Origin of the sequence: Shewanella alkalitolerans, from assembly GCF_019457575.1 — a bacterium.
Lineage (GTDB): Bacteria > Pseudomonadota > Gammaproteobacteria > Enterobacterales > Shewanellaceae > Shewanella > Shewanella loihica.
Genome location: NZ_CP080422.1, coordinates 2126612 through 2241954 on the forward strand (window position 1 = coordinate 2126612; position 115343 = coordinate 2241954).

Genomic DNA, 115343 nt, shown 5'->3' on the forward strand with positions numbered 1-115343 from the left:
GCTGCATACCTTTGTTCTTGAAAGCAGAACCACAGTATGTTGGGAAGAAGTGCATGGTACGAGTACCTTCACGGATACAACGCTTGATGTCTTCCATAGCTGGCTCTTCGCCTTCCATGTAAGCTTCCATCAGATCGTCGTCCATCTCAACGGCAGACTCGATCAGTTGCTCACGGTATTCTTCAACCATGTCAACCATGTCAGCAGGTACATCTTCGATGCTGTAGTTTTCAGCTTGTCCAGATTCGTCCCAAACCCATGCTTTACGGGTTAGTAGATCGACAACACCCTTGAACTCATCTTCGATACCGATAGGCAGTACCATTACGAGTGGGTTAGCCGCAAGAACGTCTTTAGTTTGCTTAACAACGCGTAAGAAGTCGGCACCCATACGGTCCAGCTTGTTTACGAAGATGATACGCGCAACTTCAGATTCGTTTGCATAACGCCAGTTGGTTTCTGATTGTGGCTCAACACCACCAGAACCACAGAATACACCGATACCACCGTCTAGTACTTTTAGAGAACGATAAACTTCAACTGTGAAGTCAACGTGGCCAGGGGTGTCGATGACGTTGAAACGGTGATCGTTCCAGAAGCAACTTACAGCAGCAGACTGAATGGTAATACCACGCTCAGCTTCCTGTTCCATGAAGTCGGTTGTAGATTCACCATCATGAACTTCACCGATCTTATGAATCTTACCGGTTAGCTTTAGGATACGCTCTGTTGTGGTGGTCTTACCCGCATCAACGTGAGCGAAGATACCAATGTTTCTGTACTTTGATAAATCAGTCATTTTTCTACTCTATTGGAGTTACGTTCTAAAATTCGGGGGGAAGTATATCAATACTTTTCAAATTTTTTTATTCATTTTTATCAATTTTGCTGAAATATCATCTTTATCGGGAGAAATTACCCACTCTAGCTTCCTCTATATAGTGGGCAAACCTATAGCCGGTGCGGATTTCGCTCATAAAAAGAACATGATGTTATAACCCGAAATTTCGTTATATCTTTTTATATGGGGATGTGGTGGGGGATCACAGCGAGGTTACAGCCTTTATGGAAGAGGGGGATTATAGGGGGAACTCGGGCGAAAAAGATTAACGTTGAAAAGCGCCTTTGTAAGCGGGCTCTTTGGACTTGGATCGGCCAGATTAAATTATGCTGGGTTAGGGCATAGAAGCGTGCAGTTAGGACACCTTAGGCGGATGCCTGCGACTCCGTATCTAGATACATCACGATATGATAAAGAAAAGCCAGTCACTTGGACTGGCTTTGGGAATAGCTTCGGCTTAATTGTGTAGGCTGAGTCTTAGTGTCTGCCTATTTGTTAATTGTTAAGTGCCTTGGCCACATCCTCGTAGTGGTCCCACACCTTAGCCTCTGTGATGGAACGTACCATCTTCACATATTCGGCGTGAGTCCAGGCAAGCGGGGTGGCCGAGTTAGTGCCTTGGCCAAGCTGATAGTTGAAACGGGTCTTATCGCCGACACCATCCCAAACCTGCTCGGGTAGCATCAGTCCCTCGTTGGCGAAAACCTCCATTCCCTTGACATAGGTCTGTACCAGCTGCGTCTTGCTTGCATCATCGAGCGTGCCATCGGCGATCGCCTTGGCCAGCTCGAAGTGGGCGCGCTCGCCGGTGAAGAATGGCCATACTCTGCCGCGTTGCCCCGGAGTGTTGCTGCCGTTCTCGGCATAGTTAGCGCCTGTGGCGGTGTCTTCGCCATAGCCGTCGTTGCCGTAGCGTCTGAAGCCAGGGAACGTGCTGCCATCTTTGGCGGTAAATTCATACCTGACCCTGAGATTATCCTCGAGCGCCGTGTTATCGATAAGCTTGAGGGTGTCGTTGATGGTCTTGTCGTTGGCGCTCTTCACGCCGTAACGCACCAACTCCAGGAAGCCGCCGTCTAACACCTCACGTTGATCTAAGCCTGTGCGGCCATTGTTGTCGGCAAGCTTATCTGCACTGTTCGGCGTACCATTGGGCGCAAGGCGCAGATAGTAAGGCGCCTTTGTGCCATCCTCTGCGCTTAGCAGCCCTTGCTGGGTCACGACCAAGGAGTCGAGCTTTTCGGCCATTGATTTGGCACTGGCGAGATATTTCTCGCTTGAGTTTAAATCGCCTGCTTGCTTGGCGATATCGCTGGCGGTAATAAGCCCAGCTATCACCGCCGCTGCGGTAGAAGGTGAGTAGCCTTGCTGCTCTTCCCAGCGTTCTTGCTGCGTCTTAAGGGGTGTGATCTGAGTGTGGTTCCAGTCGAGGTTGACCTCGCCGCCGCTTATCAGAAAATCGGCCGCCGGCTTCAACATGGTCTGATACCAGCTGGCTATTTCATCGTCGCTCAGTACGCCAGCCTGCCAGAGTTTCCAACCGAGCATGATAGGCATGGCGGTCTGATCCAGCTGCACGCCGACCCATTCTATCTGACCATCCACGTGGGTCTTCTGCAGGAACCAGCCGGGCACGCCGCTATAGCCGGGAGTCGCTGCCGTGACCTGAACCTTCTTTAGATACTCGAAGGCCACCTTAGGGGTTTGGGTATCACCCATGGCCAGAAACGCCATGGCGCATTGATAGAAGTCCCTTGGCCAGACTGCCTTGTAGCCGGTCGAGCCGGTGACGGCCGAGACACTGTCACCCCAGGGATTAGAGAGTGAGGCGATAAGGGCGCCTGCATGGGTCTTATCTTCCTGGGCCTTGAGCACCATGGCGCTGGTATAGAGGAGCTTACCTCCATCGGTGGTATTGGCCGTCATGGCATTTAGACTTGAGAGCGACTGCAGATAGTCCTGCCAGCCGATGGCATCACCTTCACCGTTATAGGCGGCGAGCACCTTGTCATAACCATCTTTAAGGGTGTCTTTGGCATTTTGCTCGCTGCTGGCCTTATCTGCGCCGAAGCCAAATACCAAGGTAGTGCTAAGACTTGGATGGTTAGCATCGCCAACTTCCAGAGTAGGCAGCGCCGCCGTCATGGCGACATTACCTAGGCTTTGCTTATCAGCGCTGGTGCTGGCGTAATGCCAGTTCAGCTCGCCGTTGGCCTTAAGATCGGTCAGGCCATCAGACTCGCCGACAAAGCCCACGCTACTTGCTGTAAAGGGAATGTCACCGCGCACGGTCAGCACGCTGGAATCTTTATCGCCCGTGTAGGCGTAGAGGCTGTTGCCATCTTGGCTCACGCTGGCGATATCGTTGGCGCCGCTGTTGTCGATATGGGGATTGACGTAGAGATAGGGGGTGATCCCCGGCTCGAAAGCGGTAAAGAACACCTGCATCACCAGGCTGTCGCGATCGGGATCGGTAAAGAAGTGCTTCTCTATCTGATACTTGCCCTCGATATCTTTGTTTATCACCTTATAGGCGAGGGACAATGGTCGCCCAGCTTCATCCTTATGCAGGTAATCTATGCTGGTGACGGTATTGTCTTTCTCGGTATCGACGAAGCCGTTGCCACTGATGATGAACTGCGCCTCTTTGAGCTGGGCGTTATGGATAAGCCCATACATGGTCTCGGTGAGGATCCCCTGCGCAATAGAGAACCATACCCGGCTAACGGGATTGGCCTGGCTGCTCAGGTATTGATCGGCGCCTTGCGCATTGGTCACATAGGGCTCGAATGAGGTGCCAATCCCTGTCTTGCCGGAAAAGGCCCAGGTGGGTGAGGCGCCGGGCGCGCCCGGTGCAACTGAAATTGTCTCAGATACGCTGGCGCTTGGTGCTGGCGCGGCGTCGATATCACTCTTGGCGCCGCCACAGGCGCTAAGCAGGGCGCCCAGGGAGAGGGCGATCAGTGAGCGCGTAAAAGGTACTGGCTTAGACGTCATATTAAGGGTCTCGTTTATTATGTTTATATTTTGGTTAAGTCAGTTAAGTCGTGTAAGTCTGTGTGTTTGTTAGGGCTCAAGCATCAAGCCTTACGCGTTAGCGCTCGGCTTTGCTCGCTTCGCTGCTGACAAACAGCACGCTAATTCCAGCCAGGATCATGAAGCTGCCACCCAGAATGAGGGCGAAGATCGGCTTGCCATCGAAGAAGGCATTGAGCAGTACGCCAAGCACGCTGGCGGCCAGCAGCTGAGGGATCACTATGAAGAAGTTAAAGATCCCCATGTAGACCCCCATCTTGGCGGCGGGCAGTGCGTTGGACAGCAGGGCATAGGGGATAGAGAGGATAGAGGCCCAGGCGATACCTACACCTATCATGGGCAGCCATAACAGGTTTGGATCTTGAATAAAGTAGAAGCTAATCAAACCAATGCCGCCGCAGCAGAGGTTGATCAGGTGGGTGATCTTGAGGCCAACCGCCATGGCGAGCAGCGGGATGAAGATGGCGGCCACGGCGGCAAAGCCGTTGTAAGAGGCGAACAGCATGCCCACCCAATCGGCACCATCGTTATAGGCTTTAGACAGCACATCCTGGGTGCCATAGTGATGATCTGTCACCGCGGCCGTGGTGTAGATCCACATAGAGAAGAGGGCGAACCAGGAGAAGAACTGCACCACAGCCAGCTGGCGCATCGCCTTTGGCATATGAAACAGGGCATCGACCACGCTAAACACCATGCCTTGCTGGTGGCGCTTTTCGCCCTTGATATGCTTCAGGGTGTTAGCACAGAACCACTGCAGCGGGCCGAAGGCGAAGATCCCAAGGGCATGCAGATAGAGCTGCTTGTCGAGAGACTGCAAGAAGATGACGGCGGTTAAGATGGCGCCCACCAGGCTCCAGAGCATGGCGCCTTTCTGATAAGCCTGCCAGCTGCGATCGTGGTGCAGGGCTACCTGCTCGCCAGTTTCCTGTTCGAAGCGGGCCAACTCCTCGGGTGAGTACTCTTTGGTGGTAAACACTGTCCAGCTGACGGCTAACAGCAGCACGGCGCCGCCGAAATAGAAGGCGTAGCGTACCGAATCGGCGATCTCACCCTCGGGCGCCGTGTTAGCCACGTCGAAGTAGTTGGTCAGCAGGTAAGGCAGGGCCGAGGCCACCACGGCGCCGACGCCGATGAAGAAACTCTGCATGGCATAGCCTAGAGGGCGCTGCTTGCTGGGCAGGTTGTCGCCCACGAAGGCGCGAAACGGCTCCATGGCGATGTTGATGGAGGCGTCCATGATCCACAGCATGCCCGCAGCGACCCAGAGCACGGGCGAGTGGGGCATGAAGAAGATGGCTAGTGTGGTAAAGATGGCGCCTATCAGAAAGTAGGGGCGGCGACGGCCCAGGCGGCCCCAGGTGTTGTCACTCATATAGCCGATGATCGGCTGCACCAGCAGGCCGGTGAGCGGCGCGGCGATCCAGAGAATGGGGATGTCATCAATCGCCGCACCGAGCGTCTGAAAGATTCGGCTGACGTTGGCATTTTGCAGCGCGAAGCCAAACTGGATCCCCAGGAAACCGAAACACATGTTGAAGATCTGCCAGAAGCTGAGTGCAGGTTTAACCTTAGGGGTGCCTTGGGCGGATAGGGTGTTTTGTGACATCCGATGCTTCTCTTTATTATTCATTATTGATCTGCACAGCGCTAAAGGGCGTGCAATCTGTATTTTATGGAAGTCGGTCGAGTGAAAAAAGAGGCGAATACACGCTTCCCTCAAACGGGTATTCGCCAAAAGCTAGGGTTCTACTTCTCTAGGCTTATTCACTAGGCTTAAGCCTTGATGAGTAGATAGAGACTCTAGCGCTCACCTCTCATGCCTTCAGTGCCTGATGGGGTGAGCGTCGACCTGGCCAATTTCATAGGAAGTTACACATGAAATTAAACACCAAGGCATGTTAACCCTGAGCCGAAACAGGCGACAACCGATTACATACGTATTCATCATCAGGCATTAACCTTTGTGCAGCCTGTTGTTAACCTGGTTGTGCCTAAGTTTAAATTTGGATAGTCATTTAAAAACAGTCGGTTAAATAGGATGTGGCAAGCCATCCGCTAAACATAGGTTGGGGTTTGTAACAATGGGCAACAAGGGCTAACTCGTATCGATAATGACGCCAAAAGCAGGAAAGAAGCGGCATTGTGAAAGGCTAGTTAGGCTAGGTATTCTAACCAAAATTTGATGCTCATTAAGGTGAAACTCAATTTTGCGGTGAAAATTTTTGCTTTAGGTCTAAGTATAGGTCTAGGTCTAGGCATAGGTTTTGTTGATTTGGTTGAACTGATGTGCGCCCCAAAAAAAATGCCCGTATTGCCTAATTAAGTTTGAGTTTGTTTAACTGAGGTCAATTTGTATGGGATAAAAAAACAGGCCGCGATCGCGACCTGAATTTGGTTTTGTCTATATTTGAATCAAAATTTTAGATGCATCATTTCGAGACTTTTTCAAATTCAGCTTACAAATTCATTAGTGCGATTTCGCCGCGTTTGACTCTGCATCGCTTGCCGGGTGGAAGAAGGCACCTGCCGCGCCGGGGAACACCACAGGGCTGGTGTTACCGTTAAAGCTCACGGCGGCGACACCGTACAGGTAGTTGTCGATCACCATGTTGCTCAGGGTGAAACTGTTTACCTTGCCCACATAACGGCTATGGCTCCATTCTGCCTCTGTGGTCTTGCGCCAATAGATACGATAACCGGCGACTTCGGCGGTGGCATCCGCCTGCCAGCTGAGCTGGGTATCGGCCGAGACCTGTCCCGAGATGCTCACCTGTGTTGGCGGCGATGGTGCCCAGGCCATAGACGCCAGGCTGATGGCGTTGAGGGCGGTAAGCTTGGCGGCGAAGGCTTCATCTACCCCCTCAATCACGTCGCCATAGGCAATACCGTTCTCCGTGCGAATGTCCTGATGCTGACGGTTGTAGTTCTCGTTGGTTTCCATCACGCGCACCGCGGGAAAGCCTGCCTTATTGAAGGGCAGGTGATGGCCGCCGCGACCGAAGCGATCGAGTCGATAGATGAGCTGCACATCCAGGTTAGTCATATACTGATCGGCCAGCTGCTTGATATGCCGGGCAAGGTTACGCGAGGCGGAGTCGTTCTCGCTGCCACTGAAGTAACGCTCCTTGGCTTCTGCCTCGGTTTCTGCGATACGCACGCCCTCGGAGAACACCCGCACCGTGTGGTTGCTCACCACACCATTGATCCCTTCGATGTTGCCTATCATGTCGTTGTTGAGTACCGCCTCGACCTGCCAGCCTTGCTTCTTGGCAAAGTCGGCCAGTCCGGCGCCACCATAAAGACCTTGCTCTTCGCCAGATAGCGCCGCGTAGACTATGGTGCCACCAAACTGATACTGGCTGAGGACGCGAGCGGCCTCTAAGGCGCCTGCGACCCCCGAGGCGTTGTCGTTGGCGCCGGGTGAGAAGGAGGTGGCGTCCATTACGTCGCTGACCCGAGAGTCGATATCGCCGCTCATCATCACCACGCGGTTAGGATCTAAGGTACCACGTTGAATGGCGATGATATTCACCACACGTGTTGGCTCGGGAATGCGTTTGCCTGAAACCGTGTCGCCCACCTCTATCACCTCAAGGCAGTGATCGCAGGCGGCGGAGATACGTTCAAACTCGGCCTTGATCCAGTTTCTGGCCGCGCCTATGCCGCGATCTTTATCCGTCTGACTCGATAGGGTATGGCGGGTGCCAAAATTCACTAAGGTTTGTATATCTTGCAGTATGCGTGCTGGCTGCGGCGCACCGGCAATCTCATACAGGCGCAGATCTTCCTGGGAGGGTGCCGTGTAAGGACTCTGGCCCAGTGCGTTTTGGCTTAATGCATTTTGGCTTAATACATTTTGGCTTAGTGCAGAGTGGCTGCTTCCCGCATGATGCAGTGGTGTGGCCGGAGGGGCTGCATGGGCAGTGCCAGCACAGATGGCCGTAAATACTAGGGTCTTCCCGATAGATGCCTTGATTGTCATGTTCTGTTCTTCATTCTTGTTATTTTTCGATGCTTTCTATGGACTCAACTTGTTTTGCGTTGAACTGGTTATGCGCTCAGCTAGGCGAGCTGGAAAGCGATCAACGTTGGCTCGCTCAGCGTGGGCTAGGAGTGCACAAACCACCTTAGCAGAATAACTCCCAAGCTAGGATGAGGGATCGCGGCTTTAGTCGTAGAAATGTGGGGGGAATCGCCGGAAAAAGGTAAACAAATGTTGCAGATGATAGGCCTTGGCCCGATATGGCAGACAACGCAGGAGAGGGCGAAGGGCATTGCCTGAATAAGAAGAGGATGCAAGCCTGCCTGAGCAGACTTGCATCCTCTAATGTGGTTTAAGCGCTAGATCGCTAGGCTACAACTGAGCCCTAGAGCGCCTTGAAGCGAATGGCGACGCCGCCACTGCTGGCAAGTTTTAACGTCAGCTGCTGCTTGCTATTCACCTTTTGGCTCTCAATCACATAGTCATAGGGATTGGTGCGCCAATCGGCCTTGTCGCCGTCTCGGTAGATCTGCGCCTCATAACTCAGGGCGGGGTCGAGGAAATCTAGCTTGATCGCGATCTCACGTGCGTCATCGTCGGTGATCGCGCCAAGATACCAATCTTTGCCCTGACTCTTGCCACCACGCTCCTGGCGGGCAAAGGCTACATATTCACCTACCTCACCGGCCAGAGCGATACTCTGGGCCCAGTCGGTGGGCACATCCTGAATAAACTTAAAGGCATCGGGATACTGCTTGTAGTTGCGGGGCAGATCGGCGGCCATCTGGATCGGGCTGTAGAGCACCACATAGAGGGCCAACTGCTTGGTCAGCGTGGTCTGCACTCGGTTAACCGCGTCCAGGCCTTTAGGTGCAAGGTCGAAGATCCCCGGGGTGAAGTCCATGGGGCCGGCCAACATGCGGGTGTAGGCCAGGGTGGTGGTGTGCGACGGATTGTTTGGCGGCGTGCCCCAGGCGTTAAATTCCTGACCGCGGGCGCCTTCGCGGCTTATCCAGTTTGGATAGGTGCGGCGCAGGCCGGTATCTTTTATCGGTTCATGGGTATTGATGCTGATGTGGCGCTTGGCCGCCTCGGTGACGCTATGCAGGTATTCGTTGACCATAAACTGGCCATCATGCCATTCGTGGCGCACTATGCCTTGCTCGTCGACCCGCTTGATATCACCGCCATCGGCTACATAGCCGGTCTTCACCTGAGTGACGCCATATTTCTGATAGAGATCATAGGCATCGCTCATCTGCTTGCGGTAGTTGGTGACCGAGCCAGAGGTCTCGTGATGACCTATCAGGCGAACGCCCTTGCTGGCACCATAGGCGGAGATCTCAGGGAGATCGAAGTCTGGGTAGGCCTGGGTGAAGCTGAATACGTCTCCGTTGTGGAACCAGCTGCCATCCCAACCTATGTTCCAGCCTTCTACCAATACGCCGGCGAAGCCGTTCTCGGCGGCAAAATCCATGTAACGTTTGGTCTCGGAGGTGGTGGCGCCGTGTTTGTCGCCTGAGCCCCAAGTATTCTCGTTGAGGTGCATGCCCCACCAGATACCCACATATTTGCCGGGCTCGACCCAATCCACATCCCCAAGCTTATTTGGCTCGTTGAGATTGAGGATCAGATCTGAGTTCAGCAGGCCGGTGGCCTTGTCGGCGATCTGTATGGTGCGCCAGGGTGTGCTAAAGCCCGCCTGGGTCTTGACGCGAGTGCCATCCGACCAAGGGGTGAGATCGGCGCGCAGGGTGCCGTCTCTGCGCTGATCCAGCGTCATGGCAGCGTAGTCCACCAGCGCCGCCTCGTGGATGCTCATGTGCACCCCATCGCCCAGTGTGAAGGTGAAGGGGGTATGAACCCTATCGACCTGTTTGAGCGGTGTCTTCTTATACAGGTACTCGTAGCGGTTCCAGCCACGTGCCGGGATCCACCAGGCGGTGACGTCCTCGGGTTGTGGCAGGGTGAATTCGGTGAGCTCCGAAGTGATGTTTAGCTTATCTAAATCACCTTGCTTCGGCATCTGGTAGCGAAAGCCTAGGCCATCATCGAACACCTTGAACTGGACGACAAAGCGGTATTGACCATTACTCAGGGTGGCTGTCAGGCCATTGTGTTTATCGACAACCCATTCACGTTCGCCCCAAGGCTGTTGCCAGCGCTCATCGGCCTGGCTGCGCTTGACCTCTTGAATGCTAAAGTCAGTACCAAACTCCCCAAGAGACTCAAACACCATTCCAAGCTTGGAGGGTTCGATCACCTTCTTACCATGAAAGCTGACGCTGTAGCGGGGCGTTTGATCATCATCGCTCAGGCTGACCACGATCTGCTTGTCAGGCGAGGTCAGAGAGATTGTCTTGGCCAGGCTAGTGCTTGGTAGCATCATGCCGGTCGCCGCTATGGCGAGGGTGAGTGCCGATAGGGTGGTCGTGGGACGAAACGGCGATCTGGGCTCGGATCTGGGCTGGGATCTGGAGTGGGGGCTCGCTTGGTGGCTTGTTAAGTGAGTCGAGGTGCAAGACATTCCGTGTACCTTTTTATTGTCGTTTTTAGGGTTAGGGTTATTGCTTGTCATGGCTGCAGGCAAGATTTCTTGCTATCAGTGATAGCCATGAGTGATAGCCATGAGTGATAGCCATGAGTGATAGCCATGAGTGATAGCCATGAGTGATAGCCATGAGTGTTAGTCATGTTAGAAGGGAAGGCGCGAGGGGAGCAATGCGCTGCATACGTATTCACCTGCCAGGCTGTTAGTTCGCGGCAATCTCCGCTATAAGCCAGCAAGTGACTGCGGGGATGATCCCTCAATGAGGGCGGCCTCAGTCACTTATTATTCAGTGCTCGGTTTGCAGGGCATAAGTGTGTGAAAAGGTTGGGCAGTCAGTACTTGCAAAAACAATAGCAAAAGATAAATTCAGCGCTTTGCCACATTTAGTTACGGAATTTAAGGGGTTAGCGCAGAGATTTATGCTGATCTGACGTCGCAAGTTGTGGCAGCATAGGGCCCGATTACAATTGTGCAGTCGATTTATCGCAGCAGCTTTTTCATCGTCTTTTATTGCAGCTATTTTTCGTTGTCACTTACAGCCGGATCAGGAAAGCCATGTATCAAGGAAGTTGTCTATGCGGTGGCATTAAAGTCGCCATCAGCGGACCCATAAGTCATATCATTCATTGCCACTGTTCCCTGTGTCGTAAATCGAGCGGCACGGCATTCGCCACCAATGGTTTCGTCGAACTGGTGGACTTCAATCTATCGGATAAGGCCGATTTCCTCACAAGTTTTGAGTTTTCTCCTGGAAAGCGACGCTATTTCTGCCGTCACTGTGCGTCGCCTATCTACAGCGCCAACGACCAGGATAGTAAGCGCATTCGCCTCCGACTAGGCATATTGGACTCGCCGATCAACGAGCGCCCCATGTCTCATAACTTTGTCACCTCCAAGGCGAACTGGGAGGAGATGGATGCCAAGTTACCATGGTATGAGGGCCACGAGCCCGGCAGGTAGTTTCTCAGGAGCCAGTTACTAGGTATTAGCTACTAGGTATTAGTTATTAGTTATTAGTTGATAGCAGTTAGCAAAGCACCGAGATCGCTCAGAACATGAAGCTCGAATCGATTCATTAAGGATGGGTCATGAATAGCATAAACTTCAAGGCGTTACTGGGCACAGAACTGCCTATTATTCAGGCGCCAATGGCTGGGGTACAAGACAGCAAACTCGCCATCGCCGTGGCTAATGCCGGTGGGCTTGGGTCAATCCCCTGCGGCATGTTGAGCTCGGCGCAGATAGTCGATGAAATTAAACGTTTTCGGGCGGCAACCAGCGCGCCACTGAACCTTAATTTCTTCTGCCATGAGTTGCCGCCGTTCGACAATCGAGCCCAAGCGCGCTGGCATGAGCTATTAGCGCCATATTTTGATGAACTTGAGATAGCGGCCGATCTCGGCCAAGGCGGCGCGAGTCGTATGCCTTTTAATCATGAGATCGCTGATGCCATAGAAGCCTTTAAGCCAGAGGTGATTAGCTTTCATTTCGGCCTGCCACAAGAGGATCTGCTTAAGCGGGTGAGATCTTGGGGTGCAAAGGTGATCTCAAGTGCCACCACAGTTGCCGAGGCCGAGTATCTGGCGGCGCGAGGCGTGGATGGCATTATGGTTCAGGGCGTCGAGGCGGGTGGTCATCGCGGCATGTTTCTCAGTGATGATGTGAGCACTCAGGTGGAATTGGAACCCCTGCTGACTGAGATCGCCTCGCGAGTCGATGCGCCGTTGATCGCCGCTGGCGGCATAGGCGATGGGCACGGGGTAAAAGCCGCCTTGGCAATGGGCGCCAGCGCCGTGCAGGTGGGCAGCGCCTATCTCTTGTGTGATGAGGCCAATACCTCAAGTTTACATAGAGCGGCCATCGAGCGTGCGGCTACTATTCAAGGGAGTACGGTTAGGGCTGAAGGCTGTACTGCGCTCACTAATCTCTTCTCGGGAAGACCGGCAAGGGGCCTGGTTAACCGCGCCATGTCAGAGCTTGGGGCAATAAACGACTCGGCCCCAGCCTTTCCCTATGCGACTAACCTTATGGCGCAGCTACGCAAGGCGAGTGAGACCCGCGGCATGAGTGATTTCTCGCCCCTCTGGTGTGGGCAAAATGTCGGCAGCTGCAAAAAGATCTCCGCAGGCGAGATGACCCTGGCGCTAATGCAGCAAGTCACGCAACTAGAGTAATTACGGCAACAAATTAAAAATAATAACGAATAGAGCAGATGCAGATGAAAGGTGATCCCGTGATTGAGAAACCTGAGATTGAGAAACCAGAGACAGATAAACCAGAGGCAGAAAAACAGGCGCTTGAATCTAAGCTAGGTATCACAGTCAGCCAACTTGAGGGTGAAAATAGCGAACTGGTCGATGCCTTGGTCGATGGTGTGCGCCAGTACAACTTCGACAAGATGGGCAAGGAGACGTCTGAGCCGCTGACTGTATCGGCCCACGACAAAACCGGTAAGCTGATTGGCGGCGTCTATGGCCGCACCATCTATAAAAACTTCCTCATCCATGTGGTCTGGGTGGATGAAACGGCCCGCGGCACAGGGCTTGGACGCGACCTGATGCTAGAGGCGGAGCGCGTGGCAATTAGCCGCGGTTGCCAGCAGGCTCAGGTGGATACCTTAGATTTTCAGGCGCCGGATTTTTACCAAAAACTTGGCTTTAGCGTCGCAGGCATTATCCCTGCGTTTGATGGCAGTCCAGCCCGCTATTTTCTGTTTAAGCGCTATTGTGATAGTGTGACTCGCTAAGCGATTCGCTGAGACGAATCTTTAATTAATCCATTGTTCAAGGAAGATAAATGTCTAAAAATTTGTTTGCTGGTGTCCTGCTGACACTCGCATTAACTGCCTGCAGTTCCACCCAAAACACTCCCGGTAACTCGGAATCGGTCAATAACACCTTATTGGCCGGCAATCTGCTTGAGGTGAGCGGGGAAAACCTAAGTGATTATTGGAAGCCCAAGTCGACAAAACCTGTGATGCTGAAGTCCCGCCCTAAGTGGATTCCCAAAGGGATGGGCCAGTTTAGTTATCATGTGGTCATAGATAGTGAGGGCAATGAGGTGAGTAAGACTCTGGTAAGTTCCAGCCCCGAAGGTTGGATGACCCAAGCAAGACTAAATAAGATGCCTAAGGTCCGTTATCTTGCCAGTGACGATAACCCTGAGCATCTGCCCGTAAAGGCGTTGTTGACGTCAAAGGTGATGCCTCGTCACCTCATAGAGAGCCAACAGCAATAAGTCTAATTTCAATTGTTTAGTCTAAAGCTCTCTGTCACAAAGACTCTGTCTCCAATGCTCGGTCTAAAGTACTTGCTCCGAGTGTTCAGTCTCGGATGACCTGAAATGTCCATTGAGGCTTTTACCGAGTTAGCATTCAACCTAGCAATTTCAGGATAGCAAGTTAATGATAGCTAGTAAGGAAATCAGGCTATGAATAGATTCTGCCGTGGGCTATTACTCATCATCTTGTCGTTCGCCGTTAGTTTGCCACTCCTGGCCGATGACGGCTTGCTGGGCCAGGTGTTTGAGCAGAAGCAGAGTGGCGTACAGATCCAGGGGGAAGGCGAGGTGATTCGCCTGCTCAGTGATGATACCAAGGGCAGTCGTCATCAGCGCTTCATTTTGCGCCTGGCCAGTGGTCAGACGCTGCTGGTGGCCCACAATATCGATCTGGCGCCGCGCATTGCCGATCTCAAGGTCGGTGACAGTGTGGGTTTCTTCGGTGAATATGAGTGGAATGCTCGCGGCGGTGTGATCCACTGGACACACCATGATCCAAGGGGGCGTCACCCGGCGGGCTGGTTAAGCCATGGCGGCCGCAAATATCAGTAGGCTACTGGCTGGTTTCTAGCTCCGATTCGCTCACGACGGCGACCTGGCCCCTGAGTGACTGCTTGGATGGCCGCTCGAACAGAGAGGCCTTCGACAGCAGTTCAAACCTGTGATTGATGGCGATAAAGCTCTCGACCAGCTTAGGGTCGAAATGGGTGCCCTTATCCTGATGGATTAACTCTAGCGCCTCTTGATGACTAAAGGGGCGTTTGTAGCAGCGCGGTGAGGTCAGGGCGTCATACACATCTACCAGGGCGACGATACGGGCCGAGAGGGGAATTGCTTCCCCTTTAAGCCCGGCCGGATAGCCGCTGCCATCCCACCACTCATGGTGCCCACCGGCGATATCACGCCCCATCTTTATGTAAGGACACTCTGGCGCGTAACTAAGCAGACTCGCTAATACCTGAGCGCCAATAACCGGGTGCGCCTTGATCTGCTCAAACTCCTCTTCTGTGAGCCGACCGGGCTTGAGCAAGATGGCATCGGCGATCCCCACCTTGCCGATATCATGCAAAATCGAGGAGAGGGTGATCTCCTGAATAAAGTCGTCGGTTAACTCTGCTGGGGCATCAATGTCGGTTTGTCGCTGGGTAGCCAGCATCTTGGCGTAGTGCTGCATACGGATCAGATGCGCGCCGGTCTCGTTGTCCCGGTATTCGGCCAGTTTTGCCAGCCCCATCACGGTTGCGCGCCGCGATGCTATGGTCGATCGCAGCGACTGGGTCAGTTTACCCAGCAGGAAGGCGGCGGATTGAGTCACTATGGCATTGGTGACGATGAAGTTTATCGCCACCACAAACCAGATGAAGCTACTATAGCCCTGTGTCTCAGGCGATTGAAAGCCTTGCGTATGGTAGATCAAGCCTATGGCTAGCAGAGCCGCAGCGTTAAGCAGCTGGGCGCAAAGGCTGGCCCGCTTGCCAATCAATATGCTGGTGAGCGGGGGGAAGATAAACAGCCAGAAGAACCCGGCGCCCGTTGGGCCTATGGTGATAAGGAAGGCCACGCCGATGGCGAAGAACATCAAACAGCCTATGCAGTAGCGTAGCGTCTGCCTCAATCCTCTCGCCAGTAAGATGTAGAGCAGCAACAGATAGGCCAGGGTGTCGAAGGCGGCCATGCCGACCAGCCCCATCTGGATGCAGAGGTAGACACTGGTGATGTAGACGGGCACACATAAGATGGCGAGGAGGCCAAACAGGCGCTTGAAGATCAGTTCGCGCCAGATGGGCAAGGTATCGTGAAGTTCGTGTGCGGCCGTTTGGGCAAAATTAGGGGCATCCATAGTCAATCCTTTGCACTGCCAGAGGGATTTCAATACCGGCGCAGCCTCTCTGGCGAGATCCTAACTGCTGCGCACCTAGCTATATAAGCTCTATAAATTCGCAATGTGAACCGCACTCGGCACTTAATGACCCGCAAAGGGGAATCTTACTGTGTTGATTCCTTACTATGCTGAGTCTTTACTGCGTTGATTCCTTACTGCGTTGACTCTTAGTTGCCGCGTCTTGGTTCACCCCTTCATTATTACCCATAACGTGGCTCGCGGGCTAATTTACCTTTCTCTAAACTGTTTCTTTTGTATGAAAATGTGACCAAGACGGTATGTAAAGGCTTTGCCCTGTCCTAAGCCTGAGCTCGCAGTTCAGTACTGCGTCTTAATAAAGCTCAGCCGGGACATCGTCTGGCGGCGTCAGCTCGTCGATGATCTCCCTGTCGATTTCGCGATCTATGATGCGATCTTCAATGTCTCGGCGGATCAGTTCATCTTCGAGGCGCTGACAGTGAAAATCACAAAAGCCGCCTGTGTTGTGTATGGTGTGGGTCGAGCCAGGATCGCTGCTTGCACAGGCGCTTAACAGTAAGATCGCGGCAAGGGTATAAAGTGTTTTCATAATCGCTCCTTTTATCGCTCATGTTTATCGCGTCACTGACCGGTTTTAACGTCATCCTCAGCCGGGCCATTTGTGAGTGCTAGTAGTGCTTTATCTGTCGCTGCTTAGCCGGCGAACACATCGTTAGGACCATAGTGACTCGGTACGCGCGATACATTAAGTTAGGTTTTATAGTGAAAACGGATAGGTGACTAGATTCATAAAAGAGCGGGCTCTGGTAGCTGGTAGCTGGTAGCTGGTAGAGATAACTAACAGTGATTGGCTGAGAGGCGCTAAGGCGATTTAAGCCAGGTAACTAAAGCTAGGTAACTAAAGCCAGGTCACTAAAGCTTTCTATATTATTGGTTTACTTTGGGTAAACTGGGCTAGTCTTAGCAAACGGCTCTGTTATACTAGCGCGCCTCAAATACCAGCCGCTCGATTGGCTGACGATTTTTGCCCTTGCGACCCTGAGAGAGAATCCATGACCTTTGCAAACCTTGGCCTGCCAAACGCTGTGCTCACTAACCTTGAGCAACTTGGTTACAGCCAGCCAACGCCAATCCAGCAAGAAGCCATTCCCCTGGCGCTCAAGGGTAAGAACCTGATCGCGGCAGCGCAAACCGGCAGTGGTAAGACGGCGACTTTCGTGCTGCCTATGCTCTCGACCCTGATGCAGGGCCAGACACAGCGCAAGAAGCGGGCCCGGGCGATCATTCTGGCGCCGACACGCGAGTTGGTGCTACAGGTAAATGATCGCATTGGCGAATATGGTAAAGGCTTAGGGCTGGTATCCATGGCCGTTTACGGCGGCGTCGATGTGCAGGCGCAGAAGCTGCAGTTGATCCAGGGCGTCGATATCGTGGTGGCCACCCCGGGTCGTCTGCGGGATCTCTACACCCAGAGAGCGATCCGCTTCGATGAGGTGGAGCTACTGGTGCTCGATGAAGCCGATCGCATGTTGGATATGGGCTTTATCGAGGATATCACCAAGATCTTAGATACCCTGCCAGAGGAGAGACAGAACCTGCTGTTCTCCGCCACCCTGTCTCGCCCGGTGCGCGAGCTGGCGAAACAGGCGGTGCCTAAGGCGATCCATCTGTCAGTCACTAAGAATCAAGATAGTCAGCCAGATATTGAGCAGTGGATCACTACGGTCGATAAGGACAAGAAGTCGGCGCTGCTCAGTCAGCTGATTAAAGACAATACCTGGCCCCAGGCGCTTATTTTTATCGAAACCAAACATGGCGCCGCTAAATTGGTGAGTCAGCTAGAGAAGCGGGGCATTCAGGCCGAGTGTATTCACAGCGGTCGTACTCAGGCGGTACGAGAGCAGATCCTGGCGGACTTTAAGGCGGGTAAGATTGCCTACCTTATCTCCACCGGCATCTCGGCGCGCGGGATCGACATCGACAACCTACCGCTGGTGATTAACTATGATCTGCCGTTTCCGGCCGATGAATATGTGCATCGCATCGGTCGTACCGGCCGAGCCGGCGCCAAGGGGGAGGCGATCTCCCTGGTGTCTAAGGATGACTTTAAGAACCTCTGTATGATCGAGAGCCGCCTCGATCACCTGCTTGAGCGCCGAGAGATAGAAGGTTTTGCGCCGAGAAAGCCAGTACCTATCTCTATCCTCAACTATGTGCCTAAGGCAAAGCGTGAGCAGTCTCAAGGTGAGAAGGGCCCTAAGGAAGTTAAGGATAAGCGGAGAGAAGATAAGCCTAGAGGTCAATCCAAGCCTCATGAAAAGGCATCAACCTATAAAGGTCACTCCGCCGATAAGAAGGCTCGGCCTGCTAAAGCTAAATCAGCAGCGGCTGGTGATCGCGGTGGTAAAGATCAAAGCTCGGAGCATAAGGTTGAACAAAAGCCAGCCTTTAATCCCTGGGCCGAAAGCCGGCCGGGTAAGAAATAAGATTTAACGAGAGCCCTCAGAGTGAGGGCTTTTTTACATCTGCAGAATTCATGGCAGATGTTTTGATTGGCCTCTTTGTAGGGGTTCTGCGAGATCCTCTAACCTACATGGATGTTGGAGGAGATATTGAAGGTTGCACCTTCTAAGGTATTAAACGCCTGCCCGGCGAGGGTTGTGCAGATACCCTTGTGAGACGCCGCAAGTACGCTCCCTGTAGGCTCTACCGTGACATCCCTGTCACGGAAGCTCACAAGTGTATCTACACTCGATATCTAACGTCTCTCCGATTTGGCGTTATCTGGTGTTCGAGGATTCTCGATTTTCAGCTTGTAGTGTTTGCCGAATGTTTGTTGGGAAATGATTGAAGGTCGTACCTTCATGACAACCTATCACCTGCGGTGGGCTTATGTGCAGATACGCCTGTGGCACGCTATGCGTCTTCTGACCTGAATGGATGTTGTGGAGGCAATTGAAGGTCATACCTTCATTGCAACCTAACGCCTGCCCGGCGGGGGAATGTGCAAGCACTCTTTTGGCACGCCGACTTTTTGTCAAAGAGAGTTATCCCTGGAGGCTTTACGGCGGCACTGACCTACATGGATGTAGGGAATGCCAAAAGATGTAGGGAACATATTTGGCCATGCCGCCGAGAGCCAAAAGTGTGCTTACACCCGTACATAACGTCTCTTCGATTTAACCTCATTGGGCAGGCATTGATACAAGTGATTATTTTTAAGAAAAAAACGTACAATAATGTGAAAGAACTTATTGAATACTACTTGACCAATAGCTTAATGTGTAATCCATCAAGGACAGAGCTAGGCCTACTCGAATCAAACATCGACCAAGCCATCCAGGGAATGAAAAAGCCAACCACATGCGCCAATCACCTCCTTTAGAAGATTACTCTGACCGCACTTATTTACATGCTTGGTCTCCTACCTTACAAGGCAGCGTACCTTGCAAGGTCTCACTAATAAGTTGTTATGCGCTAGAGAGAAATATGTATGTATGATTTTGAAAAAGTATTATTGAAACCAAATATTGAACCACTAGATAGCAATACTCAACGTGTTCGTCGGAATCTGATAGTTACTTCTGTTATAGCGTTTTTCTTATCTATCGGTTCCTCGGGTATTGATTCGAAAAATAGCAGTTTTGCTGGAATAAAATTTAATGGGTTACAGGTTGAAGCTATTCAACTCTTGATTTTTTTAGCATTGCTGTATTTTATTATTCATTTTGTTTGGGCTTCTTTGGAGCACTTAAATGAAAACCGACTAAGGTTAACTGGTGTTGCAATCCCTATGGTGCGTGGAGTCGCTAGAATGGGCTCTGCTCATACTTTGGAGCCTAATACGAGCGAAGCAAGTCAATCAACAATTTATTCATGGTGGAAAAATCAGATGACACTCACTGATGAATATGTGCGACTTATAAAGGATATTGAGAAAAATATAAATGATAACAAGCACGAGACAGCCATAAATAGTATCTCAACGCGAATTGATGAGTTGGTGTATAAATCAGCATATATTCATGAGGCAATGAAGCGCTACGAAGCTGGTTTTTGGCATCATCAAAGAAGTCAGCTACTCCGCTGGATACTCTTAGATTTCGGACTTCCTTTTGCTATTGGAGTCATCTCTTTGATTTTAACCTTTGTTAAACTACTGCCATTTATTCAGGCCTATGCCAGCGCATAACAAGACCATCAAGGTGATGCGTTTTACTCGGCGGTTTTGGTAAGGAGTTTGGTGTGCTTTGCTGGTTCAGCGGGGCACACCTTATGGCAGGCGTTATACGTTTTTTGTAAATGGAGTTTTGAAATGAGAAAAGTGTTCGAATTTACTGTTAAAAATCATAAAGTCAAAATTGTTAACTCTTGGTCTCGTGGTGCAAAATTATATATTGACGGTGAATGCCGTGATCACGATTCAACTTTCTTTGCTAATGGAAAAATTGCCCTGCTGTCAGCAAACTTAGGAGAGTTTGGCATTTTGGAAGTATTTCCTTTATCGGGGCTCATTTCCGTAGAAATGGATGTATTTTTAATCAATAACAATGATAAGCAGCATGTGTTTAGCTCCCACAAACGCTTAAGCCTAAAAGAACAACGGTTGACAAGTTAAACGTATAACAAAGCTCACTAGTTAGTATGAGATGTCAAAAAAGGATTTTAAATGAAAGTCTTGTCTATGTTTTTACTTGTCATTCTTGTGTCTGGGTGTACTTCAAAACCACAAGTTGATGATCAAACTTCTCAAAAGGTCACAATAACGGGTACTAGAATAGAGCGGTCCGAAACGTCGCCAGGACCAAAACTGACGATGAGATTAAATAAGCAAAATGGGTCTAGTAACTTTATGCAGGCTTTAGCTGGGTTGCAGAGTCTCCCGCAACCCAAAGACATAGGTGACTGCAAAGGCTTACTGTCGGCTCTAACTGAAAGTAACTTAGCAATACGTATAGTGGACAAAAATAATGTCGTTTTAGAAAGTGAACATGGTCTTTATCAATATTCTTTTGATGACAATAGTTGCCCGAGCGACGAAACATAGCAATCCAATCAAAACATAAGCTCTGCTTCAAGGCACATCTCTACATCAAGCAACATGCGCAAAAAAGCGAGCAGTTTGAGTATGCGGGGGTTGTACTCAATGGCTACTCGCTTTGATATTTTGAAATGAAGAGCCTGTGGGCTTAGTTCTCTCCTACAACGAGCACCTTTGACTCAAGAGGTGCTAAATCTAGTGTGACTTGGCCTCCTTTTGTCGTTAGGGTCAATGGCGCTGTAGGTTTTTTATCACTCAACATCTCTTTAAGCGGGTAGGTGCCTGGTGCGAGTTGCCAGCGTTTAACTAAGGCTGGGGGTAGCTCTAGGGTGAATTGCTTTGCCTTGTCTTTAGCGAAGTTGCTGACGATGATGAGCTTTTGCTTGTCGTCGAAGCGGCTGAAGGCAAATAGATCTGCATCATATCCCTTGCCTTGATCGATATTCGACCTGTGCAGATCGCCATAGTCACCGCTTAGCGCGCTGAGGCTGTGGCTTAGGTTTAACAGCTTGGCGTAGTAAGCTCGCAGACTCAGCTCTTCTTTTGAAGACTGACCGCCGTCGAATTTACCCAGGTTCATAAAGCGCTGGTGGGCCGGTACGCCAACATAGTCGAAGATGCTGGTGCGGCTGGGTTTACCAAAGCCCGCGTCTTCACTGCCATCTTCGCCGACCTCCTGGCCGAAATAGAGCAGGGTGGGCGCTTGGCTTAGCGTGGTCGAGACAACCATGGCGGGCAGGGCAATTAGGGGATCGCCGGCAAACTCTGGGCTGGCGATGCGCTGCTCGTCGTGATTCTCGAGAAAATGCAGCATGTGCGCGGCAATATCTTCGACGCTGTTGCGATCGCGTTCGATCGCCTGGGTGCCAGCCTTGCCCTGGATGATCGCCTTGAGGCTGTCGTAGAGCCCCACCTTGTCATAGAGGTAGTCCATCTTGCCAAGGTGAATATAGTCGCGGTAACGGCTCGGGGTATATACCTCGGCGAGCAGCAGGGCATCAGGATTGGTCTGCTTGATGTGGCTGTTCAGATAGCTCCAGAAGGCAACCGGCACCATCTCGGCCATGTCATAGCGAAATCCGTCTACGCCCTTGGCGAGCCAGTACTGGGCGATCTCGTTGAACTTAATCCAGGAGCTGGGGATGCTATCCTTTGGCACCTGTTGCCAGAAGGCGTAGTGCTCGGCGGCCGACTTTTTGCCGTAGCCCTCTGGTAGCTGAGGAAAGTCCTCGCTGCCATCTGGCGTGACGCCGTAATTTATCTTAACGGTTTCATACCAGTCGTTTTGATCTGGCTTGGCCGCGCGGGCACCATTGCCGGTCCACTTGGCAGGAAACTCGTCAAACTTGCCATCGACTAGCGGATGTGGCTCGCCGCCTAGGGGCTTTAAATCTGGGCTTAAGCTTGGCACCTCGAAAGGCGTGTCCACCACATAGTAGAAGTTGTTGTCTCTGGCGTAACTGACCCGAGTGTTGTCATTCGCGCCGAAGTCAGTGACGCCTTTCGGGGCCGACAGCGAGTGATAGCCGCGCGCCACATGGTTGGGCACTATGTCGATGATCACTTGCATGCCAGCTTCGTGAGTGCGGGCGATCAACGCCTCGAACTCCTCTAGGCGTTTAGCGGGTTCGTCTGCCAGATCTGGGTTGACGTTATAGTAGTCTTTCACCGCGTAGGGTGAGCCAGCGCGGCCCTTGACCACATCGGGATCATCAGTGCCGATGCCATACTCGCTGTAGTCGCCGACCAAGGCATGATGGGGGATCCCCGTATACCAGATATGGCTGACGCCTAAGGATTTGATGCTCTCTAGCGCCTTGGGGGTAAAGTCACTCATCTTGCCCACGCCGTTTTGCGCCTTGGTGCCCCAGGGGATGTTGGCGGTCTGGGTATTGCCGAAGAGTCGTGTGAATACCTGATAAATCAAAGGCTTGGTCACCCGCTCGCTGCTTGTAGACTGTACGTCACTTGATTGGATGCTAGCAGTTTTTGCAGTAGTTGCTGCCTCCATCTGGGGCAGGGCGAATGCCTGGGCTGAGATCATCAGCGCGGCGCTGCACAGGGCAGCACTTAACTTATTTAATGGAACGTTAAACGGAATGTTCAATGGCTTGTTCAAGAGCCTATTCAAATCGTGATGCACCTTAGTCATTATTTGGCGTCCTCTATGGCTAACAGGGTAACGCCTTGTCCCTTGATAGAGAGGGTCTTATCCAGCGTGACGGTGTCGCCGCTGATCACATTGCGCGCCTTGCGGGCACTGCCTAGCAGGTCGCGATAGCGCTCGAGTGACAGTTCGACCGGCTTGTCGTTCTTGTTGAAGATGGTCATGAGACGTGCCTTGTCGCCGCAATCTTGCTGACTACAGCGCATCTGCACGTAAACGCCATCTTCAGGCACATAGTGGCGAAGGCCGCCGTTGTGGATATAGCTCGCCGTCTTACGGAAGTTGAGCAGGGTACGGGTGAAGCTCAGCATAGATTGCTGTTCTTTATTCAGCCCTTTGTTATCAAAAACTGAGATGGCATCTCCCGGCCAGCCACCGGGGAAATCTGAGCGGGTGACACCATCATTACGATCTTTGGTCGGGCTTTGCATCAAAATTTCTGAGCCATAGAAGATCTGCGGAATGCGGTTACTGGTGAGCACATAGGCCAGTGCCATCTTGGTCAGGGCTAAGTTATCACCCAGCAGGCTGTAGAGGCGATTGGTGTCGTGGTTGCCTTCGAACAGCACAAGTTGCGTCGGGTCGGCATAGACCACATCGTTGGCGAGGAACTCATACAGGCGCATCATGCCTTCGCTCCAGCCTTCCTCTTCGCTCAGCGCCTTGATCAGGGTTTCATAGAGGGGGAAGTCCATCAGGCTTGGCAACTCTGACTGGTAGCCATCTTGATTGACCTTGCCCTTCTGCCAGTAGGAGACGGTTATTGGGTTGCCCGTCCACTCTTCGCCGACGATGTTGAACTTGGGATACTCAGCCATGATGGCGCGGGTCCAATCGACCAGAAAATCCTTATCGGCGTAGGAGTAGGTGTCTTCGCGTATGCCGCTTAGATTAGCGTATTCTACCCACCAGATGCTGTTTTGGATCAAGTAGTTAGCAAGCTGTGGCTGATTCTGGTTAAGATCGGGCATGGACTCGACAAACCAGCCGTGGCTGAAGTCGCGCTTGTCTTTGGTAACCGCGTAGGGGTCTTGCAGCGTGGTACGTCTGTGGGTGGTGAAATCGATGGCCGAGGAATCTTGAGCTAATGCGCCCTCGGGACGGTTGACCCAATCCTGGCTGGGGAGATCATCCATCCACCAGTGGTTAGCGCCGATATGATTGACCACCACATCGGCGATGATACCTATGCCTTTCTGTTTCGCCTTGATGGCCAGCTGGCGGTAGTCGTCATTGCTGCCAAACCTTGGATCGATACGGTAGTGGTCGGTGACCGAGTAGCCGTGGTAGGAGTATTCGGCCATATTATTTTCGGTAAGCGGGTTGATCCACAGCTGAGTGACGCCAAGATCTGCCAGATAGTCCAGGCTATTGATGATCCCCTGAATGTCGCCGCCGTGACGGCCACCCGGATTGCTGCGATCGGCTTGCTCTATCATGTCGGCCTGGTTGTCATTAGTGGGGTCGCCGTTAGCGAAGCGATCTGGGGTGATGAGATAGATAACGTCTTTGTTGCTAAAACCCTGGCGAGCTGCGCTGCCTTTGTCGCGCTCAAGCAGATCGTAGGGTACGCTAATTTGGTCTTGGCCTGCGTGTTCGAATGTCAGCTTAAAGGTCTGCGCCTTGGCGCCTTGGGTGTCTAAGTTAATAAACAGATAGTTGGGGTTCTCTGTGGTCTCAACGCCTTTGAGGGTTACGCCATCGGCCTTAACGCTTACCTTAGTCTTAGCGATGTTTTGGCCATGCACCATCAGCTGCAGCTGGCTGTGTTGCATGCCTGCCCACCAGTTGAGGGGCTCGATACGCAGTTTCTGGGCGTTAGTATTTTCGCTGATAATGGAACTGCTTGCTGGTAGCACAGATGCCATCACCTGAAAGGCGGAAGGGGCGAGCATAAGTAACGAGGTGGCGATGAGTGTGAGTTTCAACTGGTTATTAGTACGTCTCATGGGCAGTCCTTTCGGCGTTCGACCTTTTGATGCTGTGCCTAGCGTGGTGACACATCAAGGTGTTAGGTGTGGCTCAGTTAACTTTCTGGGTGTGACACAGTTTTTCGTTAGCTTAATATGAAAACACCTGCTTCAAGGGATCGAAGCAGGTGTTTTTCGGCTATTACCTAAGATTACATAGTGTAGCTAAATCCTAGGAAGTATTGGCGACCAAAGCTCTGGATGGTACCAGTCTGGTGCGTCTGACCGAAGTAGGTCTTGTTAGCTTCGTCTGTCAGGTTATTAACCTGGAACAGGAACTTAAGACCATTGTCCATCGCATAAGATGCCTGGTAGTCGAGAATGGTTTCTGCATCGAAGAAGGCCAGTTGAGATTCTACCGCAACTTGCTCAGAAACATACTCACTACGATAACGCATGCTCAAACGGGTATCGAAACCATCCAAGGTGTAGAACAGAGTGGTGTTCAATACGTGTTCAGACAGGCCTGGTAGCGGGATAGCTAAGCTTTCACCACTTAGGTCGGTTTCAAACTCTACTTCACTGTCAGAGTATGCGTAGCTGCCGGTGAAACCTAGGCCGCTCAGTGCGCCCGGTAGGAAGTCGAATACCTGAGTGTAGGCAAGCTCGATACCGCGAATATAACCGCCGTTATCGTTGTTAACCGCCGTCTGGTACTGGCCTTCATTCTTAACGACAGGGAACTCTACTCCGTTATCGACAATAGTGTCTGGCACGATGAAGCCTGCTTCTTCGAAGTCAAATGGCTGAATAGTGAAGTTGTTGATGAACGACTTGATGTCTTTGTAGAACACGGCAAAGACGATCGCACCTTCAGACTCTTCAAAGTAGTGCTCATATGACAGGTCGTACTGATCGGCATAGAAAGGATCCAGTAGCGGACTGGTGTTACCCCATGCGTTGTACTTCTTGTAACCTGGCGTTGCTGAGTCGTCATACCAAGAACCCATGCCAGACTTCAGCTTGTCGATTGGTGGACGAGCCATAACCGATGCTGCGGCAAAACGGATCTGATCGTTTTGGGTCAGGTGGAAGTTCAAGTTCACCGAAGGTAGGTAGTCGGTGTAAGACTTGCCCACTTTGTTGTGGATATAGTCGGTGCTGACCACGCCTTTTTCATCGACGATCTCTTCACCCAGACCGAAACCTACTTGTTGTAGACCTGTACTTGACTGATCTGTGTTAACCACACGCAGGCCGATGTTACCTGTTACAGGGATGCTACCAATTTCGAAGTCTAGGTTAGCCTGAACATAACCGGCTAGCACGTCTTCATTTACCGTACCACTTTGGATCATGGTCCAGTTGTTGGCCCAGTTAGCGGTAGGGACGAAAGGATCTTGTCCTGTTGCCGCCAGTTGTGCGTTAACCAGATCAACAGCCTTATCAAAGTCGATCGCCAAGAAGCTTGGGTAGCCTGAAAGCTCGCCGCCAAAGTTAACCACACGGGTCATGTCATCGGTCAGGGCCAGCACAGGTTGATTGTCTGGGTTAGTGCCAAATTCGAAACCATAGCCTGCTTGAGAGCGCTGCGCGTTGAATTCACGCTCAGAGTATCTTACGCCGACGTCGATAGACGACACGAAGCTATTGTCTAGTTGGTAGTTCAGGTCGAGTTTGTAGGCGATCAGATCGTTTTGTTGATCATAAGGCCACATACCCACTTCTCTCAGACCTAGGGTCGAAGTATCTGTGTAATCCTTGGCGAAACTGATGTCGGCTGGATTGAGGTTGTTTAGCTTATAAGTGATCGACTCAGCCGATCTAACATTGTTAGCCATGTCGTCATAGATAACGGCGCGGGTACCGCCGTTGACGAATTCACCGTCGGCAGAAGAGTAGCTGATGTCTGCGGCGATGGTGAGGTTTTCACCATTGGTCCATTCGATGTTAACTGCGCCAGAGGTGAGCTCTGAGTATTTTGAGTCGTTATCGTTAACCACAAAAACGGCAAAGTTATCAGTACCATCGGTAGACACTGTACCACCGATCATAGAGCCGTCTTCGACAATGGCGTCACTGATCTGACCGTTCTTTAATGATTTCACACGGAAACCGCGGGCAAAGTTCTCTGAGTCGAACTTAGAGTGGAAGATGTCGCCCTTAAAGCTCCAGTTGTCATTGGGTTGCCAGTGGATGGCGCCCATGTAACCGTCACGGGTATCGGTACCACCTTTTTGTTGCATCTCGAAGCCTTCGCTGATGGACTCAAGGTTGCCATCACCGTTGACATCGCGTCTGTCATCGTTGAAACGTAGGCCGATGAACTGGCTTGCTACATAAGGTTGATAAAGATGGGCGTAACCCACGGCAACACCAAGGGTTTCATCGAGGAACTTACCTTGGTACGAGAAGCTTAGACGGTTGCCATATTCTTCTGCGTCGGCAATTTCACCGGCGCGGTCGTTAAAGCTACCACGAGCGTTAACGGTAAAGTTGTGGTCTTTTGGTGCCTGCAGCGGGTCAGCTGTTTTAAGCTCGACTGTGCCGGCAACACCACCTTCGATGAGAGAAGCCTTTGGCGACTTATAAACTTGCGCCTGGTTGATCAGCTCAGAAGGGTATTGATCGAATTCGATCGCACGTTTACCACCAGTGGTAACCTGCTCGCGGCCGTTTAATGTCGCGGCAACGAAATCACCGTCCAGACCACGAATGTTAAGACCACTTGCTTGGCCACCGGTACGTACGGCGGTAACACCTGGCAGGCGGGTTAGGGCATCGGCAATTGATTGATCAGGCAGGGCGCCTAAGTCATCTGCAGAAATGGTTTCTGATACGGTATCGGCAAAACGCTTGTTGTTGAGCGACTTGATCACACTGGTACGGAAGCCACGTACCTCGATCACTTCAATTGACTCGTCTTGAGTCGTTGCTGCCGCTTCAGCCTTCGCTGCCTCGTTATCAGCTGCATAGACATTAATACAAACGCCGGCCGAGAGCAGGGCTAGCGTGAGTAGGTTAGGTTTAAATTGAAACATCCATCTTCCCCTTTTTTCACTCTATTCATACTGTATTACTTCTTATGTGTGAAATAAGGGGGGACCCTTGTTCACAGCTATATAGGTGAATGAGAGTGCTTGTTATTGTACTTGTTTCTAAGTTGTTATGTAGCAGCACCGATACTACTCTCGCACTCGTCGCGGTCACAATATTATGCATACGTATTCAAAAGTGACCTCGGCCTCAAAAAGGGTGTCTATCGGGGTGCGCCAGCTCACAAAATGGCCTGCATAATTCAGTCTAACCCCATGTTTATAATTGCTTTTGTTCTAGGTGGTCAGAAGGTGCTTTAAGCCTGTCTGTTTTGCATACGTATGCAGTGGTGTTGAACCCGATTTCCCGGATAACGTATGCTCGTTTCATTCTAATAACAATTGTTCGTCGACAACGATCGGGTAACAGGTATGCAACCCAGGGGCAGGCACCTGCCTTTAATATAGTCGTTGGTGACCTAGGGGCGATAATGAACCAACTCTCCTGGTGGCGCGGCGCCGTCATCTATCAGATCTATCCTCGCAGCTTAATGGATTCCAATGGCGACGGTGTAGGTGATCTACAAGGCATCATAAGTAAACTCGACTACATTGCGAGTCTTAACGTGGATGCCATCTGGATCTCGCCTTTCTTCAAGTCGCCGATGAAAGACTTCGGTTACGACATCAGCGACTACCGCGCTATCGATCCTTTGTTTGGCACCATGGCGGACTTCGACGAGCTGATCGACAAGGCGCACGGCCTCGGCATCAAGGTGATTATCGATCAGGTGCTCAGCCACACCTCAGATCAACACGCCTGGTTTAGCGAGAGTCGCCAGTGCCGAGACAATGCCAAGCAGGACTGGTATGTGTGGGCCGATCCTAAGCCGGACGGCACAGCGCCTAACAACTGGCTGGCTATCTTCGGTGGCTGTGCCTGGGAGTGGGAGCCACGTCGTCAGCAATATTATCTGCATAACTTCCTGACCAGCCAGCCGGATTTGAACTTCCATAACCCTGACGTGCGCCAAGCTGTGCTGGATAATGTTAAGTTCTGGCTCGATAAGGGAGTCGATGGTTTCCGCCTCGATGCGATCACCTTCTGTTATCACGATGAGCAGCTAAGAGACAATCCGCCTAAGCCTGAAGACAAGCGTCAGGGCAGGGGCTTTAGCGAAGATAACCCTTACGCCTATCAGTATCACTACTATAACAACACCCGCCCGCAGACTGTTGGTTTCATCGAAGAGCTGCGCGCGCTGATCAACCAATATCCTGGCGTGGTCACCCTAGGGGAAGTCTCTTCGGAAGACTCGTTGGCGACCATGGCCGAATATACCCAGGGCGACGATCGTCTGCATATGGCCTACAGCTTCGAGCTGCTGACCGACGACTTTAGCCCGGCCTATATCCGCCACACGGTAGAGGCGCTGGAGCAGAGCATTGGCGATGGCTGGCCCTGTTGGGCGATTGGCAACCACGACGTGCAGCGGGTCGCGACACGTTGGGGCAGAGACGCCTTCAATAGCGATATGGCCAAGATGCTTAACGCTATGCTTTGTTCGCTACGGGGCAGTGTCTGTAGCTATCAAGGGGAGGAGTTGGGTCTTGGCGAGGTAGAGATCGCCTATGAGCAGCTGCAAGATCCGTTCGGTATCACCTTCTGGCCTATGTTCAAGGGCCGTGACGGTTGTCGCACTCCTATGCCTTGGCGCCATGACGCCAACCATGGTGGCTTCAGTGACAACACGCCTTGGTTGCCGGTTCCGGCCGATCACAAAGCAGTAGCGGTCGATGTGCAGGAGGCCAATCCTGAGTCGATTCTGAACCATTATCGTCACATGCTGGCCTGGCGTAAACAGCACCCGATACTGGTCACGGGTGATATCAAATTTATTGAATCAACCGATGCACTTTTGGTGTTTGAGCGTCGTCTCGGCGAGCAGATTCTGCTGGTTGCCTTTAACCTGAGTGGTGAGCCACAGAGCTATAGCCTGGCAGGTCTGGGCGAGAAAGCACTGACGCCACTGGAAGGCCATGGTCTGCCCAAGGCTGAACTGAAAGGCAATGTCATTCAGTTTGACGGTTTCGGTTGTTTCTATTGTTGGAAGTAAAGGGCCTGGAAATAAAGGGCTTGGAAATAGACGGCTTGGAAATAAAGGGCCTGGAAATAGCTAATCGAAAGTAGCTGGCTCTCGTTAGCCAGCTATTTGCGTGAAAAGATTTAACAGCACAAACAAAATATACAATAACAAAAGAGAACTACACCATGGCAATGATGCAACAAAGTAGCACGGCTACCGGGGTTGGCGGTGAGCAGGAGAACTATCGTTTCGCGTTAGTCTCCCTGACCTCGCTATTTTTCATGTGGGGCTTTATCACCTGTCTGAACGACATCTTGATCCCCCATCTCAAGGCGGCATTTTCGCTCAACTATGCCGAGGCGATGCTGATCCAGTTCTGCTTCTTCGGCGCCTACTTCCTGGTCTCTATGCCGGCCGGTAAGCTGGTTAAGGCCCTCGGCTATCAGAAAGGGATAGTGACAGGTCTGCTGATCGCGGCACTGGGCTGTGCACTCTTCTATCCTGCGGCGGCGCTGGCCACCTACGGACTCTTCCTCGGCGCCTTGTTCGTGTTGGCCTCAGGGATCACTATTTTGCAGGTGGCGGCGAACCCCTATGTGAATGCATTGGGTAGCGTAGAGACCGCCTCTAGCCGTCTTAACCTGACTCAGGCCTTCAACGCCCTGGGTACCACGGTTGCGCCATATTTTGGCGCCGTGTTGATCCTCTCCGTCGCCGTTGAAGCCAGCGAGACCCTGACTCAGGCACAAGCCGAGGCGGAAGTGGTTAAACTGCCTTATCTGATCCTTGCAACTGCATTAGGTATCCTGGCGCTGGTATTTGCCAAGCTGGATCTGCCGCAGATCAAAGAGCATTGCCAGAGCGGCGAGCAGGGTGAGGTGGTGCACAATGGCAAGACCAGCGCACTGCAATCACTGCATCTGGTACTCGGCGCCGTGGGGATCTTCGTCTACGTGGGTGCTGAAGTGTCTATCGGCAGCTTCCTGGTTAACTTCCTGGCCCAGGATGACATTGCTGGTCTTACAGAGGCCAGCGCCGCGAGTTACATCACCTATTACTGGGGCGGGGCCATGGTAGGTCGTTTCATCGGTAGTGCCGTGATGCAGAAGGTGCCTGCCGGTACCGTGCTCGGTTTCAACGCCTTGATGGCGGCGCTACTGGTAGCATTGGCGATGACCAGCACGGGCACCGTGGCCATGTGGGCAATTCTGGCGGTTGGCCTGTTCAACTCCATCATGTTCCCGACCATCTTCAGCCTGGCGCTGCGGGATCTCGGCCCGCACACCTCACAAGGGTCGGGCGTACTCTGCTTGGCCATCGTCGGTGGCGCGATTCTACCTCTGCTGCAGGGTGTACTGGCGGATAACATAGGTATTCAGCATGCTTTCTTCCTGCCGATCATCTGTTACCTGTTCATTATGTTCTATGGTGTGAAGGGCTCTAAGCTCTAAGGGCTATGCTCTAAGGCTTAGGTCTTTAAACCTATAATTCAGAGGCAAGCAGCAATGCTTGCCTTTTTTATTGCCATAATGGCCGCTAGCGCTTGCCTATTAGGGGCTTAACTCCTATGATCGCCAGCGATTTTTATTATCTAGGCTCTGCTACTTTAGGCTCAACTATGTTAAATGCGTCGCTATCTCCAAGTTCAACCGAATTAGTTATCAATGTGCTGGCCATGGTGCTCGAAGAGGGCAAACCGCTGGACAGAGCCTATTCACATCACTTCTCTGGACTCAAGTTGGCGCCGTCAGAGCAGGCACGCATCACCTATGTCACGGGCGATCTGCTGCGCCGCCTCAACTTCTACTGCTATCTGGCGGATATCTCAACCGATGAGATTGCCCGTATGGGTTCACGCCTGCTCAATGCCTGGCACATGGCGAACCAGCTGCCGATCCCTAAGTTGCAGTACACCCTGGCGATCGAAGAAGATGATTTTAATCAGCGCCTGGCAGCGGCCAAGCAGCAATCGGCACTGTTCGATGGTTGCCCCGAATGGCTCGATACCTTGGGTCAGGAGCAGTTAGGCGATGATTGGGCCAAGGAGCGCGCCGCGCTGGCACAGGCGCCTAAGCGTTACCTGCGCGTTAACCCGCTTAAGACAAATAGCGAAGATCTGGCCAAACGCCTTGCCAAGGAAGGGGTGGAGACCTGCGAGGTGCCAGGCGTGCCAAGCGCGCTCGAGGTGATCTCAGATGCGGCGCTGTTTCGTACCGAGTGCTTCAAGCTGGGGCTATTTGAGCAGCAAGACGCCGGTTCTCAGCACGTGGCCGCTGCCGTCGGCGCAGAGCCAGGTATGCGAGTGATCGATGCTTGCGCCGGTGCAGGTGGTAAGACGCTGGCCATCGCCGCACAGATGCAGGGCAAGGGTCGTTTGCTCGCCATGGATGTGGAGCAGTGGAAACTGGATAACCTTAAGCAGCGTGCACGCCGCGCCGGTGCCCACAATGTCGAGACCCGCATCATCGCCAGTAGCAAGACCATTAAGCGTCTTAAGCTGAGTGCCGACCGGGTGCTTCTGGACGTGCCTTGTTCAGGCCTTGGAGTTCTCAAGCGTAATCCTGACGCCAAGTGGCGCGACACGCCGGATCGCCTGCCCGTGCTGGTCGAGCTGCAAAAGGAGATCCTGCAGAGCTACAGCCGTATGGTGAAGGTCGATGGCATCTTGATCTACGCCACTTGCTCTATCATGCCTCAGGAGAATCGCCAGCAGGTTGATGCCTTCCTGGCCGCCAACCCACACTTTAGTTTTATCGACGATGAAACCGTGAGCGTGGCCGATACCGGCTTCGATGGCTTCTATCTGGCGCGTATGAAGCGTACCGCCGAGTCTGCCTAATCTTTTCTCGAGAACGTAATTTTTTGATCTCAGTCACAGGTGTCGGTTTAGGGCGTGGGTAACTGCGCAGTAAGCCGACACTTGACCTTAGTAGGCTACAACAAGCCTGACAAATAGTGATATCATCTCTCCTTTCATTTGCTGATCTTGGTCTATCTGCTTTTTTCTCGGACGATGTTATTACAAACGGCTGTACAAGAGTTTTCACATCAAGAAAGATTTTCCGCGCTGCAAGCGTTATTGGGCGATCGGATGCTGGAGTGTCAGCGCCAGGCCCATATCATCCGCGGCGTCTTTGCCGGTGAGCCTCAAATAACCTGCCAGGTCTCCCTCAACGATCAGGGTAAGATAAGCGGTCGTTGCGACTGTGGTCAGCCTCGTTGTGCCCATCAGGCGGCGTTAGTGATCCAGCAGGCGGCGCTACGTGCCCTCGATGAGCAGGGGCGCTCCCGGCGCTCAGATACCGCCATTCGCCTGTTTAGAAGCGATCTCAAGGAGCGTTTCGATCCTTTCCCCACCATGGCGCGCCATCGTATCCTCTATTTGTTAGTGCCGAGCGAGAAAGGCTTGCAGCTCAAGGTATTAAAAGGCTATCTGAATAAGAATGGCCGCTACCAGCTCAAGGGCCCACTCGGATTCGAGTTGCTGCAGAGCCAGCCTGTGCCCAAATATGTCAGCCAGACAGATCTCAAGTTGCTGCACACTCTTAGAGCGTTGGTCGATGACTTTAGCAGTCACAATATCGATGAACTCAGCACTGCTCTTAGCAGTGACATCAGCACTGAAGGCAGTAGTAGTGTTAGCGAAAGCAGCAGTAACTTCAACGCCGAAAGCCGCAGTGAAAAGATAGGCCAGGCCCAGTTGCCCGAGTATTTAACCTCTGTGGCCTCGAGCCTGGAGGCTCAAACGGCGCAGCAAGATCTGCCACCGACCGAAACATCAAGCGAGCAGGCGATCATTATCGAACTCGATTGCGCCTTTGCGGAAACCAATAGCGAGACAGATAACACCAATGACAGCTCGGCGCAGCTTGGCAGCGATTTTTATCGTTTGCTGTTTGCCAGTGGTCGCTGTTTCTTTGGCAAGGTGGCGGGGGAGCCGGTGCGGCTTTCTACCCACTATGATGAAGACTACCTGGATGAAAGCTTCATGCTGCCCCTTTGCCCCGGTGTCTGGCTGGATACCTGCTCGGGTACAGGGATCATAGATAAACGCCGTGACGTGCGGGTGAATCAAACCCTGTTAGAAGGCGTAGATCTCGACGGCGACTGGCTACCTAGGTTAGAGATCGCCCGCGAGAGCCTAGATCAAAACTGGCTTGAACCCCTGCTGGCGCCAATTGACGTGGCCAAATTTTCCATGGTTCACCGCGGCCAGCGTTATGACTTCGAATCACTCAGTTATCTTGGTGCTGGCCATAAGGCCTTCATGGCGCAATTTGCCAAGTGTCAGCTGCTGCTCAATCCCTTGCCGCTACTCACCAGTCAATTCGAGCCGGCCGTGACTGAATCACTCGGCGAGGGCCTGCGTCTGGTACCGGGTGAGGCGAGCGAGCATGTGGTCTTGCTGCGCACGCTCTCGCTTAAGGGCTGGCAGATTGAACTGGTGGCCAAGCAACGTTTCGTTCAGGTGGCAGCCAATGCCTGGTATGGCGAGGTGAACAGCGCCGACAAGGATTGGTTCGAGCTCAGCCTTGGGGTCGAGGTGGAAGGAAAGCGGGTTAACCTCCTGCCATTGCTGGTCAACCTCATTCGTCAGGGCAAACTCAGCCGAGATTTCAATCAGGTAACGAGCGCCGATCAATCTGACGAGACCCATAGTGAAATTCAGCCGCAGGAAGTAGCGCTGGAGCTGGAATCTGGCGCCATCCTAACCCTGCCGGCTGCGCGTATTCAGCGCATACTGGCGGTGCTCGACGAGCTCTTTACTCAGCAGCCGCTCAACGACCAGGAAAAGTTGGTGCTGGCACGCCATCACCTCGGGCGCATTCCGCTGCTCGATGATGCCTTGAGTCAATCTGAGCAGGCGCTGACCTGGTCGGGTGAAGCCAAGCTGAGGCAACACGCCAAGGCGCTCGGGCGTTATCTCAATGAGCAGCAGAGCAGGCGCGCAGATAGGCTGGGCACCATAGACTTTGTTACCCCAGATGGGCTCAACGCCGAGCTGCGCCCCTATCAGGTAGAGGGTGTCGCCTGGCTACAATTTATCAAGCGACACGGCTTCGGCGCCATACTGGCCGATGATATGGGGCTGGGTAAGACGCTGCAGACCCTGTGCAGTATCTTGCTGGATAAACAGGCCGGGGTGACTAAGGCGCCCGTGTTGGTGATCGCACCAACCAGTTTGCTCAGCAACTGGCAGCGGGAGATCGCCCAGTTTACGCCTAGCCTGACGAGTTTCGTCTGGAGCGGCCGCGCCCGTCATGATAACGAGAAGGCGCTGACGGATGTCGATGTGCTGATCACCAGTTATGGGATCCTGGCCCAAGACGCCGAGCGGCTGACCAAGCTCAACTGGCACCAGGTGATCTTGGATGAGGCCCAGACCATCAAGAACAGTCGCAGCCGCATCACTAAGCTGGTGAACCGGCTACAGACTCAGCATCGTCTCTGTCTCACGGGCACGCCGATGGAGAACCATCTTGGAGAGCTCTGGTCGCTGTTCCATTTCCTGATGCCGGGCTTCCTCGGCACCGCCACGCAGTTTCAACGCCAATTTAAACAGCCGATAGAGAAAGATCATTGCGATGCCAGTCGTCAGCGACTGGCTCAGCGGCTTGCACCTTTCATGCTCAGGCGTACCAAGAGTCAGGTGGCGACCGAGCTTCCCACCAAGACGGTGATCAATACCCTGATCGAACTCAGTCAGAGCCAGTCGGATCTCTACGAGACCATACGTCTCACCGTGGCCGAGCAGGTGCAGCTGGCCCTGAGACAAACCGGCGCCAAGGCCAACCGCCTGATGATCAGCAATGCGCTGCTTAAGCTGCGTCAGGTGTGTTGTCATCCAGCAATGTTAAACCTAGGCCAGTTGGGTCAGGTTGGTGAGATTGATAGTTCAAAAGTGGCGATGTTACCCGAGCTTGACACTCGCCAAGGTGTAACTGGGCTTGATGGCGCACCGGAGGAGCTTAACGCCGAGTCGTCCAAGCTTGCCTGGCTGGAGAACAAGTTGCCGAGCATGATAGAAGATGGCCGCAACATACTGATCTTCTCGTCATTTACTAGCATGCTGGATTTGATCGCCGAGCAGCTGGACCGCCAGCAGATAGGCTATGAGATGCTCACCGGGCGCAGTCGTCATAGGGATCGCATCATAGAACGTTTTCGTCGTGGTGAGGTCAATGTGTTCCTCATCAGCCTCAAGGCTGGCGGCTCTGGACTCAATCTGACCGAGGCTGATGTGGTGATCCATGTGGATCCCTGGTGGAATCCGGCCGCCGAAGAGCAGGCCAGCGACAGGGCCTATCGTATCGGCCAGGATAAGCCGGTATTTGTCTATAAGCTTATCTGTCAGAACACGGTTGAGGAGCGCATTCAGCAGCTGCAGCAGAGTAAGCAGGCACTGGCCCAAAGCATGTATCAGACCGAGAGTCTCACGGCCGCCGAGATGGACAGAGATGATTGGCTGGCCCTATTGCAGCCCATTACTGAGCAGCCAACCTAAACACAACCAAGGACTGAGCAGCCAATCACCGAACCGCCAGTTACCGATGGGTGGGGGCTATTCGCCCTGAATGGTGAGTATTAAGGTGCGGCCACTGGCGCGGTTGCGGGCCTCACACAGGTAGACCCCTTGCCAGGTACCCAGATTAAACTCGCCGTCGGTGATCGGCAGGGTAAGCTCGCAGCCCAGCAGGGATGATTTAAGGTGCGCCGGCATGTCGTCATCACCCTCATAGGTATGGGTGTAGTAGGGCTCATTCTCCGGCACCAGACGGTTAAAGAAGCGCTCGAAGTCCTCCCGCACGCTGGGGTCGGCATTTTCATTGAGGGTGAGTCCCGCCGAGGTGTGTTGTAACAGGAGATGGGCGAGACCTATCTTAATCTCGCTAAGCTGGGGAGCGGCGCGATAGATCTCTTCGGTGATCAGATGATAACCGCGCTGTCTCGGGGCTAGATTTATCTCGACTTGAATCCACATGATCAATTTTCCTACGCTATTTTTATCGCCAAATTGCGGCACTTTTTGTTATTTTGCTAAGAGTGCTTCAACTTCTCATACTTGTAAATAGACTTGTTAGTAAGCGAGTAAAGAGACTTGTAGGGGCAGTTAAAAAAGCACCATCACTAAGAGTATAATTGCTGCTTAGAGGATGAGAATTGGCCAAGATAGAGCGACCAAGACAACGCTATCAAATAGAGAGATCTGAACCTCAATGACGCAGCGAGAGAACGAAAAGCCAGTAGGGGTTAAAAACCCAGTACGGATAAGTGGAGCAGCGTCAAGTACGGCTAAGGTGCTGCCGACCTATTACTACCTCAGCAATTTTCAGCTAATGCTTAAGGGCGTCGCTCGCCGCTATGGCGATCTCCTCGATGAGGTCGAGCTCGGCTTCATCGATACCTTCTCAGCCTTGACCCCTGATGCCCAGTGCCTGCTTGTCAGGCTTATCTCCCGCAAGGGCCCCTGGTTCTGTAATGCTCAGCTCAATTACAGTGAGATCGAAGGGGTTCCAGGGGCCATCTCCGAGCTTTGTAAGCAAAGTCTTATCTGCTATGAGCAGCCCGATGAGTCCTGGTTGCTGCACAAGAGCACTAAGGCGGAACTGTGCCAGGCCTTGGTTGAGATAAGCCAAGCCTTGGTTAAGGATATCAAGCGGTTAAAGAAGAGTGAGCTTGTCGAGTATGCTCAAGGTGCAGGATTATTATCTCAATTGCTAAGCAAACTGGCACCTGAGGAGCATTGGTTTTGCCTTAGCTCTCAGGCCGTCTATCGCCGCTTCGAATTACTCTATTTTGAGCGCATGAATCAGTCCTTGAGTCAGTTTATCTTGGCCGATCTTGGTATTCATAATTTTGAATCCTACTCGACCAGCATCGCCAGTCGCAGCTTCAACACGCGAGCCGAGATAGAGGGGTTGTATAGCTTGTCTAAGCTATACCATGAGTTTGAAGAGGGTGGTCTGAGCGGCAAGCCCAGTGACATTAGCATCGAAAAATTTGATTCATTTTGTCAAAGAATCACCGAGCTGCCCGATTTCACCAAAGAGGCTGGCAATGAAAAGCTGCAGCGCATGACTCAGGGGCTCTGGTTAATGGCGGCGCGCCAATTAGAGCGTTTGGGTCATTTTGAGCGCGCCTTAGCCCTGTACGCTAACACAGAGAGACCGCCGAGCCGGGAGCGCCAGGCTCGCTGCCTGAATAAGCTTGGCCGTGATGATGATGCGTTAGAATTTGTAGAGCTGATGTTAGCGTCTCCTATGGAGGAGAGTGAGCGTCTGGTCGCCAGGCGTTTGCAGAAAAGCCTTCATCGCAGCCTGGGACGGGCGGCGCCCAAGCCTTGGCAAGGGGAGTTTGATACCTTCAAACTTGAGTGTCAGCGCACAGCAAATGATGAGAGCCTTGAAGGCGGAGAGTCAAACGCCCAGCGCGTCGAGCAATGCGCCGCCAGACACTTGAGTACTATGCAGGGTGGTAAGCTGCGTTTTTGTGTCGAAGTAGAAAATCGCCTCTTCTGTAGCCTGTTTGGCCTGGCCTTCTGGGACATCATCTTCGCCGATGTCGGCGGCGCCTTCGCTAATTCCTATCAGAGCAGGCCGAGCGACATGTACCAGAGCGAGTTTTACCCACGGCGTAAAATCGCTATCGAGGAACGTCTCGCGGCATTGGCCTCGGGTGACACCCAGATGATCACGGATCACTTTTATCAGAAACGCGGCATCACCAACGACTGGGTACACTGGCCCTTGTTTGAGGGGCAAAGCCTTGATCTGTTCGAGCTTGATCTACTTGAGCTCGATCTTACGAATAGTCGAGAAAACGATGAGATACCGCTTCTCCTGCAATTGGCACTAAAGGCGTTCAGCGGCGCCTTTTTAGCGAAACTATTTCGACATATGCTGTTCGATCTGCGCTATTACCGAGCGGGCTTTCCCGATCTTATCTGTTTTCATCTAACTGCCGAGCATCTTGCAACCGAACGTCTAGCAACTGAGCTTCTAGCAACAGAGAATCTAGCAATCGATGACGGGGCGCCGAACTTAATTGATAGTAGAGTCACAGCTGAGCTTATCGAGGTGAAGGGCCCGGGAGATGCCCTAAGAGATAATCAGACAATCTGGCTGGACTGGTTTAACCGCAACGGCGTTAAGGCCAGCGTCTGCTATCTCTCTTGGCTCGACTAACATTGAGTAGCCTTGACTAAAAAAGGGTGTTCGCTCAGGCGTTTTCATAACGCATACTCTTTCTTGCGAAGTGGTGATAAAGGCATCTTTCGCTGTCCTAATACCATGATTTTTTGCTAACCTCGTTAATAAGATAGGAGACTTTTGTTAGTAAAGTCCGCCCGGTACAAGCTTTAAAGAAAGCTATGAAAGAAAGTGGTTAATCAGCAGTGAAGGATTAGTGATGTCACGAGAACAGAAGATGCAAGGCGTTCTGCCGTCGGTAGAGGGGAGAATGAGATCCCTCATGATGGCCAGGCTTCTTTGGCTGTCGATGGCAATGCTCGTTAGCTTGTCTATGGTGCTGCCGAGTCACGCTGCGCCGCGTCTGGACTTGAGCGCTAAGACACAAAGCGGCGAGCAGGTGTCTCTTGAGTCCTATAAGGGCAAGGTGGTCTATGTGGATTTCTGGGCCTCCTGGTGCGCACCCTGTCGTGACTCCTTTCCCTGGATGGAGCTGATGCATCAACGCTATGGCGATAAAGGGCTGGCGATCGTGGCGATCAATCTCGATGAAGAGAGTGAGATGGCAGGGCCATTTCTGGCCGATTTCAACACTAGCTTCGATATCCTCTACGATCCCAAGGGGGAGGTTGCCGGTCACTTTAATCTGCAGGGGATGCCCAGCAGTTATCTGTTTGATAGCGACGGGCACTTGGTCAGCGAGCATCTGGGTTTCTTCAAGTCCAAGCAAGTTGCCGTCGAGCGGGAGATACAATCTTTGTTGAAGAAAAGGTCAGCCGATGCGAACTGATTTAACGCTGCTGCTCATCTTGGTAGCGCTGCTGTCTGGCTGCGCCAATTTCGGCGTAAAGCCCTGGGAGCGGGGGCAGTTTGCCCGCGAGGATATGCAGCTAGAAGCAGATGAGATGGATATGGCGATAGAAGATCATATCTATTTCAGTAAGGAGGGCGCCAGCGGCGGCCGCACACTTGCCGGTGGTGGCTGTGGTTGTAACTAGGTTGTTTTAAGAGATAACAGGGAATAAGGAAGATCGCTTGAGCGACATGAAGGACAGGCCGACACAAAATCAATTCGGGACAGTAGAAAGCGCGTTGGTAACAAGCGTCTCGGTAAAAAGTGCCACGGTAACAAGCGCATCTGCAAAAAGTGCCTCGCTAGAAAGTGAGTCTGTGATGGCATCTCTGCTGATGGCCAGCAGTCTGTTTCTCGGTGTCGGCGCGGCGGTAACCAGTGACAGTGCGCTTGCAGGCGAACAAGCCGCCGAGTCGCGTGATAATGCCGTAGAGCAAGAGGAACAAGCGAGCGTTCCGCTCGCCGGTGCGACCATAGATGCGGCCCTAGTCTACTATCAGGAGCAGGACAGAGTCACGGCGGCAGAAGGGATCATCAACTATCGTCAGGCGCTGGATGACGCCAATATTATTCGCGGCAAGATAGCACTGGACGCCCTAACTGGCGCCTCGGCCAATGGCGCCGTGATCCAGGCAAGCCCCCAAAGCTTTACCCGGCCTTCGGGTACCGGCGTCTATCAGGCGAGAGCCGGAGAACTGCCGCTGGATGACACCTTCAAAGACACCCGCTTGCAGCTCAGCGCCAACTGGCAGCATCTCTTCTCTGCCAAGTGGCAGGCCAGTCTCGGTGGGTATCTCTCTCGCGAATATGATTACACCTCACTCGGTATCAATGCAGGGCTCGAGCACTCCTTTAATCAGAGTAATACTCAGGTGTTTGCCGGAGCGGCCTACTATTTCGATATCGTCAATCCAGTGGGCGGACGGCCCGTGGGGATGAGCGAGATGGTGTTTCGTAAAGACTTTGCCAGTGAGGCCGAGTTTAGGCAGGCATTCGATGCCACCCGCTATTACGATACGGCCCTTAAGCGCACGCTCGATCTGAATGTAGGGGTGACCCAAACCCTGAATCGTCGCTGGCAGGCCCTGTTGAGTTATGGCCTCTCGGCCGTCAATGGCTATCTGACAGATGCCTACAAGGTGGTTAGCCGGGTCGATAGTAGAGGGCAGGCCCTTGGCTATCACTATGAGCAGCGCCCCGACGAGCGACTCAAGCACAATCTCTATCTCATGACCAAGGGCGCCTTAGATAGCGGCACACTGACCTTTTCCTATCGCTACAGTAATGATGACTGGTCGCTGCAGGCTCATACCTTCGACGCCCGTTATCGTTACAACCTCAGCGGCGCCGCCTATTGGCAATGGCAGTTTAGAGTTTATTTGCAGGATGCGGCCGAGTTTTATCACCTCTATCTCACTGAGGGCGAGCCCTTGCCCGAATTCGCCTCGGCGGATCATCGTCTGGGGAAGATGCAGACCTATACGATAGGCGTTAAATATGGCCAGAGGCTAGAGCAGGGGATGCTGGCCAGTGTGCGTCTGGCCTACTATCAGCAGCGCCCACAAAACCCGGGTGTCGAGTTGCCAGGTGAGCTCGCCAGTTTCGATCAGTTCCCGCGCCTCGATGCCATAGTGCTGCAATTTGGAATGCGATTTTGATCTCAACATATGAAGGTCTCAAACTGTCGTCGCTTGCTGATCTAGACAATCAGCTGGCGGTTATCTCGGATGAAAGCGACCATGCTTTCGCCGATAGCCAATATGGACACAAAAACCTTAAGGGTCTCAAAGGCGAGTTCATGGCCATGGCCAGTCGCTGTGAGTTCTTGGCGCGTCCTAAGCAAGCAGGTAGCAAGGCGCAAGGTGACAAGGATCAAGGTGACAAGACTCAAGGTGACAAGGCTCAAGCTGACAGGACTGGCCAAGAGCGAATAACTCAGGCCTTCGGCCGCGCCATGGCCGAGGTTAAGCGCATCGAGGCTAAGTACAACCGTTTTAGCGACAGCAGCGTATTAACTCAAATCAATCGCGGCGCCGGAGACTGGCAAGCGATCGGCGATGAAACCCTTGGGCTACTCAAGTTTGCCGAGCATTGCTACCGACTTAGCCAAGGCTGTTTTGATGTCACCGCAGAGCCCGTATTGGCCCTCTGGCCATTCGGCGTTGGGGAGAGTGCAACTCCGCCGAGTGACAGCCAGATAGAGATGGCGCTTGAATGCGTCGGCTTTGAGCGGCTGATTATTGAGGAGCAGCGCCTCTTTCTACCCGATGGCATGGGGATCGATCTCGGCGGGATAGCCAAGGAGTATGCCGCCGATAGGGCCATAGAGGTGCTGCGACGTGAACTGCCCGAATATGATCTCTTAGTGAATCTTGGCGGAGATATGATTGCCTCTCTCGGTTGCGAGCAGCCCTGGCACATAGGCATTGAAGATCCCCACAAGCTAGATACCCCGGCACGTGTGGTGACGCTGAAATCTGGTGCGCTGGCCACCAGTGGTCATTCCCGACGTTACCTTATTCATGAGGGCAAACGCTACGGCCACATCATCGACCCAAGTACAGGCTATCCCGTAAAGGGAGCGCCCTTGTCGGTCAGCGTGTTTGCGCCTCAGTGTGTGGTCGCGGGCATGTTGGCGACCCTGGCCATGTTACAGGGGGAAGGAGCCGAAGACTTTCTATCTCGTCAGGGCGTCGTTCATCACATCATCCGTGGCTAGCTTTCAGATATTTAAGGTGAGGCACTGAGTCAATATTCATGCGCACTTTGCCCATTCTGGTGCTCGTTTATCCCGCAGGATTTTGGTAGAGTGTTTAAAAATCAATAACTTTAGTTTAGTAAGTCATGAACAATAGGTTTACTCAATCTGCATGCGTGTTTTGCCAAATAGATGCGCATGCGCACTAATACAATGTTATGCATTAGATACAAACGGAGTTTTTTTGAATAGTTCATACATAGAAAAATTGCATGTGAAGCATGTCAGAAAATTCAGTGAAATTAATGTGTTTTTTAACAAGGGGTTCAATTTTTTGGCTGGTCCTAATGGATGTGGAAAAACATCTATTCTTGCTTGCATTTCACATTGTTTTCATCATGGGAATTTTGCCTACTCGCGATTTGAAGAGGAGTCAGAGTTTTGGACTGATATAAATGATAACAATAGATTGTACAGAGTAGGGTTAGGTCCGAACTCTTTAAAAGCAGGAGCATATCGCGAGTCAACAGGGCGCCAATGGAATGCTCCGACTCAGGAAGAAAATAGAACATCCCTGAATGTTATTGATGCAAGCAATAATTTTAAATCGTTTTGCCCTCTCTTCATTGGTGCAAATAGAAGTATTAAGTACAAACGAATCTCAGGAATGTCTAGAGAGCAGACTCTGGATCAAAAAATATCCACATACACTTCAAATAGCACCAAGTCTTTATATGGGGATTGGAACTCAGATATAAAGCAGTGGTTAGTGAATCGATATTTTATGATAGATAAAGACTGGGCTATTGAAGAAAGGGAAAACTGGAATCACTTGGTTAGATGTCTTCCTAGTATTGGCCCTTTTGAAAGTGAATTTACATTTGTTCGTATAGGTAAGGACTTAGAGCCAGTTTTCTCAATCTATGGTAATGAATGTTACCTAGAAGAGTTGTCTTCTGGCTTTCAAGCTGTCCTATCAATTATCGCTAATATTTTTGAATGGGTTGAAGGCAGCAGAGTGGACGGCGACCGAATAGTTCAAAATGCTTCAGGAACGGTTTTGATTGATGAACTTGATCTTCATCTTCATCCTGAGTGGCAACTTACCATTCGAGATAGTCTTGAAAAGATATTCCCGCTAATCCAATTCATTGTGACAACACATTCCCCTCATCTTTTGTCTTCTGCAAGAGAAAATGAAGTTATTGTAATGCCTGAAAATGGGAATGAAATTTATGATCTGAAGCCTTCTGAACATATGTTCTCTGGATGGAATACGGATCAAATACTATCTGAAATAATGGGGGTTAAGAGCTTAGACAATAAGCTATATGAAGAGCTAGTAGCAGCCGCATTACAACAGATAGATGACAACTCAGTGCAAGGGTTAAACAGTGCCATTGAAAACCTTGCTGCGGTTTGTCACCCAAGCGACTCAATAGTCACAGTATTAAAGACTAGACTAGCATCCATGGTGGCTTTGCAGAATGATTAAATTGAATAGAGAGCCAGAGCCACAGTACATGGTCGATAATAAGGCTACATGGCTTAAAAATCTTAAGGACGCTATAGCTAGTTATGGTTCGTATAAAACAATACCGGAAAAAGAAAAGCAAAAACTCATATCCCACTATCGGAATGAACACGTAAGATGTGCTTTAATAAAGAGTTCGTATGGGAAGTGTGCCTTCTGTGAATGTATACCAAGTGAAGGGGGAAATGTTGAAGTTGAACACTTCAAACCCAAATCAATATATCCAGAACTTACATTTGAGTGGAACAATTTTTTACCATCATGCCGGAAATGTAATGGTTCTAAAGACAGCCACGATACAGGGATTGAACCCATTATCAACCCTTACGACATCGATCCAAAAGATGTTTTCTATTTTGAAGATATAGAAATTAAAGCTGTCGAATCGTCGCTGAAAGAATCTGCTGATAAAACTATTGAAGTATGCGGTCTAAACACCGTAAGGCTTTGGAAACCAAGGGCAGAAATATTAGTATCTTTGAGAATATTTTCTAGAGCAATAGATGAGGCACTTGAAGAGATTAAAAATGCCGATACAGAAAGAAAAAAAGCAAATCGAATAAAAAAGTTAAGAGAAGCAGTTGAGACGATTGAAACATTAACTTATCCTGGAGAAAAGTATTCAAGTTTTTGCCGCGACTTCTTGGAAAAGTCACAAGTTTATCATAATGCAAAGCGATTACTTGAATATGCATAACAAGCGCGTCAAGTACGACGCTCGTGCCTCGCGCGTCTTACGCGAGCGTTAGTCCATAGATATTGCTAACTGAAACTTGCGCCCATAAAAAACGCCCCGTAGGGCGTTTTTTTTACAGCACTTGCTTAGAAGTTCTCCGGCTCTAGAAGTTTGCTGATTTTGGCGCGCGTGGGAATGGGATCACGTCGCGGATGTTCGATACGCCGGTCACGTAAGAGACCAGACGCTCGAAGCCCAGACCGAAGCCCGAGTGTGGCACTGTGCCGTAGCGGCGCAGGTCACGATACCACCAGTAATCTTCCTTGCTCAGACCCATCTCGTCCAGACGGGTATCTAGCACGTCCAGACGCTCTTCACGCTGGGCACCACCGATGATCTCACCGATGCCAGGAGCCAGTACGTCCATGGCCGCTACTGTCTTGCCATCTTCGTTGAGACGCATATAGAAGGCCTTGATATCTTTTGGATAGTTCTTCACGACCACAGGTGCCTTGAAGTGTTCTTCCGCCAGGTAGCGTTCGTGCTCAGACTGCAGATCGATACCCCACTCGACATCGAATTCGAACTTCTTGCCACATGATTTTAGGATCTCGATGGCGTCTGTGTAATCTACCTGGGCGAAATCGCTGTTAACGAAGCTTTCTAGACGCTCGATAACCGTCTTATCGACGCGCTGGGCGAAGAACTCGAGATCGTCACGACGCTCGTTAAGCACGGCGCGGAAACAGTACTTCAGCATACGCTCGGCAAGACCGGCAACATCGTTCAGATCGGCGAAGGCCACTTCCGGCTCAACCATCCAGAATTCTGCCAGGTGGCGGCTGGTGTTTGAGTTTTCGGCGCGGAAGGTCGGACCGAAGGTGTAGATCTTAGATAGTGCACAGGCGTAGGTTTCGCCGTTCAGCTGACCCGATACCGTCAGGAAAGATTCCTTACCGAAGAAGTCTTCGCTGAAATCGACCTTGCCATCGTCGGTGCGTGGCAGGTTTTCCAGATCCAGTGTCGAGACGCGGAACATCTCGCCGGCACCTTCACAGTCAGAGGCGGTGATCAGCGGGGTAGATACCCAGATGAAGCCTTCTTCGTTGTAGAAGTTGTGGATGGCGTGAGACAGACAGTTACGAACACGGGCCACGGCGCCAATGATGTTGGTGCGTGGACGCAGGTGAGCCAGTTCGCGCAGATGCTCGATTGAGTGACGCTTGGCCGCCATCGGGTAGGTATCAGGATCTTCAACCCAACCCGTAACCTCAACCTTAGTCACTTGCATCTCAAATGCTTGACCCTTACCTGGGCTCTCTACTAGTTCACCCGTCATCACGACTGAGCAACCGGCCGTGAGGCGTAAGATTTCGTCGTTATAATTGTCTAAGCTATTTGGCACAACGCCCTGAATGGGATCAAAACAGGAACCATCATATACGGCAAGAAAAGAGATGCCGGCCTTGGAATCTCGGCGAGTTCTTACCCAACCGCGAACGGTAACTTGCGAACCAACCGCAAAATCACCCTTAAATACAGAAGCGACAGATGCAATGCTCATTGTTGCTTAGTTCTCCAACGAAACGTTTTATTAAAAATTTTGGAGGTTTATATTACCTTGCTGGTGGCTTTTCTCAAGGAAAAAACAGCAGATAGATTGGCCTAAAGGCAAATAAAATGGGCATTTCAGCCAAGGCAGGCGTAAGCGCCGTGAAAAAGGGGCCTTAATCTGTGGTTTATCCGCGAATGGTGTTAGGCTGGAAAGCTTGTTATGCTTAAAATATGGCCAGCTAATTCAGTGGGCTAGATGTCAGGGGGCTAGATGAAAAAAGTCAAAATTTTCCAGATTTTTTTAGGCACCTTGTCGATCTTAGGTTGGTCCTTGGCCGTGTACGCGCTGCTCCTCTTTGGTGAGGCCAGACCGGATCGCGCCGTGGGCTACTTTCTCAGTAAAGGGGCTAGCGTGCGGCTTACCTGGGATCCCACCATCACCCTGAGGCTGGAGTATGTGATCTGGAGCTGCGCCGCCATCAGTTTGATCAACCTGGCCTTTAATTTCTATGTGGCCCACCACAGCCGCATGGGCTACTGGTTCAATATCCCACTGCTCTTGTTAACCTCTACTGCTGCAGGTCTCTATCTCAAGTTCTTTGTCTAGGGCGTCAGTCCGCAATCGATCACAGTATTCGCAGTTTGAAAAAATGCATAGACGAAGTGCTGGCTTGTGTAGCGTTGTTAGCTTTTCATTAGAACGAACTTAGCTCGCTCGTTAATTGCCTATCTGGCGGCAGAGTCTGTCTATCATGGCGGCAGTGGCGCCCCAGATGAAATATTCGCCGTAGGGGATGAAGTAGACGGGGTAATTCACGCCGCGGCGGGAAAACTGCTTCTGTATGCGATTGGCGGGATTTAACAGGAAACTCAGCGGCACGCTGAATAGCTCATCCACCTCGCCGGGATCTAACACAGGCTCAAAGGCTTCTCTTATTACACCTATGATGGGCGCGATGGCAAAGCCGGTGAAGGTGTTGAACATGGGATATTGGCCCAGCACCTCGACATTGTCTCGCGGCAGGGCGATCTCCTCAAACGCCTCACGCAGGGCGGTGTCAGCGTAACTGGCATCACTCTCTTCGACCTTGCCGCCAGGAAAGCTTATCTGCCCCGGATGGGCCCTTAGGTGAGTGGGCCGGCGAGTGAGCAACAGTTCCAGCTGACCACTGGCTTCCATCAGGGGAACGAGCACGGCGGCCTGTCGCAATGTGCGATGGATCTGCGGCCCTGTGTCTATGGGCAGTTGGTGCAGAGCGTAGCGCCGTTTAAACTCGTCCAGTGTCATAATTGCCTAATTACTTGTCAGTGACTCAGTATGGGGAGGATCTTACTCACCTTATCATAACTCTCCTGATATTCTGCATCGACCTGCGAGTCGGCCACAATGCCGCCACCCGCCCAGCAGTAGAGACGAGGTGGCTCGGCCACCAGGGTACGTATGGTGATGCTGGTGTCCATCTGCCTGTCTTGGCTGATATAGCCGATGGAGCCACAGTATAGGCTGCGGCGCGACGGCTCCAGCTCTTCGATGATCTCCATGGCGCGGATCTTAGGTGCGCCCGTGATAGAGCCACCGGGAAACGCCGCCCTTAATAGATCGCAGGGGCTGTTGGGCGCAGCGAGGTTGGCGGTGACAGTGCTTACCAGATGATGCACCGCCGGGAAGCTCTCAATGGCAAACAGATGGGGCACCCGCACGCTGCCAGGGCTTGCTACCTTGCCGATATCGTTTCGCAGCAGATCCACGATCATCAGGTTTTCGGCGCGATCCTTCTCAGATGCCGCCAGGGCTTCGGCGGCGACCTTATCGGCCTCTGCGTCGCTGGATCGCGCCATGGTGCCCTTGATCGGCTTGGTCTCTATGGCATCGCCCTTAAGCTTGATGAAGCGCTCGGGCGAGATGGAGAGAATGGCGTGCTTATCCAAGCGGATAAAGGCGGAGAAGGGTGCCTTGTTGCTGGCCCTGAGTTTCAGGTAGGCCTGCCACTCATCGCCGCGATACTCGGCCTCGAAACGCTGAGTCAGGTTGATCTGATAGCAATCGCCGCTGTGTAGATAATCCTGCACCCGATCAAACTTATCTTTGTATTCGTCCTTAGTGATCTGAGCCTGCCAGCCGCGGCTCAGGGCAAACTCCTCACCATTGGCTTGTCCGCTTGACCGCGAATCTAGCCTCGCCTCTAAGTCTGCTAGACGCTCTTTAAACGCCGTTTCACCTCGATAGTGCACCAGAGACCATGTCTGGCTCTGGTAGCAAAACAGCAGCGCCCAGTCATAGAGGCCGACATTCATCTCGGGAAGCGCGATATCCTTGGCCGCGGTGGCGGGGAGCTTTTCGATGCGTCTGCCCAGATCATAACTAAAGGTGCCAAGGGCGCCGCCGCTGAAGGGCAGCTCACAGGCATGCTGAATTGGGAAATAGTCGGCTATTGCCGCTTGTAATATCGAAAAGGGATCGTCTTGGCTAGTTTCATCACTGTTTTTAGCGTTGTTTTTCCCAGCAGCGGTCGCCGCAGTGGGACGCAGATGCCTGGTTTGGGTGACACCATCCTGGCTGGTGATGGTGGCCAGAGGATCGAAGCTGATGATGTCGTACCGGGCGTCTATATGATCTGCGCCGGCGGAGTCCAGCAATATGGCCCAGGGCAGGTGAGCGAAGCAGTCAAATACCTCAATGGTGGAGAGTTGCCAGTCTAACTTTTGCACTGCAACGCCTTGAGTCGACGAAAAATCCATCGATAACCCTTATCTAAAATGTGATGTTCCCCTAAAAGTCGCGAAAGAGTATCATATTGTGAACGGATTCAAAAAAAATACGCGACCCTGCAAAAGGGCGGTGAATAACCAAAACGTGAGTAAGGAAATGTCTGTGACTATAGAACAGCCCATCATCAAGCAAGCGGACCTCATCGAGAGTGTCGCCGACGCACTACAATATATCTCCTATTACCACCCTAAAGATTTCGTTGATGCCATGGCCGAGGCCTATGAGCGCGAAGAGAGTGCGGCGGCAAAAGATGCTATCGCGCAGATCTTGATCAACTCTCGTATGTCCGCCGAAGGCAAGCGCCCGCTGTGTCAAGATACAGGTATCGTGACCTGTTTCGTTAAGATCGGCATGGGCGTCAAGTGGGACAAGACAGACATGACAGTGCAGCAGATGGTGGATGAAGGGGTAAGACGCGCCTACACCAACCCAGATAACCCGCTGCGCGCCTCTATCGTTGCCGATCCTGCCGGTGGCCGTAAGAACACTAAAGACAACACTCCATCTGTGGTACACGTCGAGATGGTGCCGGGTAACCATGTTGAAGTCGCCATCGCCGCTAAGGGCGGTGGATCGGAAAACAAGTCTAAGATGGTAATGCTTAACCCATCAGACGATATCGCCGAGTGGGTCGAGAAGACACTTCCAACTATGGGCGCCGGCTGGTGTCCACCAGGCATGCTGGGCATAGGTATCGGCGGCACCGCCGAGAAGGCGGCCGTGATGGCCAAAGAGGCCCTGATGGATCCTGTCGACATCCACGAGCTACAGGCCAAGGGCGCCGAAACCGCCGAAGAGAAGCTGCGCCTGGATATCTTCGAGCGCGCCAACAAGCTAGGCATAGGTGCCCAGGGACTTGGTGGCCTGACTACCGTGCTGGATATCAAGATCAAATCGGCGCCAACCCACGCGGCCTCCAAGCCTGTGGTGATGATCCCTAACTGCGCCGCGACTCGCCACGTACACTTCCACCTAGATGGTTCAGGCCCAGCCGAGCTGGAGACGCCTAAGCTGGAAGATTGGCCAGAGATCACCCGTGAAGCGGGCGAGGGCGTACGCCGCGTGGATCTTAATACCGTTACCCAAGCTGACATCGAGCAGTGGAAGAGCGGTGATGTGCTGCTGCTAAACGGTAAGATGCTTACCGGTCGTGACGCGGCCCACAAGCGCATTCAAACCCTTATCGAGAGCGGCGAAGGCCTGCCTGAAGGCGTCGATTTCACCGGTAAGTTTATCTACTACGTTGGCCCGGTCGATCCTGTGGGTGACGAAGTGGTTGGCCCAGCCGGTCCAACGACGGCGACCCGTATGGATAAGTTCACCGATCTGATGCTGGATAAGACAGGTTTGATGGGCATGATAGGTAAGGCAGAGCGTGGCCCGGCCACCGTCGAGTCTATCAAGAAGCACAAGGCGGTTTACCTGATGGCAGTAGGCGGCGCCGCCTACTTGGTGTCTAAGGCGATCAAGAAGTCACGCGTTGTTGCTTTCGAAGACTTAGGTATGGAAGCCATCTACGAGTTCGACGTGACCGATATGCCGGTTACCGTTGCCGTAGACAGCGAAGGGGTCAATGCTCACGAAACCGGCCCTGCCACCTGGCGAGTCAAACTTGCCTAACCCAGAGTAAAGCATGAAGAAGTGGGTGGGTTTTAGGTGAGTCAGGCGACTTGCTTAACCCCCCATTTTTGTTTAGTGTCTGTTGCGTATTTTGGCGACACTTTTTGGCTTTAGGCGCCTTTTCTTAGCATTAAGCATTGTCGCCTTGCCGTTCAACCATAAAGATGACTATAACAATGAAAAAAACTGCAATCATACTTGCCTTGGCGACAGCCGGTCTGGTGTCTGGCGCTCACGCCGCAGCACCCGAGCCTTTCAAGGTACAACATCTCGTTAAAATGAATAAGCTGCATTCCAGTGCACTGTCTAATGACGGCACTAAAATCGTGTATGCAGTTAAAAAATTTGATGATAAGGGTGATGCGCAATCTGACCTTTATCTTCAGTCGCTGACCGATGGCAAGGTAAAACGCCTGACCTCGGCCAAAGGCACTGAGCATAGCGTTGCCTTTAGCGCAGACGATAAGAAGATCTACTTCCTGGCGGCGCGCGATGGCAGCTCACAGCTGTATGAGCTGGCACTCGATGGCGGCGAAGCGGTTAAGATCTCTAATCTGCCGCTGGACGTTGAAGGCTTTAAGCTGTCTCAAGATGGCGCTCAGGTCGTGATGAACATGCGTGTCTACCCTGAGTGTGACACCTTGAAGTGCACCGCCGACAAGCGAGAGCAAGAAGCCGAGCGTAAATCTACCGGCCGCGAATACAAGCAGCTGATGGTACGTCACTGGGATACCTGGGGCGATCACAGCCGCAGCCACCTGTTTGTGGCAAAACTTGATGGCAAGATGATCGACACTGCCGTGGATGTGACTAAAGGCCTGGACACCGAAACTCCGCCACTGCCATTTTCAGGCATGGAAGAGGTGACCTTTACCCCAGACGGTAAGTATGTGGTCTATAGCGCCAAGGCGCCAAGCAAGTCACAGGCTTGGGAAACCAACTACGACCTGTGGCAGGTCTCTGTGCTGGGCGGTGAGGCGAAAAACCTGACCGAGAGCAATAAGGCGTGGGACGCCCAGCCAACCTTCTCGGCCGACGGCCGTTATCTGGCGTATCTTGCCATGAGCAAGCCTGGCTTCGAGGCGGATCGTTACCGCGTCATGCTGCGTGACACTGTGACCGGCCAAGAGAAAGAAGTGGCGCCGCTGTGGGATCGCAGCCCAAGCTCGCTGACTTTCGGCGCAGATAACCGCACACTTTATGTGACGGCGCAGGACCTGGGCCAGGTGAGCATCTTCGAGGTCAACACTCAGTTTGGTGACGTGAAGACGCTGCACAACGATGGCAGCAACAGCATCCTGGGGGTGACCGGCGACAAGATCGTCTTCAACCACAAGAGTCTGGTTGAGCCGGGCGATCTCTATACCATGTCTCTCGACGGTCAGAATGTAAATCGCCTGACTGAGGTGAACAAAGATAACCTGGCCAAGATCAAGTTTGGCGAGTTTGAACAGTTCAGCTTCAAGGGCTGGAACAACGAAGAGGTCTATGGTTACTGGATCAAGCCTGCTAACTACAAGCAAGGTAAGAAGTATCCCGTTGCCTTCTTGGTACACGGTGGCCCACAAGGCTCATTCGGCAACTCATTCAGCAGCCGCTGGAACGCTCAACTTTGGGCGGGTGCCGGTTACGGTGTGGTGATGATCGATTTCCACGGTTCTACCGGTTATGGTCAAGCCTTCACCGACTCTATCTCTAAGGATTGGGGCGGCAAGCCGCTGGAAGATCTGCAGAAAGGTTTGGCTGCGGTTACTGCTCAGCAGAAATGGTTAGATGGCGATCGCGCCTGCGCCCTGGGTGGCTCATACGGCGGCTATATGATGAACTGGATCCAAGGTAACTGGAATGACGGCTTCAAGTGTCTGGTTAACCACGCGGGTCTGTTCGACATGCGCTCTATGTACTATGTGACCGAAGAGTTGTGGTTCCCTGAGTATGAGTTCGGTGGCACCTACCAGGACAACAAGGAGTTGTTCGAGAAGTTTAACCCGGTTAACTATGTCGATAACTGGCAGACACCTATGCTGGTGATCCATGGTGAGAAGGACTTCCGTGTACCTTATGGACAGGGCCTGGCGGCGTTTAGCTTCATGCAGCGCAAAGGGATCCCATCTGAATTGCTTATCTACCCAGATGAGAACCACTGGATCCTTAACCCAGACAACCTAGAGCAATGGTACGCCAACGTACTGGGCTGGATGGATCGCTGGACCAAGAAGTAAGCCGAGATTATGACTCGCAAGTTTCCGGTGATAATTTAGTCACCCGATCATAGAAAATAAAAAGCCAGAACTCAGTTCTGGCTTTTTTGTGCGTTTCTGTATCCGGATAGCGCTTGCCCTAGTCTAGTTCTCATGCGCTTTCAGAGAAAAGCGGGTAGGGTGAGCAATCGTTTGCCTATATCGCGCCCTCATTCGACAAATTTGCACATGCCTAGTCCGAGAGGTTCCCCGGTTCTGGGGCTGTAGCCAAATCGAGCGTAAAACGCTTCCTTACCGCAGGCGGCCAACAGCCCAATGGTGGCGCCGGGCAGGGCGTTGTCTGCAAGAAAACTCTCTATCTCTTGCATAATAGATCTGCCTACACCTTGGTTTTGATACTCGGGTGAGATCACTATGTCTTGCAGATAAAAATACATAGCGCCGTCGCCCACAATACGGCCGTAACCCACAAGCTTTGAGTCGATATGGGCGCAAACGTGAAAAAGCGAGTTATTCAGGCTTTGTTGAACCAGTCCAGGCTCGGGGTTTGTCCAGCCAACTGCAGTTCGCAAAGTCATGAACTCTTCGAGATCAGGTGCCCGGTTGCTTATTCTCACTTCCATCTTTCTCCTTGTGGTGTTTCCTCATCTTGCTAAAGATTTATCTCGTTGATTCATTTTATGATATTTTGTCAAACGCATTTGTAATGGGTATTTAATAGACTTAGCCCCACGACAACGAATAGCCAGTGAACCTCCTATTTTCAAAGGCTGACGCGTATGTTCCATGATGTATGCATCATCTGGGAGGCGAATCGCTTTTGCGCGTTCCATTCGAACAATCAAAACAGTGGGCCTGTAGATTTCTTTAAATAACACACCTAGTGTCAGGAGAGTTAGTCAAGATGAAAGGTAAATGTCTGTGTGGAGATGTCGAGTTTTACATAAGCGGATCTCTTCCTCATTTCTATCAGTGTCATTGTTCTTTATGTCGAAAGTTGTCTGCGTCCTCGTCAGATACCGCCACATTTCTTAATAAAGCGCAATTTACATGGATTAAGGGTGAGTCCCTTGTAAAGTCCTACATCACTGAAACCGGTTATCGTTCCGATTTCTGTAGCAAGTGCGGCAGTACAGTCCCTCACCTGATGAGTAATAAAAAACAGTATTGGATCCCTGCTGGATTACTCGATGATGCGAAAGATAGCCGTGTGGTGGCGCATCTGTTTGTTGAGTCTAAAGCCCATTGGGACATTATTGGCGACAGCGGAGCACAATTTGACGAAATGCCCGACATGGAAACCCTTAATAACGTATTGCAAAGATCTAATTGACGATCTCTTTCGGCTCGTCATTTCTCAGTAAGACCCTATCAAATTTAGCGTGTTATCTGCCTTAGCGGCAACCTGTGATGAGGCCTGAAAAATCTATGTCGCTTTCCAAAGTGGTCGGTCGAGATATGCGGCCAACTGTTTAGCGCTGGCTTCGATTTCTAACTCGCTGCCGTGATCCATCACATTGGCTCGCTCACCATCGCGAAAAACCAGATTAAGCTCATAGCTGCGGGATGACCGATTGTTAGAACGTATAGATTCACTGATGATCTGCAACGCGTAGATGTCACTGAGTCGTCCCTGGCGACTGAGATCATCTCTTTTCGCGCCATCGTAGCTTTTGCCGCAAAAATAGGTGCCTAAGGCTTTATCGAAGGTCATATGCTTCTTGCTGGAGAGCATCAAGAGACTAACCCCGATGAATAGGGCGCCGAGTATCGCCATGGCGCTGCCACCACCAGATTCACCTTCGAGAAACAGGGTGGGACTGACGATAAAAAATATCCCTAAACCAGGTAGCAAAAACATCGAATATAAAATAGTAGCCGTGACAGAGTGCTTAATAACAATCCGGCCTTGGGTCTCGACCATATCTTGTGTCTTAAAGTTTGCGCCGCCAGATTTCAGCGGATCTCAGCTGGTCTTTTGGGCGACAGGGTCATCCGTGTCAGTTAATTTTAGTTCGAACTTGTTGATTCGTATGTCCTTGATCGCGCTCATGGGCGTTTCCTTCTATGGCATTACTCCATAAGGGAAGGAGTGTAATGCTATGGGAGTATTGAGTTTGAATCTCAGTGTCGGCGTCAGTTATGACTTGTCATCTTCTATGCGGTTAGCGGCTTCTCAAGCGACAATCATTTCAAGCGACAGTCATCTCAAGCAACAGGCACTTTTAGCGACAGGCATTGCTCTCAGAGTGAGTAAACAAAGAGTCCTTTTCATCTGGTATCTCCTATCATCTATCACCTCTAAAGAAGTGCGCGCCTTGCTCGGCGCACCTGGCCAGCTTTGCTAGCAAACTTTAAAGGGGATAATTTATTTTACAATAACTTAGCACCGTCTTTGGCTGGTTGCCAATAGGTTGAATTAGAGAGAGCGTGGGAGATTTACTAAGCAAGAGCGCTGGTCGGTAGCTTGCTGTGTGATTCACCGCGAGCTCAGATATCGCTGAGCTCGCAAATGCTTAAGGGAATTCTGGGGACTTGCTTTCGATGCTGCGACGCTTAGTGTCCTGGCATGCCGTCGTTGATGCGATACCAAGAGGTGAGGCTGTATCTGTCGTGGTGCGACAGGGAGACCTCGTGGGGGAAGAGTTCGCTTAAGAAGATCACCATGGTACCGAACCTTGGCTCGACAACTTGGAATGGGGTTGTTTCGTCGCCTTCGTACATCAGTAGCTCACCGCCGTGGCTGGGTTGCCAATCTGGGTTGAGATAGAGGATGCTGGTGAGCTTGCGGTTAGTCTGGCCCCTAAAGGCGTCGAGATGACGTTTGTAGAAGGCTCCGGGTGCATAATAGGCCAGCATGGCTTCCTGGTCGAACAGGCCCAGATAGAGATAACGGTTGACGGCGAGGCGAAGCTCTTCAGACCAATCGAAATAGGCTTTGGCGAACTCTACCGACTCGTTTAACCAGCAGATCTTATCCCGGCGAATCGACTCGACGACCTGTTGGTCTTGCTGACGACCTATGGCGGCGGACTTAAAGTCTTCCTCGGCAAGTCCCGTGATGCCATCGAGCAGTTGTTGCAACATAGGCTGAGCCAAGACATTGTGCAGCACAACATAGCCATGGGTCGCAAGCCGATCGCAGATGTCGGCAAACAGGATATCTTTGAGTTCTGAATCTGATGTTGAATCTGACGTTAAGTCTAAATGTGCTGTCAATGGCTTAGGATCCTAGCGTGGGGTGAAGCCTTATAGCCTTAAGCTGACAGCCTTGCTAACTAATAATTTTTGTGGTCAAGGTAAAAAGCTTTTTCTTTATTTATTAATCTTTTAAAACAATTGGATAGGGCTGTTCTCTGGCTATGGTTAACTCTGAATGAGAGACATAAAAAAAGGTGCTCTATGAGCACCTTTTGTATTTTGGATGAGAGAGGTAATTCGCGATACTAGCGCTCGCGTGAGTCCCTCAAGCGATTAGACGGCGTCTTGATACTTCTTACCGTAGAAGCTGGCGGTGAGGATCGCCTTTAGCTCGGCAATCAATGGGTATCTTGGGTTTGCCCCGGTACATTGATCGTCGAAGGCGTCTTCGGCAAGCTCGTCGAGTTTAGCGAAGAAGTCGGCTTCGTTGACACCTGCTTCTTGGATCGAAGCCGGAATGCCAATCGTCTTCTTGAGTTCATCGATTTTTTCGAGCAACGCTTCCACTTTTTCTTCATCGCTAATGCCTTCGCCTGTCGCGCCTTTTAATTTTAGATGTTCGGCTATCTTTGCGTAACGACAAAGGGCCTTGGGTCGGTCGTACTGGCTAAAAGCGGCCTGCTTGGTCGGTAGATCGGTCGCGTTAAAGCGGATCACGTTGCTGATCAGCAGGGCGTTTGCCAAACCGTGTGCCAGGTGGAACTCGGCGCCCAGCTTGTGAGCCATAGAGTGACAGATCCCCAGGAAGGCGTTGGCGAAGGCGATGCCGGCGATGGTGGCGCCGTTATGTACCTTCTCACGGGCAACTGGAGCCTGAGCGCCCAGTGCGTAAGAGTCTGGTAGGTACTTAACTAACAGATCCAGCGCCTGCAGTGCCTGACCGTCGCTGTACTCGTTAGCCATCACGCTGACATAGGCTTCCAGCGCATGGGTAATGGCGTCGATACCCCCGAAGGCGGTAAGCGACTTTGGCATGTCCATGACCAGGTTAGGGTCAACAATCGCCATGTTGGGCGTCAGCTCATAGTCGGCAATCGGATACTTCATTCCGGTTTGCTCGTCGGTGACTACGGCAAATGGTGTCACCTCAGAACCTGTGCCTGAGGTAGTAGGAATCGCCACCATCTTGGCCTTCTTGCCCAGTTTAGGGAACTTGTAGATACGCTTACGAATATCCATGAAGCGAAGCGCCAGATCGGCAAAGTCGACTTCAGGGTGTTCATACATCACCCAGATGATCTTGGCCGCATCCATAGGTGAGCCACCGCCGAGGGCGATGATCACATCGGGCTGGAAGCTCTTGGCCACGCTGGCACCCTGGTTAACGATTGCCAGGGTTGGATCGGCCTCTACTTCGTAGAAGACTTCGGTTTCCAGACCCTGAGACTTTAAGATCTTGATGGTCTCGTCACAGTAGCCGTTATTAAACAGATACTTGTCGGTAACGATCAGGGCGCGTCTCTTATCGCTTAACTCTTCGAGGGCGATAGGCAAGCTGCCGCGGCGGAAATAGATAGAGGAGGGGAGTTTATGCCACAACATATTTTCGGCTCGCTTAGCGACAGTTTTCTTATTGATCAGGTGGCTAGGACCTACGTTTTCTGAGATGGAGTTACCGCCCCATGAGCCACAGCCCAGGGTGAGCGAAGGCGCCAACTTGAAGTTGTAGAGATCGCCGATGCCGCCTTGTGAGGCCGGGGTGTTGATCAGAATACGAGCCGTCTTCATTCTAAAACCGAAAGTTCTTACCCGCTCTGTCTGAGTATCTTGGTCCGTATAGAGGCCAGATGTATGGCCTATGCCGCCCAGTGTCACTAAGGCTTCGGCCTTGCCCAGCGCGTCGTCGAAATCGCTGGCGCGGTACATGGCCAGTAGCGGAGAGAGCTTCTCGTGGGCGAAGGCCTCGCTTTCGCTGATCTCGGTTGCCTGACCAATCAGCACCTTCGTGCTGGCGGGCACCTTGATGTTGGCCATGGCCGCTATAGTCGCCGCGCTTTGGCCTACGATGTCGGCGTTGAGCGCACCATTTTTAAGGATCACCTTCTGCATCGCCTTGGCTTCTTTGCTTGAAAGTATGTAGCCGCCATGGCTGGCGAAACGCTCCTTGACCGCGTCATATACGGCGTCGACCACGACCACGGCCTGCTCTGAGGCACACACCACGCCGTTATCGAAGGTCTTTGACATCAGGATTGAGCTGACCGCGCGCTTGATGTCGGCAGTCTCGTCGATAACGATAGGCGTGTTACCTGCGCCGACACCGATTGCTGGCTTGCCTGAAGAGTAGGCCGCCTTCACCATACCAGGGCCTCCAGTGGCCAGGATCAGGTTGATCTTGTCATGGGTCATCAGTTGGTTAGACAGGGCCACGCTGGGCTCATCGATCCAGCCGATGATATCTTTCGGCGCGCCGGCTTCAACTGCGGCCTCAAGCACCAGGCGAGCGGCGGTAGTGGTCGATACCTTGGCTCTTGGGTGCGGCGAGAAGATGATGCCGTTACGAGTCTTGAGGCTGATCAGCGCCTTGAAGATAGCGGTAGACGTTGGGTTGGTTGTTGGCACTATGCCGCAGATGAGGCCAACGGGCTCGGCGATGGTGATGGTGCCGAAGGTTGGGTCTTCCTCGAGGATGCCACAGGTCTTGTCATCCTTATACTTGTTGTAGATGTATTCGGAGGCGAAGTGGTTCTTGATCACCTTGTCTTCCAGTACACCCATACCGGTTTCGTTGGCCGCCATCTTGGCCAGGGAGATACGGGCATCGGCCGCGGCCAGGGCGGCGGCGCGGAAGATTTTATCGACCTGCTCCTGACTAAAGTTGGCAAATTGTGCCTGGGCCTTGGCGACCCGTTCGACCAGTTGGTCGAGTTCCTGTTGGTTGCTAACAGTCATAATAAGATCCTTGGAAAAAAATTTAGCGAAAATTGGTTTTGGCTAAATTCTCTTGATGAAACAAAATTACACTCTTGGCGGGGTGGTAACCGTGATCGGCGCCGCAAAACCGCCTGTTAATGTAATAAAATGACATTGTGAGCACAATGTGACGGCTTTCACTGGATTAATTTTAGTCGGGTAAAAATAGAATATTTAAGTCAAAGTTGTGAATTGTGATAGAAAATCTCGTTTTTCCACGGAAGAGACATACTGTACAGTAAGCGTTTTTCAACCATACTGCTTTTTAACCGACTATAACGTCACTTGAGGAGATGACATTGGATTTAACACTTTATGTTAAATTTTTTCTTGGCTTGGTAGCGATAATCAACCCCATAGGTTTGCTGCCCGTGTTTGTGAGTCTGACCAGTCACCAGACAGAAGCGGAGCGCAACCATACCGGCAAGGTCGCCAACTTTGCCGTGGTGGTGATCCTGCTTGTGACCATCATCGCCGGCCAGCATATCCTCAACATGTTTAGTATCTCGCTGTCGGCGTTCAGAATTGCCGGCGGCACCCTGATCGCCATCATCGCCATGTCCATGCTGCAAGGTAAGCTGGGCGAGGTGAAGCGTAACCAGGAAGAAGACAGGGAGGCGTCGGGCATGGAGTCGGTTGCCGTAGTGCCTCTAGCCTTGCCGCTGATGGCCGGCCCCGGCGCGATCAGTTCGGTGATCGTCTCGGCGGCGCAGCACAACACCTTTAGCGACCTTATTGGCATGTCGATCACTGTGGTGATCTTCGGCCTCACCAGCTTCACCCTGTTTCGTATGGCACCGGTGATTTTCAAGCTGCTGGGTAAGACGGGCATTAACGTGATCACCCGTCTCATGGGTCTGTTGATGCTCTCTATCGGTATCGAGGTGATGGCGGCCGGTTTCAAGGGCTTGTTTCCCAGCCTGATCGGCAGCTAGCCAGTTTTTGAAAAGGCTCTGGATAAGAAAAACGCGCCTGGTGCGCGTTTTTTTATGCCTATTTCCTTAGTGTCTCTTGGCGTTGGGCTTACTGCAGATCGATCAGGGATCCCGCCTTGGCACTAAACAGATGTTGGTGCAGGCGGGCGGCAAACTCATCTGTCATTCCCGAGATGTAGTCGGCGATCACCCGGTTGCAGTTGCCTTCTTGCTGGGCCATCTGTTGCCAGCGCTCCTGGGTATTGAGGGGTAACAGACGCTCGGGATCCGAGGCGAAGGCCTCGAACAGCTCCATCACTATCTGCTGGCCCTTATATTCCAGCATCTGGATCTCGGGTTTGCGGATCACCCGCTTATAGACAAACTGCTTAAGCACATGGAGCGCCTCGGCGAAGGGGGGCTCCAGGCGGGCGTTATATCTGAGTAGCGGCTCGATAAAATTGGGGTTTTCATCGATCAAGATGGCGGTGACGAAACCGTTAACCAGTGTACCTATGGCGTCTTTGCGCAGGTGATTTTCCAGCGCAAACAGCTTATCGCCTATGGTAGCGAACTCCTTGGCAATCCATTCATCGTCGCTGCCCGCTAGCAGGCTGGCCACATCTTGCTGCCACATGGCCTGGGTGACGATTCCCATGACGATGGCATCTTCGAGATCGTGAATGGCATAGGCGGTATCGTCTGCGAGCTCCATGATGGAGCAGTCGAGCGACTTATACCGGGTGCGTTTGTGTTGATCTCTTTCTCCGGGCTCTGCCGAGACGAATCGCTCTCTATCTTGGGTCGATAGCGGCTCGAGCACCCAGTCGAGCACAGGCTTGTCCTCAAAGAAGATCCCTTTAACCGGACGCCACTGGCTGGGCTTAAGTTGACGATAGCTGTCGACCTCTGGCCTTGGCTGGGACTGATACAGTTCATTGTGGCTGGCGGGATACTTGAGGATCCCCAGCAAGGTGCGCCGGGTGAGGTTCATGCCAAAGTGTTGGGTATAAGGCTCGAGCGCGGTGAGGATCCTGAAGGTTTGTCCGTTGCCCTCGAAGCCGCCGTCGCTGCGCATCATATAGTTGAGTGCGACCTCACCGCCGTGGCCAAAGGGGGGATGGCCTATGTCGTGGGCCAGGCAGAGGGATTCTATCAGGCTCATGGAGTCGAGCAGATGATGCAGATCCGGGTATTTCTGTTTGAGCTGGGCGCAGATCCCTGTGCCTATCTGCGAAACCTCCAGCGAGTGGGTGAGGCGGGTGCGATAGAAGTCGTTCATGCCGACCCCCAGTACCTGGGTCTTGGCCTGCAAACGTCTGAAGGCGGCCGAGTGTAGAATGCGGGCGCGATCGCGCTGATAGGGGCTGCGGTGGTCGTTGCGCCTGAGTTTCTCTTCGCCCAAGCGTCTTTCATGCCAGATGGCTGATGTCATATGCTTTCCTCTTTGCCAGACATTGCCGCTATAGCAGGCGATTGATCTCGTCGAGATTTAGCTCGAAGCTGGGAATAAAGGTATCGATAAAATATTTTACCGCCGGATCCGGATTTTTGCTTAAGGATTCGGTGAGGCGGCGCTTGGCGGTATTGAACTCGTGGTTGCCGGCCGTCTGCTCCTCCAGGCATTTGAGGTAGGCGCACAGGGTATCGGCGGATTTCACCAGCTGTTTGTACTCCTCGTCGGCCTGATCGCTCAGTAAAAGGTCCCGGTAATCTTCTTGAAACTCCTCGGGCACCATCTCCAGCAGCCTGCGCTCGGCAATCGCCTCTATCTTCTTGTACTCGGCTTCGATCTCCTTGTTGAAATATTTGACTGGAGTGGGCAGATCGCCGGTGAGGATCTCGCTGGCGTCGTGAAATATTGCCAGGGTGGCGGCGCGCTCCGGGCTGAGCTGTTTGTTGAATTTCTTGTTGGCTATGATGGCTAATGCGTGGGCCACCATGGCGACCTGTAACGAATGTTCCTGTACGTTTTCCGGGCGGACGTTGTACATGAGCGGCCAGCGTTGGATCAACTTCATCCTGGCCAGGTGGGCGAACAAATGACTCATACTGCTATCCCTGTTGCTAAGTTGCTTTAACAGTAACACAGGGCAAGTAAATAGAAACAGGGCCTTAAAAATAAAAAAAGCGATCCTGAGATCGCCTTTTCTTTGCTAAGTTGCCGCTAGATAGCTTATTGGCTGTAGCTGGTGAGGAAGTCACCGAACTCCACCAGTGCCTTGTGCAGATCTTCCTTGTGGGGCAGGAAGACGACTCTGAGATGATCCGGCTCTGGCCAGTTAAAGGCGGTGCCTTGTACCAGTAGGATCTTCTTCTCTTTGAGTAGATCCAGCACCAAGCGCTCGTCATCCCTCAGGTTGAACTTCTTGGCGTCGAGCTTAGGGAAGGCGTAAAGCGCGCCCTTAGGTTTTTTACAGCTTACGCCTGGGATCTGATTGAGTAGCTCATAGCAAGTATTACGCTGCAGCGTGAGTCTTCCCTCGGGTGCCACCAGCTCGTTGATGCTCTGATAGCCGCCGAGCGCGGTCTGAATCGCGTGCTGATTGGGGACATTGGAGCACAGACGCATAGAGGCCAGCATGTCCAAGCCTTCTATATAGCTCTTGGCAGCCTTGAGGTTACCCGAGAGCATCATCCAACCGACTCGAAAGCCCGCGGCGCGGTATGACTTGGAGAGACCATTGAAGGTGACGGTCAGAATGTCGTCCGACAGGGTCGCCGCTGGAATGTGTACGGCACCATCATACAAGATCTTGTCGTAGATCTCGTCGGCAAACAATATGATGTCGTGCTGACGGCACAGCTCGATGATCTCCAGCAGTAACTCGCGGGAATAAACGGCGCCGGTTGGGTTGTTGGGGTTGATCAGTACTATGCCGCGGGTACGGCTGCTAATCTTGGATTTAATATCGTCGAGATCGGGAAACCAATCTGATTCTTCGTCGCAGCGATAGTGCTGCGCCTTGCCGCCTGAGAGGTGTACCGCCGCCGTCCACAGGGGATAGTCGGGTGAGGGTACCAGCACCTCATCGTCGCTGTTCAGCAGGCCCTGCATCGCCATTACGATTAGTTCCGACACGCCGTTGCCTATATAGATATCCTCGATATCGACGCCAAATAGCCCCAGGCTCTGGTAGTGCTGCACGATCGCCTTGCGCGCGGAGAACAGCCCCTTGGACTCGCTGTAGCCCTGGGCGCTGGGCAGGTTGAGGATCACGTCGCGCACTATCTCTTCCGGGGCTTCGAAACCGAAGGGGGCCGGGTTACCTATGTTGAGCTTTAGGATGCGATGGCCTTCATCTTCCAGGCGCCTGGCTTCCTTATGGACAGGCCCGCGGATGTCGTAACAGACGGTGTCGAGTTTATTGGATTTAATGATAGGGCGCATCGAAACCTCGTGATAGCCGGTAAAGAAAAAAGCTGATTGTGTCAAAGCTCGTAAGTTATCGAACAATAACGAAAAAAAGTACTGTTTAAAAGGGGCTTTGCCGCAATTCAGGAAATATTTTTAGAGGAAAATGCTGAATAGCTTATTTGTTAAAAATAAAATTGGAGTTTTATTCTGGCATGTTTGCTGTTGGCAGTTATTGTCACTGCTTTTGTCAGCTTAAGGCACAAAAAAGCCAGCGAATTACGCTGGCTTTTATTATCGAGTTAACGGCTTGTTTAAGCGCGCTTCTTGAACTCGTGTGTACGAGTGTCGATCTCGATTAGGTCGCCAGTCTTAACGAAGTCTGCAACGCTCAGGGTTGCACCACCAGCGATAGTAGCAGGCTTCATGACTTTACCTGAGGTGTCGCCGCGAGCTGAAGGCTCTGTGTAGGTCACTTCACGTACAACTGTGGTTGGCAGTTCAACAGAGATTGCCTTACCTTCGTAGAAAGTTACCTGGCACTGTTCTTCCATACCGTCAACGATGTAAGCCGCTGCATCGCCTAGGTTGTCGGCTTCAACGTCGTACTGGTTGTATTCGGCATCCATGAAGACATACATAGGATCGGCGAAGTAAGAATAAGTACAATCAAGACGGTCTAGAATGATATCTTCCATCTTGTCTTCACCCTTAAAGGTGGTTTCGGTAGATGATTCTTGAAGTAGGTTCTTCAGTTTCATCTTAACGATAGCCGCGTTACGGCCTGAACGAGTTGTTTCAGTCTTTTGAACAACCCATGGGCTGCCATCTAACATGATCACGTTACCTGGACGGATTTCATGAGCAGTTTTCATTTCTCTATTTCCTATATTTTAGGGTGTTTCTATTTCAACGCAGTATCTTAGCTATTTTTAACGAATTGAACTAGTCGTGTTGCAAGATCTGCATCATTTAATGCTTCATTCGGCCAATTTTGTGCGTGTTGCGTGAGGGCCAAATGCGCGTGATCCACTTGTTGCCACAGGGAAAGCAGGCTTTCCTGCTCGCCTTGATTAAAGCCGATATTGAGCTTTTTCCAGGCGCCGGCGATTTCTGGGGCCAGATTATGACAATAAAGTGCCATAAAGGCTTCTAATTTTATCAGGTGATAGTCTTCTTCCTGGGGATAGATATGCCAGATAAAGGGTTTCGCCGCCCATTGGGCGCGCAGGAAAGAGTCTTCACCACGCACTATGTTGAAGTCACAGCTCCACAGCAGGCGATCGTAACCCTGCTGATCTGTCATCGGCAACAGATGAATGGTCAGCTTGCCATGGTGAAAACGACTTCCCGGCGTCAATGCCTGCTGCTGGTCGACGAAGGCTTCCAGGCTATTGAGACTGCGGCCGATAGGCACTAACAAATGCACTCGCCTTTCACCATCTTGCCAATGGCGGCATAGGGCCTCGAGACTTTCGGTTTCATAGCTAAACAGGCTGATGACGGTATCTCGCTCATCGATGCCGCTTAGGCCCAGTGTCTCAAAATAGCCTTGTCGCTCCTTGTTCTCCTGCCACGCTTGACGGCGCTCCAGCAGATCCACTTCGCAGATGAGGCCGCCAGTCTTTTCTGTAAAGCCAGGAAAATAAAACTGCTTCTTCAGGCCACTGCGCTGCAATGAGGGGAGGCCGTGGCAGCCCTCGACCCAATCTTCGGCGCTCAGATACTCAAGGTTTAGCCAGACGGGCACCTTGTCGCCGCCTTGATGTAGCTCGGCTATCTTATCGAGCACTTCGGGGGGCAGTTCACAGGCAAACGCCTCGATAAGCACCTCGCCCGGCAGATACTCTTGGCTCAGTGGCACGTCCCACCGTTTGATGCAGACGCCCTCGAAGTTTTGGTTAGTACATAAAGGGTCCAGCTTTGGCAAGATATGACCAAAGCTGGCTAAGTCGTCCACCCATAGGGTGACGGCCAATCCATATTCCTTCGCTAACTGTTTGGCCAGACGCCAGGTGACGCCGATATCGCCATAGTTATCGACGACGGCGCAGAAGATATCCCAGTGGTTGGCGTGTGTTTGACTCTGCATGGGGTTAGCTAGCTTGTTTCTCTGGTATCTCGGGTGAGTCGTTAACTTTGTTTGTCTCGCAAAGGTAAGGATGTCGTTTTATATCAGGGCTAAAAAAAAGCGGCTATTCGCCGCTTTTATGCTGATGTGGCCGGGAGATTAGTCTTCCAGCTCAGCCAGGCACATCTCTTCATAGATCTGTTTAACCCAGGCATCGACACGCTCTTCGGTAAGCTCTGGTTGACGATCTTCGTCGATACCCAGACCTACGAAATGTTTGTCGTCGGCCAGACCTTTTGAGGCTTCGAAGTCGTAGCCGTCGGTTGGCCAGTGACCGATAACCACGGCGCCGCGCGCTTCAACGATCTCGTTAACCATGCCCATGGCATCGAGGAAATACTCGGCGTAATCTTCCTGGTCGCCACATCCGAAGATAGCGACTAGCTTACCGTCGAAATCGATCTGTTCTAATTCAGGGAAGAAATCGTCCCAATCGCATTGGGCTTCACCGTAATACCAGGTCGGGATACCGAATAGCAGCAGATCATATTCTGCAATCTGTTCTTTGGTACTCTTAGCGATATCCTTAACGTCGACCATCTTCTTACCCAGTTTCTTCTGGATCATCTTGGCGACGGCTTCGGTATTACCTGTATCACTGCCGAAAAAAAGACCTACAGTTGCCATTGTCTTTCCTTTATCTAGTTCACTGACGTTTGTTTCAATACCACTTAAGATCAGCTTCTGACCTGCTTAAGCAGTATCGATTCGATTAATTGGCTGCGGCTGATGTTACTGGCCAAAGCCTTTTCATTCAAGGCGTCGTATAAATCTTGTGACACCTTTAACTCTATTCGTTTTAATCCTGCGGCTCTGTCGCGCTGGATCTGATTTCGCTTATTGACCTTTAGTTGTTGCTCCCGGGGAAGGGGATTGCTGCGAGGGCGTCCTCGGCGTTTCTCCGTTGCAAACAGGTCTATCGTTGTTCTGTCTGAAGATTCTTTTGCCATCGAATGTTCATTTAACCTATGCCAGAGCTCTCCCAGGAGAGTTGGATCAAGCCCTTAGCTATAAACCCGGCACAGCCGAGAAATAATACTAACCAAACAATATAGCGGCCAAATTTAGGGACATTTCCCTGTTTGAGCACGTCATGTATTGCCATACCAATAAAGAAAAATATCGCCGCAAAAAACAGGTTTAAGCCAACTGCCTCTATCTGTTCCATATACTGAGATAACATGCTGCGTTCCCTCAGGCTAAAAAAAGAGGCGCGAATATACCATAGTTAAGTGATATCTGCTACACGCTTTACAGACAAGATTCAGTCATTTTCTGCGATAAACTCGGCGACGATGCGATTGAAAATAGCCGGTTTTTGTGCGTGTAACCAATGACCTGTGCCGGCCAGTGACTTGGCCTGGATCTTAGGGAACTGAGACAGGAATGCCTGACGGTGCGCCGCGGTGACATAATCTGAATCGGCGCCGCGAATGCAGAGGCTAGGGCCTGTGTAGGTTTTATCTGCCAGCGGCCAACCGATCAGGTGCTCATAGCTGGATTTCAGTCCGGCCAGGTTCATCTTCCAGGCAAAGCCTTGCTCATCCTTGGTGAGGTTTTTCAAAAGAAACAGCGCCGTACCTTCATCAATGCCGGCACCGAGCAGCTGCTTTTGCGCATCTGCGCGGTTAGCCAGCGCGCTAAGGTCCAGGTTGCTTAGGCCTGCAAACACGGTCTGATGCCTGGGCTGATAGGCGACGGGCGCGATATCTGCCGCGACCAGACTCTTGACGCGATCGCCATAAAGCAGGGCCGTCGCCATGGCGATCTTGCCGCCCATAGAGTGGCCGACCAGGTGCGCCGATCCCAGCTCAAGCTCATCCATCAAACCAATTACGGCCTCGGCCAACATGGGATAATCCATGTTGGGCCAGTGTGGGCTGAGGCCATGGTTTGGCACGTCGATGCGGATCACCTGATGATCTTCGAGTGCATTGCCTAAGGTTTTTAGGTTATCCAGGTTGCCAAACAGGCCGTGGATAAGGATAACCGGGCTACCTTGTCCCGATTGGGTGTAATTCAAGCTGGTCATGGAAAGGCTGGTCTTGGAAAATTAAGCGTAGAAATCATTGCCCAAATTGTGCCTGTAAATCGCTGTAAAAGACAGCATTAAGCGCGATCGCGCCATTCCCTGACGGGTTTTTGCGCACTTGAGGCGTAATTTATTGATCTTGTAACCAAGTTGTGGATTTTTAATGCGATCGCTCTTTATTCCTGTGGGAAAGATAGCATACACTTGAACGGATCTGGCATCAGTTGCTGCGGATCGCGTTCGCGATAACAATAACCTAATTACCTTTACCGTCTAAGGAAGATTCTAGTCATGAAATATATTGAGATTGATGAAGAGCTATATCGCCATATTGCCAGCAAGACAGAGCGCATAGGAGAGAGTGCTTCAGAGATCCTGCGACGATTACTCGGCCTAGACGTAGAGACGGTTGCCATGGAGCAGCCCAAGCAGATCAGCCAGCCAGGCCTGGATAAAGAGGTGGCGCAATCTCACCAGGCTGCGAGTATCGACCCTGAGACCTTGATCGACAAGGGGGCACTGGCCCAGCAAAAAGGCGCCGTTGGCCGTTTCCTGTTTACCTTAGAGGCTATCTATAAGGCGACGCCTAATCAGTTTGACCAGGTGCTGCAGATCCAGGGGCGCGATCGTCTCTATTTTGCGACCTCTAAAGAGTCACTACTCAAGGCCAGCAAGTCGGCCAACCCGAAAGAGATTGGTAACAGTGGCTTCTGGGTCACCACCAACAACAACACGGCGAAGAAGCGCACCATCCTAAGCGAAGTATTAGGTCAGTTCGGCGTGCAAGAAAAACAGATTGAATCCATTATCGGTCATATTTAAGTGAGATACTGAGGCTCAATCTACCCGACACTTAGGAGTACATTTTGACGCTACACGAGCGAGCCGGTAAACCGGCACAACAAAGGGACTTGGTTAATATTCCTAAACTGATGAGCCACTACTATCGGCTCTCACCGGATGTGACCAATGATGCGCAGAAGGTCACATTCGGCACCTCGGGCCACAGAGGCTGTGCCTTTAATAAGAGTTTCAACGAGAAGCACATCTTGGCGATTGTGCAGGCGGTGGTGGATCACCGCATCGAGGCTGGTATCAAGGGTCCGATGATCGTCGGTATCGACACCCATGCACTGTCTCAGGCCGCTTACGTCACTGCCCTCGAGGTATTGACCGCCAATGGCGTGCAGGTGATTGTCGCCAAGAACGATGAGTATACCCCGACCCCAGTGGTGTCCCATGCCATCATAGCGGCGAACAGAGTGCAGGGGGCAGGGCTTACCTATGGGCTTACCGACGGCCTTATCATCACGCCATCTCACAATCCGCCTCAAGACGGTGGCATCAAATACAATCCTCCCCATGGCGGACCCGCCGAAGGCGGCATCACGGCCTGGGTCGAGCAGCGTGCTAACGAGTATCTGGCCAAGCAGCTAGAAGGGGTTAAGCGCCTGACCTATTCAGTAGCGGTTACGACCAGTCTTATTCAAGAGTGCGACCTGATGGCGGCTTATGTCGAGGATCTCGAGCAGGTGATCGACATGCAGGCCATTAAGCAGGCCGGTATTCGTATCGGCGTCGACCCCCTCGGCGGCTCAGGAATTCACTATTGGGCCAAGATTGCCGAGCGCTATGGACTGGATATTACCCTGGTGAACGATCGCATCGATCCCGCCTTTGGTTTTATGCCCCTGGATAAGGATGGCAAGATCCGTATGGACTGCTCATCGCCCTATGCCATGGCGGGTCTGCTGGCTCATCAGGATGCCTTCGATATCTGCGTCGGTAACGATCCCGATTACGACAGACACGGTATCGTCTGCCCAGGCAGCGGTCTGATGAATCCTAACCATTATCTGGCGGTGGCTATCGAGTATCTCTTGTCCCATCGCCCGCAGTGGTCGGCCGATCTTAAGATAGGTAAGACCCTGGTCTCCAGCGCCATGATAGACAAGGTGTGCCGTGAGCAGTCGCGCAGCCTCTGTGAGGTGCCGGTTGGCTTTAAATGGTTTGTCGATGGCCTGGCCGATGCCAGCTTCGCCTTCGGCGGCGAAGAGAGTGCCGGCGCCGCCTTCCTACGCCGTGACGGCGGCAGTTGGTGTACCGATAAAGATGGTTTCATCCTGGCGCTGCTGGCGGCAGAGATTCTGGCGGTAACAGGTAAGACGCCTGCTAAGCTTTATGCCGAAATGGTCGAGCGTCACGGCGAGAGCTTCTACAAACGAATCGACTCCCCGGTTAACCCTAAGCGTAAGGCTAAGTTTAATCAGTTGGTGAGCGAGCCCCTGAATGTCAGCGATCTTGGCTGTGAAGCCATGGCGGGAGATGCCATCCTTGAGGTGCTGACCCATGCCCCGGGCAATGGCGCGGCTATCGGCGGCATCAAGGTGGTTACCGAAAAAGCCTGGTTCGCCGCGCGCCCATCGGGCACAGAGGCGTTGTTTAAGCTCTATGGCGAAAGCTTTGTCAGCGAGGCGCATCTCGAGAGGGTGCTGGAGCAGGCCCAGCAGATGATAGAGCGGCTGTTGGCCTAATCGAAGTTTGGCCAAACTTGCTCTGGTCTAACTTGCTCTTGACTAAACCTTGGTCGGTTACTCCATAGCAGCTTAATACTTAGACAAAATAAAAAAGCCAGTGAATCACTGGCTTTTTTTGTGGGCGCAACTTGCATCGGCTGCATGTAAAACTCGGTGCTAGTAGGTGAGGTGACAGCTAGGCAAGTTGTTCTTTTCCAGATAGTTCTGATGATACTCCTCCGCCTTATGGAAGGTGAGTACTGGGACTATCTCAGTCACTATGGGTCTTAGCCCCCATTTACCGCTGCGGGCGAGAGCTAACTTTGAAGCTTCGGCCTGTTCCTTCTGCGTTTTGTCGTGGAAGAAGATGGCGCTGCGATACTGGCTACCGATATCGCCGCCCTGCATATTGAGCATGGTGGGATTATGGTTACTCCAGAACACGGCCAGCAGATCGTCGAAGCTCACCTTGGTCTCGTCAAACTCGACCTGTACCACCTCGGCGTGCCCGGTTGTGCCCGTCTTAACCTCTTTATAGGTGGTCGCCTTGTCGTCACCGCCCATATAGCCACAGGTGGCAGAGGTAACGCCGTCTATCTGCTTGAAAAAATACTCTACGCCCCAGAAACAGCCTGCGCCAAATGTTGCTAATGCCATGTACGACCTCTTCTCGATTAACGCTTATCTATCTTTTGTTCATCTAGATAACGAATTATCTAGTGTCTAAATTATCTAACGAATCGTCTAGCGCAGTTAATTTTATACGTTTAGATGGCTAGACGGCTTTATTCTGTATTATCTGATTAACGAATGCAACAGGGAAAATATGCGGCGATCGACTGGCCCGCGTGGTCGTCGACTCGCTTAAGTGTTACTATGCTGGCCAACTGATAATAATGCTAATAAATCCAAGGAGTCGCTATCTTTCAGGCCTACAAGGTGGGCGCTGTGGTAGTGATGCAGTAAGGAGTTTGCAGTGCAAGACACCCTGATGTTGTCGAAAGACTTTTTGCAATTGACACTAGACAATCCTGTCGGCCTCGAGGCGTTTGAATTTACCCTAGGGCAACACACACAGGTGTCGGTATGGGATACCGGCGTCATCCAATTTGAGCCGCTCGTTGCGCATGAAGCTAATCAAGAGAGCGAGCAAGATGGAAAGGAAGATGCGCTTAAGAGTATAGTGCTCTCGTCGGCGGTTCATGGTAACGAGACGGCGCCAATCGAGCTGTGTGATCAGCTTATTACCGCGCTGCTGTCTGAGACGCTGATCGCCCGTCATCGGGTGCTGTTTTTAATCGGTAACCCCCCAGCTATCATAAACGGTACCCGTTTCGTTGAAGAGAACCTCAATCGTCTCTTCAGCGGCGCCCATGCCAAGGGGGAGAGCAATGCCGAGCGGGTCCGTGCTAAGAAGCTGGAGCAGTATGTGGATCGCTTCTTCAACGCTGCTCCAGAAGGCGGCAGTCGTTATCACTACGACCTGCACACGGCAATTCGCGCCTCTAAGCATGAGAAGTTTGCCATCTACCCTTATCCCCATGGCGAGCCCTATAGCAGTGAGCAGATCATGTTCCTGGCCGCTTGTGGCATCAACACAGTGCTGTTCCACCACGAACCTACGACCACCTTTAGTTACTTCTCGGCCCACGGTTATCAGGCCCACGCCTTTACCATAGAGCTTGGCAAGGTGATGCCCATGGGGCAGAACGATATGACGCGCTTTATCGCGGTGAAAGAGATGTTGACCCGTCTGGTAAGCGGCAGGGACCTAGAGCTCGGAGAGTTTGACCCGAGCCAGGTGAATCTTTACCAGGTTAATCGCTCAATCAACAAGCAGTTTGACGACTTTAGCTTTACCTTTGCCGACGACGTAGAGAATTTTACGGCGTTTCCAAGAGGTTATATATTGGCTAAGGATGGCGGGACTGAGATTAAGGTCGAGGCCGAGTCTGAGTCCATCGTGTTTCCCAACGCCAATGTACCGGTTGGCCAGCGCACTGTGCTGTGTTTAGTGCCTGCCAAAGATTATCGCGTGGTTTAGGCTCTGGCTTGTAAAGCTAGCGATACATGGGTGAGGGTAGCTAGTTGTTAGCCGCGCCCCGTGATAGCTTGCTAGGTAGTTTACGTTAACGTAACTTTAAGGCCGCGTCATAATAGAGAATAGTGAACAACTTAGGCTGTTCGCAGTCAGATAACAAGAATACTCAGCTGATAAGAGAATAGTATGAGCAACGCAACGAGCAATACAGAGACTGTCCATCGCGTCAGTTTTCTCGATAAGGATTCATTATCTATCCCGATCCTGAAGATCCTTCAAGCCGACGGTACCACCTTTGAAAATGCTGTGTTACCCGTGATCGATCAGGATTTGGCTGCCAAAATTTATGATACTTGTGTGTTCACACGAGTACTCGATGAGCGCATGTTAGCCGCTCAGCGTCAGGGACGGATCAGCTTCTACATGACCTGTACCGGTGAGGAAGCCGCCGTGGTCGGCAGTGTCGCCGCCCTGGATCAGGACGATGTTATTTTAGCTCAGTACCGTGAACACGCGGCGATCCGCTATCGTGGCTTCACCACTGAGCAGTTTATGAACCAGATGTTCAGTAACGAGAAAGATCTGGGTAAGGGCCGTCAGATGCCGATCCACTACGGCTGTGAGGCGCTCAATTACCAGACCATCTCATCACCGTTGGCTACTCAGATCCCACAGGCAACGGGTGTTGGCTATAGCCTCAAGATGCAGGGCAAACGTAACGTTGCTATCTGCTACTTCGGTGAAGGGGCCGCCTCAGAGGGCGATTTCCATGCCGGTCTCAACATGGCCGCCGTGCTGAACTCTCCAGTTATCTTCTTCTGTCGTAACAATGGTTACGCCATCTCGACCCCAACCAACGAACAGTTTGCCGGTAACGGTATCGCCAGTCGTGGTCTGGGTTATGGCATGCACACCATTCGCGTGGACGGTAACGACATGCTGGCAGTGATGGCAGCGACCCAGCAGGCGAGAGCCTATGCGCTGGAGCACAACAAGCCTGTGCTGATTGAAGCCATGACCTATCGTCTTGGCGCTCACTCCTCTTCGGACGATCCATCTGGCTACCGTTCTAAGGATGAAGAGGCCAAGTGGCAGCAGCATGATCCGGTTAAGCGTTTCAAGCTGTGGTTGATCAACAAGGGCTGGCTTGCCGAGAGCGACGATGCGGCCCTGTATGAGAAGTACCGTGAAGAGGTACTGGCCGCGGTGAAGGTTGCCGAGAAGCTACCTGCACCTAAGATCGACGAGATCATCGAAGATGTCCTCGATGAGCCGACGCCTAGGCTCAAGCAGCAGCTGACCGAGCTTAAGCAGCACATCAAGAAATATCCTGATTCCTATCCACGCAGTGCAGGGAGAGATTAAATCGTGGCAAAGATTAATATGTTACAAGCCATCAACGATGCCTTGACCATTGCGATGGAAACCGACGACAAGGCGGTGATCTTCGGCGAAGACGTTGGCCATTTTGGCGGCGTATTCCGCGCCACCTCTGGCCTGCAGGATAAGTTTGGTCGCGATCGTTGTTTCAACACCCCGCTGACAGAGCAGGGTATCGCTGGTTTTGCCAACGGTCTGGCATCTAATGGCATGACGGCCATTGCCGAGATCCAGTTTGCCGACTATATCTTCCCGGCGTTCGATCAGATAGTAAACGAGTCAGCCAAGTTCAGATACCGCAGCGGTAACGAGTTTAATGTGGGTGGTATCACCTACCGTACCCCTTATGGTGGCGGCATCGCCGGTGGTCACTACCACTCGCAATCGCCAGAAGCGTATTTCACTCAGACACCGGGCTTAAAGGTGGTCGTGCCCCGTAACGCCTATCAGGCTAAGGGCCTGCTGCTTGCCTCGATTCGTGACAAGAACCCTGTGGTCTTCTTCGAGCCTAAGCGTCTCTACCGCGCCAGCGTGGGCGAGGTGCCGGATGAAGCCTATGAGATTGAGCTAGGCAAGGCCGAAGTGGTTCAGGAAGGCACAGACATTACCGTGCTGGCCTGGGGCGCTCAGATGGAGATCGTCGAAGAGGCGGCTAAGATGGCGGCCAAGAAGGGGATCTCTTGTGAGATTATCGACCTGCGTACACTCGCGCCTTGGGACGTCGATACCGTTGCGGCATCAGTGAAGAAGACCGGACGCTTGGTGATCAACCATGAAGCGCCGCTGACCGGTGGCTTTGCCGGCGAGATCGCCGCGACTATCCAGCAGGAGTGTTTCCTCTATCTGGAATCGCCGATTAGCCGTGTGTGTGGTCTGGATACCCCATATCCGCTGATCCATGAGAAAGAATATATGCCTGATGCGCTCAAGACCTTTGAAGCGATCAAAGCATCGATGAAATACTAGGAGCCCCAGGCATGATTAAAGATTTTATTTTGCCCGATATTGGCGAGGGCGTGGTGGAGTGTGAGCTGGTCGAGTGGTTGGTTGCCGAAGGCGATACCGTCACCGAAGATCAGCCCATTGCCGACGTGATGACAGACAAGGCGCTGGTGCAGATCCCGGCGGTTCACGGTGGTGTCATCAAAAAACTTCACTATAAGAAAGGTGACATAGCTATCGTTCACGAGCCGCTGTATTCAGTGGAAATCGATGGTGAGCTAGACGGCGATGTGACCACGGAATCGGCAGCTGAAGAAACTGTCATTCAATCTGATTCACAGCCAGTTGCCGGCGGCAAACGCGTCGAAGAGTTCCTGTTACCGGATATCGGTGAAGGGATTGTCGAGTGTGAACTGGTGGAGTGGTTGGTTGCCGAAGGTGACATGGTGGTAGAAGATCAACCTATCGCCGATGTGATGACCGACAAGGCACTGGTGCAGATCCCGGCCATCAAGAGCGGTAAGGTGGTTAAACTCCATTACCGTAAGGGTCAGCTGGCACAGGTGCACACCCCGCTGTTCGCTATCGAGGTAGAGAGCGAAGAGGGGGCCGTTGCCGCGCCGGTAGCAGATAGCGCTCCAGCTGGGGTTGACAGTGAAGAGGTTGAACTGCACGCCCCAGCAGGTAATGGCAAGGCGCTGGCCAGCCCGGCCGTGCGTCGTCTGGCGCGCAGCTATGATATCGATCTCAGCCTGGTACCGGGTTCAGGCAAGCATGGCCGAGTCTATAAGGAAGATGTTGAGCGCTTCCGTAGCGGCGAAGCCGTGAAGGCTAAGGCGGCGAAAGCACAGACCCAAAGCGAGCCGACAGCTGCGCCTGTAGCGGTTTCAGCAGGCGATCGCGTCGAGCCTATTCGCGGCGTCAAGGCGGTCATGGCCAAGATGATGACAGAGTCTGTCTCGACCATCCCGCACTTCACCTATTGTGAAGAGCTGGATCTGACCGAATTGGTTGCGCTTCGTGAATCGATGAAGGCGCGCTACTCCAGCGACGATCTTAAGCTGACCATGATGCCTTTCTTCATGAAGGCGATGTCGCTGGCGCTGACTCAGTTCCCTGGCATCAACAGCCGTGTGAATGACGATTGCACCGAGCAGACTTTCATCGCGTCACACAACATAGGCATGGCGGTAGACTCTAAGGTGGGTCTATTGGTGCCAAACGTGAAGGATGTGCAGCAAAAATCGATTCTTGAGGTTGCGGCTGAAATTACCCGCCTGACCAAGGATGCCCGCAGCGGTCGTGTCAGCCCGGCGGACCTTAAGGGCGGCAGCATCTCCATCTCAAATATCGGCGCCCTGGGGGGTACTGTGGCAACGCCTATCATCAACAAGCCTGAGGTGGCCATCGTCGCCCTGGGTAAGTTGCAGACCTTGCCACGCTTCAACGATAAGGGTGAGGTCGAGGCACGTAAGATCATGCAGATCAGCTGGTCTGGCGATCACCGAGTGATAGACGGCGGCACCATAGCCCGCTTCTGTAACCTGTGGAAGCAGTATCTTGAGTCACCACAGGAGATGTTACTGGCGATGCACTAATCGCACGTAGCAGTTCACTAATAAGAGCGCCATTTGGCGCTCTTTTTTTACTCCAGAGTTAATCTTTGGCGTCAGATTAAGTATAATGCCGCTAATTAGTCCCACTCTTTGGTTTGAGCATGAGTCAAGTAGCACCAAGCATCGAAAATATTCAGTATCCGTTTCCAGCAAAGCCCTTTCCCCTAAGCGATAGCGAGAAGCAGGCCTATAAGGCGCGCATCAAGCAGCTGTTGAAGGAGAAAGAGGCTGTCTTGGTGGCCCACTACTATACCGATCCTGAGATCCAGGCGCTGGCGGAAGAGACCGGCGGTTGTGTATCAGACTCTTTAGAGATGGCCCGCTTCGGCCGTGACCATCCAGCCAAGACGCTGATCGTGGCCGGGGTTAAGTTTATGGGCGAGACCTCTAAGATCTTAAGCCCAGAAAAAACTGTGCTTATGCCGACCTTGGATGCCACCTGTTCACTGGACGTAGGCTGTCCCATCGACACCTTTAGCGCTTTCTGTGACGCCCATCCAGATCATACCGTCGTGGTTTATGCCAACACCTCGGCCGCCGTTAAGGCGCGCGCCGACTGGGTGGTGACCTCGAGTATCGCCCTTGAGATCGTCGAGCATCTCGACAGCCAAGGTAAGAAGATCATCTGGGGACCGGACCGTCACCTGGGAAGCTATATCGCCAAGCAGACTGGCGCCGACATGCTGATGTGGCAGGGCGAGTGTATCGTTCACGATGAGTTCAAGGCCAAGGCGCTGCGTCAGTTAAAAGAACAGTACCCCAATGCGGCAGTGTTGGTGCATCCCGAATCACCGGCAAGCGTGGTGGAGATGGCCGATGCCGTTGGCTCGACCAGTCAGCTGATCAAGGCGGCGCAGACCCTGGAGAACGACACCTTTATCGTGGCAACCGACAAGGGCATCTTCTACAAGATGCAACAGGCGGCGCCGAATAAGACCCTAATCGAGGCGCCCACCGGCGGTAACGGCGCGACCTGTCGTAGCTGTGCCCACTGTCCTTGGATGGCGATGAATGGCCTTAAGGCGATCGAGGCGGCATTGCTTAACGACGGTTCGGAGCAGCATGAGATCTTCGTCGATGAGTCGCTCAGAGAGCGAGCGCTGTTGCCGCTCGATCGTATGCTGGATTTTGCCAAGACGCTGAACATGCAAGTTAAAGGTAACGCCTAGGCGTTAAACAGCTTCTGCCAGCACACCTTGCTAACGTTAAAAGCGCCTCTAGGGCGCTTTTTTGTTGCCTATCGACCGACGGTGCCGCGGCTATACTAGACTTTATGGGCATTGTGAGGCTGCTTAAGGCATGTTAAAAAGTGAATAGTGTCATTTTATTGGTGCCTTTAGTGCATGTTTTTAGGCGAGTTTTACTTTAACGTCAGATTTTTATGCTAGTGTTAATACGGTAATGGGGAAGGCTTAAGTGCGCCTTGTCTATGAAGTGACGAAACGCCACTCTATCAACCCGCGATGGTTAGGGATAACGCAAGATGAATATGCAATGGATCAGTGATCTCAATATAAAAAATAAGCTTTTGCTGGTGATAGTGCCGCCCATTCTGGGGGCAACTTTCTTCGGTCTGTTCGTGGTCTATGGCCAATATCAGCTGCATCAGGGACTGAGTCAGGTAGAGACGCTTTCCGAGCTGGCTGTGGTGAACAGTGATTTTGTGCATGAGCTGCAAAAAGAGCGAGGCATGAGCGCCGGCTTTCTCGGCTCAAAAGGCAAGAGTTTTGGCGATAAGCTGCCAACGCAGCGTCAGTTGAGTGACGAGCAGCTTAATAACTTCAAGGCCTTTACGGCCAGCCATGAGCTGCCTAAGGCGTTTGCCCAGCAGATGAGCCAGGTCAATCAGATGATTAACCAGCTGGGCGATATCCGCAGCAGGGTCGACAGCTTAAGCATCTCAGTGCCGGAAGAGGTGGCCTATTACACCAAGCTTAATGGCCTGCTGTTGGCGATTGTAGATCAGACCAGTCAGCAGGGGGCTAGCCGTCAGATCGCGGTGGAGTCGGCCAGTTTTGCCGCCTATCTACAGATGAAAGAGCGCGCCGGTATAGAGCGCGCCGTGCTGAGCTCCACTTTTGGTAACAGCGCCTTTAAACCCGGCATGTTCCTCAAGTTTGTCAACCTGGTCTCAGAGCAGAACACCTATCAGGAGCGTTTCTTAGCCTTGGCGACTGACAAGGTAAACGCCGATTATCAGCAGGTAGCCTCTTCGCCCACCTTTATGGCGGTCAATGCACTGCGCGACAAGGCGATGAGCCAGGATGCTGGCGTCCTGAGCGGTCAGAGCTCTACCGACTGGTTTGCCAAATCCACTGCCCGTATCGACGCCCTGCGTCAGTTCGAGCGTCAATTGTCCCACCATCTGTTGACCGATACTCGCAGCGCGCTCGCCAATGCCAAGTCGCTGATGGTGAGTGTTATCGTCTTGATGTTGGTGTCAGGGCTTGTGGTGATCTTGCTATCGCTGTTTATCGGACGTTATCTGCATGCCTCTCTCAGACATCTTTATCACAAGGTGACCGAGTCGCAGAAACATTACGATCTCAGCGTGCGGGTCGACCTTAAGGGTAAGGATGAGATAGGGCAGCTGGGCTCTGCCTTCAACCACATGATGGCCGATTTCGAGAAGGTGATTGGTATGGTGAGGACCAATACCCAAGGTTTGCTCACCGCGTCTCAGGAGATGGAAGGCTGCGCTCGCATCATGCGTGAAGATGTGGCCTTGGGTCACAGCGAGGTGGATCAGGTTGCCTCGGCGATGACAGAGATGAGCGCTACGGTACAAGAGATTGCCCAAAATGCGGTGCAGGCCTCTGAAGCCTCGGCCCAGGCCAACAAGGAGGCGAAAGAGGGCAGCCTGGAGGTTGAACGTACCGCAGATTCCATCAATGAACTGGCTCAGGAGATCGCCGATGCGGCTCAGGCCATCAATAACCTGGATGAAGACATCAAAGGCATCGTTGATGTGCTTGGGGTGATCAGCGGTATCGCAGAGCAAACTAACCTGCTGGCGCTTAACGCAGCCATCGAAGCAGCCCGCGCCGGCGAGATGGGCCGTGGCTTCGCCGTGGTCGCCGATGAGGTGCGCAGCTTAGCGCAGAGGGCACAGACCTCCACCGAAGATATTCGCAGCATGACGGAACGACTGGAGCGTGGCGCTAAGATCGCAGTGAAGGCGATGGAAAGCGGTCGCAACAAGGCGGAGATCAGTGTGGTCGAGTCCAAGCGCGCCGGTGAAGAGCTTATTCGTATCGTCAGCGAGGTGAGCGTCATCGACAGCATGAACGAGCAGATCGCGGCGGCAACCCACGAGCAATCGGCGGTGTCCGAAGAGGTGAACCAAAATGCGATGAAGATCAGCGACATCTATCGTAATACCCACGAGGTGTCCGATCGTCTCAGCCAGCTCAACGAGTCACTGCTTAACGATGTGAGCGCCATGTCGGAACTGGTGAGTAAGTTCAAATAGGGCGGATATGCAGCGAATTGGCGATCTATTACGCAAATGCCTGAGTTGAAAGTTTTTTAACTTGACCCTGTTTAGCGATTTGCGTAAAGTACCGCTCCGTTGATGCGATTCCTATTGGACATTGCACAACGCTTCGGTGAGTTGTCCGAGTGGCTGAAGGAGCACGCCTGGAAAGTGTGTATACGGCAACGTATCGAGAGTTCGAATCTCTCACTCACCGCCACATTCAATAAGAAAGACGCCTAAGGGCGTCTTTTTTTATGCCTGTCATTCGGCGCCTGTCATATTTATGCCTGTCCTATTTATGACTGGCTTAGGGCGCCAGTTGTCACTCTCCAGAACATATTTCTGATAAAAACTGTCTATCCTCCAAACCGCTATAGCCAACGTGTAAATTCGCGTGACATCCGACGAGACCCTTAGCCCACTAGCTAACATGGTACACAAGGCTAACTTCAAAGCTTGGTTATTCTTTCTCAACGCTTAGGGAGGCTATAGGCAGGCGGCGTCTTAATGATTATAATCAAATGATAATGTTTTTAGTGCGAGGAGTTGGCAATGGAAAATAAGACGGCACGCTTTACCGTGTTACTCGACCCCAGTAAGAAACAGGCATTCGAACAGTTGTGCGCCTCTCAGGATTTGACGCCCTCACAGGTCGTCAGACAGTTGATCCGCGGTTACTTAGAACAACATGGGGTGAGCTATGGTCAGGCCGAGCCGACCAAGAATCCTAAGGTTAAATCTTAAGGTTAAATCTAAAGGTCAAAGTGTAGCCAAGTGCGGGGTCTAGAATCTTAGCTGGCCTGAGTATGATAATTTTATTATAATACTATTATCATTGTGAGCGGTTTTTCAGAAGAAAGCCATAAAGTCATCTTAAGTGACAGGCCGGATACTTAGACCGATCCTTACCTTTTTAATGAAAGAGAAAGAGTTATGAGCGATACAATTCCACCATGCCCAAAATGTGAGTCACCTTATGCCTATGAAGATGGCTCATTGTTGATCTGTCCAGAATGTGCTCATGAATGGAACCCTAACGAAGTGGCTGTCGATCCCGATGCCATCATCCTGAAAGATGCTGTAGGCAACCTGTTAGAAGAGGGTGACAAGGTTACCTTGATTAAAGATCTTAAGGTGAAGGGCACTTCACTGACCCTGAAAGTGGGCACCAAGGCGGTGATCAACCGTTTCGTCGACGCCGACCACGATATCGACTGTAAGGTTGATGGTCACGGCCAGATGATGCTGAAATCTAAGTTCGTGAAAAAGCAGAGCTAAGATCTCTGATTAGGCTTAGGCTAAGTTCTAGTTTTGGACTAAGCCCAAAGATTCAATAAAAAGACCTGCCAGCTGGCGGGTCTTTTTGTATCGAAGCTAAGTTTGAGCTTGGTAAACGTTAGCTATTAATGCCAATCAAGGTTTTCATGCAGTAGGCGTGAGCCAATTAAAGTAAAGGGCTGAAGAGATAGAAGAGGTGTTCAATCACCCGCTGGTATAGTGGTCTGCTCTGCCAACGCTTGTATTCGAGCTGCTCGGCATTGTCGATATAGCCCTGCTGCAGCACTCTTAACTCCTCGGCAAATGTCTTATCATCGACCGCTAGAGTCAGTTCGAAGTTGAGCCAAAGGCTGCGCATATCCATGTTAACCGTGCCTATGAGGCAATGCTCATCATCGATCAATACAGATTTGGTATGCAGCAGTCCGCCCCTGAATCTGTGGATCTTCACCCCAGCCTTGAGCAGCTCGGCAAAGAAGGAGCGGCTGGCCCATTTGACCATAGTCGAGTCATTCTTCTGGGGAATGATGATGTTGACATCGACGCCTCGCGCCGCCGCAGTCACCAGGGCATCGAGCAGGTTCTCGCTGGGCACAAAGTAGGGGGTGGTGATCACTATCTTATGGCAAGCTTGGTAGAGGCTCTGTAGCAGGACCTGGTGGATCACCTCTTCGGGCATACCCGGCCCTGAGGGGATCACCTGTACCAGGGAATCCGCCTCACGGCTCACTTCACCTGATGGCTCACATGATAGCTCATATGATATCTCGTGTGATATCTCGTGTGATGATGCATATGGTTTTTCGGGATTGCCCGGTGGTTCGGGTAAAGAACGTTCGCTAGTTTCCACCTCCCAATCCCAAGCGGCGACAGTATTGACTACCGGTACGGCCGGCCCCACCATGCGCACCATGACGTCGATCCACTGGCCGACGCCTTCTCCCTGCTTAAAGTACTTAGGATCTACAAGGTTCATCGAGCCTGTGTAGGCGATTCGGTTATCGATAACCACTATCTTACGGTGCAAGCGTAGATCTAGGCGCCTAAAGAACATCCTCAAGGGGCTAACGCTGAGGGCCTGAGATATCTCAACGCCGGCCTTGCGTAGCTGTGTTGGCCAAGGGGAATTAAAGAAGGTGCGGCTCCCGGCGGCGTCCAGTAGGAGTTTTACTGTTACTCCACGTTTTGAAGCTTTTATCACGGCCCTGGCGACATCATCGGCCAGCCCACCAGGATGCCAGATGTAGAACTCCATCACTATGCTCTCCTTGGCCGCGTCGATATCCTGGATGATGGAATTGAGTATGCTCGATGGCGTATGCTGCAAGCAGAGCTGGTTGCCGCTGAGCGAGGGGATGCCGAGCTGAGTATCGCACAGCTGACTGATGGCTTTGGCGTGGTCACTCTGGCGCTCTGGCGTGTGCAGCGGATGCTGATACAGGGCCGCAAACCATTGGCCGTAGGGTTTGAACATCGACTTGGAGCGACTCGCTCGGGTCTGACCCAGGTGCAGCTCCCCAAAGAGAATGTAGGCGATGATACCGACGAGGGGGAGAAAATAGATCACCAGTATCCAGGAGAAGGAGACTCCTATGGTGCGGCGTTTAATCACCAAACGCAGCGCGATGGCGCCAAGAAACAACCAATAGATGAATACGCCGACAATGGCGAGGATTTGATGTACATTTTCCATAATGTCTGCTTGAGCCTGAATTGCACTCGCTCGAGTATGATTCGATAATGGCGTTGAATCTAAATATAGCCTGATCGCTATCATATAGGCTAAGCTGCTGGTGCTAAAGCACTATTTTTATCATCTAGATTTAACGACAGCCACTTCGACAGTAGAGCAACTCTGTGAGCCAAAACCGATCCAATTCGCCGCGTTTACTGCGCTGGGGAATAAAATCATTACTATTATTACTCCTAAGTGTGGCTGCTTATGTGGCCGTGGTGACCTATCTTAACGGCGAGCCTGAGGTGATGATGAGTGAGGTTGAACCGGTTTTTGTCTCCCAATGTGTTGCCGTGCACACTAGCCAGGCGCTGGATAATGATGGGCAACTCAGGGTCGGTGTGTGGAACATCTATAAGCAGCAAAAGCGTGGCTGGCAGCAGGATCTCAGTAAGATCGCCGAACGTAGCGAGCTCATGTTGTTGCAGGAAGCTAAGTTAAACGCAGGCTTTAACCAGTACCTGAACGGCTCAAGCCTGCATCTGGTGATGGCTAAGGCGTTCTCGCTGCTGAAATCCCCCGTGGGGGTAATGAACCTTGCCACAGAGCAGGCGCGCGATGCCTGTGCCTATCATGCCGTCGAGCCCTGGATCCGTTTTGCCAAATCGACCCTTATCTCTCGTTATCCCCTGTCTAATGGACAGACCCTCCTAGTGGTCAATCTTCACGGCATCAACTTCGACTGGCAGCTTAAGAGCTATCGCGCCCAGTGGCAGCAGATAGTACAGAAGATCAATCTGCATCAGGGGCCTGTGATCTTAGGCGGCGATTTTAATACCTGGCGGGGGCAGCGTATGGCCTATATAGAGCAGCTCGCCCACCAGCTCAGGCTGAAGGAGGCGGTATACGAAGAAGACAAGCGTCAGCGGGTGTTCGGCTTGCCGCTGGATCATCTCTATTATCGTGGCCTGAATCTGGTTGCGGCCGAGTCTTTTACCAGCCAGGCATCGGATCACAATCCCATCTGGGCCGAGTTCAGGTTAAAGCCAGTGACACATTAGCCCCTCGATACCTCACCACCAGTCGAAGCTCATTGATAGTCGAAACGACACTCCTCCGTATGGCGATTAAACCTGGCGAGGAAGCCAGGATGCTTGGCCAAGAAGGTTTTACCAAAGTAGACCCCAAGATCGATGCGCATGTTCGGGCGCTTCACGAAGGCGTCCATCGAGAGGTGCGACTGACGTACCTGCTCCTCGAACAGCAGTGCATTCTCCATCACACCGTCTATGCGCCTGGCGTCCAGTAACTTGACCAGCTCGTTGATGGTGGGAAAGATCTTCACCTTTTTGAACTTATTCTTGGCTAACCAATGGGCGCTATTGGAATGGATCCGCGCGCCAAACAGGGTATCGGATTTCAGGCTAGTCACGCTGGTTGGGATCCGGTACTCGTTGTGGTAATAGAAGTTCCACTCCTGTTGAATGAAGGTATTACTCTGCACGGCAAATTGATCGCGCCATTCGTTGCGCGAGGCGGAAAAGAAGCCATCATATTTTCCCTGTTTGACGCTGTTTTGAGCCCGGCCCCAGGGAAGGAAGATCACCCTGTAGGCTTGATCGATTTTTGTCATGACACAATCGAGCGCGGTTAGTCCAAAACCGCCTTGATGGGCGACGCCTTGTGCGTCTCTCTGCTGGCTATGGTAGGGCGCCCATTCCTGCGTTGCTATTGTTACTAGTTTAGGAATTGCTCGCTTAGCTTCTTCTTTTTGTGATGAATCATTTTGATTCTCTATTGCCTCTACATTAGTGGTCGTGAAGAGTGGAGCCCCTAAAACTAATAGACTGGCGTAAAATATTTTCACGGCTATGTAATGCAAAGAAAGTTGCCTAGAAGGGTCACTTTTCCTGCTTTTTAATTGGGCGCTCATCTGAGCGTTTGTTTGCGCGCTAAATTGGGCTTTCGACTTGGTGTTATTAAGCATGACTACCTCTTGAGGCTCTAAATTCAGTGTAGTGCCCGTCAACTCTGTGTCAAAAGCCGCTTACCTTATACCGCTTACCTTATACCTTGCGTGGATGAGCTAAGCGCTTAACTCCGGTGTAAGGTCAGTTTTTCATGCTTGGCCGATAGAGGGTTAAGCCTGGCGAAGACCTTTGTAACAAAGCTTGTCTAAGATGGTGTGATAGCTGCAATTTTCGTGGCAACGTGATTTACTATGGTCCAACTGGGCTAAGCTCATGTATTGGCTCATCTATCGGTTCAAGTTTCACTGCTGCTAAAAACGTCGAGTAATGCCGTTAAAGGCATGTTTTAAGCTGCAAGCTAAGAAGTCGTTATTAGAAAGTCGTTAAGAGTAAGCCGTTAATAATAAGAATGAAGGGAGGAAGAATCATGAAGAAAAGTGTCATCGCTGCCGCCATCGTCCTGGGGTTAGGTAGTCTTACCGCCTGTCAGACACACACTAGCGAAACTGCAAGTACTCAGATGGCGAGTGCTGCCGAGGTACAGGCACTGAGTTTTGCCGAGTTTTCCAATCAATTTATCGATGCCTTGTGGCAACAGTCGCCTACCTGGGCGCTCTATAGTGGCTATCACAAATACGATGGTGTGCTTAAGGTGCCAAATGCTCAAAGCCGCAAAGAGAGCCTAGCCTTCGTCGATGCCCAACTTAAGCTGTTAAATGGCTTTGATATGAATAAGCTAACCCCGAGTGAGCTTATCGACTACAAGCTTATCGAGAACCTGTTGAAGCAAGACCGCTGGGAGATAGACACCTTCAAGTCCTGGCAATGGAACCCTGCGAACTACAATGTAGCCGGTGGATTTGCTCAGCTGGTTAACGAAGACTTTGCGCCGCTGGACGAGCGTCTGCGCTCATTCCTGGCTCGCATGGAGAATGTTCCTGCCTACTACGCCGCGGCAAAAGAGAATATCGACAAGCCGACTCTAGAGCATACCCAATTAGCCATAATGCAAAACCGCGGCGCCTTCAGTGTCTTCTCAGACGACTTATTGAAGCAGGTTGCCGCCTCGGGTCTCAGCGATGATGAGAAAACCCTGTTCACTACCCGTTTCAAGCTCGCGGTCGATGCCATTAATCAACATATCGACTGGTTGACTGGCCTGGAAGCCAAGCTGACTAAAGAGGGCGCTCGTAGCTTTAGAATTGGTGAAGAGCTCTATGAGCAGAAGTTTGCCTTCGATATTCAATCGGGCATGTCGGCCAAGCAGCTCTATGAGAAGGCCCTGGCGGATAAAGCAAGAGTTCAGGGCGAGATGGCTAAGATCACCACGCAGCTGTGGAGCAAGTATTTTAAGACAGAGATGCCCAGCGACACTAAGGTGGCGACTCGTCAGCTGATCGACAAGCTGTCGGCCCGCCATGTGAAACGCGAAGACTTTGTTGCCGAGGTGCGCGCCCAGATCCCTGAGTTGGTCAAGTTCGTCAACGAGAAGCAGTTGGTGACGTTAGATCCTAACAAGCCCTTGGTGGTGCGTGAAACCCCAGAATATATGCGTGGTTTCGCCGGCGCTTCGATTAGTGCACCTGGTCCCTATGAGAAGACGGGTAATACTTACTACAACGTCACACCGCTAGATGGCATGAGCGACGCTTCTGCAGAGAGTTACCTGAGAGAATACAACCATTGGATCTTGCAGGTACTTAACATTCACGAGGCGATCCCGGGTCATTACACCCAACTGGTTTACTCTAATGAGTCGCCAAGCCTGGTGAAGAGCCTATTTGGTAACGGTGCCATGGTTGAAGGTTGGGCGGTTTACGCCGAGCGTATGATGCTGGAAGAGGGTTATGGTAACTTCGAGCCAGAGATGTGGCTCATGTATTACAAGTGGAACCTAAGGGTCATTGCCAACACCATTCTGGACTACAGCATTCAGGTGAAGGGGATGACAGAGGAGGAGGCGATTGCGCTGATGACTCAGGAAGCCTTCCAGCAACAGGCTGAGGCCGAAGGTAAATGGCGCCGCGCGACTCTGAGCCAGGTGCAACTCACCAGCTACTACGCGGGTTATCGTGAGATCTATGATTTCCGTGAGGAACTTAAGGCTAGGCAGGGAGAAGACTTTAACCTTAAAGGCTTCCACGAACAGTTCTTAAGCTATGGTAGTGCGCCGGTGAAATACATTCGCCAGTTGATGCTCAAATAGAAGACAACTTGTCTTTAAAGGCCCCAAAAGGGGCTTTTTTTATGTCGCGAGTATCAATGGGGTGGGATGCTGGTCAAAGTTTTATCCTTTAGAGGTATAAAGGACTGGATTGGCCCGATGAGTTAATGTAACCTTAATGATAACAATTATCATTAAGGTTCTCAAATGGAAAGAGTGTTACTCGTTGATGATGATCCCTTTGCGCGCGAAGTCCTCTATCTTGGCCTAGTCGCCAGTGGGTATCAGGTGCATTGTGCCAGTAATGGCCAGGAAGCACTGCTTATTTTAGGCAAAATGGCGATCGATCTCATTATCTTGGATATCGAGATGCCCCTTGTGGATGGTTTTGCGTTTCTAGAGGCGCGTAGCGATAACCTGCCGGTGATCCTGATCTCGGCCACCGATGAAGAGGAGCGGCGGGTAAAAGGGTTTCGTCTCGGCGCCGACGATTTTCTCTCTAAACCCGTGAGTGTACGAGAGCTGGTGGCGCGTATCGATGCCCTGCGTCGCCGCGCAGCCATCACCAAGGCGCAGCTGACCGAGGTTCTGCCGCTGCCAATCAAGGCGATCTATTTTAATCAGAATGATTTCAGCATAGAGGTGGCTGAGCGGCGCGTATCCCTGACCCAGACCGAGTTTAAGCTGCTTAAATACCTGTTCGATCGCAAAGGAGAGGTGATCACCAAACAGGAGCTGCAGAAAAGTGTGTTGAAGAAAGATCTGGGACAGTTCGATCGTAATCTGGATATGCACATCAGTAATACCCGGCGTAAGCTTGCCAAGATCTGCCTGCCGAAAACCATCATCAATACCGTTCGTGGCCAAGGTTACAGCTTTCTGTGTTAGTCAAAATGACAGCAAAAAAACTGGCTTTTATTTGGCGCTAGCGGTGCGAAAACGGGGCGAATTAGTTTATCCTTAGGGGATCAGCAGACCCAAGATGTCTGCCTTAACTCAATGAAGGAATGGATATGCTAATCAGTGCCAATTTTGACGGCGGTAATATTGAGGTCATCAACCAAGATGATATCAATAATGTGCAACTGGCCATTAGACCCGATGAAGGGGGCGAGTTTTTCCAGTGGTTCAACTTTCGTCTGCAAGGTGAAGTAGGCCAGCGCTATACCCTGAATATCATCAACGCCGGCCAAGCCTCTTACACTAAGGGGTGGGAAGACTATCAGGCTGCGGCCACCTACGACAGACAGCAATGGTTCCGCCTGCCGACTCAGTATCAAGATGGCAAACTCACCATAGAGGTGGAACTGGATTGCGAGATGATCCAGATCGCCTACTTCGCACCCTATAGCTATGAGCGTCATCAGGATCTGCTTAGCGCCGTTCAGGTGCATCCACTCGTCTCACTCGAGCATCTGGGTAAAACCTTAGACGATCGCGACATGACCCTGGTAAAGGTGGGTGATGAAGATGAAGAGAAAGCTAAGATCTGGATCACCGCGCGTCAACATCCGGGTGAAACCATGGCCGAATGGCTGGTGGAAGGCCTGCTAAATAATCTTCTCGATGGCGATTGCCCAACCGCCAAGGCGCTGCTGGATAAGGCTAACTTCTATATCGTGCCAAACATGAATCCCGATGGCGGTGTACGTGGCCACCTGAGAACCAACGCTAAGGGGGTTAACCTTAACCGCGAATGGCAGAGTCCGTCGCTGGAGAAGAGCCCTGAGGTGTATCATGTGGTCAACCGCATGAAAGAGACGGGCGTCGACCTCTACTACGATGTGCATGGCGACGAAGGCCTGCCATATGTGTTCCTCGCAGGCTGTGAAGGCGTGCCGGGTTACAATCAAAAGATGGCGGATCTGCAGGCCGATTTCGTTAAGGCATTGCTGATGGCCAGCGCCGATTTCCAAGATGAGTTTGGCTATGATAAAGACGAGCCAGGCCAGGCCAACCTGACCGTTGCGTCAAACTGGGTAGCGCAGACCTTCGGCTGTCTCTCTAACACCCTAGAGATGCCATTTAAAGATAACGCCAACATGCCAGATCCTATGTCTGGTTGGTCGCCTGAGCGTTGTATCTACCTGGGCGAGGCGTCGCTGCTGGCGATGCTGGCCGTGGTCGATAAGCTAAGATAGGAGTCCGCAATGGCCTTAGTAGAATGCCCAAGTTGTCAAAAGCGCATATCGAGTTTGGCTAAGAGCTGCCCGCACTGTTCCACGGGCTTGTCCGGGGATAACGAGTCGCTTAATCGGATCAGCCATATCAAGCGTACCAATCAGCTGATGAACCAGAGCTTTCTGGCGATGACGCTGTTTATTGCCGGTGTGGTGATCTGGTTTTGGGGCGGCGAGCCCGCCGAAGGGCTCAGAGCCAATATCGCCGGCATCTGCTTCGTCTTCGGCTTCGTCGGCTATCTGATAGCCAGAGTCCGCATAGTGTTACATAAACGGAAGAGTATATGAGTGATATCAATAAGGTGATCGACGATATGCCTCAAGAGGTATACGAGCGATTACTCAGCGCCGCCGAACTCGGCAAGTGGGAAGATGGCACAGTGCTGTCTGATGAGCAGAAAGACTCGACACTGCAGCTGGTGATGCTGTACCAGGCTCGCAGGTTGAACCAGACAGATCATTTCACCATCAATAACCAAGGTGAATTGAACGAACTGTCAAAGGCCGAGCTGAAACGTCAGTTCAAGGGCGAGAGTATCGCTGCCTTCAAAGAGCAAGACCTCTAAGAGTGAAAAGCCCCTGATGACAGGGGCTTTTTTATTTCGCATTGTTAGTCTTAAACCAATTATACCAATCACGGTAGGTAAGTGATCAGAAATTGCCCAGAAAAAACGGCCGAGAACAAGGCCGTATTTTTAGATAAGTAGTTATTCTACAATCAAAAATAGTAACGCCGTTATCGGATGTTTTAACAAGCTAGCATGATCAGTTATTTACTACGATTGGTATTAGTCTTCGGTGAGCTCGCCGCAGAGATCTTGCTGCATCTGCACGCGAATATCACTTGGCGAAAGCTCGGTAGACAGCAGGTAGTGAAGCTTGGTCAGCGCCGCTTCCGTAGTCATGTCGAAGCCACTGATAACCCCGGCTTTTGCCAGCGCGTTGCCCGTGGCATAGCCGCCCATGTTGACCTTACCCTGCAGACATTGGGTCAGATTCACCAGTATGATGCCGCGCTCGTTGGCTTTTTGCAGACACTCGAGGAGTTCGGGGTTTTGCGGCGCGTTGCCGACACCATAGGTAAGCAAAATTAGCGCCTTTACCGGCTGCTGTAAGATGTTATCTATGATCTCTGTGGTGATCCCTGGGTAGAGAGTAACCACGCCTATGGGCTGAGGGCTAATCTTGTTGACCGTCAGAGTATTGGCCTTGCTCTCGCTGATACGGCCCGCCTTGAGGCGGATCTTAATGCCTGCCTCTAACAGTATAGGAAAGTTTGGCGAGGCGAAGGCATCGAAGCCATCTGCATGGGCCTTTGTGGTGCGATTGCCACGAAACAGCTTGTTGTTAAAGAAGAGGCATACCTCGGCCACCGGATAGTTGGCGGCGATGTAGAGGGCGTTAAGCAGATTGGTCTGGCCGTCTGAGCGCAGTTGGGCCAGCGGGATCTGCGAGCCGGTGACGATAACGGGTTTGGTCAGTCCCTGCAGCATGAAGGAGAGGGCCGAGGCGGTAAAGGCCATGGTGTCTGTGCCATGAAGGATCACGAAGCCATCATACTTGTCGTAGTTTGCCTTGATATCGTCGGCGATCATCTGCCAGTCGGTGGGCGCCATGTTTGAAGAGTCGATCAGCGGACAATATTCACTGATGACAAAATCTGGCATCTCCTGATGAAAAAACTCGGGCATGGCCTTGACGCAGTCGGTAAGAAATCCCGGTACCGGCGCGAAACCATTATCTGTCTTTTGCATGCCTATGGTGCCGCCGGTGTAGGCGACATAGATGGAGGGTTTTTTCATTATAGTGATAGCTTTATTGATGCAGGATTGGCGCGATTATACTTAGGATGGCGCCAATAAAAAAGCCCGCATCGGCGGGCTTTTCTGTGATAGCGTCTTTGTTGCGAGTACAGCAGAGCGATTAGTAGTTACAGCTGTCGCAGTAGAGGTAGAGGCCATTTGGATCGTCAAAGGCGTTAAACTCTTCGACTACGCTACTCACCTCACCAAGTAGCTGTTCGACCAGGCTGCTCTGAGACAGGCTCTGTGGCATATAGCTGACGGCCTGGGCAAACATCTGCTGGATGAACTGCTCCTGTGGCGACAGCTCCTGTTCGATCAGCTTGGTATCGAACTTCTCAAGCTTAGCCAGCTCGGCCGCCTTGGTGACTGCCTGCTCAAGATCGCCAAGCTCATCGACCAAGCCAAGCTCAAGTGCGCGTTTGCCAGACCAGACACGACCCTGGGCAATCTTATCCACCTCTTCGGGTTTCATGCCGCGCTCCTCAGAGACAAGCGAGATGAAGTCTTGGTAGCCACGCTCGATATGGCGCTGAATGATCTCTTTGAGCTCATCGCTGATCCCCTGAGTGCTTGAGAACGAGGTCCAGCCTGAGGTGGAGACGCCGTCTGTGTGGATCCCAAGTTCTGCCAGGGAGTCTTCGAAGGTGGTCATCATGCCGAAGATACCGATAGAGCCGGTCAGCGTCGTTGGTGTGGCGTAGATATAATCGGCACTTGCCGAGATCCAGTAGCCACCCGAGGCGGCGTAGGTGCCCATGCTAACGACCACAGGCTTGTTAGCCGTCTTGAGGGCCAACACTTCCTGGCGGATCTGCTCGGAGGCAAACGCGCTGCCGCCAGGGCTGTCGACTCTGAGGACCACAGCTTTTACCTTGTCATCGAATCTCGCCTTGCGCAGCAGGGCAGAGGTGCTCTCGCCGCCGATCTGGCCCGCTGCCTGGTGACCATTGAGTATGTTGCCCTTGGCGACTATGATGCCGACGGCGTCGTGCATCAACACTGGTGGGAACTGCTGGATCACGCTCTGATAGTCATAGAAGCTGATCTGCTTAAAGCTGTGACCTTCTTTGGCTTCTCCTACACGCTCGACCATGTCCAGGCGGAACTGCTCGGCAGAGGCGAGCTTATCGACCCAGCCAAGGTTGATGGCCATCTCGGATGAGCGACCGTTGGCCTTATTAAGCTCAGCAAGATAACGCTCGGCGCTCAGCATCAGGTCAACTTGTTTGATACCGCGGTTTTCGCTGACTGTGGCTTCGAAACTGTCCCAGATATCTTGTAGCAGTTCACGGTTGGCCGATTTAGCCGCCTCAGACATGTCGTCGCGCATAAAGGGCTCGACCGCCGACTTGAAGGTGCCCACCCTGAAGACGTGCGCCTTGATCTTAAGCTTATCCAGCGCCGACTTGAAATATTGGCGATAGCGGCTCAGGCCTTCTATCTCTACCGAACCTTGAGGGTTGAGGTAGATAGTATCGGCGAAGCTGGCGAGGAAGTACTGGTTTTGACCATACCAGTTACCCATGGCGATAATCGGCTTGCCAGAGGCTTTAAAGCGGGTCAATGCGTCACCGATGCTCTGCAGCTTGCTGATCCCTGTCCATCTCAGGTGACCTATGTCAAGCACGATGGCGGATATGCGTTTGTCGCTGGCCGCATTGTCGATAGCATTTAGCAGATCGGCGAGTAGGATCTCGCCATCGCTCTGTCCCCCTTTACCACTCTTCATAGCAGCCTCTATGGGGTCCACCTGACGTTTCTGCTCCACCACGCTACCCGAGAGATCCAGCACTAATGCCGAACCTTCTTCGACTGTTGGGCTCTCCTCACCGGCGAGGATCACGAACAAGAGGGCAATAAAACCGAAGAAGAATAGATTTAAGATCACCTTGCGTGTGGTGTTGACCACCTTCCACAAGGTGGAAAAGATCCGTTTAAATATTGAGGGCTTAGCGGACATTATCCACTCCTTTATGACTCTGATCCCTCTATGCTAACTGAAAATGGCCATAGGGGCGAAACACAATTGTAAATGAATCTTAAGGCTTGGCACGCATTGAGTATTGAGCTAAATTCAAACAGCGGGTATGCTGATTTAAATCACTTGTTTAAAAAGGATGTTTGAATGTCGTTTCCGCATTTATTAGAACCCTTAGATCTCGGCTTCACACAACTGAAGAATCGTGTGCTCATGGGCTCCATGCACACCGGGCTCGAAGAAGAAAAGGGCGGTTTTGAGAAACTGGCAAAATTCTACCAAGAACGTGCCGCCGGTGGTGTTGGTCTGATTGTGACCGGTGGGATCTCGCCTAACCTCAGAGGTCGTTTGGCGCCCAATGCTTGTCAGCTAAGCTTTCCCTGGCAGGTCGCCAAGCATAAGGTTGTCACCAGTGCAGTGCATGAGGCGGGCGGTAAGATCTGTATGCAGATCCTACACGCCGGACGTTACGGCTATCATCCTTTTTCACAGGCGCCCAGCAAGATTAAGTCGCCTATTACCCCCTTTACCCCCTCGGCCATGTCGGCCCGTCAGGTAAGAAGCACCATCAAAGATTACGCCACCACGGCGGCGCTGGCCAAGAAGGCGGGCTACGATGGCGTAGAGGTGATGGGCTCGGAAGGTTACCTAATCAATCAGTTTATTTGCGCCAGAACCAATAAGCGCAGCGACGAGTGGGGCGGTGAGTTCAGCCAAAGAGCCAAGTTTCCGGTGGAGATCGTCAAGGCGATCCGTGAAAGGGTCGGCAGCGATTTCATCATAGTGTTTCGTCTCTCTATGCTTGATCTGGTGGATAACGGCTCCTCCTGGGAGGAGGTGGTGCAGCTGGCTAAGTGGCTGGAGAGCGCCGGCGTGACCATCATCAACACAGGCATAGGCTGGCATGAAGCCAGAGTACCTACCATTGCCACTAGTGTGCCCCGCGGTGCCTTTGCCTGGGTAACTGAGCGCCTCAAGCAAGAGGTGAGCGTCCCCCTTATCGCCACTAACCGTATCAATACCCCTGAAATCGGCGAGCAGATCATTGCCTCGGGTCAGGCGGATATGGTCTCTATGGCCCGTCCTTTCCTGGCCGATGCCGAGTTTGTCAATAAGGCGGCTGCGGGGGAGAGTCAGCTGATCAACACCTGTATCGGGTGTAATCAGGCCTGTCTGGACCATACCTTCGCGCTGAAACGCGCCACCTGTCTGGTCAACCCCAGAGCCTGTTACGAGACAGAGCTAAATTTTGTGCCGGCGACGAACAAGAAACGGATCGCCGTCATGGGCGCCGGCCCGGCGGGAATGGCGTTTTCCATATTTGCAGCTAGCCGCGGCCATCAGGTGGTGCTGTTTGAGGCCAAGGGTGAGGTTGGCGGTCAGTTTAACCTGGCCCGTAAGATCCCCGGTAAAGAGGAGTTTGATGAGACCATCCGCTATTTCACCGAGCAGATGAAGCTCAACAAGGTCGAGCTAAGGCTCAACACCCGACTGGACGCCTCAGTGGTTAGAGACGAGCCTTTCGATGAGGTGGTGATCGCCGCCGGTGTGGTGCCAAGAGCGCTCGATCTGCCCGGTTTCGATAGCCCCAAGGTGGTGAATTACCAACAGGTGCTGAACGGCGAGGTCGAGGTAGGCGAGCGGGTTGCCCTGATCGGCGCCGGTGGTATCGGCTTCGATATGGCTCACTATCTCGGAGAGCAGGAGTCGACCACACTCAAGCCTGATACCTGGCTCAAGCAGTGGGGCATAGACAAGGCCTATGGTGAGCGAGGCGGTTTAACCACGCCTCAGCCAGAACACACAAGCCGAAAAATTTATCTATTGCAGCGTAAAACCAGCAAGATGGGCAAGGGACTCGGTAAAACCACAGGTTGGATCCACCGTGCGGTGGCTAAGCACCATGATGTCGAGATGCTAAACGGTGTCAGCTACCAGAAGTTCGATGAGCAAGGCCTGCATATCAAAGTCGGTGAGGCGGCTCAGGTTCTTGAGGTAGACAATGTGGTGTTATGTGCCGGACAAGAGTCTAATCGCAGCCTGGTCGATGAGATGAACAACACAGGGCTACCAGTGCATCTGATTGGCGGTGTTGATGTCGCCGCCGAGCTCGATGCCAAACGGGCGATTCGCCAAGGCGCCGAGCTGGCCGCAAGCATCTAAGAAGTTTTAACTAGTCGGTTGCCGCTAGCTTGTGGTTATTAAACTAGCTTGCGGTTATAAAAAGTGAAAAGCTAATCCTTTGGGTTAGCTTTTTTTATGACCTTGGCATAACTTAAGCTAATGCTTACAAAGGTGGATTTAATAATGAACGAAACTAGAACAAAAGCGAATACAAGAATGAGTACCAAAAACCATCGCTTGCTCGTTACCTTATTGGGCGCAGTAGCGGCTCTGGTGGTGAGTTTGCCGCTTAGCGCGGAAAACTATGACGCCGAGCTCGCGGCAAGAGTCGGCGCCGATGACTATGGCATGAAGCGCTACGTGATGGCCATGCTCAAGAGCGGCCCTAACCGAAGCCAATCTGAAGAAGAGGCAGAGCGGCTGCAGCGGGCACACCTGGATAATATCGGCCGACTGGCCGAGGAGGGTAAACTGGTGCTCGCGGGGCCCTTCTTGGAAGAGAGCGCCTTAAGAGGCATCTATATCTTTAACGTCACCAGTGTCGAGGAGGCCAAGGCATTAACCGAGTCTGATCCCGCCATTAAGGCCGGACGTCTGGTGATGGAGCTGCATCCCTGGTATGGCAGCGCCGCCCTGATGGAGGTGAACCGACTACACCATAAGCTGGCAAAGAAGGCGATTTAACAAATTATCTCGCGAATCTGTCCTGTGTATCAGTTAGCTTATCTGTTTAATGCTTCTGTTTGAGACAAGTTTCTGGTGAATCTGCAAAGGAATGCCTGAATATCATCACAGGTGTTGTTTGGGGTTTTAGTTGGAACTTGACTGCTTTTACCTAGTGCCTGTCTGAGGCTAGATTTGAATTAGATTCAGCGCGCTATTCAACGGTGCAGGCAACAGGCTCTGGTGCATGTGCCGTGACCACCTCTGCGCCTTGGGCAGAAAGTGCCAGGTCGAGATCACCTTCGGGATGACAGCAGCAGGGCAGACACTCATCGGCTTCCAGTTCGACTAGCGGTTCTGTGTGGTAGACGACGCTACCGCGATTAATCTTGGTCTTGCAGGCACCACAAAAGCCGTTACGACACTCAGAGAAGATACGAACCTTCTTCTGCTCGAGTGCCGCCAACAGGCTCTGGTGGTTACTGGTATAGAGGAGTACAGGCTGCCCATGAAGGCTCACGATCGGAGCCTTCTTAAAGACGGCCTGACTAAAGACCGTCTTGTTAGAGATCAAAGTCGGCAAACTCACTCTCATCGACAGACGCGTCAATTTGACCAACCAGGTAAGAAGACACCTCTACTTCCTGCGGTGCAACCTGTACCGAGTCACTCTCCAGCCAGTTCTTCATCCACGGCAGCGGGTTACTCTGGTCGGCATAAGGGCTTACCAGGTTAACCGACTTCATACGCTCGTTGGTGATGTACTCGACATACTGACAGAGGATCTGCTCGTTCAGGCCGATCATGGAGCCATCTTTGAACAGGTACTTGGCCCACTCTTTCTCTTGCTCTGCCGCTTTAACGAAGATGTCAATCGCCGTCTGTTCGCACTCTTTAGCGATCTCGGCCATCTCTGGGTCATCCTTGCCACCTTGCATTAGCTTAAGGATATGCTGAGTGCTGTTTAGGTGTAGTGCTTCATCACGGGCGATGAGGCGGATGATCTTGGCATTACCTTCCATCAACTTGCGCTCGGCGAAGGCAAATGAGCAGGCGAAGCTGACGTAGAAACGGATGGCTTCGAGCACGTTAACCGACATCATGCACAGGTAGAGGGCTTTCTTGATTGCGCGGGTGGTGACCTCTACAGTCTTGCCGTTGATCTCGTGGGTGCCTTCACCCATGAGGTGATAGATTTGGCTTAGCTCGATCAGGTTATCGTAGTAATCGGCGATATCGCTGGCGCGCTTGAGGATCTCTTCGTTTTGTACGATGTCGTCAAATACGACCGAAGGATCGTTAACGATATTACGAATGATGTGGGTGTAAGAGCGCGAGTGAATCGTCTCAGAGAAAGACCAGGTCTCGATCCAGGTCTCAAGTTCCGGCAGCGACACCAGCGGCAGGAAGGCGACGTTTGGCGAACGGCCTTGAATAGAGTCCAGTAGGGTCTGGTACTTGAGGTTTGATATGAAGATGTGCTTCTCGTGATCCGGCAGCGCCGCGTAATCGATCTTGTCTTTGCTGACGTCAACTTCTTCAGGACGCCAGAAGAAGGAGAGTTGCTTCTCGATCAGCTTCTCGAACACTTCATATTTTTGAACATCGTAACGGGCAACGTTAACCGATTGACCGAGGAACATAGGTTCCAGCAGGGCATTGTTAGGTGTTTGACAAAATGTTGAATAGGCCATTTTTCTATCTTCCGATAAAGGGGGCAAAGCCCCCTGATAAAAGGTTAAAACACGTAGAGTTAGATCTTACATGCGCCGCCTGCGCAGCTATCGTCTTCTTTCTCTATGGAGGTGATATCGTCATATTTGTCTGACGCACCGTCACGCGTGTTGTGATAGTAAAGTGTCTTCACACCGTATTTATATGCGGTCAACAGGTCTTTTAGCAGCACCTGCATAGGTACCTTGGCGCCAGGGAAGCGGCTTGGGTCATAGTTGGTGTTGGCCGAGATAGATTGGTCAACAAACTTCTGCATCAAACCGACCAGCTGCAGGTAACCTTCGTTGCCTGGCATCTGCCACAGCAGCTCATAGCTGTACTGGTACTTCTCAAAATCAGGGACCACCTGCTTGAGCTGACCATCCTTACTGGCCTTAACGCTGATCAGGCCACGTGGCGGCTCGATACCGTTAGTCGCGTTAGAGATCTGCGATGAGGTCTCAGATGGCATCAGGGCTGACAGGGTCGAGTTACGCAGGCCGTGAGTCTTGATCTCCTCACGCAGGGTTTCCCAATCCATGTGCAGAGGCTCGTCACAGATCTTATCGAGATCGCGCTTGTAGGTATCGATAGGCAGGATACCCTTAGCGTAATTGGTCTCGTGGAAGGCAGGGCAGGCGCCTTGCTCTTTCGCCAGATTCATCGAGGCCTTCAGCAGATAGTACTGGATCGCTTCGAAGGTCTTGTGTGTGATGCCGTTGGCGCTGCCGTCTGAGTAGCGCACGCCTTCTTTAGCCAGGTAGTTGGCAAAGTTGATCACGCCTATACCCAAGGTACGACGGTTCATCGAGCCTTTGTGCGCCGAGACGATGGGGTAGTCCTGATAGTCGAGTAGGCTATCGAGCGCGCGCACGGCCAAATCTGCCAGACTTTCCAACTCATCAAGTTTCTTGATGGCACCCAGGTTCAACGCAGATAGGGTACACAGGGCGATCTCACCATCGGGATCGTCGATGTTGTTCAGCGGCTTGGTCGGCAATGCGATCTCAAGACACAGGTTCGACTGACGAACCGGGGCAACCTTAGCGTCGAACGGGCTGTGGGTATTACAGTGATCGACGTTCTGGATATAGATACGACCGGTAGAGGCACGCTCCTGCATCATCAGGGAGAAGAGTTCTACCGCCTTGATCTGCTTCTTACGTATGCTCTCATCCTGCTCATACTTCACATACAGACGCTCGAACTCTGCCTGATCTTCGAAGAAGGCATCGTACAGGCCTGGAACGTCTGATGGACTGAATAGGGTGATCATGCCGCCCTGAATAAGACGTTGGTACATCAGCTTGTTCAGCTGCACGCCATAGTCCAGGTGACGGATACGGTTGTCTTCTACGCCGCGGTTGTTCTTAAGTACCAGCAGAGACTCAACTTCCAGGTGCCACATAGGGTAGAAGAGGGTTGCCGCGCCGCCGCGAACGCCGCCTTGTGAGCAAGACTTCACCGCTGTCTGGAAATACTTATAGAAAGGCAGACAACCTGTGTGGAATGCCTCGCCGCCGCGAATTGGGCTGCCCAGCGCGCGAATACGACCTGCGTTGACCCCTATGCCTGCACGTTGTGACACATACTTCACGATAGAAGAGGCGGTCGCATTGATTGAGTCTAAGCTGTCGCCACACTCGATCAGTACGCAAGAGCTGAACTGACGAGTAGGTGTACGCACACCTGACATGATAGGTGTCGGTAGCGAGATCTTAAAGGTCGAGGTCGCGTCATAGAAATCTTTAACGTACTGAAGACGCGTCTCTCTCGGGTAGTTGGCGAACAGACAAGCCGCTACCAGAATATAGAGGAATTGCGCACTCTCGTAGACTTCGTGAGTCACACGGTTTTGAACCAGGTACTTACCTTCCAACTGCTTAACAGCGGCATAAGAGAAGTTCATGTCGCGCCAGTGATCGATATAGCTGTCGAGCGTGTCTAACTCTTCGCGGCTATAGTCGTTCAGAATATGCGTGTCATATTTACCTAGCTCGACCAACTTCACCACATGGTCGTAAAGCGAAGGCGGCTCAAATTGACCAAAGGCTTTCTTACGCAGGTGGAAGATGGCCAGACGTGCAGAGAGGAACTGGTAGTCTGGTGACTCTGGCGAGATAAGGTCGGCAGCGGCCTTAATAATGGTTTCGTGGATCGCTTCAGTTGGGATTCCATCATAGAACTGAAGGTGTGAACGTAATTCGACTTCCGATACTGAGACGTTATTCAGTCCTTTGGCCGCCCAAGTGATCACTCGGTGGATCTTATCGAGATCGATGGTTTCACGTTCGCCACTGCGCTTCGTGACTTGCATATTGCTGTTCATTGAAGATAAGCCTTGAATTAAATATCGCTGGGAGGGGAAAACTCCGCCCTACGTTTCCATGTAAAAACAATCGAAGATGTAAAAAAAGTACCTGAGCACTACTGCAGTTCTAGTGGCTTCGACCGCCGCCCATACACAAGATATGGTGTTTTTTCTTTTATAGGATACAAGATAGTGAGGTTGGTGGGATATTGCAAGCGGGTTTTTAGGGGACAAGTTGTGGATATCTTGGGGGTAAACCAAAGGGTTAGTAACGGCTTACCTTTAACCCTTGTTTTCAATTACGATAGCACCGGCGGGTCAAGTTTTAGGCGACTGATTCGCCCTATCATGAAAGCTAAAATATTGGCCAGATCCCCGGGATCTTTTTGCGTCGAAAAAGGATCGCGATCTCAGCTTCGACGACTTTTTACTGATGTGTCACACGCCCTAGCTCCAGAGCACGTGATGCATCTCATTTAATTGTGACTTAACCGTGACTTATGCACGACTTAACCGCCACTTAGCCCTGTCTTAGGAGTTCAAGCACGGATACCGGGGTGTCGAAGCCAAAGTCGTGCGGCCAGAGGTGCGCCTGATCATTGTTTCCAATATAACCCCAATGGGCGATGCCCCCCAGCATGTCGCTATTGCGAGCCGCCTCTAGGTCACGTTTGGCATCGCCTAGGTAGAGAATTCCTTGGCAGCTGACGCCAATTTGCGACGCTGCCAGACGCATGGGCGCAGGATGGGGTTTACTCTGAGTGGTGGAGTCGCCGCTGATGATGGCCGGCATCTTGTTGGCTAACGCGAGTCTGTGCAGCAAAGGCCGCGCAAAGCGCGCCGCCTTATTGGTGACCACCCCGAAGGGGATCTGCTGGCCGCTGAGGTGCTCGAGCAGGGCACTCATGCCATCGAAAAGCTTGGCCTCTTGGCCGTTAACATTATGGTAGTGCTCAAGCAGCGCCTGCTGGATGGCCGCTTTTTCCTCATCATTAAGATGAGGCTGGGCGGCGTTAACTAATGCCAGGCTGCCATGGGAAGCCGCATAGCGAATATCTTCCAGATGTTGGCTCGGCAGCCCAAAGTCTTTTAGCGCCAGATTGAGCGCCAGCACGAGATCCGGCGCCGTATCCACTAGGGTGCCATCGAGATCAAACAGCACTCCTTTTATTGGCCTAGTCGCTATTATTGGCTCAGTCGCTGTGCGCTTACCATCAATCGTTTCAGCGTTAGCACCAGGCAGGGTTTGATCAGTCATCCTGCTTAACCGTGGCGATCATATAGTTGACATCTAGCGACTTGGTGTAGCGGAAGATCTCCGTCAGCGGATTGTAGGTGATGCCGGTCGCATCGACGCACTCGAGATCGACCGCATCCGCCATGCCAATAAGTTCGGCAGGCTTGATGTACTTCTTATGATCGTGAGTGCCTACCGGTAGCATCTTAAGCAGGTACTCGGCGCCAATCACAGTCTCTACATAGGCTCTGATGTTGCGGTTAATGGTCGAGAAGAACACATAGCCGCCAGGCTTAACCATGTCGCTACAGGCCTTGATAACAGAGGCAGGGTCGGGCACATGTTCGAGCATCTCCATGCAGGTGACCACATCATACTGGCCCTGATGACTGTCTCTGTGATGCTCCGCCGTGTCCTGGATATAGTTGATCTCAACGCCCCTCTCTAAGGCGTGAAGTTTCGCGACATCGAGGGGCTCGGCGCCCATGTCCAGCCCATCTACCTTGGCGCCAAGACGTGCCATGCTCTCAGAGAGAATACCGCCGCCACAGCCGACATCCAGCACACGCTTACCAAACAGACCGCCGACGGCTTGATCGATATAGTTCAGTCTCAGGGGATTGAGCTTATGGATGGGTTTAAATTCTCCTTCGGGATCCCACCAAGTGGCAGCCATCTTCTCAAACTTAGCGATTTCTTGTGGATCGACATTGGCATTACTAGTCTCAGAAAAATTTGTCTCAGAAAGGTTAGACACGGAGAGTCCTCTGAAGGGAATAAATGATGTAGCTATTATACCCATCGCCTTAGATAAACAAAGGAGAACCCGGCGAAAATGTCTGCTTTGTCATCAGATTGCTGTTAAAGCGCTCATCTTGGTCAAAACGAGGCGGGGTTTTGGGTCGTAAACAGATATTTGGCGTGAAATTTCAATAGGGTCTAGCGCCTTTAAATATCTGTGTTAGAATGCCAAATCACGTTTTCAGGCTTGGTAAAATATTGCCTGGTTTTTAAGCAGTATTTTGTCGGCTAAATTTCAAGGGATCGAGCAGTTTATGACTGATCTGGCTTCATCTATAACACCAATTAATATTGAAGACGAATTAAAGAATTCATATTTGGATTACGCCATGAGCGTGATCGTTGGCCGTGCGTTACCCGATGTACGTGACGGTCTAAAGCCGGTTCATCGCCGCGTATTATTCGCGATGAACGAGTTGAAGAACGATTGGAACAAACCTTATAAAAAGTCGGCGCGTGTCGTCGGTGATGTTATCGGTAAATATCACCCACACGGTGACTCTGCGGTTTACGACACTATCGTTCGTATGGCGCAGCCTTTCTCTATGCGCTACACCTTGGTCGATGGTCAGGGTAACTTTGGTTCGGTCGATGGTGACGCTGCGGCGGCCATGCGTTATACCGAAATTCGTATGGACAAGTTGGCGCATCAACTGCTGGCTGACCTAGAGAAAGAAACCGTCGACTACGTACCTAACTATGATGGTACTGAGCAGATCCCAGCGGTATTGCCAACCCGTATTCCGGCCCTGCTGGTAAACGGCTCATCGGGCATAGCCGTAGGTATGGCGACCAACATTCCTCCTCATAACCTGTCAGAAGTGATCTCCGGCTGTTTGGCACTGATCGATGAGCCAAGTCTCTCTATCGAGCAGTTGATGGAACATATTCCAGGGCCAGATTTCCCAACGGCGGCGATCGTCAACGGCCGTAAGGGTATCGAAGATGCCTATAAGACGGGTCGTGGTAAGGCGGTCATGCGTGCCCGCGCAACCGTTGAGACTGAAGACAACGGTCGTGAGCGCATTATCGTTACCGAGATCCCGTATCAGGTGAACAAGGCGCGTCTGATCGAGAAGATCGCCGAGCTGGTAAAAGATAAGAAGATCGAAGGCATCAGTGGCCTGCGCGACGAGTCTGACAAAGACGGTATGCGTATCGTTATCGAAGTGAAGCGTGGCGAAGTGGGTGAGGTGATCCTCAACAACCTGTATGCCCAGACTCAGCTGCAAACCTCTTTCGGTATCAACATGGTGGCCCTGACCAATGGTCAGCCTAAGCTGTTTAACCTTAAAGAGATGCTCGAGTGCTTCATCCTTCACCGTCGTGAAGTGGTGACCCGTCGTACCGTATTCGAACTGCGTAAGGCTCGCGAACGTGCTCATATCCTTGAAGCACTGGCGATTGCACTGGCTAACATCGACCCTATCATCGCACTTATCAAGGCATCGCCAACACCGGCCGAAGCCAAGACAAAGCTGGTTTCTCAAGGCTGGGCCCTTGGCAATGTACAAGGCATGCTGGAGAAGGCCGGTGATGATGCGGCGCGTCCTGAGTGGCTGTCGGCAGAATTCGGTATTCGTGATGGTCTCTACTACCTGACCGAACAACAGGCTCAGGCGATTCTAGACTTGCGTCTGCATAAGCTGACCGGTTTGGAACATGAGAAGATCCTAAGCGAATATGAAGAGCTGCTAGAGCTAATCGCTGCTCTGCTATATATCCTCCGCAGCCCTGAGCGTCTGATGGAAGTGATTAAAGAAGAGCTTCAGGAAGTGCTGGAAGTGTTTGGCGATGAGCGCCGCACCGAGCTTAACGCCTCTGCGGTCGACATCAGCCTCGAAGATCTGATCAACGAAGAAGATGTGGTAGTGACCCTGTCGCATCTGGGTTACGCCAAGTATCAACCATTGAGCGATTACCAGGCCCAGCGCCGTGGTGGTAAGGGTAAGGCCGCGACTAAGGTGAAGGATGAAGATTTCGTCGAGAAACTGCTGGTTGCCAACACCCACGATACCATCTTGTGTTTCTCTGACTTCGGTAAGATGTACTGGCTCAAGGTGTACCAACTGCCGCTGGCAAGTCGTCAGGCCCGTGGTCGTCCTATCATCAACCTGCTGCCGCTGGCAGAAGGTGAGCGCATCACCGCTATCTTGCCGGTGCGTGAATATGACGCCGACAAATATGTGATCATGGCGACCTCTCACGGCACCGTGAAGAAGACCTCGCTGGATCAATACTCTCGTCCGAGAGCCAATGGTATCATCGCCGTGAACCTGAAAGATGGCGATCAGCTGATCGGTGTCGACATCACTAACGGTGACAACGAGGTAATGCTCTTCTCTAACGAAGGTAAGGTTGTTCGCTTTAGCGAAGATCAGGTTCGTGGCATGGGCCGCACCGCAACAGGTGTTCGCGGTATCAAGCTCGAAGATGGCCAGAGCGTAGTCTCGCTCATCGTACCTAAGAACGACGGAGCTATCCTGACCGTTACCGAGAACGGCTATGGTAAGCGTACCGAGCTGGATGAATACCCAGCTAAGAGCCGCGCGACCAAGGGGGTAGTATCGATCAAGGTGAGCGAGCGTAACGGCGCCGTCGTCGGGGCGGTACAAGTACTCGAAAACGACGAGATCATGTTGATCAGCGATAAGGGTACCCTGGTTCGTACACCGGCATCTGGCGTATCGACTATTGGTCGTAACACTCAAGGTGTGACCATTATCCGTACGGCAACCGACGAGACGGTCGTTGGGCTGCAGCGTATCGACGAGATCCAGGATGAACAGGAGTTTGACGAAGAGGGCAACCCTATCATCACGGATACTGTCGAAGAGCATCAAGTCGAAGGCGAAGCGCCCGAGGCCGAGCCAGACGTTGAGCCAAATGAATAACGTTTAACGAAATTAACGGGCGTCCTTATGGACGCTCGTTTTGTTTTGGCAAGTGAAACCCGATAATAAAATACGCCAATGGCATTTAATCTGACGCAACACAGTTGAAAGAAGAGCAAAGGAGAAAGCAGTGAGCGCGACATATAATTTCTGTGCAGGGCCGGCCATGTTACCTCAGCCCGTGATGCAAAAAGCACAAGAGGAGTTATTGGATTGGAACGGGCAGGGTGTCTCCGTAATGGAGATAAGCCATCGTAGTAAAGAGTTTATCGCGCTTACCGAACAGGCCGAGGCCGACATCAGAGATTTGATGAATATTCCCAGCAACTACCATGTGCTATTTATGCATGGTGGCGGTCGCGGACAGTTCGCCGCAGTCGTGAATAATTTATTAGGTGAACAGGGTAAGGCCCTCTATCTGGTCGATGGCAGCTGGTCATCTGCGGCGGTCGAAGAAGCCAAGAAACTGGCCGGCGACGCGCAGATAGATACGTTAAACATTGTCGAAAAAGTCAATGGTATCAGCCGTATCGTGGTGCCAGATCTTAACGAAATCAAACAAGATTATCGTTATCTGCACTACTGCCCAAATGAGACGGTAGATGGCATCGAAATTTTTGAAGAGATTAATTCACCTTGGCCGATTGTTGCCGACATGTCCTCAAATATCATGTCTCGCGAGATAGATGTCAGCCGTTATGGACTCATCTATGCCGGCGCCCAGAAGAATATCGGACCATCTGGCTTAAGCATCGTCATCGTTCGCGACGACTTACTCGCGTATCCGCAGCTCACCCAAGCATCTATCATGGACTATCGCCTTGCGGTAAAACATGACTCCATGTTTAACACGCCTCCGACCTTTGCCTGGTATCTGGCTGCCGAAGTCTTCAAATGGCTTAAGGCACAGGGTGGGGTGGCAGAGGTTGCCAAGGTCAATGATCATAAAGCTAAGACGCTTTATGCCTATATCGACAGCGGCGATTTCTATGAAAACCGCGTCGCGGTTGCTAACCGATCGAAAATGAACGTGACCTTCTATCTGAAAGATGAGTCGTTAAACGAGCAGTTTTTGGCGGAAGCTAAGGCCGCAGGCTTAGTGGCGCTAAAGGGTCATCGCAGTGTCGGCGGTATGCGCGCCAGCCTCTACAATGCCATGCCATTAGTGGGTGTTGAGGCCTTGGTGAGATTCATGAAAGCCTTCGCCGATAAATACGCGGCTTAGCTTTAAAAAAACATCAAAACATAAAGGGGACCAGATGGTCCCCTTTTTTATGAGTTTTCAAGCTGTATTACAACACCTTGGCGATAGACTCCGCCAGATAGTCCACATTGCCTTCACCAATACCAGCGATGCTGATACGGCTCGAATCGACCATATAGATGCTGTGATCTGCTTGAAGCTTAGCGACTTGCTCTGGGGTAACGCCGAGGAAGGAGAACATACCTTTTTGCTTGGCGATAAAGCTAAAGTCTCGGGTGACGCCTTTTTCGATCAGCTTATTGACCAGCATGGCGCGGTTGCCGTTAATGCGATCGCGCATGACCTTCAACTCATCTAGCCATTGCTGTTTAAGCTCGCTGGAGCCCAGAATCGTCTCGACGATGGCGGCGCCATGAGCCGGCGGCATAGAGTAGATGCAGCGCACCACATAGAGCAGCACCGAATAGGCCACATTGGCCGAATGGCTGTCTTTGCCGACGATAGAACAGGCTCCGATACGCTCACGATAGAGGCCGAAGTTTTTCGAGCAAGAGCTACACAGGATCATGTCATCGACGTTAGCAGCCATCTGGCGCACGCCGTAGGCATCTTCATCGACACCATCGCCAAAGCCTTGGTAGGCCATGTCGATGAGCGGTGTGAACCCCTGTTGCTTGGTCAGCGCGATCACCTGATCCCACTGCTCGTTAGTGAGGTCCATGCCGCTTGGGTTATGACAGCAGGCGTGGAACAAAACCACATCATCGGCGCCAATCTGGGAAAGGGCCGCCAGCATCTCGTCAAATTTAAGAGTCTTGTTTTGATAGTCGTAGTAAGGGTAGGTCTTAACCTTAATACCGGCCGCCTCAAACAGACCCGTGTGGTTGGCCCAGGTGGGGTCGCTTACCCAGATCACACTATTTGGATTAACGCGTTTAATGAAATCGGCCGCGACGCGCAGGGCGCCCGTACCGCCCGGAGTCGATACGGTGCGAATGCGATCGGCTAGCAGCGCAGGGTTGTCCTGGCCAAATGCCAGTTCGCCCATCAGCTGGTTAAAGGCTGGAGAACCTGTTGGGCCAATGTAAACTTTGGTTGCCTCTGTGTCGATACGGTGCTGCTCGGCGCGTTTGACACAGGCTAAAATCGGGGTGTTTCCCGCTTCATCCTTGTATACACCTACACCGAGATCCACCTTGTTTGCATGGGGATCTTCACGGAATTTAGTCATTAGCCCTAGGATAGGATCGGCGGGCATAGGGGAAAGATTCTCGAACATGGCTCCAACTACCTTATGTCTTGTTATAGGCCCTAAATGGCCTTCGCTGTGCGTAGCCTTAGGATAAACTAATTTTGCGCGGAATTTACAGCGCAAGGCGAGATTTTATCGAAACATAAACTTGGCAAATTTTCATGCCAGTGGCGACAGACGGGTCTATTTTTGGTGATTTTTTGTGGGCATGCAAAGTGCTAAGAAAGAAAATTACTCATTAAAGGCCATAAATCGTAAAAAAGGGTTGAATAGTCCGCCTCAATCAGTAATTTTATAACCACGAGGCTCAGGTCTATTGAGCAGATGGCCATTTTGTCGTGATGGCAAGTTTTTAGTATCTAACAGTATCAATAATCCGCGGTCTATCTGGGCTGCAACCAATTAAGAAGTGATTAATGAAACAACTACGACTCGATCCCATATCTAAGGTTCATGGTACCGTGAATATTCCCGGTTCTAAGAGTATCTCTAACCGCGCCCTGTTATTGGCGACCTTAGCTGAAGGGAAAACCCGACTGACCAATCTGCTCGATTCTGACGACATTCGTCACATGCTTACTGCCCTCAAGCAGCTCGGGGTTAATTATCAATTATCTGACAATAACCGGGTTTGCGAACTCGAGGGGCTGGGCGGCGTGATAAATAGCGACACAGCCCAGACACTGTTTCTCGGTAATGCCGGTACGGCGATGCGCCCCTTATGTGCTGCGCTGACCCTAGGCAGCGGCGAATTTACCTTAACCGGTGAGCCGCGAATGGAGGAGCGTCCCATTGGAGACCTGGTCGATGCCCTTAATACACTGGGCGCCGACATCCGCTATTTGAAACAGCCTGGCTTTCCGCCACTGACGATTAATGCGACCGGACTCAATGGCGGCGATGTTGAGATCGCAGGCGACCTGTCTAGCCAGTTTTTAACCGCACTGCTGATGGTGACGCCCCTTGCCAAGGATCAGGTGAATATCAAGATTAAAGGCGAACTGGTCTCCAAGCCTTATATCGACATCACAATCGCGTTGATGGCGCAGTTTGGTGTAACGGTTATTAATCATGACTATCAGCGCTTCGAGATTCCTGCAGGCCAGAAATATGTGTCTCCCGGCACAGTGCTGGTTGAAGGAGACGCCTCATCGGCCTCATATTTCTTGGCAGCTGGAGCCATTCAGGGCGGTGAGGTTAAGGTCACCGGCGTTGGGCTGAAAAGCATTCAAGGGGATGTTAAGTTTGCCGACGTGCTCGAAGCCATGGGCGCAGAGATAGAGTGGGGCGATGATTTCATCATCGCCAGAAGCGCGCCGCTACATGGGGTGGATCTCGACATGAATCATATCCCGGATGCTGCCATGACCATAGCGACAGCAGCGCTGTTTGCCACAGGCACTACGACGCTGCGTAATATCTACAACTGGCGTATCAAGGAGACGGACCGTCTCGCTGCCATGGCCACCGAGCTGCGTAAAGTCGGCGCAGAGGTAGAAGAGGGCCATGATTATATTCGCGTCACGGCGCCGGCTCAGTTAAATACGGCCGATATCGATACCTATAACGATCATCGCATGGCTATGTGTTTTTCGCTGATGGCCTTTGCCGATTGTGGCATTACCATTAACGATCCCGATTGTACCTCCAAGACCTTCCCGGACTACTTCGCCCAGTTTGCGGCGCTTGCCCAGTAGACGCAGTCTCTCATCGCGGGTCAGTGCTTTTGACCCGCGATAATAAGTGATCCAATTATGTTAATTCGTAACTTTTTGCCGCTTTATGATTGCTTTTAGTTTATAATGCGCGCGCAGTTTTTTCGTGGACGACATTCAGGATCTTTAGGGAAGATAGATTTAATTTGGAGAATCATATGTCACAACGGGCTCCCATCGTCACTATTGACGGCCCAAGCGGTGCAGGTAAAGGCACTATTAGTCAAATACTTGCTTCGCGTTTAGGATGGAAGCTGCTTGATAGCGGTGCCATATATCGTGTCTTGGCCCTCGCGGCAATTCACCACAACGTCGAGTTAGATAACGAAGCCTCGCTGGCCCTGTTAGCCGCGCATTTAGATGTGCAATTCATTACGGCTAATGGCAATGGCATTAAAGTGGTCCTGGAAGGCGAGGATGTATCCCACGCCATCCGTAGCCAGGAGTGCTCGAATGCAGCCTCAAAAGTCGCGGCTTTCCCCCGCGTTCGAGAGGCGCTTCTTCGTCGTCAGCGCGCCTTTGCCGAGGCGCCAGGTTTGATTGCCGATGGTCGCGATATGGGCACGGTCGTTTTTCCCACAACTCCAGCTAAACTTTATTTAACCGCGTCAGCTGAGGAAAGGGCCCAAAGGCGCTATAATCAGTTGCAGGACAAGGGCTTCGATGTTAATATCGACCGTCTTTTGGCCGAGGTCGTTGAACGCGATGAGCGTGATATGAATCGCCCGGTCGCTCCTCTGGTTCCTGCCGAGGATGCGCTGGTGATCGATACGACTGGCATAGGCATTGATGAAGTAGTTGAGCTTGCGCTCTCTCACATCAAAGAAAAATTACCTGATCTTGTTCTCTAGGGAGCAGGGTCGTTACGATTTGTCACATGGATGCGACAAATGATTAATCTGACTCCACGTCTAGGATGGGCCGTGGTTTATTACTTAAAGTAAATTAACATGACTGAATCTTTTGCTGATCTATTTGAACAATCCCTTCAACAACTTGAGTTCCGTCCAGGTTCTATCGTTCGTGGTACTGTAGTATCAATCCAGAACGGTATGGTACTGGTTGACGCTGGTCTTAAGTCTGAAAGCCCAATCCCAGCTGACCAATTCAAAAACGCTCAAGGCGTTCTAGAAATCGCTGTTGGTGATGAAGTTGACGTAGCCCTTGACTCTGTTGAAGATGGTTTCGGTGAAACTCAACTTTCTCGTGAGAAAGCTAAGCGCCACGAAGCTTGGATCGTTCTAGAAAAAGCTTACGAAGATGCTGAAACTGTAATCGGTGTCATCAATGGTAAGGTTAAAGGCGGTTTCACCGTTGAACTAAACGGTATCCGTGCATTCCTACCAGGTTCTCTAGTTGACGTTCGCCCAGTTCGCGACACTGCTCACCTAGAAAACAAAGAACTAGAATTCAAGGTTATCAAGCTAGACCAGAAGCGTAACAACGTTGTTGTTTCTCGTCGTGCTGTTATCGAATCTGAAAGCAGTGCAGAGCGTGATGCGCTACTTGAAAACCTACAAGAAGGTCAAGCAGTTAAGGGTATCGTTAAGAACCTGACTGACTACGGTGCATTCGTTGACCTAGGTGGCGTTGACGGTCTTCTACATATCACAGATATGGCTTGGAAGCGCGTTAAGCACCCATCTGAAATCGTAAACGTTGGTGACGAAATCAACGTTAAAGTACTTAAGTACGATCGTGAGCGCACTCGTGTTTCACTAGGTCTTAAGCAACTTGGCGAAGACCCATGGTTAGAAATCAGCAAGCGCTACCCAGAAAACACTAAGTTGACTGGTCGCGTAACTAACCTAACTGACTACGGCTGCTTCGTTGAAATCGAAGAAGGCGTTGAAGGTCTGGTACACGTTTCTGAAATGGATTGGACTAACAAGAACATCCACCCATCTAAGGTTGTTAACCTAGGTGATGAAGTTGAAGTTCTAGTTCTGGACATCGATGAAGAGCGTCGTCGTATTTCTCTAGGTCTGAAGCAATGTAAGACTAACCCATGGGATGATTTCGCAGAGCGTTACGCGAAAGGCGACAAGGTTACTGGTAAGATCAAGTCTATCACTGACTTCGGTATCTTCATCGGTCTAGACGGCGGCATCGACGGTCTCGTTCACCTGTCTGACATTTCTTGGAACGGTACTGGCGAAGAAGCCGTATCTGACTACAAGAAAGGCGACGAAATCAGCGCAGTTGTACTGTCAGTTGACCCAGAGCGTGAGCGTATCAGCCTAGGCGTTAAGCAGACTGAAGACGATCCATTCAACGCTTATCTTGCAGATAAGAAGAAAGGTGCTATCGTAACTGGTACTGTTACTGCAGTAGACGCGAAAGGCGTTACTATCGAGTTGGCTGAAACTGTAGAAGGTTACCTACGTGTTTCTGACATCTCTCGTGAGCGCATCGAAGATGCATCTACTGTATACTCAGTAGGTGACACTGTTGAATCTAAGTTCATGGGTGTTGATCGCAAGAACCGTTCTATCAGCCTGTCTATCCGCGCGAAAGACGAAGCTGATGAGAAGGAAGCGATGGCTAACTTGAACAAGCAAGATGACGTTGCTATGAGCAATGCCATGGCTGAAGCGTTCAAAGCGGCTCGCAAATAATTCGCCTGAAGTTCGGGGATGGTAACATCCCCGCTAGGTGACTGTGTTTGGCTTGATTATAGAGGGTACAGGATGACTAAATCCGAACTGATCGAAAAACTTGCCACTAGGCAGTCGCAGCTGTCGGCAAAAGAAGTAGAAAGCGCTATTAAAGAGATGTTGGAGCAGATGGCAACGACATTGGAAGGCGGTGACCGTATCGAGATCCGTGGCTTTGGTAGTTTTTCCCTTCATTATCGTGCACCACGTACAGGCCGTAATCCTAAGACTGGCACTTCAGTTGAGCTGGAAGGCAAGTATGTACCGCACTTTAAGCCTGGCAAAGAACTGCGTGAGCGCGTTGATGCTATCAACTCGTAAATGACATTGTTTTAAAAGCCTCCGAAAGGAGGTTTTTTTATGCCTAAATTCTAGGTATGGCTAGCTAGTTCGCTAAATTTCTTGGATAATCAACCCACCACCACGGGTTTATGGAGAGTAACGTGAAGTCATTTATCGCGACCGTGCTTGTCGCCCTGTTTTTCGTCTTGGCTTTATTGTTTGGTGCACGCAACGAACAGCTGGTGACCATCAGTTATTTTGTCGCTCAGGGTGAATATCGGTTGCCTGTCGTGCTCGGCGTGGTGTTTCTGGCGGGCTTCCTGGTTAGCTGGCTGTTTGCCATCTACCATATTACTAAGGTAAGGCTGCAACTGCGCAAGGCCAACAAAAAATTAGAGCAGTTAGAAGCCAAGTTACCGGTTGAGATACTCCCCCCATCTACCCAAATCGAACATCAAGCGAAGGAAGTAAACGCTTAATATGTTAGAGATTCTGTTTCTGTTGTTACCCATAGCCGCCGGTTACGGTTGGTACATGGGTCGCCGTAGTATCAGGCATAAGCAGAATAGTAAACGTAAGCAGTTAAGCCGTGATTACTTTACCGGCCTGAATTTCCTTCTGTCTAACGAATCGGACAAGGCGGTCGATCTCTTTATCTCCATGCTGGACGTGGATGATGACACCATAGATACCCATCTCTCCCTCGGCTCTTTGTTTCGCAAGCGAGGCGAGGTAGACCGCTCGATTCGTATTCACCAAAACCTGATTGCCCGCCCAACTCTGACAACCGAACAGCGTGACATCGCCATGATGGAGCTGGGCAAAGACTATCTGGCCGCCGGCTTCTACGACAGGGCCGAGGAGATCTTCCTTAATCTGGTTCGCCAGGAAGATCACAGCGAAGAGGCTGAAGATCAGCTGATCGCCATCTACCAGGTGACCAAAGACTGGCAGAAGGCAATAGATATTATCAAGAGCCTCAAACGTAAGCGTCAGCAATCGCTCAAACACCTGCAGGCCCATCTCTATTGTGAGCTTGCCGATGAGGCCAGCGACAGCGAGCTCAAGCTTAAACACCTGGCACAGGCGATAAAGCAAGATCCCCAGTGTGGCCGCGCCATGTTAACCAGCGCCAAGCTGTTCCTCGCTCAGCAGGAATTTGGCCGCGCCAAGGAGATGCTCTGCCGCCTGAAAGAAGCCGATATCGAACTCTTTCCCGAGGCGCTCGCCATCGCCAAAGAAGTTTATCAATCGACCGAGGATCTCGGCGCCTATCGTGAACTGCTACGCGAAGCGTTAGAGCAGGGGGCTGGCGCGAGTGTGGCCATCACTCTGGCGCAGCAGATGATCATTCAGGGAGAAACCCAAGACGCCGAGAAGTTGATTCTCGATGGCCTCTATCGCCATCCGACCATGAAGAGTTTCCAGCATCTGATGAAGATGCAGATCCAACACGCCGAAGATGGTCAGGCAAAACAGAGTTTGAACATGCTCGCCGAACTAGTCGAGCAGCAGATAAAATTCCGTCCCAGTTACCGCTGTATCGAGTGTGGTTTCCCGTCCCACACCCTCTACTGGCATTGCCCTTCCTGTAAAAGTTGGGGCACCATTAAGCGGATCCGCGGACTCGACGGGGAGTAAATAGACAATAAAATGCAAAGCAACAGGAGAACAGCATGAGCAACAAACCTATTATAGTGGCGCTAGATTACGATAATAAATCCGAAGCTTTGCAGCTCATCGATCAGCTAGACCCCAACATGTGCCGCCTCAAGATAGGCAAAGAGATGTTCACCCTCTTTGGCCCTGAGTTGGTCAAAGAGATCCACAGTCGTGACTTTGACCTCTTCCTGGATCTCAAATTCCACGACATTCCGAACACCGTTGCCAAGGCCGTCGCCGCAGCGGCAGAGCTAGGGGTGTGGATGACCAACGTGCATGCCAGCGGTGGCCTGGCCATGATGCAGGCAGCTCGCGAGGCGCTGCTTCCTTATGGCGACAAGGCGCCGCTGCTGATCGCCGTGACGGTACTGACCTCAATGAGCGACGAAGAGCTTGCACTGCTTGGCATCAATGTGCCAGCGGCCGAGCATGTTAAGCGTCTGGCAAGCCTCACCAAACAGGCTGGACTGAACGGCATCGTCTGTTCCGCCCAGGAAGCCAGCATGCTAAAGGCCGAATTTGGCGCCGACTTTAAGTTGGTTACGCCGGGGATTCGCCCAGCCGGCAGCGACAAGGGCGATCAGCACCGCGTGATGACGCCGACGCAGGCGCTTGCAGCGGGTTCTGATTACCTGGTGATTGGCCGTCCTATCACCAAGGTGGCTAATCCACTAGCGGCATTGACCGAGATCCATGCATCGCTTAAATAGCTTGACCTGACACTTCGAGCCTCCTAATTTAATTCTTAAGGTTTTATTAGACAGGGAAAGAAGATGTTCGATTATCGAGGGAAAAACGTCTTTGTAGTGGGCGGTACCAGTGGCATTAACCTGGGTATCGCCAAGGCTTTTGCCAAGGCGGGCGCTAACGTTGCCGTGGCCAGCCGCCGTCAGGAAAAGGTCGATGCGGCCGTAGAGGCACTGCGCGAGATTAACGGTCAAGGTAAGATGCTTGGCGTCGCCTTCGATGTGCGGGATCTCGACGCGCTAAAGGCTGGTTTTAAGCAGATAGCCCATGCCTATGGCCAATTGGATGTGCTGGTCAGTGGCGCGGCCGGAAACTTCCCGGCGACGGCGGCAGAGCTTTCCGAAAACGGCTTCAAGTCGGTGATGGATATCGATCTGCTGGGCAGTTTTCAGGTGCTCAAGCAGGCCTATCCCTTGATGCGTCGCCCCGGCGGCGCCATAGTACAGATCTCGGCGCCTCAGGCCTATATTGCCATGCCGATGCAGTCCCATGTGAGCGCGGCCAAGGCTGGCGTCGACATGCTGACCAAGAGTCTGGCACTCGAGTGGGGTGTCGAGGGGATCAGGGTTAACTCCATAGTGCCCGGTCCCATCAGCGGCACAGAAGGTTTCAACCGCCTGGCCCCCAGCGATGCGCTGCAACAGGCCGTCGCCCAAAGCGTGCCCCTTAAGCGAAACGGCAGCACGGATGATATTGCCAATGCGGTGATGTTTATCGCTTCACCCATGGCCAGTTACATTACCGGTACCGTGTTGCCAGTAGATGGCGGTTGGTCCCTCGGCGGCGCCAGCATGGCCATGAGTCAATTAGGCAAAATGGCCCAACAACCGAAAGAGAAGTAGGTAGCGCAGATAGTGTTGCCCAATGAGTGAGAAGAAAGATGGCAAACCCATTTCAAGAGCAGTTGCTCAAGGCTGGCCTGGTCAGCAAACAGAAAGTTCGCGATGCCAAGACCCAGAAGCGTCGCGATCGTAAAGCTAAGGTCGATGATGGCTCAGAGGCGTTAAAACAAGAGATCGCCGCAAAGAAACAGGCGCAGATCGATAAGGATAAGGCGCTAAACGAGCAACGCTTCGCCGAGGCGACGGAGAAGGGCCAGGTGCGCGGGCTAATCACCGAATTTAAGCGCTGCGCCATCGAGCCGCCAAAGGATGCCGAAGTTAAGTTTAACTACACCCTAGGCACTAAGATCTTTAGCCTGTACGTGAACGAAAAACTGCAGAGCCAACTACTCAACGGCCAGTTAGGGATAGTTCGGCACGAAGAGGTGAGCTACCTGGTTCCCCATAAGTTGGCAGAACGGGTTAACCTGCTGGTGCCCGACTGGTGTGGTTACCTGTGGCAGGCAGAAGATGCCACCCAAGTGGTGGAAGAAGACGACCCATACGCAGATTATGTGATCCCAGACGACCTGATGTGGTAAGTCCCTCATTTGGTAACTAGCTTTAACTTAAGAAGCCTCGCAAATTACGCGCGGCTTTTTTATTTGCGCTGGCGGACAATATTTGACTAAAGGGCTTTATTCTCAGCCGTAACTGAGATAGATTAAAACAACTGTTTTAATCTTACGTTTGAGAGAGGCGAGATGAATCCATACCAGGCGCCGTTAGCCGACATGAAATTTC

General features: G+C 51.9%; 95 protein-coding genes and 1 tRNA gene (2 of these 96 running past the window's edge). 58 read left to right on the forward strand and 38 right to left on the reverse strand.

The window, feature by feature from the left end:
• The 5 genes from fusA to K0J45_RS09570 form a co-directional block, all read right to left on the reverse strand.
• Positions 1-799, reverse strand: the 5' end (the start) of a protein-coding gene (gene fusA, locus K0J45_RS09550; RefSeq protein ID WP_011865670.1) for an elongation factor G. The gene continues 1286 nt to the left of window position 1, outside the view; only the first 799 of its 2085 coding nucleotides appear in the window; its start codon is at positions 797-799; its stop codon lies beyond the left edge, outside the window.
• A 537-nt stretch (positions 800-1336) separates the two neighbouring features.
• Positions 1337-3838, reverse strand: a complete 2502-nt coding sequence (locus tag K0J45_RS09555; RefSeq protein WP_220045095.1) for a glucan 1,4-alpha-glucosidase — start codon at positions 3836-3838, stop codon at positions 1337-1339.
• Positions 3839-3935: 97 nt separating this feature from the next.
• Positions 3936-5486, reverse strand: coding sequence for an MFS transporter (locus K0J45_RS09560; protein ID WP_258406805.1), 1551 nt, complete (start codon positions 5484-5486; stop codon positions 3936-3938).
• A gap of 861 nt (positions 5487-6347) precedes the next feature.
• Entirely contained in the window at positions 6348-7862 is a 1515-nt protein-coding gene (locus tag K0J45_RS09565; RefSeq protein ID WP_220045097.1) for a M28 family metallopeptidase, read from the reverse strand.
• 385 nt (positions 7863-8247) lie between these two features.
• Positions 8248-10251 carry a glycoside hydrolase family 97 protein gene (locus tag K0J45_RS09570; protein ID WP_258406806.1) on the reverse strand — a complete coding sequence of 668 codons (2004 nt, stop codon included), beginning with the start codon at positions 10249-10251 and terminating at the stop codon, positions 8248-8250.
• Here K0J45_RS09570 and K0J45_RS19770 point away from each other — a divergent pair.
• The 6 genes from K0J45_RS19770 (at position 10250) to K0J45_RS09595 (ending at position 14244) form a co-directional block, all read left to right on the forward strand.
• A complete protein-coding gene (locus K0J45_RS19770; protein ID WP_258406807.1) occupies positions 10250-10372 on the forward strand; it encodes a hypothetical protein in 123 nt (40 codons plus the stop codon). The two genes, K0J45_RS09570 and K0J45_RS19770, sit on opposite strands and share 2 nt — an antisense overlap.
• Before the next feature lie 596 nt (positions 10373-10968).
• Complete coding sequence (locus K0J45_RS09575; RefSeq protein WP_011865675.1) at positions 10969-11373, forward strand: GFA family protein; 405 nt, start codon at positions 10969-10971, stop codon at positions 11371-11373.
• 128 nt (positions 11374-11501) lie between these two features.
• Positions 11502-12587: an NAD(P)H-dependent flavin oxidoreductase gene (locus K0J45_RS09580; protein WP_220045099.1), complete on the forward strand. Its 1086-nt coding sequence runs from the start codon at positions 11502-11504 to the stop codon at positions 12585-12587.
• 140 nt (positions 12588-12727) lie between these two features.
• Positions 12728-13159, forward strand: coding sequence for a GNAT family N-acetyltransferase (locus tag K0J45_RS09585; RefSeq protein WP_258406641.1), 432 nt, complete (start codon positions 12728-12730; stop codon positions 13157-13159).
• Between the two features lie 50 nt (positions 13160-13209).
• A complete protein-coding gene (locus tag K0J45_RS09590; RefSeq protein ID WP_011865678.1) occupies positions 13210-13650 on the forward strand; it encodes a hypothetical protein in 441 nt (146 codons plus the stop codon).
• 192 nt (positions 13651-13842) lie between these two features.
• The gene (locus K0J45_RS09595; RefSeq protein ID WP_220045100.1) at positions 13843-14244 is read left to right on the forward strand and encodes a DUF3465 domain-containing protein; all 402 of its coding nucleotides are present in this window, start codon (positions 13843-13845) and stop codon (positions 14242-14244) included.
• A 1-nt stretch (position 14245) separates the two neighbouring features.
• Here the strand turns inward: K0J45_RS09595 and K0J45_RS09600 are convergent, their stop codons facing one another.
• Complete coding sequence (locus K0J45_RS09600) at positions 14246-15532, reverse strand: HD-GYP domain-containing protein (RefSeq protein ID WP_220045101.1); 1287 nt, start codon at positions 15530-15532, stop codon at positions 14246-14248.
• Positions 15533-15905: 373 nt separating this feature from the next.
• Entirely contained in the window at positions 15906-16142 is a 237-nt protein-coding gene (locus tag K0J45_RS09605) for a hypothetical protein (protein WP_220045102.1), read from the reverse strand.
• A 463-nt stretch (positions 16143-16605) separates the two neighbouring features.
• Here K0J45_RS09605 and K0J45_RS09610 point away from each other — a divergent pair, with 463 nt between their 5' ends.
• From K0J45_RS09610 to K0J45_RS09625, 4 genes are all read left to right on the forward strand, one after another.
• Entirely contained in the window at positions 16606-18039 is a 1434-nt protein-coding gene (locus tag K0J45_RS09610; protein WP_220045103.1) for a DEAD/DEAH box helicase, read from the forward strand.
• 1007 nt (positions 18040-19046) lie between these two features.
• Positions 19047-19745: a hypothetical protein gene (locus K0J45_RS09615; protein WP_220045104.1), complete on the forward strand. Its 699-nt coding sequence runs from the start codon at positions 19047-19049 to the stop codon at positions 19743-19745.
• 123 nt (positions 19746-19868) lie between these two features.
• Positions 19869-20171 (forward strand): hypothetical protein, encoded by a 303-nt coding sequence (locus K0J45_RS09620; protein ID WP_220045105.1) that lies wholly within the window; start codon positions 19869-19871, stop codon positions 20169-20171.
• A 51-nt stretch (positions 20172-20222) separates the two neighbouring features.
• Positions 20223-20600 (forward strand): hypothetical protein, encoded by a 378-nt coding sequence (locus K0J45_RS09625; protein WP_220045106.1) that lies wholly within the window; start codon positions 20223-20225, stop codon positions 20598-20600.
• A 142-nt stretch (positions 20601-20742) separates the two neighbouring features.
• Here K0J45_RS09625 and K0J45_RS09630 read toward each other — a convergent pair whose 3' ends face one another.
• From K0J45_RS09630 to K0J45_RS09640, 3 genes are all read right to left on the reverse strand, one after another.
• Positions 20743-22746 (reverse strand): alpha-amylase family protein, encoded by a 2004-nt coding sequence (locus K0J45_RS09630; protein ID WP_220045107.1) that lies wholly within the window; start codon positions 22744-22746, stop codon positions 20743-20745.
• The gene (locus tag K0J45_RS09635) at positions 22746-24710 is read right to left on the reverse strand and encodes a glycoside hydrolase family 13 protein (RefSeq protein ID WP_220045108.1); all 1965 of its coding nucleotides are present in this window, start codon (positions 24708-24710) and stop codon (positions 22746-22748) included. Before K0J45_RS09635 ends, K0J45_RS09630 begins: the two co-directional genes overlap by 1 nt.
• Positions 24711-24883: 173 nt before the next feature.
• Entirely contained in the window at positions 24884-27712 is a 2829-nt protein-coding gene (locus K0J45_RS09640) for a TonB-dependent receptor (protein ID WP_011865686.1), read from the reverse strand.
• Between the two features lie 485 nt (positions 27713-28197).
• On the opposite strand from K0J45_RS09640, the gene K0J45_RS09645 reads away from it, so the two are divergent.
• The 4 genes from K0J45_RS09645 to K0J45_RS09660 all read left to right on the forward strand — a co-directional run bounded on the left by K0J45_RS09645 (position 28198) and on the right by K0J45_RS09660 (position 36298).
• On the forward strand, positions 28198-29823 hold the full coding sequence (locus K0J45_RS09645) for an alpha-glucosidase (protein ID WP_220045109.1): 1626 nt from the start codon (positions 28198-28200) through the stop codon (positions 29821-29823).
• Positions 29824-29978: 155 nt separating this feature from the next.
• Complete coding sequence (locus K0J45_RS09650; RefSeq protein WP_220045110.1) at positions 29979-31244, forward strand: sugar MFS transporter; 1266 nt, start codon at positions 29979-29981, stop codon at positions 31242-31244.
• 167 nt (positions 31245-31411) lie between these two features.
• Complete coding sequence (locus K0J45_RS09655) at positions 31412-32632, forward strand: RsmB/NOP family class I SAM-dependent RNA methyltransferase (RefSeq protein WP_220045111.1); 1221 nt, start codon at positions 31412-31414, stop codon at positions 32630-32632.
• A 252-nt stretch (positions 32633-32884) separates the two neighbouring features.
• Positions 32885-36298, forward strand: coding sequence for a DEAD/DEAH box helicase (locus K0J45_RS09660; protein WP_220045112.1), 3414 nt, complete (start codon positions 32885-32887; stop codon positions 36296-36298).
• A 57-nt stretch (positions 36299-36355) separates the two neighbouring features.
• Here the strand turns inward: K0J45_RS09660 and K0J45_RS09665 are convergent, their stop codons facing one another.
• Positions 36356-36775, reverse strand: a complete 420-nt coding sequence (locus tag K0J45_RS09665; protein WP_011865691.1) for a secondary thiamine-phosphate synthase enzyme YjbQ — start codon at positions 36773-36775, stop codon at positions 36356-36358.
• A gap of 235 nt (positions 36776-37010) precedes the next feature.
• On the opposite strand from K0J45_RS09665, the gene K0J45_RS09670 reads away from it, so the two are divergent.
• From K0J45_RS09670 to K0J45_RS09700, 7 genes are all read left to right on the forward strand, one after another.
• A complete protein-coding gene (locus tag K0J45_RS09670; RefSeq protein ID WP_220045113.1) occupies positions 37011-38978 on the forward strand; it encodes a VRR-NUC domain-containing protein in 1968 nt (655 codons plus the stop codon).
• A 223-nt stretch (positions 38979-39201) separates the two neighbouring features.
• Positions 39202-39771, forward strand: a complete 570-nt coding sequence (locus K0J45_RS09675; RefSeq protein ID WP_220045114.1) for a TlpA disulfide reductase family protein — start codon at positions 39202-39204, stop codon at positions 39769-39771.
• Complete coding sequence (locus tag K0J45_RS09680) at positions 39761-39979, forward strand: DUF4266 domain-containing protein (RefSeq protein ID WP_220045115.1); 219 nt, start codon at positions 39761-39763, stop codon at positions 39977-39979. The genes K0J45_RS09675 and K0J45_RS09680 overlap by 11 nt, the downstream gene beginning before the upstream one ends.
• Positions 39980-40154: 175 nt before the next feature.
• Positions 40155-41492 (forward strand): DUF3570 domain-containing protein, encoded by a 1338-nt coding sequence (locus tag K0J45_RS09685; RefSeq protein ID WP_258406829.1) that lies wholly within the window; start codon positions 40155-40157, stop codon positions 41490-41492.
• Positions 41489-42553, forward strand: a complete 1065-nt coding sequence (locus tag K0J45_RS09690; protein WP_220045116.1) for an FAD:protein FMN transferase — start codon at positions 41489-41491, stop codon at positions 42551-42553. The genes K0J45_RS09685 and K0J45_RS09690 overlap by 4 nt, the downstream gene beginning before the upstream one ends.
• 223 nt (positions 42554-42776) lie before the next feature.
• Positions 42777-44027 (forward strand): AAA family ATPase, encoded by a 1251-nt coding sequence (locus tag K0J45_RS09695; protein ID WP_220045117.1) that lies wholly within the window; start codon positions 42777-42779, stop codon positions 44025-44027.
• Complete coding sequence (locus K0J45_RS09700) at positions 44020-44763, forward strand: HNH endonuclease family protein (RefSeq protein WP_220045118.1); 744 nt, start codon at positions 44020-44022, stop codon at positions 44761-44763. Before K0J45_RS09695 ends, K0J45_RS09700 begins: the two co-directional genes overlap by 8 nt.
• A gap of 142 nt (positions 44764-44905) precedes the next feature.
• Here the strand turns inward: K0J45_RS09700 and asnS are convergent, their stop codons facing one another.
• Positions 44906-46306, reverse strand: a complete 1401-nt coding sequence (asnS, locus tag K0J45_RS09705) for an asparagine--tRNA ligase (protein ID WP_011865698.1) — start codon at positions 46304-46306, stop codon at positions 44906-44908.
• A gap of 261 nt (positions 46307-46567) precedes the next feature.
• Here asnS and K0J45_RS09710 point away from each other — a divergent pair, with 261 nt between their 5' ends.
• A complete protein-coding gene (locus tag K0J45_RS09710) occupies positions 46568-46903 on the forward strand; it encodes a hypothetical protein (protein WP_011865699.1) in 336 nt (111 codons plus the stop codon).
• Between the two features lie 111 nt (positions 46904-47014).
• Here the strand turns inward: K0J45_RS09710 and K0J45_RS09715 are convergent, their stop codons facing one another.
• Complete coding sequence (locus K0J45_RS09715; protein ID WP_220045119.1) at positions 47015-47584, reverse strand: CoA pyrophosphatase; 570 nt, start codon at positions 47582-47584, stop codon at positions 47015-47017.
• A 17-nt stretch (positions 47585-47601) separates the two neighbouring features.
• Positions 47602-49035: an aminodeoxychorismate synthase component I gene (gene pabB, locus K0J45_RS09720; protein ID WP_220045120.1), complete on the reverse strand. Its 1434-nt coding sequence runs from the start codon at positions 49033-49035 to the stop codon at positions 47602-47604.
• A gap of 127 nt (positions 49036-49162) precedes the next feature.
• Here pabB and K0J45_RS09725 point away from each other — a divergent pair, with 127 nt between their 5' ends.
• Together K0J45_RS09725 and K0J45_RS09730 are read left to right on the forward strand one after the other, a co-directional pair.
• Complete coding sequence (locus tag K0J45_RS09725; RefSeq protein WP_011865702.1) at positions 49163-50686, forward strand: fumarate hydratase; 1524 nt, start codon at positions 49163-49165, stop codon at positions 50684-50686.
• A 176-nt stretch (positions 50687-50862) separates the two neighbouring features.
• Complete coding sequence (locus K0J45_RS09730; protein ID WP_220045121.1) at positions 50863-52908, forward strand: dipeptidyl-peptidase 5; 2046 nt, start codon at positions 50863-50865, stop codon at positions 52906-52908.
• A 188-nt stretch (positions 52909-53096) separates the two neighbouring features.
• Here the strand turns inward: K0J45_RS09730 and K0J45_RS09735 are convergent, their stop codons facing one another.
• A complete protein-coding gene (locus tag K0J45_RS09735; protein ID WP_220045122.1) occupies positions 53097-53510 on the reverse strand; it encodes a GNAT family N-acetyltransferase in 414 nt (137 codons plus the stop codon).
• Between the two features lie 281 nt (positions 53511-53791).
• Here K0J45_RS09735 and K0J45_RS09740 point away from each other — a divergent pair, with 281 nt between their 5' ends.
• The gene (locus tag K0J45_RS09740) at positions 53792-54220 is read left to right on the forward strand and encodes a GFA family protein (protein ID WP_220045123.1); all 429 of its coding nucleotides are present in this window, start codon (positions 53792-53794) and stop codon (positions 54218-54220) included.
• Between the two features lie 93 nt (positions 54221-54313).
• On the opposite strand, the gene K0J45_RS09745 is transcribed toward K0J45_RS09740, so the two are convergent.
• On the reverse strand, positions 54314-54811 hold the full coding sequence (locus K0J45_RS09745) for a hypothetical protein (protein ID WP_220045124.1): 498 nt from the start codon (positions 54809-54811) through the stop codon (positions 54314-54316).
• Positions 54812-54989: 178 nt separating this feature from the next.
• On the opposite strand from K0J45_RS09745, the gene K0J45_RS09750 reads away from it, so the two are divergent.
• Positions 54990-55235, forward strand: coding sequence for a hypothetical protein (locus K0J45_RS09750; protein ID WP_220045125.1), 246 nt, complete (start codon positions 54990-54992; stop codon positions 55233-55235).
• Between the two features lie 208 nt (positions 55236-55443).
• On the opposite strand, the gene K0J45_RS09755 is transcribed toward K0J45_RS09750, so the two are convergent.
• Positions 55444-56106: a 2OG-Fe(II) oxygenase gene (locus K0J45_RS09755; RefSeq protein ID WP_220045126.1), complete on the reverse strand. Its 663-nt coding sequence runs from the start codon at positions 56104-56106 to the stop codon at positions 55444-55446.
• A 255-nt stretch (positions 56107-56361) separates the two neighbouring features.
• The gene (adhE, locus tag K0J45_RS09760; protein WP_220045127.1) at positions 56362-58980 is read right to left on the reverse strand and encodes a bifunctional acetaldehyde-CoA/alcohol dehydrogenase; all 2619 of its coding nucleotides are present in this window, start codon (positions 58978-58980) and stop codon (positions 56362-56364) included.
• A gap of 320 nt (positions 58981-59300) precedes the next feature.
• Here adhE and K0J45_RS09765 point away from each other — a divergent pair, with 320 nt between their 5' ends.
• Positions 59301-59936, forward strand: a complete 636-nt coding sequence (locus tag K0J45_RS09765) for a YchE family NAAT transporter (protein WP_041406624.1) — start codon at positions 59301-59303, stop codon at positions 59934-59936.
• An 88-nt stretch (positions 59937-60024) separates the two neighbouring features.
• On the opposite strand, the gene K0J45_RS09770 is transcribed toward K0J45_RS09765, so the two are convergent.
• The 9 genes from K0J45_RS09770 to K0J45_RS09810 all read right to left on the reverse strand — a co-directional run bounded on the left by K0J45_RS09770 (position 60025) and on the right by K0J45_RS09810 (position 67424).
• Positions 60025-61350 (reverse strand): anti-phage deoxyguanosine triphosphatase, encoded by a 1326-nt coding sequence (locus K0J45_RS09770; RefSeq protein WP_220045128.1) that lies wholly within the window; start codon positions 61348-61350, stop codon positions 60025-60027.
• 28 nt (positions 61351-61378) lie between these two features.
• Positions 61379-61966 (reverse strand): 5'-deoxynucleotidase, encoded by a 588-nt coding sequence (gene yfbR, locus K0J45_RS09775; protein WP_011865711.1) that lies wholly within the window; start codon positions 61964-61966, stop codon positions 61379-61381.
• Between the two features lie 125 nt (positions 61967-62091).
• Positions 62092-63306, reverse strand: coding sequence for a pyridoxal phosphate-dependent aminotransferase (locus K0J45_RS09780; RefSeq protein WP_011865712.1), 1215 nt, complete (start codon positions 63304-63306; stop codon positions 62092-62094).
• Between the two features lie 278 nt (positions 63307-63584).
• Positions 63585-64145 (reverse strand): elongation factor P, encoded by a 561-nt coding sequence (efp, locus tag K0J45_RS09785; protein WP_011865713.1) that lies wholly within the window; start codon positions 64143-64145, stop codon positions 63585-63587.
• A 47-nt stretch (positions 64146-64192) separates the two neighbouring features.
• Positions 64193-65362 (reverse strand): elongation factor P maturation arginine rhamnosyltransferase EarP, encoded by a 1170-nt coding sequence (earP, locus tag K0J45_RS09790; RefSeq protein WP_220045129.1) that lies wholly within the window; start codon positions 65360-65362, stop codon positions 64193-64195.
• A 138-nt stretch (positions 65363-65500) separates the two neighbouring features.
• Positions 65501-66028 (reverse strand): flavodoxin FldA, encoded by a 528-nt coding sequence (fldA, locus tag K0J45_RS09795; RefSeq protein ID WP_033538427.1) that lies wholly within the window; start codon positions 66026-66028, stop codon positions 65501-65503.
• Positions 66029-66078: 50 nt separating this feature from the next.
• Positions 66079-66351, reverse strand: coding sequence for a LexA regulated protein (gene ybfE, locus K0J45_RS09800; protein ID WP_011865716.1), 273 nt, complete (start codon positions 66349-66351; stop codon positions 66079-66081).
• A gap of 11 nt (positions 66352-66362) precedes the next feature.
• The gene (locus K0J45_RS09805) at positions 66363-66584 is read right to left on the reverse strand and encodes a DUF2788 domain-containing protein (protein ID WP_011865717.1); all 222 of its coding nucleotides are present in this window, start codon (positions 66582-66584) and stop codon (positions 66363-66365) included.
• A gap of 81 nt (positions 66585-66665) precedes the next feature.
• Positions 66666-67424, reverse strand: coding sequence for an alpha/beta fold hydrolase (locus tag K0J45_RS09810; RefSeq protein WP_491572541.1), 759 nt, complete (start codon positions 67422-67424; stop codon positions 66666-66668).
• 300 nt (positions 67425-67724) lie between these two features.
• On the opposite strand from K0J45_RS09810, the gene seqA reads away from it, so the two are divergent.
• A complete protein-coding gene (gene seqA / locus K0J45_RS09815) occupies positions 67725-68255 on the forward strand; it encodes a replication initiation negative regulator SeqA (RefSeq protein ID WP_220045131.1) in 531 nt (176 codons plus the stop codon).
• A gap of 44 nt (positions 68256-68299) precedes the next feature.
• Positions 68300-69967, forward strand: a complete 1668-nt coding sequence (gene pgm, locus K0J45_RS09820; RefSeq protein WP_220045132.1) for a phosphoglucomutase (alpha-D-glucose-1,6-bisphosphate-dependent) — start codon at positions 68300-68302, stop codon at positions 69965-69967.
• A gap of 159 nt (positions 69968-70126) precedes the next feature.
• Here the strand turns inward: pgm and msrA are convergent, their stop codons facing one another.
• Complete coding sequence (gene msrA, locus K0J45_RS09825; protein ID WP_011865721.1) at positions 70127-70606, reverse strand: peptide-methionine (S)-S-oxide reductase MsrA; 480 nt, start codon at positions 70604-70606, stop codon at positions 70127-70129.
• Positions 70607-70940: 334 nt separating this feature from the next.
• Between msrA and astE the strand changes: the two genes are divergently transcribed.
• From astE to K0J45_RS09870, 9 genes are all read left to right on the forward strand, one after another.
• Complete coding sequence (gene astE, locus K0J45_RS09830; RefSeq protein WP_434086962.1) at positions 70941-71993, forward strand: succinylglutamate desuccinylase; 1053 nt, start codon at positions 70941-70943, stop codon at positions 71991-71993.
• Positions 71994-72176: 183 nt separating this feature from the next.
• Positions 72177-73355: a thiamine pyrophosphate-dependent dehydrogenase E1 component subunit alpha gene (locus K0J45_RS09835; protein ID WP_220045134.1), complete on the forward strand. Its 1179-nt coding sequence runs from the start codon at positions 72177-72179 to the stop codon at positions 73353-73355.
• Between the two features lie 3 nt (positions 73356-73358).
• A complete protein-coding gene (locus tag K0J45_RS09840; protein WP_220045135.1) occupies positions 73359-74336 on the forward strand; it encodes an alpha-ketoacid dehydrogenase subunit beta in 978 nt (325 codons plus the stop codon).
• An 11-nt stretch (positions 74337-74347) separates the two neighbouring features.
• Positions 74348-75910, forward strand: a complete 1563-nt coding sequence (locus K0J45_RS09845) for a dihydrolipoyllysine-residue acetyltransferase (RefSeq protein WP_220045136.1) — start codon at positions 74348-74350, stop codon at positions 75908-75910.
• Positions 75911-76029: 119 nt separating this feature from the next.
• Positions 76030-77097, forward strand: a complete 1068-nt coding sequence (nadA, locus tag K0J45_RS09850; protein WP_220045137.1) for a quinolinate synthase NadA — start codon at positions 76030-76032, stop codon at positions 77095-77097.
• A 314-nt stretch (positions 77098-77411) separates the two neighbouring features.
• The gene (locus tag K0J45_RS09855; RefSeq protein WP_220045138.1) at positions 77412-79400 is read left to right on the forward strand and encodes a methyl-accepting chemotaxis protein; all 1989 of its coding nucleotides are present in this window, start codon (positions 77412-77414) and stop codon (positions 79398-79400) included.
• A gap of 135 nt (positions 79401-79535) precedes the next feature.
• Positions 79536-79623: transfer RNA gene (locus K0J45_RS09860), tRNA-Ser, on the forward strand.
• Positions 79624-79958: 335 nt separating this feature from the next.
• Positions 79959-80150 carry a ribbon-helix-helix domain-containing protein gene (locus tag K0J45_RS09865; protein ID WP_144199243.1) on the forward strand — a complete coding sequence of 64 codons (192 nt, stop codon included), beginning with the start codon at positions 79959-79961 and terminating at the stop codon, positions 80148-80150.
• A gap of 189 nt (positions 80151-80339) precedes the next feature.
• Positions 80340-80684: a zinc ribbon domain-containing protein YjdM gene (locus K0J45_RS09870; RefSeq protein WP_011865729.1), complete on the forward strand. Its 345-nt coding sequence runs from the start codon at positions 80340-80342 to the stop codon at positions 80682-80684.
• A gap of 166 nt (positions 80685-80850) precedes the next feature.
• Here K0J45_RS09870 and cls read toward each other — a convergent pair whose 3' ends face one another.
• Positions 80851-82377, reverse strand: a complete 1527-nt coding sequence (gene cls / locus K0J45_RS09875; RefSeq protein WP_220045139.1) for a cardiolipin synthase — start codon at positions 82375-82377, stop codon at positions 80851-80853.
• Between the two features lie 164 nt (positions 82378-82541).
• On the opposite strand from cls, the gene K0J45_RS09880 reads away from it, so the two are divergent.
• Positions 82542-83420: an endonuclease/exonuclease/phosphatase family protein gene (locus K0J45_RS09880; RefSeq protein ID WP_220045140.1), complete on the forward strand. Its 879-nt coding sequence runs from the start codon at positions 82542-82544 to the stop codon at positions 83418-83420.
• A 29-nt stretch (positions 83421-83449) separates the two neighbouring features.
• On the opposite strand, the gene K0J45_RS09885 is transcribed toward K0J45_RS09880, so the two are convergent.
• Positions 83450-83992 carry a substrate-binding periplasmic protein gene (locus K0J45_RS09885; RefSeq protein WP_220045141.1) on the reverse strand — a complete coding sequence of 181 codons (543 nt, stop codon included), beginning with the start codon at positions 83990-83992 and terminating at the stop codon, positions 83450-83452.
• A gap of 764 nt (positions 83993-84756) precedes the next feature.
• On the opposite strand from K0J45_RS09885, the gene K0J45_RS09890 reads away from it, so the two are divergent.
• The 5 genes from K0J45_RS09890 to K0J45_RS09910 all read left to right on the forward strand — a co-directional run bounded on the left by K0J45_RS09890 (position 84757) and on the right by K0J45_RS09910 (position 89239).
• Positions 84757-86535: a DUF885 domain-containing protein gene (locus tag K0J45_RS09890; RefSeq protein WP_220045142.1), complete on the forward strand. Its 1779-nt coding sequence runs from the start codon at positions 84757-84759 to the stop codon at positions 86533-86535.
• A gap of 165 nt (positions 86536-86700) precedes the next feature.
• A complete protein-coding gene (locus K0J45_RS09895) occupies positions 86701-87381 on the forward strand; it encodes a response regulator transcription factor (protein WP_220045143.1) in 681 nt (226 codons plus the stop codon).
• 125 nt (positions 87382-87506) lie between these two features.
• Positions 87507-88634 carry a M14 family metallopeptidase gene (locus K0J45_RS09900; protein ID WP_220045144.1) on the forward strand — a complete coding sequence of 376 codons (1128 nt, stop codon included), beginning with the start codon at positions 87507-87509 and terminating at the stop codon, positions 88632-88634.
• A gap of 9 nt (positions 88635-88643) precedes the next feature.
• Positions 88644-88961 (forward strand): zinc ribbon domain-containing protein, encoded by a 318-nt coding sequence (locus K0J45_RS09905; RefSeq protein WP_220045145.1) that lies wholly within the window; start codon positions 88644-88646, stop codon positions 88959-88961.
• Positions 88958-89239, forward strand: a complete 282-nt coding sequence (locus K0J45_RS09910) for a YeaC family protein (protein ID WP_011865737.1) — start codon at positions 88958-88960, stop codon at positions 89237-89239. The genes K0J45_RS09905 and K0J45_RS09910 overlap by 4 nt, the downstream gene beginning before the upstream one ends.
• A gap of 222 nt (positions 89240-89461) precedes the next feature.
• On the opposite strand, the gene ansA is transcribed toward K0J45_RS09910, so the two are convergent.
• Both ansA and sppA read right to left on the reverse strand, forming a co-directional pair.
• On the reverse strand, positions 89462-90475 hold the full coding sequence (ansA, locus tag K0J45_RS09915; RefSeq protein ID WP_220045146.1) for an asparaginase: 1014 nt from the start codon (positions 90473-90475) through the stop codon (positions 89462-89464).
• Between the two features lie 121 nt (positions 90476-90596).
• Complete coding sequence (gene sppA / locus K0J45_RS09920) at positions 90597-92438, reverse strand: signal peptide peptidase SppA (RefSeq protein WP_220045147.1); 1842 nt, start codon at positions 92436-92438, stop codon at positions 90597-90599.
• 165 nt (positions 92439-92603) lie between these two features.
• On the opposite strand from sppA, the gene K0J45_RS09925 reads away from it, so the two are divergent.
• Both K0J45_RS09925 and K0J45_RS09930 read left to right on the forward strand, forming a co-directional pair.
• Positions 92604-94619: an NADPH-dependent 2,4-dienoyl-CoA reductase gene (locus K0J45_RS09925; protein ID WP_220045148.1), complete on the forward strand. Its 2016-nt coding sequence runs from the start codon at positions 92604-92606 to the stop codon at positions 94617-94619.
• 177 nt (positions 94620-94796) lie between these two features.
• A complete protein-coding gene (locus K0J45_RS09930) occupies positions 94797-95264 on the forward strand; it encodes a YciI family protein (protein WP_258406808.1) in 468 nt (155 codons plus the stop codon).
• A gap of 193 nt (positions 95265-95457) precedes the next feature.
• Here the strand turns inward: K0J45_RS09930 and yfaE are convergent, their stop codons facing one another.
• From yfaE to ubiG, 5 genes are all read right to left on the reverse strand, one after another.
• Positions 95458-95838, reverse strand: a complete 381-nt coding sequence (yfaE, locus tag K0J45_RS09935) for a class I ribonucleotide reductase maintenance protein YfaE (protein ID WP_220045150.1) — start codon at positions 95836-95838, stop codon at positions 95458-95460.
• Entirely contained in the window at positions 95807-96937 is a 1131-nt protein-coding gene (gene nrdB / locus K0J45_RS09940) for a class Ia ribonucleoside-diphosphate reductase subunit beta (RefSeq protein ID WP_220045151.1), read from the reverse strand. Before nrdB ends, yfaE begins: the two co-directional genes overlap by 32 nt.
• Before the next feature lie 59 nt (positions 96938-96996).
• Complete coding sequence (gene nrdA / locus K0J45_RS09945; RefSeq protein ID WP_220045152.1) at positions 96997-99285, reverse strand: class 1a ribonucleoside-diphosphate reductase subunit alpha; 2289 nt, start codon at positions 99283-99285, stop codon at positions 96997-96999.
• Positions 99286-99787: 502 nt separating this feature from the next.
• The gene (locus tag K0J45_RS09950; RefSeq protein ID WP_434086963.1) at positions 99788-100453 is read right to left on the reverse strand and encodes an HAD family hydrolase; all 666 of its coding nucleotides are present in this window, start codon (positions 100451-100453) and stop codon (positions 99788-99790) included.
• A gap of 64 nt (positions 100454-100517) precedes the next feature.
• Positions 100518-101306 (reverse strand): bifunctional 2-polyprenyl-6-hydroxyphenol methylase/3-demethylubiquinol 3-O-methyltransferase UbiG, encoded by a 789-nt coding sequence (gene ubiG, locus K0J45_RS09955; protein WP_258406809.1) that lies wholly within the window; start codon positions 101304-101306, stop codon positions 100518-100520.
• 253 nt (positions 101307-101559) lie between these two features.
• Here ubiG and gyrA point away from each other — a divergent pair, with 253 nt between their 5' ends.
• Positions 101560-104199, forward strand: a complete 2640-nt coding sequence (gyrA, locus tag K0J45_RS09960; RefSeq protein ID WP_220045155.1) for a DNA topoisomerase (ATP-hydrolyzing) subunit A — start codon at positions 101560-101562, stop codon at positions 104197-104199.
• Positions 104200-104329: 130 nt separating this feature from the next.
• Positions 104330-105424 (forward strand): 3-phosphoserine/phosphohydroxythreonine transaminase, encoded by a 1095-nt coding sequence (gene serC, locus K0J45_RS09965; protein WP_220045156.1) that lies wholly within the window; start codon positions 104330-104332, stop codon positions 105422-105424.
• A gap of 67 nt (positions 105425-105491) precedes the next feature.
• Here serC and K0J45_RS09970 read toward each other — a convergent pair whose 3' ends face one another.
• Positions 105492-106682: an amino acid aminotransferase gene (locus tag K0J45_RS09970; RefSeq protein ID WP_011865749.1), complete on the reverse strand. Its 1191-nt coding sequence runs from the start codon at positions 106680-106682 to the stop codon at positions 105492-105494.
• Positions 106683-107071: 389 nt separating this feature from the next.
• On the opposite strand from K0J45_RS09970, the gene aroA reads away from it, so the two are divergent.
• The 10 genes from aroA to K0J45_RS10020 form a co-directional block, all read left to right on the forward strand.
• Positions 107072-108352, forward strand: coding sequence for a 3-phosphoshikimate 1-carboxyvinyltransferase (gene aroA / locus K0J45_RS09975; protein ID WP_220045157.1), 1281 nt, complete (start codon positions 107072-107074; stop codon positions 108350-108352).
• A 176-nt stretch (positions 108353-108528) separates the two neighbouring features.
• A complete protein-coding gene (cmk, locus tag K0J45_RS09980) occupies positions 108529-109221 on the forward strand; it encodes a (d)CMP kinase (protein WP_220045158.1) in 693 nt (230 codons plus the stop codon).
• 99 nt (positions 109222-109320) lie between these two features.
• The gene (rpsA, locus tag K0J45_RS09985) at positions 109321-110988 is read left to right on the forward strand and encodes a 30S ribosomal protein S1 (RefSeq protein ID WP_011865752.1); all 1668 of its coding nucleotides are present in this window, start codon (positions 109321-109323) and stop codon (positions 110986-110988) included.
• A 72-nt stretch (positions 110989-111060) separates the two neighbouring features.
• Positions 111061-111348 (forward strand): integration host factor subunit beta, encoded by a 288-nt coding sequence (gene ihfB, locus K0J45_RS09990; RefSeq protein ID WP_011865753.1) that lies wholly within the window; start codon positions 111061-111063, stop codon positions 111346-111348.
• A gap of 122 nt (positions 111349-111470) precedes the next feature.
• On the forward strand, positions 111471-111788 hold the full coding sequence (locus tag K0J45_RS09995; protein ID WP_041407148.1) for a LapA family protein: 318 nt from the start codon (positions 111471-111473) through the stop codon (positions 111786-111788).
• A gap of 1 nt (position 111789) precedes the next feature.
• The gene (gene lapB, locus K0J45_RS10000) at positions 111790-112950 is read left to right on the forward strand and encodes a lipopolysaccharide assembly protein LapB (RefSeq protein WP_220045159.1); all 1161 of its coding nucleotides are present in this window, start codon (positions 111790-111792) and stop codon (positions 112948-112950) included.
• A 35-nt stretch (positions 112951-112985) separates the two neighbouring features.
• The gene (gene pyrF, locus K0J45_RS10005) at positions 112986-113681 is read left to right on the forward strand and encodes an orotidine-5'-phosphate decarboxylase (RefSeq protein WP_220045160.1); all 696 of its coding nucleotides are present in this window, start codon (positions 112986-112988) and stop codon (positions 113679-113681) included.
• Positions 113682-113744: 63 nt separating this feature from the next.
• The gene (locus tag K0J45_RS10010; protein ID WP_220045161.1) at positions 113745-114560 is read left to right on the forward strand and encodes an SDR family oxidoreductase; all 816 of its coding nucleotides are present in this window, start codon (positions 113745-113747) and stop codon (positions 114558-114560) included.
• 38 nt (positions 114561-114598) lie between these two features.
• Entirely contained in the window at positions 114599-115141 is a 543-nt protein-coding gene (locus K0J45_RS10015) for a DUF2058 domain-containing protein (RefSeq protein WP_220045162.1), read from the forward strand.
• Between the two features lie 162 nt (positions 115142-115303).
• Positions 115304-115343, forward strand: partial view of an acyl-CoA dehydrogenase family protein gene (locus K0J45_RS10020; RefSeq protein WP_220045163.1) — the beginning only. The gene runs 1712 nt beyond the window's last position; 40 of the gene's 1752 nt are visible here — the first part of the coding sequence; its start codon is at positions 115304-115306; the stop codon falls past the right edge of the window.

What these genes read in the sequence shown, in the direction of transcription:
- K0J45_RS09555 (WP_220045095.1), bottom strand. Translation starts at nt 3,838, where the DNA reads ATGACGTCTAAGCCAGTACCTTTTACGCGCTCACTGATCGCCCTCTCC.
- K0J45_RS09560 (WP_258406805.1), bottom strand. Translation starts at nt 5,486, where the DNA reads ATGTCACAAAACACCCTATCCGCCCAAGGCACCCCTAAGGTTAAACCT.
- K0J45_RS09565 (WP_220045097.1), bottom strand. Translation starts at nt 7,862, where the DNA reads ATGACAATCAAGGCATCTATCGGGAAGACCCTAGTATTTACGGCCATC.
- K0J45_RS19770 (WP_258406807.1), top strand. Translation starts at nt 10,250, where the DNA reads ATGCCGGTCGCCGCTATGGCGAGGGTGAGTGCCGATAGGGTGGTCGTG.
- K0J45_RS09570 (WP_258406806.1), bottom strand. Translation starts at nt 10,251, where the DNA reads ATGATGCTACCAAGCACTAGCCTGGCCAAGACAATCTCTCTGACCTCG.
- K0J45_RS09575 (WP_011865675.1), top strand. Translation starts at nt 10,969, where the DNA reads ATGTATCAAGGAAGTTGTCTATGCGGTGGCATTAAAGTCGCCATCAGC.
- K0J45_RS09580 (WP_220045099.1), top strand. Translation starts at nt 11,502, where the DNA reads ATGAATAGCATAAACTTCAAGGCGTTACTGGGCACAGAACTGCCTATT.
- K0J45_RS09590 (WP_011865678.1), top strand. Translation starts at nt 13,210, where the DNA reads ATGTCTAAAAATTTGTTTGCTGGTGTCCTGCTGACACTCGCATTAACT.
- K0J45_RS09595 (WP_220045100.1), top strand. Translation starts at nt 13,843, where the DNA reads ATGAATAGATTCTGCCGTGGGCTATTACTCATCATCTTGTCGTTCGCC.
- K0J45_RS09600 (WP_220045101.1), bottom strand. Translation starts at nt 15,532, where the DNA reads ATGGATGCCCCTAATTTTGCCCAAACGGCCGCACACGAACTTCACGAT.
- K0J45_RS09605 (WP_220045102.1), bottom strand. Translation starts at nt 16,142, where the DNA reads ATGAAAACACTTTATACCCTTGCCGCGATCTTACTGTTAAGCGCCTGT.
- K0J45_RS09610 (WP_220045103.1), top strand. Translation starts at nt 16,606, where the DNA reads ATGACCTTTGCAAACCTTGGCCTGCCAAACGCTGTGCTCACTAACCTT.
- K0J45_RS09615 (WP_220045104.1), top strand. Translation starts at nt 19,047, where the DNA reads ATGTATGATTTTGAAAAAGTATTATTGAAACCAAATATTGAACCACTA.
- K0J45_RS09620 (WP_220045105.1), top strand. Translation starts at nt 19,869, where the DNA reads ATGAGAAAAGTGTTCGAATTTACTGTTAAAAATCATAAAGTCAAAATT.
- K0J45_RS09625 (WP_220045106.1), top strand. Translation starts at nt 20,223, where the DNA reads ATGAAAGTCTTGTCTATGTTTTTACTTGTCATTCTTGTGTCTGGGTGT.
- K0J45_RS09630 (WP_220045107.1), bottom strand. Translation starts at nt 22,746, where the DNA reads ATGACTAAGGTGCATCACGATTTGAATAGGCTCTTGAACAAGCCATTG.
- K0J45_RS09635 (WP_220045108.1), bottom strand. Translation starts at nt 24,710, where the DNA reads ATGAGACGTACTAATAACCAGTTGAAACTCACACTCATCGCCACCTCG.
- K0J45_RS09640 (WP_011865686.1), bottom strand. Translation starts at nt 27,712, where the DNA reads ATGTTTCAATTTAAACCTAACCTACTCACGCTAGCCCTGCTCTCGGCC.
- K0J45_RS09645 (WP_220045109.1), top strand. Translation starts at nt 28,198, where the DNA reads ATGAACCAACTCTCCTGGTGGCGCGGCGCCGTCATCTATCAGATCTAT.
- K0J45_RS09650 (WP_220045110.1), top strand. Translation starts at nt 29,979, where the DNA reads ATGGCAATGATGCAACAAAGTAGCACGGCTACCGGGGTTGGCGGTGAG.
- K0J45_RS09655 (WP_220045111.1), top strand. Translation starts at nt 31,412, where the DNA reads ATGTTAAATGCGTCGCTATCTCCAAGTTCAACCGAATTAGTTATCAAT.
- K0J45_RS09660 (WP_220045112.1), top strand. Translation starts at nt 32,885, where the DNA reads ATGCTGGAGTGTCAGCGCCAGGCCCATATCATCCGCGGCGTCTTTGCC.
- K0J45_RS09665 (WP_011865691.1), bottom strand. Translation starts at nt 36,775, where the DNA reads ATGTGGATTCAAGTCGAGATAAATCTAGCCCCGAGACAGCGCGGTTAT.
- K0J45_RS09670 (WP_220045113.1), top strand. Translation starts at nt 37,011, where the DNA reads ATGACGCAGCGAGAGAACGAAAAGCCAGTAGGGGTTAAAAACCCAGTA.
- K0J45_RS09675 (WP_220045114.1), top strand. Translation starts at nt 39,202, where the DNA reads ATGTCACGAGAACAGAAGATGCAAGGCGTTCTGCCGTCGGTAGAGGGG.
- K0J45_RS09680 (WP_220045115.1), top strand. Translation starts at nt 39,761, where the DNA reads ATGCGAACTGATTTAACGCTGCTGCTCATCTTGGTAGCGCTGCTGTCT.
- K0J45_RS09685 (WP_258406829.1), top strand. Translation starts at nt 40,155, where the DNA reads ATGGCATCTCTGCTGATGGCCAGCAGTCTGTTTCTCGGTGTCGGCGCG.
- K0J45_RS09700 (WP_220045118.1), top strand. Translation starts at nt 44,020, where the DNA reads ATGATTAAATTGAATAGAGAGCCAGAGCCACAGTACATGGTCGATAAT.
- asnS (WP_011865698.1), bottom strand. Translation starts at nt 46,306, where the DNA reads ATGAGCATTGCATCTGTCGCTTCTGTATTTAAGGGTGATTTTGCGGTT.
- K0J45_RS09710 (WP_011865699.1), top strand. Translation starts at nt 46,568, where the DNA reads ATGAAAAAAGTCAAAATTTTCCAGATTTTTTTAGGCACCTTGTCGATC.
- K0J45_RS09715 (WP_220045119.1), bottom strand. Translation starts at nt 47,584, where the DNA reads ATGACACTGGACGAGTTTAAACGGCGCTACGCTCTGCACCAACTGCCC.
- pabB (WP_220045120.1), bottom strand. Translation starts at nt 49,035, where the DNA reads ATGGATTTTTCGTCGACTCAAGGCGTTGCAGTGCAAAAGTTAGACTGG.
- K0J45_RS09725 (WP_011865702.1), top strand. Translation starts at nt 49,163, where the DNA reads ATGTCTGTGACTATAGAACAGCCCATCATCAAGCAAGCGGACCTCATC.
- K0J45_RS09730 (WP_220045121.1), top strand. Translation starts at nt 50,863, where the DNA reads ATGAAAAAAACTGCAATCATACTTGCCTTGGCGACAGCCGGTCTGGTG.
- K0J45_RS09735 (WP_220045122.1), bottom strand. Translation starts at nt 53,510, where the DNA reads ATGGAAGTGAGAATAAGCAACCGGGCACCTGATCTCGAAGAGTTCATG.
- K0J45_RS09740 (WP_220045123.1), top strand. Translation starts at nt 53,792, where the DNA reads ATGAAAGGTAAATGTCTGTGTGGAGATGTCGAGTTTTACATAAGCGGA.
- K0J45_RS09745 (WP_220045124.1), bottom strand. Translation starts at nt 54,811, where the DNA reads ATGGTCGAGACCCAAGGCCGGATTGTTATTAAGCACTCTGTCACGGCT.
- K0J45_RS09750 (WP_220045125.1), top strand. Translation starts at nt 54,990, where the DNA reads ATGGGAGTATTGAGTTTGAATCTCAGTGTCGGCGTCAGTTATGACTTG.
- adhE (WP_220045127.1), bottom strand. Translation starts at nt 58,980, where the DNA reads ATGACTGTTAGCAACCAACAGGAACTCGACCAACTGGTCGAACGGGTC.
- K0J45_RS09770 (WP_220045128.1), bottom strand. Translation starts at nt 61,350, where the DNA reads ATGACATCAGCCATCTGGCATGAAAGACGCTTGGGCGAAGAGAAACTC.
- yfbR (WP_011865711.1), bottom strand. Translation starts at nt 61,966, where the DNA reads ATGAGTCATTTGTTCGCCCACCTGGCCAGGATGAAGTTGATCCAACGC.
- K0J45_RS09780 (WP_011865712.1), bottom strand. Translation starts at nt 63,306, where the DNA reads ATGCGCCCTATCATTAAATCCAATAAACTCGACACCGTCTGTTACGAC.
- efp (WP_011865713.1), bottom strand. Translation starts at nt 64,145, where the DNA reads ATGAAAACTGCTCATGAAATCCGTCCAGGTAACGTGATCATGTTAGAT.
- earP (WP_220045129.1), bottom strand. Translation starts at nt 65,362, where the DNA reads ATGCAGAGTCAAACACACGCCAACCACTGGGATATCTTCTGCGCCGTC.
- fldA (WP_033538427.1), bottom strand. Translation starts at nt 66,028, where the DNA reads ATGGCAACTGTAGGTCTTTTTTTCGGCAGTGATACAGGTAATACCGAA.
- ybfE (WP_011865716.1), bottom strand. Translation starts at nt 66,351, where the DNA reads ATGGCAAAAGAATCTTCAGACAGAACAACGATAGACCTGTTTGCAACG.
- K0J45_RS09805 (WP_011865717.1), bottom strand. Translation starts at nt 66,584, where the DNA reads ATGTTATCTCAGTATATGGAACAGATAGAGGCAGTTGGCTTAAACCTG.
- seqA (WP_220045131.1), top strand. Translation starts at nt 67,725, where the DNA reads ATGAAATATATTGAGATTGATGAAGAGCTATATCGCCATATTGCCAGC.
- msrA (WP_011865721.1), bottom strand. Translation starts at nt 70,606, where the DNA reads ATGGCATTAGCAACATTTGGCGCAGGCTGTTTCTGGGGCGTAGAGTAT.
- astE (WP_434086962.1), top strand. Translation starts at nt 70,941, where the DNA reads ATGTTGTCGAAAGACTTTTTGCAATTGACACTAGACAATCCTGTCGGC.
- K0J45_RS09835 (WP_220045134.1), top strand. Translation starts at nt 72,177, where the DNA reads ATGAGCAACGCAACGAGCAATACAGAGACTGTCCATCGCGTCAGTTTT.
- K0J45_RS09845 (WP_220045136.1), top strand. Translation starts at nt 74,348, where the DNA reads ATGATTAAAGATTTTATTTTGCCCGATATTGGCGAGGGCGTGGTGGAG.
- nadA (WP_220045137.1), top strand. Translation starts at nt 76,030, where the DNA reads ATGAGTCAAGTAGCACCAAGCATCGAAAATATTCAGTATCCGTTTCCA.
- K0J45_RS09855 (WP_220045138.1), top strand. Translation starts at nt 77,412, where the DNA reads ATGAATATGCAATGGATCAGTGATCTCAATATAAAAAATAAGCTTTTG.
- K0J45_RS09865 (WP_144199243.1), top strand. Translation starts at nt 79,959, where the DNA reads ATGGAAAATAAGACGGCACGCTTTACCGTGTTACTCGACCCCAGTAAG.
- K0J45_RS09870 (WP_011865729.1), top strand. Translation starts at nt 80,340, where the DNA reads ATGAGCGATACAATTCCACCATGCCCAAAATGTGAGTCACCTTATGCC.
- cls (WP_220045139.1), bottom strand. Translation starts at nt 82,377, where the DNA reads ATGGAAAATGTACATCAAATCCTCGCCATTGTCGGCGTATTCATCTAT.
- K0J45_RS09885 (WP_220045141.1), bottom strand. Translation starts at nt 83,992, where the DNA reads ATGACAAAAATCGATCAAGCCTACAGGGTGATCTTCCTTCCCTGGGGC.
- K0J45_RS09890 (WP_220045142.1), top strand. Translation starts at nt 84,757, where the DNA reads ATGAAGAAAAGTGTCATCGCTGCCGCCATCGTCCTGGGGTTAGGTAGT.
- K0J45_RS09895 (WP_220045143.1), top strand. Translation starts at nt 86,701, where the DNA reads ATGGAAAGAGTGTTACTCGTTGATGATGATCCCTTTGCGCGCGAAGTC.
- K0J45_RS09900 (WP_220045144.1), top strand. Translation starts at nt 87,507, where the DNA reads ATGCTAATCAGTGCCAATTTTGACGGCGGTAATATTGAGGTCATCAAC.
- K0J45_RS09905 (WP_220045145.1), top strand. Translation starts at nt 88,644, where the DNA reads ATGGCCTTAGTAGAATGCCCAAGTTGTCAAAAGCGCATATCGAGTTTG.
- K0J45_RS09910 (WP_011865737.1), top strand. Translation starts at nt 88,958, where the DNA reads ATGAGTGATATCAATAAGGTGATCGACGATATGCCTCAAGAGGTATAC.
- ansA (WP_220045146.1), bottom strand. Translation starts at nt 90,475, where the DNA reads ATGAAAAAACCCTCCATCTATGTCGCCTACACCGGCGGCACCATAGGC.
- sppA (WP_220045147.1), bottom strand. Translation starts at nt 92,438, where the DNA reads ATGTCCGCTAAGCCCTCAATATTTAAACGGATCTTTTCCACCTTGTGG.
- K0J45_RS09925 (WP_220045148.1), top strand. Translation starts at nt 92,604, where the DNA reads ATGTCGTTTCCGCATTTATTAGAACCCTTAGATCTCGGCTTCACACAA.
- K0J45_RS09930 (WP_258406808.1), top strand. Translation starts at nt 94,797, where the DNA reads ATGAGTACCAAAAACCATCGCTTGCTCGTTACCTTATTGGGCGCAGTA.
- yfaE (WP_220045150.1), bottom strand. Translation starts at nt 95,838, where the DNA reads ATGAGAGTGAGTTTGCCGACTTTGATCTCTAACAAGACGGTCTTTAGT.
- nrdB (WP_220045151.1), bottom strand. Translation starts at nt 96,937, where the DNA reads ATGGCCTATTCAACATTTTGTCAAACACCTAACAATGCCCTGCTGGAA.
- nrdA (WP_220045152.1), bottom strand. Translation starts at nt 99,285, where the DNA reads ATGAACAGCAATATGCAAGTCACGAAGCGCAGTGGCGAACGTGAAACC.
- ubiG (WP_258406809.1), bottom strand. Translation starts at nt 101,306, where the DNA reads ATGGGTATAATAGCTACATCATTTATTCCCTTCAGAGGACTCTCCGTG.
- gyrA (WP_220045155.1), top strand. Translation starts at nt 101,560, where the DNA reads ATGACTGATCTGGCTTCATCTATAACACCAATTAATATTGAAGACGAA.
- K0J45_RS09970 (WP_011865749.1), bottom strand. Translation starts at nt 106,682, where the DNA reads ATGTTCGAGAATCTTTCCCCTATGCCCGCCGATCCTATCCTAGGGCTA.
- aroA (WP_220045157.1), top strand. Translation starts at nt 107,072, where the DNA reads ATGAAACAACTACGACTCGATCCCATATCTAAGGTTCATGGTACCGTG.
- cmk (WP_220045158.1), top strand. Translation starts at nt 108,529, where the DNA reads ATGTCACAACGGGCTCCCATCGTCACTATTGACGGCCCAAGCGGTGCA.
- rpsA (WP_011865752.1), top strand. Translation starts at nt 109,321, where the DNA reads ATGACTGAATCTTTTGCTGATCTATTTGAACAATCCCTTCAACAACTT.
- ihfB (WP_011865753.1), top strand. Translation starts at nt 111,061, where the DNA reads ATGACTAAATCCGAACTGATCGAAAAACTTGCCACTAGGCAGTCGCAG.
- lapB (WP_220045159.1), top strand. Translation starts at nt 111,790, where the DNA reads ATGTTAGAGATTCTGTTTCTGTTGTTACCCATAGCCGCCGGTTACGGT.
- pyrF (WP_220045160.1), top strand. Translation starts at nt 112,986, where the DNA reads ATGAGCAACAAACCTATTATAGTGGCGCTAGATTACGATAATAAATCC.
- K0J45_RS10010 (WP_220045161.1), top strand. Translation starts at nt 113,745, where the DNA reads ATGTTCGATTATCGAGGGAAAAACGTCTTTGTAGTGGGCGGTACCAGT.
- K0J45_RS10015 (WP_220045162.1), top strand. Translation starts at nt 114,599, where the DNA reads ATGGCAAACCCATTTCAAGAGCAGTTGCTCAAGGCTGGCCTGGTCAGC.